The 115,343-nt window shown below is 53.6% G+C and carries 94 protein-coding genes and 1 other annotated feature (2 of these 95 running past the window's edge); of the genes, 79 read left to right on the top strand and 15 right to left on the bottom strand.

The genetic code is table 11. The annotated features are described in order from the left end of the window. From C7820_RS10275 to C7820_RS10240, 8 genes are all read left to right on the top strand, one after another. On the top strand, positions 1-293 hold the end of the coding sequence (locus C7820_RS10275) for a DUF2087 domain-containing protein (RefSeq protein ID WP_076169394.1). 313 nt of this gene lie to the left of the window's left edge; 293 of the gene's 606 nt are visible here — the last part of the coding sequence; its start codon lies beyond the left edge, outside the window; its stop codon occupies positions 291-293. 12 nt (positions 294-305) lie between these two features. Next, complete coding sequence (locus tag C7820_RS10270; protein WP_258875194.1) at positions 306-965, top strand: spermine/spermidine synthase domain-containing protein; 660 nt, start codon at positions 306-308, stop codon at positions 963-965. Positions 966-1,334: 369 nt separating this feature from the next. After that, a complete protein-coding gene (gene vat(I) / locus C7820_RS10265) occupies positions 1,335-2,000 on the top strand; it encodes a streptogramin A O-acetyltransferase Vat(I) (protein ID WP_116230863.1) in 666 nt (221 codons plus the stop codon). Beyond that, a complete protein-coding gene (locus C7820_RS10260) occupies positions 1,990-2,877 on the top strand; it encodes a Vgb family protein (protein WP_116230862.1) in 888 nt (295 codons plus the stop codon). Before vat(I) ends, C7820_RS10260 begins: the two co-directional genes overlap by 11 nt. 312 nt (positions 2,878-3,189) lie before the next feature. Next, entirely contained in the window at positions 3,190-5,259 is a 2,070-nt protein-coding gene (locus C7820_RS10255) for a GxGYxYP domain-containing protein (RefSeq protein ID WP_089546951.1), read from the top strand. Between the two features lie 172 nt (positions 5,260-5,431). Then, complete coding sequence (locus C7820_RS10250) at positions 5,432-6,475, top strand: alpha/beta fold hydrolase (RefSeq protein ID WP_076166926.1); 1,044 nt, start codon at positions 5,432-5,434, stop codon at positions 6,473-6,475. Between the two features lie 66 nt (positions 6,476-6,541). Next, entirely contained in the window at positions 6,542-7,132 is a 591-nt protein-coding gene (locus tag C7820_RS10245; protein ID WP_116230861.1) for a TetR/AcrR family transcriptional regulator, read from the top strand. Between the two features lie 102 nt (positions 7,133-7,234). Next, positions 7,235-7,912: a M14 family metallopeptidase gene (locus C7820_RS10240; protein ID WP_089546953.1), complete on the top strand. Its 678-nt coding sequence runs from the start codon at positions 7,235-7,237 to the stop codon at positions 7,910-7,912. Between the two features lie 108 nt (positions 7,913-8,020). On the opposite strand, the gene C7820_RS10235 is transcribed toward C7820_RS10240, so the two are convergent. Together C7820_RS10235 and C7820_RS10230 are read right to left on the bottom strand one after the other, a co-directional pair. Beyond that, on the bottom strand, positions 8,021-9,223 hold the full coding sequence (locus C7820_RS10235) for a stalk domain-containing protein (RefSeq protein ID WP_181908990.1): 1,203 nt from the start codon (positions 9,221-9,223) through the stop codon (positions 8,021-8,023). Positions 9,224-9,526: 303 nt separating this feature from the next. Further along, entirely contained in the window at positions 9,527-10,459 is a 933-nt protein-coding gene (locus C7820_RS10230) for a DMT family transporter (RefSeq protein ID WP_076166912.1), read from the bottom strand. 129 nt (positions 10,460-10,588) lie between these two features. Here C7820_RS10230 and C7820_RS10225 point away from each other — a divergent pair, with 129 nt between their 5' ends. The 9 genes from C7820_RS10225 (at position 10,589) to C7820_RS10185 (ending at position 22,994) form a co-directional block, all read left to right on the top strand. Further along, on the top strand, positions 10,589-12,013 hold the full coding sequence (locus tag C7820_RS10225) for an aminotransferase-like domain-containing protein (RefSeq protein ID WP_116230860.1): 1,425 nt from the start codon (positions 10,589-10,591) through the stop codon (positions 12,011-12,013). A 172-nt stretch (positions 12,014-12,185) separates the two neighbouring features. After that, positions 12,186-12,965 (top strand): alpha/beta hydrolase, encoded by a 780-nt coding sequence (locus C7820_RS10220; protein ID WP_116230859.1) that lies wholly within the window; start codon positions 12,186-12,188, stop codon positions 12,963-12,965. 208 nt (positions 12,966-13,173) lie between these two features. Next, the gene (locus C7820_RS10215; protein ID WP_076166903.1) at positions 13,174-14,889 is read left to right on the top strand and encodes an alpha-keto acid decarboxylase family protein; all 1,716 of its coding nucleotides are present in this window, start codon (positions 13,174-13,176) and stop codon (positions 14,887-14,889) included. Positions 14,890-15,079: 190 nt separating this feature from the next. Next, on the top strand, positions 15,080-15,262 hold the full coding sequence (locus tag C7820_RS10210; protein ID WP_116230858.1) for a hypothetical protein: 183 nt from the start codon (positions 15,080-15,082) through the stop codon (positions 15,260-15,262). A 102-nt stretch (positions 15,263-15,364) separates the two neighbouring features. Continuing rightward, positions 15,365-16,843, top strand: coding sequence for a polysaccharide deacetylase family protein (locus C7820_RS10205; RefSeq protein WP_116230857.1), 1,479 nt, complete (start codon positions 15,365-15,367; stop codon positions 16,841-16,843). A 13-nt stretch (positions 16,844-16,856) separates the two neighbouring features. Continuing rightward, on the top strand, positions 16,857-18,179 hold the full coding sequence (locus C7820_RS10200) for a nucleotide sugar dehydrogenase (protein ID WP_258875193.1): 1,323 nt from the start codon (positions 16,857-16,859) through the stop codon (positions 18,177-18,179). 17 nt (positions 18,180-18,196) lie between these two features. Continuing rightward, positions 18,197-20,065 (top strand): glycosyltransferase family 2 protein, encoded by a 1,869-nt coding sequence (locus tag C7820_RS10195; protein ID WP_116231711.1) that lies wholly within the window; start codon positions 18,197-18,199, stop codon positions 20,063-20,065. A gap of 36 nt (positions 20,066-20,101) precedes the next feature. Continuing rightward, positions 20,102-21,871: a polysaccharide deacetylase family protein gene (locus C7820_RS10190; protein ID WP_116230855.1), complete on the top strand. Its 1,770-nt coding sequence runs from the start codon at positions 20,102-20,104 to the stop codon at positions 21,869-21,871. 49 nt (positions 21,872-21,920) lie between these two features. Beyond that, entirely contained in the window at positions 21,921-22,994 is a 1,074-nt protein-coding gene (locus C7820_RS10185; protein ID WP_181908989.1) for a glycosyl hydrolase family 18 protein, read from the top strand. Positions 22,995-23,027: 33 nt separating this feature from the next. Here C7820_RS10185 and C7820_RS10180 read toward each other — a convergent pair whose 3' ends face one another. Further along, positions 23,028-23,930: a helix-turn-helix transcriptional regulator gene (locus tag C7820_RS10180; RefSeq protein WP_116230853.1), complete on the bottom strand. Its 903-nt coding sequence runs from the start codon at positions 23,928-23,930 to the stop codon at positions 23,028-23,030. Between the two features lie 202 nt (positions 23,931-24,132). Here C7820_RS10180 and C7820_RS10175 point away from each other — a divergent pair, with 202 nt between their 5' ends. The 6 genes from C7820_RS10175 to C7820_RS10145 all read left to right on the top strand — a co-directional run bounded on the left by C7820_RS10175 (position 24,133) and on the right by C7820_RS10145 (position 31,135). Next, positions 24,133-25,215 (top strand): glycoside hydrolase family 172 protein, encoded by a 1,083-nt coding sequence (locus C7820_RS10175; protein WP_116230852.1) that lies wholly within the window; start codon positions 24,133-24,135, stop codon positions 25,213-25,215. 85 nt (positions 25,216-25,300) lie between these two features. Next, positions 25,301-25,564, top strand: a binding site (T-box leader). Between the two features lie 71 nt (positions 25,565-25,635). Continuing rightward, positions 25,636-27,321 carry a glutamine--tRNA ligase/YqeY domain fusion protein gene (locus tag C7820_RS10165; protein WP_116230851.1) on the top strand — a complete coding sequence of 562 codons (1,686 nt, stop codon included), beginning with the start codon at positions 25,636-25,638 and terminating at the stop codon, positions 27,319-27,321. A gap of 125 nt (positions 27,322-27,446) precedes the next feature. Then, the gene (locus C7820_RS10160; RefSeq protein ID WP_116231710.1) at positions 27,447-28,130 is read left to right on the top strand and encodes a VOC family protein; all 684 of its coding nucleotides are present in this window, start codon (positions 27,447-27,449) and stop codon (positions 28,128-28,130) included. 96 nt (positions 28,131-28,226) lie between these two features. Continuing rightward, positions 28,227-29,180 carry a LacI family DNA-binding transcriptional regulator gene (locus C7820_RS10155; protein WP_116230850.1) on the top strand — a complete coding sequence of 318 codons (954 nt, stop codon included), beginning with the start codon at positions 28,227-28,229 and terminating at the stop codon, positions 29,178-29,180. 291 nt (positions 29,181-29,471) lie between these two features. Then, on the top strand, positions 29,472-30,377 hold the full coding sequence (rpoD, locus tag C7820_RS10150) for an RNA polymerase sigma factor RpoD (RefSeq protein ID WP_240913186.1): 906 nt from the start codon (positions 29,472-29,474) through the stop codon (positions 30,375-30,377). Between the two features lie 185 nt (positions 30,378-30,562). After that, a complete protein-coding gene (locus C7820_RS10145; RefSeq protein ID WP_258875192.1) occupies positions 30,563-31,135 on the top strand; it encodes a restriction endonuclease in 573 nt (190 codons plus the stop codon). Positions 31,136-31,193: 58 nt separating this feature from the next. On the opposite strand, the gene C7820_RS10140 is transcribed toward C7820_RS10145, so the two are convergent. Together C7820_RS10140 and C7820_RS10135 are read right to left on the bottom strand one after the other, a co-directional pair. Further along, entirely contained in the window at positions 31,194-32,798 is a 1,605-nt protein-coding gene (locus C7820_RS10140) for a response regulator (RefSeq protein WP_116230848.1), read from the bottom strand. A gap of 11 nt (positions 32,799-32,809) precedes the next feature. Next, positions 32,810-34,537, bottom strand: coding sequence for a sensor histidine kinase (locus C7820_RS10135; protein ID WP_116230847.1), 1,728 nt, complete (start codon positions 34,535-34,537; stop codon positions 32,810-32,812). Between the two features lie 232 nt (positions 34,538-34,769). On the opposite strand from C7820_RS10135, the gene C7820_RS10130 reads away from it, so the two are divergent. The 5 genes from C7820_RS10130 (at position 34,770) to C7820_RS10110 (ending at position 39,324) form a co-directional block, all read left to right on the top strand. Beyond that, positions 34,770-35,735 carry an ABC transporter permease gene (locus C7820_RS10130; RefSeq protein ID WP_116230846.1) on the top strand — a complete coding sequence of 322 codons (966 nt, stop codon included), beginning with the start codon at positions 34,770-34,772 and terminating at the stop codon, positions 35,733-35,735. Positions 35,736-35,760: 25 nt separating this feature from the next. Then, positions 35,761-36,669 carry a carbohydrate ABC transporter permease gene (locus C7820_RS10125; RefSeq protein ID WP_116231709.1) on the top strand — a complete coding sequence of 303 codons (909 nt, stop codon included), beginning with the start codon at positions 35,761-35,763 and terminating at the stop codon, positions 36,667-36,669. A 40-nt stretch (positions 36,670-36,709) separates the two neighbouring features. Continuing rightward, positions 36,710-38,314 (top strand): extracellular solute-binding protein, encoded by a 1,605-nt coding sequence (locus tag C7820_RS10120; protein ID WP_116230845.1) that lies wholly within the window; start codon positions 36,710-36,712, stop codon positions 38,312-38,314. 53 nt (positions 38,315-38,367) lie between these two features. Next, positions 38,368-39,096 carry a ThuA domain-containing protein gene (locus C7820_RS10115; protein WP_116231708.1) on the top strand — a complete coding sequence of 243 codons (729 nt, stop codon included), beginning with the start codon at positions 38,368-38,370 and terminating at the stop codon, positions 39,094-39,096. A 114-nt stretch (positions 39,097-39,210) separates the two neighbouring features. Further along, positions 39,211-39,324: a sporulation protein YjcZ gene (locus C7820_RS10110; protein WP_084203718.1), complete on the top strand. Its 114-nt coding sequence runs from the start codon at positions 39,211-39,213 to the stop codon at positions 39,322-39,324. Positions 39,325-39,535: 211 nt separating this feature from the next. Here the strand turns inward: C7820_RS10110 and C7820_RS10105 are convergent, their stop codons facing one another. Then, a complete protein-coding gene (locus C7820_RS10105) occupies positions 39,536-40,423 on the bottom strand; it encodes a helix-turn-helix domain-containing protein (protein WP_116230844.1) in 888 nt (295 codons plus the stop codon). A 136-nt stretch (positions 40,424-40,559) separates the two neighbouring features. On the opposite strand from C7820_RS10105, the gene C7820_RS10100 reads away from it, so the two are divergent. From C7820_RS10100 to C7820_RS10020, 17 genes are all read left to right on the top strand, one after another. After that, positions 40,560-41,435, top strand: a complete 876-nt coding sequence (locus C7820_RS10100) for a sugar phosphate isomerase/epimerase family protein (protein WP_116231707.1) — start codon at positions 40,560-40,562, stop codon at positions 41,433-41,435. Between the two features lie 12 nt (positions 41,436-41,447). Then, positions 41,448-42,506: a Gfo/Idh/MocA family protein gene (locus tag C7820_RS10095; protein ID WP_116230843.1), complete on the top strand. Its 1,059-nt coding sequence runs from the start codon at positions 41,448-41,450 to the stop codon at positions 42,504-42,506. Between the two features lie 279 nt (positions 42,507-42,785). Continuing rightward, positions 42,786-49,016 (top strand): S-layer homology domain-containing protein, encoded by a 6,231-nt coding sequence (locus C7820_RS10090; RefSeq protein ID WP_116230842.1) that lies wholly within the window; start codon positions 42,786-42,788, stop codon positions 49,014-49,016. A gap of 273 nt (positions 49,017-49,289) precedes the next feature. Further along, positions 49,290-51,011 (top strand): TerB N-terminal domain-containing protein, encoded by a 1,722-nt coding sequence (locus C7820_RS10085; RefSeq protein WP_116230841.1) that lies wholly within the window; start codon positions 49,290-49,292, stop codon positions 51,009-51,011. Positions 51,012-51,016: 5 nt separating this feature from the next. After that, positions 51,017-52,336, top strand: a complete 1,320-nt coding sequence (locus C7820_RS10080) for an ATP-binding protein (RefSeq protein ID WP_116230840.1) — start codon at positions 51,017-51,019, stop codon at positions 52,334-52,336. After that, positions 52,333-54,534 (top strand): DEAD/DEAH box helicase, encoded by a 2,202-nt coding sequence (locus C7820_RS10075; protein WP_116230839.1) that lies wholly within the window; start codon positions 52,333-52,335, stop codon positions 54,532-54,534. The genes C7820_RS10080 and C7820_RS10075 overlap by 4 nt, the downstream gene beginning before the upstream one ends. 24 nt (positions 54,535-54,558) lie before the next feature. Beyond that, a complete protein-coding gene (locus C7820_RS10070; RefSeq protein WP_258875191.1) occupies positions 54,559-55,944 on the top strand; it encodes a hypothetical protein in 1,386 nt (461 codons plus the stop codon). 193 nt (positions 55,945-56,137) lie between these two features. Then, complete coding sequence (locus C7820_RS10065; RefSeq protein WP_116230838.1) at positions 56,138-57,154, top strand: NAD-dependent epimerase/dehydratase family protein; 1,017 nt, start codon at positions 56,138-56,140, stop codon at positions 57,152-57,154. Between the two features lies 1 nt (position 57,155). Next, positions 57,156-58,244, top strand: a complete 1,089-nt coding sequence (locus C7820_RS10060; protein WP_116230837.1) for a dihydrodipicolinate synthase family protein — start codon at positions 57,156-57,158, stop codon at positions 58,242-58,244. Positions 58,245-58,509: 265 nt separating this feature from the next. Further along, entirely contained in the window at positions 58,510-60,132 is a 1,623-nt protein-coding gene (locus C7820_RS10055) for an extracellular solute-binding protein (RefSeq protein WP_116230836.1), read from the top strand. Positions 60,133-60,154: 22 nt separating this feature from the next. Continuing rightward, positions 60,155-61,084 (top strand): ABC transporter permease, encoded by a 930-nt coding sequence (locus C7820_RS10050; protein ID WP_116230835.1) that lies wholly within the window; start codon positions 60,155-60,157, stop codon positions 61,082-61,084. Further along, the gene (locus C7820_RS10045) at positions 61,078-61,941 is read left to right on the top strand and encodes a carbohydrate ABC transporter permease (RefSeq protein WP_116230834.1); all 864 of its coding nucleotides are present in this window, start codon (positions 61,078-61,080) and stop codon (positions 61,939-61,941) included. The genes C7820_RS10050 and C7820_RS10045 overlap by 7 nt, the downstream gene beginning before the upstream one ends. Positions 61,942-61,984: 43 nt before the next feature. Further along, complete coding sequence (locus C7820_RS10040) at positions 61,985-64,249, top strand: helix-turn-helix transcriptional regulator (protein WP_116230833.1); 2,265 nt, start codon at positions 61,985-61,987, stop codon at positions 64,247-64,249. 18 nt (positions 64,250-64,267) lie between these two features. Beyond that, the gene (locus tag C7820_RS10035) at positions 64,268-65,269 is read left to right on the top strand and encodes a zinc-dependent alcohol dehydrogenase (RefSeq protein ID WP_116230832.1); all 1,002 of its coding nucleotides are present in this window, start codon (positions 64,268-64,270) and stop codon (positions 65,267-65,269) included. Between the two features lie 14 nt (positions 65,270-65,283). Further along, entirely contained in the window at positions 65,284-68,568 is a 3,285-nt protein-coding gene (locus C7820_RS10030) for an OmpL47-type beta-barrel domain-containing protein (RefSeq protein ID WP_116230831.1), read from the top strand. A gap of 243 nt (positions 68,569-68,811) precedes the next feature. Further along, positions 68,812-70,086, top strand: a complete 1,275-nt coding sequence (locus tag C7820_RS10025) for a hypothetical protein (RefSeq protein WP_116230830.1) — start codon at positions 68,812-68,814, stop codon at positions 70,084-70,086. A gap of 118 nt (positions 70,087-70,204) precedes the next feature. Beyond that, the gene (locus tag C7820_RS10020) at positions 70,205-71,482 is read left to right on the top strand and encodes a hypothetical protein (RefSeq protein ID WP_116230829.1); all 1,278 of its coding nucleotides are present in this window, start codon (positions 70,205-70,207) and stop codon (positions 71,480-71,482) included. Between the two features lie 113 nt (positions 71,483-71,595). Here the strand turns inward: C7820_RS10020 and C7820_RS10015 are convergent, their stop codons facing one another. After that, positions 71,596-72,819, bottom strand: coding sequence for an MFS transporter (locus C7820_RS10015; RefSeq protein ID WP_116230828.1), 1,224 nt, complete (start codon positions 72,817-72,819; stop codon positions 71,596-71,598). 152 nt (positions 72,820-72,971) lie between these two features. On the opposite strand from C7820_RS10015, the gene C7820_RS10010 reads away from it, so the two are divergent. The 3 genes from C7820_RS10010 (at position 72,972) to C7820_RS10000 (ending at position 75,041) form a co-directional block, all read left to right on the top strand. Then, a complete protein-coding gene (locus C7820_RS10010; protein WP_258875190.1) occupies positions 72,972-73,862 on the top strand; it encodes a LysR family transcriptional regulator in 891 nt (296 codons plus the stop codon). Between the two features lie 326 nt (positions 73,863-74,188). Then, positions 74,189-74,545 carry an ArsR/SmtB family transcription factor gene (locus C7820_RS10005; RefSeq protein ID WP_076166780.1) on the top strand — a complete coding sequence of 119 codons (357 nt, stop codon included), beginning with the start codon at positions 74,189-74,191 and terminating at the stop codon, positions 74,543-74,545. Between the two features lie 4 nt (positions 74,546-74,549). Next, a complete protein-coding gene (locus C7820_RS10000; protein ID WP_145157123.1) occupies positions 74,550-75,041 on the top strand; it encodes an SRPBCC family protein in 492 nt (163 codons plus the stop codon). Positions 75,042-75,152: 111 nt separating this feature from the next. Here C7820_RS10000 and C7820_RS09995 read toward each other — a convergent pair whose 3' ends face one another. Continuing rightward, complete coding sequence (locus C7820_RS09995) at positions 75,153-77,144, bottom strand: glycoside hydrolase family 127 protein (protein ID WP_116231705.1); 1,992 nt, start codon at positions 77,142-77,144, stop codon at positions 75,153-75,155. Positions 77,145-77,260: 116 nt separating this feature from the next. On the opposite strand from C7820_RS09995, the gene C7820_RS09990 reads away from it, so the two are divergent. The 5 genes from C7820_RS09990 (at position 77,261) to C7820_RS09970 (ending at position 83,407) form a co-directional block, all read left to right on the top strand. After that, the gene (locus C7820_RS09990; RefSeq protein ID WP_116230824.1) at positions 77,261-78,073 is read left to right on the top strand and encodes a helix-turn-helix domain-containing protein; all 813 of its coding nucleotides are present in this window, start codon (positions 77,261-77,263) and stop codon (positions 78,071-78,073) included. A gap of 346 nt (positions 78,074-78,419) precedes the next feature. Further along, entirely contained in the window at positions 78,420-79,610 is a 1,191-nt protein-coding gene (locus C7820_RS09985) for a cytochrome P450 (protein ID WP_116230823.1), read from the top strand. Positions 79,611-79,929: 319 nt separating this feature from the next. Further along, positions 79,930-81,258 carry a chromosomal replication initiator protein DnaA gene (gene dnaA, locus C7820_RS09980; RefSeq protein WP_397334156.1) on the top strand — a complete coding sequence of 443 codons (1,329 nt, stop codon included), beginning with the start codon at positions 79,930-79,932 and terminating at the stop codon, positions 81,256-81,258. Positions 81,259-81,356: 98 nt separating this feature from the next. Beyond that, positions 81,357-82,346, top strand: a complete 990-nt coding sequence (locus tag C7820_RS09975; RefSeq protein ID WP_116230821.1) for a quinone oxidoreductase family protein — start codon at positions 81,357-81,359, stop codon at positions 82,344-82,346. Positions 82,347-82,567: 221 nt separating this feature from the next. Then, positions 82,568-83,407, top strand: coding sequence for a helix-turn-helix transcriptional regulator (locus C7820_RS09970; protein WP_116230820.1), 840 nt, complete (start codon positions 82,568-82,570; stop codon positions 83,405-83,407). 139 nt (positions 83,408-83,546) lie between these two features. Here the strand turns inward: C7820_RS09970 and C7820_RS09965 are convergent, their stop codons facing one another. Next, positions 83,547-84,752 carry an MFS transporter gene (locus C7820_RS09965; protein ID WP_116230819.1) on the bottom strand — a complete coding sequence of 402 codons (1,206 nt, stop codon included), beginning with the start codon at positions 84,750-84,752 and terminating at the stop codon, positions 83,547-83,549. A 156-nt stretch (positions 84,753-84,908) separates the two neighbouring features. On the opposite strand from C7820_RS09965, the gene C7820_RS09960 reads away from it, so the two are divergent. From C7820_RS09960 to glpX, 19 genes are all read left to right on the top strand, one after another. Beyond that, on the top strand, positions 84,909-86,138 hold the full coding sequence (locus C7820_RS09960; protein ID WP_116230818.1) for an aminotransferase class I/II-fold pyridoxal phosphate-dependent enzyme: 1,230 nt from the start codon (positions 84,909-84,911) through the stop codon (positions 86,136-86,138). A gap of 357 nt (positions 86,139-86,495) precedes the next feature. After that, positions 86,496-87,035: a MarR family winged helix-turn-helix transcriptional regulator gene (locus tag C7820_RS09955; protein ID WP_116230817.1), complete on the top strand. Its 540-nt coding sequence runs from the start codon at positions 86,496-86,498 to the stop codon at positions 87,033-87,035. A 33-nt stretch (positions 87,036-87,068) separates the two neighbouring features. Beyond that, on the top strand, positions 87,069-88,523 hold the full coding sequence (locus C7820_RS09950) for an aryl-sulfate sulfotransferase (protein WP_116230816.1): 1,455 nt from the start codon (positions 87,069-87,071) through the stop codon (positions 88,521-88,523). Next, the gene (locus C7820_RS09945) at positions 88,516-89,526 is read left to right on the top strand and encodes an ABC transporter substrate-binding protein (protein WP_116230815.1); all 1,011 of its coding nucleotides are present in this window, start codon (positions 88,516-88,518) and stop codon (positions 89,524-89,526) included. The genes C7820_RS09950 and C7820_RS09945 overlap by 8 nt, the downstream gene beginning before the upstream one ends. Before the next feature lie 13 nt (positions 89,527-89,539). Continuing rightward, complete coding sequence (locus tag C7820_RS09940) at positions 89,540-90,319, top strand: ABC transporter ATP-binding protein (RefSeq protein WP_076166742.1); 780 nt, start codon at positions 89,540-89,542, stop codon at positions 90,317-90,319. 21 nt (positions 90,320-90,340) lie between these two features. Further along, a complete protein-coding gene (locus C7820_RS09935; RefSeq protein WP_076166739.1) occupies positions 90,341-91,117 on the top strand; it encodes an ABC transporter permease in 777 nt (258 codons plus the stop codon). 197 nt (positions 91,118-91,314) lie between these two features. Then, on the top strand, positions 91,315-91,836 hold the full coding sequence (locus C7820_RS09930; RefSeq protein WP_116230814.1) for a TetR/AcrR family transcriptional regulator: 522 nt from the start codon (positions 91,315-91,317) through the stop codon (positions 91,834-91,836). A gap of 145 nt (positions 91,837-91,981) precedes the next feature. After that, positions 91,982-92,986 (top strand): NAD-dependent epimerase/dehydratase family protein, encoded by a 1,005-nt coding sequence (locus tag C7820_RS09925; protein ID WP_181909065.1) that lies wholly within the window; start codon positions 91,982-91,984, stop codon positions 92,984-92,986. Positions 92,987-93,149: 163 nt separating this feature from the next. Continuing rightward, complete coding sequence (locus C7820_RS09920) at positions 93,150-94,061, top strand: N-acetylneuraminate lyase (RefSeq protein WP_116230812.1); 912 nt, start codon at positions 93,150-93,152, stop codon at positions 94,059-94,061. A gap of 186 nt (positions 94,062-94,247) precedes the next feature. Further along, positions 94,248-94,673: a DMT family transporter gene (locus tag C7820_RS09915; RefSeq protein ID WP_116230811.1), complete on the top strand. Its 426-nt coding sequence runs from the start codon at positions 94,248-94,250 to the stop codon at positions 94,671-94,673. 53 nt (positions 94,674-94,726) lie between these two features. Next, entirely contained in the window at positions 94,727-95,452 is a 726-nt protein-coding gene (locus C7820_RS09910) for a Crp/Fnr family transcriptional regulator (RefSeq protein ID WP_116230810.1), read from the top strand. Beyond that, positions 95,449-95,952 (top strand): DMT family transporter, encoded by a 504-nt coding sequence (locus tag C7820_RS09905; RefSeq protein ID WP_116230809.1) that lies wholly within the window; start codon positions 95,449-95,451, stop codon positions 95,950-95,952. The genes C7820_RS09910 and C7820_RS09905 overlap by 4 nt, the downstream gene beginning before the upstream one ends. A 15-nt stretch (positions 95,953-95,967) precedes the next feature. Next, positions 95,968-96,366, top strand: a complete 399-nt coding sequence (locus C7820_RS09900) for an NUDIX hydrolase (protein WP_116230808.1) — start codon at positions 95,968-95,970, stop codon at positions 96,364-96,366. A 239-nt stretch (positions 96,367-96,605) separates the two neighbouring features. Next, entirely contained in the window at positions 96,606-97,091 is a 486-nt protein-coding gene (locus tag C7820_RS09895) for an RrF2 family transcriptional regulator (RefSeq protein WP_089547005.1), read from the top strand. Positions 97,092-97,118: 27 nt separating this feature from the next. Continuing rightward, positions 97,119-97,394: a DUF896 domain-containing protein gene (locus tag C7820_RS09890; protein WP_116230807.1), complete on the top strand. Its 276-nt coding sequence runs from the start codon at positions 97,119-97,121 to the stop codon at positions 97,392-97,394. Positions 97,395-97,519: 125 nt separating this feature from the next. Continuing rightward, positions 97,520-98,539 carry an LLM class flavin-dependent oxidoreductase gene (locus C7820_RS09885; RefSeq protein WP_116230806.1) on the top strand — a complete coding sequence of 340 codons (1,020 nt, stop codon included), beginning with the start codon at positions 97,520-97,522 and terminating at the stop codon, positions 98,537-98,539. 229 nt (positions 98,540-98,768) lie between these two features. Then, complete coding sequence (locus tag C7820_RS09880) at positions 98,769-99,560, top strand: alpha/beta hydrolase (protein ID WP_258875187.1); 792 nt, start codon at positions 98,769-98,771, stop codon at positions 99,558-99,560. Positions 99,561-99,790: 230 nt separating this feature from the next. Then, complete coding sequence (locus tag C7820_RS09875) at positions 99,791-100,789, top strand: LLM class flavin-dependent oxidoreductase (protein WP_116230804.1); 999 nt, start codon at positions 99,791-99,793, stop codon at positions 100,787-100,789. 271 nt (positions 100,790-101,060) lie between these two features. Continuing rightward, positions 101,061-102,035: a class II fructose-bisphosphatase gene (gene glpX / locus C7820_RS09870; RefSeq protein ID WP_116230803.1), complete on the top strand. Its 975-nt coding sequence runs from the start codon at positions 101,061-101,063 to the stop codon at positions 102,033-102,035. 71 nt (positions 102,036-102,106) lie between these two features. Here the strand turns inward: glpX and C7820_RS09865 are convergent, their stop codons facing one another. Beyond that, positions 102,107-102,838: a class I SAM-dependent methyltransferase gene (locus C7820_RS09865; protein ID WP_116230802.1), complete on the bottom strand. Its 732-nt coding sequence runs from the start codon at positions 102,836-102,838 to the stop codon at positions 102,107-102,109. A 173-nt stretch (positions 102,839-103,011) separates the two neighbouring features. Here C7820_RS09865 and C7820_RS09860 point away from each other — a divergent pair, with 173 nt between their 5' ends. From C7820_RS09860 to C7820_RS09850, 3 genes are all read left to right on the top strand, one after another. Next, a complete protein-coding gene (locus C7820_RS09860) occupies positions 103,012-103,512 on the top strand; it encodes a DUF2243 domain-containing protein (protein WP_116230801.1) in 501 nt (166 codons plus the stop codon). Continuing rightward, positions 103,513-104,340: a cytochrome c oxidase assembly protein gene (locus tag C7820_RS09855; RefSeq protein WP_258875186.1), complete on the top strand. Its 828-nt coding sequence runs from the start codon at positions 103,513-103,515 to the stop codon at positions 104,338-104,340. 90 nt (positions 104,341-104,430) lie between these two features. Next, on the top strand, positions 104,431-105,051 hold the full coding sequence (locus C7820_RS09850) for a thioredoxin family protein (protein WP_251675277.1): 621 nt from the start codon (positions 104,431-104,433) through the stop codon (positions 105,049-105,051). Positions 105,052-105,064: 13 nt separating this feature from the next. Here C7820_RS09850 and pdxR read toward each other — a convergent pair whose 3' ends face one another. Together pdxR and pbp4 are read right to left on the bottom strand one after the other, a co-directional pair. Continuing rightward, complete coding sequence (gene pdxR, locus C7820_RS09845) at positions 105,065-106,495, bottom strand: MocR-like pyridoxine biosynthesis transcription factor PdxR (protein WP_116230800.1); 1,431 nt, start codon at positions 106,493-106,495, stop codon at positions 105,065-105,067. Between the two features lie 108 nt (positions 106,496-106,603). After that, positions 106,604-108,658 (bottom strand): penicillin-binding protein PBP4(5), encoded by a 2,055-nt coding sequence (gene pbp4 / locus C7820_RS09840; protein ID WP_181908988.1) that lies wholly within the window; start codon positions 108,656-108,658, stop codon positions 106,604-106,606. Between the two features lie 155 nt (positions 108,659-108,813). On the opposite strand from pbp4, the gene C7820_RS09835 reads away from it, so the two are divergent. Continuing rightward, positions 108,814-109,509, top strand: coding sequence for an FHA domain-containing protein (locus C7820_RS09835; protein WP_116230798.1), 696 nt, complete (start codon positions 108,814-108,816; stop codon positions 109,507-109,509). 93 nt (positions 109,510-109,602) lie between these two features. Here C7820_RS09835 and C7820_RS09830 read toward each other — a convergent pair whose 3' ends face one another. Continuing rightward, positions 109,603-110,118 carry a CcdC protein domain-containing protein gene (locus C7820_RS09830; RefSeq protein ID WP_116230797.1) on the bottom strand — a complete coding sequence of 172 codons (516 nt, stop codon included), beginning with the start codon at positions 110,116-110,118 and terminating at the stop codon, positions 109,603-109,605. Positions 110,119-110,326: 208 nt separating this feature from the next. On the opposite strand from C7820_RS09830, the gene C7820_RS09825 reads away from it, so the two are divergent. Both C7820_RS09825 and C7820_RS09820 read left to right on the top strand, forming a co-directional pair. Then, a complete protein-coding gene (locus C7820_RS09825) occupies positions 110,327-111,508 on the top strand; it encodes a sensor histidine kinase (protein WP_181908987.1) in 1,182 nt (393 codons plus the stop codon). Continuing rightward, positions 111,498-112,163, top strand: coding sequence for a response regulator (locus tag C7820_RS09820; protein ID WP_116230795.1), 666 nt, complete (start codon positions 111,498-111,500; stop codon positions 112,161-112,163). Before C7820_RS09825 ends, C7820_RS09820 begins: the two co-directional genes overlap by 11 nt. Before the next feature lie 15 nt (positions 112,164-112,178). On the opposite strand, the gene C7820_RS09815 is transcribed toward C7820_RS09820, so the two are convergent. Both C7820_RS09815 and C7820_RS09810 read right to left on the bottom strand, forming a co-directional pair. Beyond that, on the bottom strand, positions 112,179-113,369 hold the full coding sequence (locus C7820_RS09815) for a styrene monooxygenase/indole monooxygenase family protein (protein ID WP_116230794.1): 1,191 nt from the start codon (positions 113,367-113,369) through the stop codon (positions 112,179-112,181). An 85-nt stretch (positions 113,370-113,454) separates the two neighbouring features. Then, a complete protein-coding gene (locus tag C7820_RS09810; protein WP_116230793.1) occupies positions 113,455-114,645 on the bottom strand; it encodes a cytochrome P450 family protein in 1,191 nt (396 codons plus the stop codon). 312 nt (positions 114,646-114,957) lie between these two features. Here C7820_RS09810 and C7820_RS09805 point away from each other — a divergent pair, with 312 nt between their 5' ends. Further along, a protein-coding gene (locus C7820_RS09805) for a type 2 periplasmic-binding domain-containing protein (RefSeq protein WP_116230792.1) crosses the window boundary here: on the top strand, positions 114,958-115,343 show its beginning. 1,240 nt of this gene lie beyond the right edge of the window; 386 of the gene's 1,626 nt are visible here — the first part of the coding sequence; it begins with the start codon at positions 114,958-114,960; its stop codon lies beyond the right edge, outside the window.

Here is a 115,343-nt window from a genome sequence, read left to right as displayed (position 1 = left end):
AGAACGAGAAGCTTCGGGACACCGTGCTCAAAAGCTTCATCATGGATGACGGCCGGCTGAAGAACATCCCGGCACAACTCAAGAAAAAGCTGATTGTGCTTGAGTTTATGGTGCGAAACCTGGATATGGGACGAAAATACACGGAGAAGGAAATCAACGAGTTCATTAAAACGTATCATCCCGATTTTGCCACGATCCGCAGGGAATTCATTATGCATCACTACCTGTATCGTGAAAAAGAAATCTATGAGTTGAATCCGGTGGAAATGTGGGAGAAATGGGAGTATCTCTAGGGAGGCGGTTACGTGCTAGTAGACCCATTGGAAGTTGTGGAACGCTGCGATACCCCGCGCGGTGAAATTCAGCTCCAGCGCCGGGGCGGTGAATACGAATTGATCAGTAACGGTACGTTTCTCATGGCCACCTATAACGGCGAGTCGGAAAAAAGGCTTGTCCGTTCGGCCATCGATGCCTGCGCCAAAGACGGGATGACTCTGCTGATCGGAGGCTTAGGTGTCGGCTATTCTTTGGGAGAGGCGGTGCATCATCCGCAAACCGGTCAAGTCACTGTCGTGGAAATCGAAGACCAGGTCATCACCTGGAACCGGACTTATTTAGCGCCATTTTCCGGAAACGCGCTGTCCCACCCCAAGACGAGGGTCGTATGCGCCGACCTGCTGAAATGGATATCCGAGACCGACGAGACGTTCGATGCGCTATGTTTTGACATCGATAACGGGCCGGATTGGACGGTGTTTCAGAACAACGAAAGCTTGTACTCTCCGGAGGGACTTAAGGAGCTTACCCGCCTGCTGAATCCCGGAGGCGTCATGTCTTTCTGGAGTGCTTCGGCGTCTCCGGCATTTAAGGCGCTCCTCGAGTCCCGTTTTGCCGGCGTGGAAGAAATTCGCATCGAGCAGCCGCGGAACGTCGAGCCTGATGTGGTGTACATAGCCAAAACTTAAACTGCAATCGTGCAGCGCTTTATGGAAAAAGGGTTGAACATGTGACTGCGATATGGTAGATTAAGGGCATTCAAGTCATGAAAGGGTGACCTTAGGCCAATGATCTACTAATCCTATCCACACAAAACAATCGTTTGAAACGATGTTTAGGATAGGATTCGTGCGGGCTTTTTTAAGTAGTCATGCTGGTTGGGCATGTGCTTCTTAAATGCGGGATCATGGCGCACCCACTTGACGAGAGGATTCAGCGGATTTCCATGCGTATACAGCCTCCTGTCCTGAACATCGGGACAGGGGGCTTTTTTGTGTGGCAATGAGGCGACCGAACACGCTATCCAATCTGCTGAACAATCGAAAGGAGTGACTTGCATGCCAGGTCCTAATCCGAACGCGAAGTATCCGATACCCGGGGATAACAATATGCAGTTTATCAAAAACGTGATCACGATGCCGAACCTGATCGCGGGAGATTATTCTTACTACTATGCGATCAATGGAGAGTCGTTTGAAGATCAGGTGCTATATCATTACGAATTTCTCGGAACCAAGCTAATTATCGGCAAGTTTTGCTCGATTGCCGGTGAGGCGCGTTTTATGATGGATGGAGGCAACCATCGGATGGACGGCTCTACGTTTCCTTTTAATATTTTCGGAAACGGCTGGGAAGCCCACACGCCAACACTGGATCAGCTCCCGATCAAGGGGGATACCATTGTGGGAAACGACGTCTGGATCGGACGAAGGGCAACGATCCTGCCAGGCGTGAAGATTGGCAACGGAGCGATCATCGCGGCCGAAGCCGTTGTGACAAGGGACGTCGAGCCTTACACCATCGTCGGCGGCAACCCGGCGAAGGAAATCCGCAAGCGCTACGCACCCGAGGTGATCGCCGAGCTGCTGGAGATCCGCTGGTGGGATCACGACATCGAAGAAATCGAGCGGTTCATGGGCGCCATTGCCAGCGGCGACATGGATCTGCTGCGGCAGATGGGCAAGCCAATGCTGCAGGAAGGAGGCATGTCAAATGAGAATTGAATTGGTGGAATTCGCCTTGCCTTTGCCGGACTCGGGGCCGTACGGTATTGCGGCCGGCAGAGATGGGACTGTGTGGTTTACGGAGCAGAAAAGGAACCGGATCGGAGCCCGGAATGAGCATGGCGAGTTTACCGCGTTTGACGTGCCGACACCCAATGCGGGGGTGATGTCGATCCTGTGCGACCGAAACGGGGATCTTTGGTTTAATGAATATCATGCCGGGCAAATCGCCCGGATGACGCCAGGCGGAGAGTTCAAGGAGTATAAGCTGCCCGACCCGGGCTGTGCGCCGTTTGGTCTCGCTGAAGGGCCTGACGGGGCGATCTGGTTCACCGAGATGATGACCGGTCGGATCGGCAGGCTCAGCCCTGGGGGTGAAGTGACCGAGTACAAGCTTCCCCATGAGGGTGCTTTTCCATCGTTCATCACCACAGGCAGTGACGGGAAGCTGTGGTTTACGGAAAACCAAGGGAATCGGATCGGCACCATCGACACAGACGGTTCAGTGACTCACTATGCGCTTCCAACGCCAGGTTCCGCACCGGTGGGGATTACGGCGGGCCCAGACGGCGCGCTGTGGTTTGTGGAGATCGCCGGGAATCGGGTCGGCAGAATCACGACGGACGGTGAGATAAGCGAGTATTCGCTGTCTACCGAAGGGGCGAAGCCTCACGCGATCACGTCCGGAATCGGCCAGGACCTTTGGTTCACGGAATGGGGTGCGAACCGGATCGGCCGCATCACCGTGGACGGTAAACTGACCGAATATGACATTCCGACACAGGGGTCGGAACCGCATGGCATCACTGTGGCCGCGGACGGCACGGTGTGGTTTGCCGAAGAATGCAATCGTCTTGGACGATTGACGATCAAGTAAAGAGTGCGAAGCAAAAGTCTCAGGATCATCCGTGACCTGAGGCTTTTTGGTATGAAAATGACATATCTTTTTCTGTCCGTTTATTCGGAATAATGGACTAAGTGGATGCTCCACGAGTACTAATTTTTTAACTATTTTTGTCGAAAGCCTTGTAAAGCAATATTAGATATATTAAATATAGATTGTATAACAGCAATGGAGAACCTCGATTCCGTTCGGCGTTCAGCATGGCGAGGTTTCGAATACGGGCCGGGAGTAGGGTGTTTCTTTCAATTGCCAACCAAATCAGCGTAAAGTTGAGGTGTATTGTTCATGCTTCGAAAGTTCACCACGGTTTGTCTCGCTGCGGTCTGTGCACTGTCCATCTCCATGGGCGCGTCCGCCGAACCGGCGGCAAACCCCTCATCCTCATCCAGCGGCATCAAATGGCCGGAATCGCAAGCGCTTCCAAGCTTTGCTAAGGTGAAGCATCTGGACGTTGCGGACGTTTATGACGCCCCCGGAGACGTCAAGATCATGCTGGCGACCCTCCAGGGCATCGTCAACCGAAACCAGCCTCGAATTTATTTGCTGGAGAGCCAGGAAGAAGGCAAAATGACTTGGCTGAACGATCTCAAGGTGCCTTATACGGTGCATGACGATCCTTGGGAACTGGTAAGCGATTTTAAAAAAGAAGTGAAGGGAATCATCGTCTATGATCCGAAAGTGCCGGACAGCATTAATGTGGCGACAACGCTTGCCGGGCTGAAGGATGCGGTGGTCGCCAGCCCGGAGCTCAGCGCCAAGCTGACCGCAGCTCCTTACGGCTTGAAAGTGCTCGATGATTTGCAGGGCAAGTTTAAGGATAAATTGGATGCCTACACCTGGCAGTACGAAAATTTGTGGAAGCAGACGACGCACCGGATGCTGATCGGGCTGAGCCCGGATGTGTCGGTGAAGCTGCCTCCGGGACTCCCGCAGTCGTTCAAAGTGGTGGCTGAAGAGAAGACGCAGGAGCGGGATGCGAAGAACCGCAAGATCTATGACCTGGATTTGACGTCTTTCCTGGGTACGGATGCGGTATACCTCCGCTTTGAGGATGCGTTCCAGCAGGACGGATGGGGATCGGCCGTTCATGAAGTGACCGTGAAGGCTGATGGCCAGACGATCGCCCAGTTCGTGCCCGGAACCGACGATGAGAAGCCGTTCCTGTACGACGCTCAAAGCTCGCAGCTTTCCGAGGGAAGCGGTGGACACCGGTTCGCAGACAACGGGCGGTACTTTGTCTACGAATTTAAAGTACCTGCTGGTACGAAGTCGTTGACCGCTTCGGTGGACATGTGGAACCAATTTAAGGTGCTTGCGGGCAACGAAGCTCCGCCTTCATCGGAACAGAAAGAGCCGTACGGCTATCTCCGCGATTATGCGGTCGCCAACAAGGCGATGGTATTCTGGCTGGGCACCAATACGCCTGAGCAAAAGGCATTGTTTGATAAGATCCTTGCCGATGTTCCTGCAGGAACACCATACCTCGGCTGGTTTAGCAACGATACTGAAGGCGAGTTCAACGGGGTAGAGCTGTTATCGAACCACAGCATCTACGTTCTTGCTGCCGACTGGTTCAGTAATCTGACCGTATTTTCCGGTACGGAGAACAAAGGCCAAGGGCCGCTTCCGTCCGACAAGGTCAAGACACCAAAGCTCGAAAATAAAATTTATGTGACGTACACCTTCAGCGAAGGCGACAACTTCCAGTATAACCAGCACCGGATGCGCAATTTGTGGGATGATCCGAACCGCGGTAAAGTGCCGATCAACTGGACGTCCAGTCCGATGCTGTACGACGGGGCACCGGCTATGCTGAACTACTACAGAAGCACGGCAACGGCGAATGACCAGCTGATCGCCGGACCTTCCGGCGGCGGGTACTTCTACCCGAACGCTTGGCCGGAGAATACGCTGCCTGCATTCCTAAAGAAGACGTCCTCCTACCTGAAAAAGACCGGAATGACCGTACCCTACGTACTGAACCGCGTTGCGAACCAAAACGTTCCGCTAAGCGACTCGGTCGTCAAAGCTTATGAGGATAACTACCGTCCAAACGGACTGCTCCTGAGCTGGGAAGATCATTTCGGTGTGGAAATCCTGAATGGAAACCTGCCGGTATCGACGATCCAGGGCATTAGTACCGTACAGGACGGACAAAAGATTCTGGCGGACGCCAAAGCAAAGTGGGATGGCAAATCTCCGTTGTTCGTATCCCTCGGGCTGCTGGCCTGGAATATGACGCCGACCGATGTGGTGAAGCTGACGGATTCGCTCGGGCCGGAATACCAGCCGGTGCTGGCGGACCAATACTTCTCCCTCATTCGGGAGGCGAATCATCTGCCCAAAAAGCCGTAAATCAAGGACAATAATAAAAGCGGTCAATGCGAAAAGGCGTTGGCCGCTTTTGGCATTTCATCAGGGATAAAATTTCATATAACTATTGACAATGGATCCGGGAATCCATTATCTTTATGATTAAAAATGAGTGAGTAACTCACTCATTATAAAACGAAAGCGGGGAATTCATATGAGCAATGCTTTGGTTCATATCGTGATGCGGAAAAGAAATCAACAAAAAAATGCGCGGCTGCTTCGTATAACAGCTTCCGAAGGAATCGCTGAATCCGGCTTTGTGCGTATTGGCGGGATTGAACAATGGGTGACCATCCGGGGAGAAAACCGGCGCAATCCGATACTGCTGTTTATTCATGGAGGACCGGGATCGGTGTACTCCATCTTCAGTCCACTGCTGCGTTCCTGGGAAAAGGATTTTACGATCGTGCAGTGGGATCAGCGGGGTGCGGGGAAGACCTTCCGGCGCAATGGCAAACAAGGCAGCGGATTGTTGACCTTCGACCGATTGGTGGAGGACGGGATCGAGTTATCCGAATATCTATGCGGCAAGCTCCAGCAGACAAAGCTAATTCTGGTTGGCAGTTCGGTCGGCAGCCTTACCGGCATCATGATGGCTGCGCACCGTCCGGATTTATACCACGCTTATGTAGGGACGGATCAGAACGCTCCCGATCCCGAACACGTCGGGCATCGATTGCTGCTGGAGGCATTTCGAACTTCGGGCAACAAGAAGGGAGCCGAACTGCTCGAGCGTATGGGGACCGATCCTTCTACCTGGAACAGCAGGGATGTCGATACACGCAACCGGCTTATGGTGAAGGCAATACGTGGTGTGCCTAATATGATCACGGATTTGATCATGCCTTCGATGCTGTCATCTCCGGAACACACGATGAGGGACATGTCGGATATGTTTAAAGGTATGAAATTTTCCGCTGAAGCTCTTCATGAAGACATGGTCCATTTTGATTTTGACAAGATCGGATATCGCTTCGAGCTGCCTGTGTTTATTGTTCAAGGGGATTCGGACTTTATTACGCCGACGGCAACGGCCAAAGCGTATTGCGGCCGCATTGATGCCCCTTACAAAGAATTCGTGCTCATCCATCAGGCCGGCCATTTGGCGTGCTTTTCCCGGCCGCAACAGTTTTACGCATTTCTGCAGAATAAAGTCCTCCCCTTGGCGGTGGCTGGGGAAATGAAGCAAGCACGGTGATCCAAAAGGAACGTCATGGTACAATAGGGATACATTATTTTTTGAGAGATTGGAGTTCGGAGTCTATTGTCGCCATTAAATAAGGAACAGCTGGCCCATATCCGGGATGAGAGGAAAAATCAAATCAAGCAGGCCGCGACAAAGCTTTTTGCCCGCAGCGGCTTTACAGGAACGAAGACCAGCATGATCGCGGCGGAAGCCGGCGTCAGCGAGGGGCTGATCTACCGTTATTTCACGTCCAAGGATGAGCTGTTTACCAGCATCGTCCAGGAGCTGATGGAGGAAGGGCGGAGAGAGACGGGGAATGTGCCGAGCCTGCCGGGCACGCCATATGAGCAGATTCAAGCGCTGACGGAAAATATGCTCACCGAGAACAAATTCGCTTTTATGCTCATTCTCCGCGCTGTCCGCAGCCTTGACGCCATTCCCAAGGACGCTGCAGACATTCTAAAGGAGCACTCGGCAGATGCCATGATCGAGCCGCTGATTCCTTTGTTCGTGCAGGGGCAAGAGGCCGGGGAGTTTGCCGAAGGCGATCCTCGCGAGCTGCTTCAGTGGTATTTTTACATCGTGAACGCCTTGATCGTCGAGGAAGCGGATGAGAAGCCGTATGGAACTCCGTCGGCGGAAATGCTGATGAGGATGCTGAAAAAGTGATCGTAGTGGTATGGAGCTAAATTCTTCATTTCACGGACAACTCCTGCCTGTACACCTCCTATCAATCTAGCATAGGATACCGTATCGGAGGTGGTGAAGGCTATGTTGTACGAAAGTCGCAAACTCGCCCAAGGAACCTCGTTTGAAACAACGATGCACATTTTTGACGGTGATACTCCTGGTACTGTTTTCATGATCGTGGCAGGCATTCACGGCAGGGAAGTGGGGAGCATTCGCGCCGCGCAGAAGCTGGTTAGACAGCTGAAAAACGGCGATTGGACGATTGAACGGGGCACGCTGATCGTAGTCCCTATTGCCAACCGGCCTGCCTTCAAAAAACGAATCCGGGGCAAGCCGGATTTGAACCGGACGTTCCCGCGAGGTCCGTCAGGCCGTACTACGCATGAAATGTCGCGTGCTTTGTATAAAATCATGCGAAAGTATAAACCTGCCTGGTACCTGGATCTTCACGAAGCCAACGGCCTGTCGTCCGCGAGCGCAGACGTGCTGGGACAGACGCTGATTACGGATTCAGGTAGCCCGGCTGTACCCGCTGTCCGGAGGGTGATCAAGCATATGAACGGGAGGGTGGTCCGCCGTTCTCATCGTTTTCATATCCGGATGCACAAGCTGAAAGGCTCTTCCCGGACAGCTGCGGCTGATCGGCTAAAGGCCAAAGCGGTAACCGTTGAAACGTGCTGGAGCCTCGACATGAACATACGGATCAACTACCAAACCGAGGTGGTACGATCATTTCTTCGGGAGGCGGGCTTAATTTAAGAGATGGTTTAACGCAAAACATCGTTAGACGGCAAACGACCGGTCAGGATGACTCCTGATCGGCCGTTTTTGATTGTGTGATTTTATGCAAAAGCAGCTGGATAGAGCTTATTCCGCATCAACGAAGAAATTCCGGCTGCCGATTTGAACATCCTGAACATTTGGTTTTCCATCTTTGCCGGTGTGGATAAAAAAGACGTAACGTTCAACTGTACCGCCAGTAAACTTGAGGGTAATCGTATTTCCCGAAATGCTGTACGTACCCGTTCCGCTAGACCCCGCGGAGCTATTGGTTGTTCCGGAACCAGCCTCCTGTGTACCAAGGGTGAAGTTGTCGGCTTTGAACGTACCGTCGGTTTGGAAAGTCAATCGTTCCTCCCATGCCGAGGAGGCCGAATTTACTCCAGCCATTCCCGAATAACCCCTATACACGTAACTGCCGTTTAGTTTATGGTTGGACGCAACCGGCGTTACTCTCTCGAGAAGCACATCGTCAATGTACAGGTTTCCTAAGGACGATACCCGAATCGTGTGGGTTGTTCCGTTACCCAAAACCAGCTTACCATTGGTAATGGAATAATCTCTGCATGAAAGCTTCGAGCAATCGATGGTTTCCGGGCCGCCGGTGGCCGGCTCGCCGATGACAACCTTTTTGCCTGAAAGGAAGGTGTAATAATCCCAGCAAGCTCCTCCGCACTCATAACCGCCTGGGTCCAAGCGCATGCCAACATACATTCCTTGAAGCTTATCAAGCTGTACCGGTACGGCCGGTGCTGATTCATCGCCGTCGTTTTCCGTTGGTTCCGTGCCAGCCGGCGGATTTGCTGTCGTATCTCCTGCGTGCGCAAGAATCTCCGCCGCCTGTTCTTTGGTCAGTCCAAGCTGTTTCAGCATTTGTTCCGAAAATATTGTGATTTCGCGATTTTTGGCATCCCATACGACAAATCCGCCAGTCGCCTCGCCGACAAATCTTAGAGGTACAAGCGTGTTTCCACGGACGCTCCGCGCGGGTTTATCCAGGGATACTTTTTTTCCGTTCACAGTAGCTTCCTTGCTGTTCAGCTGCAGGGTAAAAGACAGCGAATCTTTCTGGCCTGTGATGGTTTGATTACGCGGGTCCCAGTTCAGGGAAATTCCCATCGACTCGAACAGCGGGCGCATTTGCACCAACATAGTTCCCCCATCCACCACTGGGTCCACTGAAAAGTTGACCCACTTTGTATCCACGGCGACTTTGATTGGTGAGGCGGCTTCAGCATGAGCCGATGTGCCACTCCAAATCCCCGTCAAGAGCAAGGAAATGAACGCCATGATGAGCGCAGCTGCTCCGGTTTTCGATTTTACGGTTTGAATCATCTTTCCTCTCCTTTTCCCAAATAAGTTACAGATACGACATTTCGGCGACGACAACCATGTGTATGTGTAAAATGGCCGATTATTCCCGGACGCTTCCGATTATAGTTCGATTTGGATGTGCAAGTGAGGTCCATAGTTCCTTTTTTTTACATATACGTTATAGGTCGAAAAGAAGAAAAAAATTTGCATATCTGCACACGGTTTGCCACGGTTGCAGATGTGCCGGATGTTGATTGGCAATGGTGAAAAGAAATGCTGCTAGTCCCGGACCGTCGTTCCGTCTGTCGTCAGTTGTACCGGCCTGCGGATCACCCGCAGAATGCTGTCCAGATTGGTGATCAGCGTTCCGGTAATAATCGTAATCATGCCGGCGACCGAGAGCCAGGTGATGCGTTCATGATACAGCACGGCCCCTGCCGCCATGGCGATCATGGGCGAGATGTACAGCCAAGTCGACGGAAAAACGGGATTCGTCTTGGCAACCAGCCAATAATAGAGACTGTGGGCGACCATGGATCCCATAACGATCAGATAAACGAGTGAACCGAGTGCGGCACCGGCGGGCAGCCCGGCGGCATGTATAGGCTCAGTCAGCAGAGATAGCACAAGCAGAAGGAATCCGCCATGCATCATCTGCGCCGCATTCAGCGCAATGGGCGATGCTTCGGGAAAGCGTTGGATCACCTTTCGTGAATACAGCGTTCCTGCGGCGTAGCAGATTTCCCCGGCAAGGATGACCAGTCCGCCGATGATCCAGGCGCCTCTGGAGGAGGGAGAGAGGTCCGAGAGCAGCAGCAGCAGGACGCCCGCGAAACCTAGAAGGCAGCCGGCGACGGTCCTCGTCGTGCTCTTTGCTTTGAAGACCAGCATTTGGATGAGTAAAATGATCAGCGGACCTGTAGCCGAGAAGACGGCGGCGGATCCGGAAGAAACGTGCTGCTCGGCCCAATAGAGCGGCGCAAACGTGCCGAAGGTCAGCAGGATGCCGCTCAGCAGCATTTCTTTGCGCAGCAGAAGACGGAAACGGGACTTTTTGCGCCAAACCATCCACAAAAACAGCGCCAAGCCGGCCGCAAAAAAGCGCAGTCCCGCCGAGAAAAAGGGCGGAGCGGACGCGTCCACCCCGATTTTAATGGCCAGAAACGTGGTGCCAAAAATAAGACACATTAGCAAGTAGTTGACAAGTATCATGCTAAATCCTCCTTTGGTTGTCTTCCCATCATACAAGGAGGCTTACAGAACAGATGCATGATCACAGAACAGATGGACGCGGGTTTATAGTACAATGAGTCTACAACCCATTTGATGTCCGGAGGGAAAATGAAATTGCAGACGACACAGAAGGATCATCCGCTGCTGTACCGGCAGGTCTATGATCATATTGTCGCCAGGATTCAGCGGGGAGAACTTGTTGCCCATGACAAGCTTCCTTCGATCCGGATGCTGGCCGGGGAGCTGCAGGTTCATCGGCTCACCGTTTTTCGCGCTTACCAGCTGCTGAAGGAAGAGGGGAAGGCTTACGTAAAGGAAAAATCGGGGTATTATGTTGCTCCGATGCATGAAATCACGGGACTGCCAACCTATGAAAAAAGCTCAGCTGCTGCCCGGACCTATCGGAACGAGATGTCCGACATTCAGCGTGTGCCTTCCGTTTATCAATTTTCGCAGGCGCTGATTGATCCCAATCTGCTGCCCAATTTGTATCTGTCCCAATATGTCAAAGAGGTGTTTGACCGCTATCCGAAAATGATCGGCACTTATTCCGATTTGCAGGGGGATGCCGAGCTGAGGGATTTTCTGGGCGATTACATGACAGGAAGGCTCAAGGTGAGTATATCGGCGGACGAGTTGATCATTACATCCGGTGCGCAGCAGGCTATTGATCTGTTAGCCCGGCTCTATATTCGTCCGCTGGACGCCGTGATGGTGGAGCGTCCGACTTACAGCGCGGCACTGGATATTTTTCGCGCTCAGGGGGCGCGTTTTCTCCCCGTCGACATTTCGCCCGGCGGATACGACCTTGTCCAGGTCGAGGAGATGATGAAACGGCACAAGCCCCGCTTTTTTTATATGAATCCGACCTTTCATAACCCAACGGGCTATTCGGTCCCTGCCGGTCAGCGGAAAGAGCTGGTCGCCTTGGCCGAGAAATATCAGTGCCTGCTCGTTGAGGACGACACTTTTCGGGACATTTATTTCGGAGAGCCTCCGTCGTTACCGCTGTTTACCTATGACACGGAGGGATGGGTTATCTATTTGAGCAGCTTCAGCAAATACGTAGCTCCAGGTCTTCGGATCTGTGCTGTGGTGGGCCGAAGCTCGGTCATCCAGCCGCTGTTAACCTTGAAGTCGCTTGCGGATAACGGCTCGCCGCTCGTCAATCAGAAGCTGTTTCTGCACTATTTCGGATCAGAGCGGATGCAGAATCACCTGGAAAAGCTGCGGATTGCCCTTCAGATCCGGCGGGATCTGATGATCGAGTCACTCCGGGACACCGGCTGGCAGTGGACTGTGCCTGAAGGCGGTCTCAACCTGTGGGTGAAGCTCCCGGATCATCTCTCTGTGGACATGTTATGGCAGCGAGCCACCGCGGAGGCGGTTTCGTTCGTTCCAGGCGCGGTGTTTGACCCGAAGCGCCAAATGCGGTCCTGGATCAGGCTCAGCTACAGCTTTGTCAATGAGGAGCAGATTCGGACCGGCATGCGGCTTCTGACAAACTTGGCGGGCAGCATGGACAATAGATAGCCTCGATCCCACCTTCGTTACACCCAAAAATCATCATGAACTTTTTGCCATGACGCGTTACAATAATGATGGAGGCCGAACAACCGGTACCCGCTTGCAGCAGGCAATGGAGCAGGCGGGAAGAAACGGCAGCCGATCCAATGGATCGATTATAGAGAGGTGGACTTATATCATGGCTTTGATTCAATGTCACTTTTTTTCGGACGTGCTGCAGCTCAGTACTTCCATGACGGTCATTCTTCCGCAGCAGACCCGCCATCAGATCGGGATGCAGAATAACACATTTGCGGACAAGCATCCGACGCTGTATCTGCTCCACGGATTGTCGGATGACGATTCCATCTGGCTGCGCAGAACGTCGATCGAGCGTTATGTCGCATCGACGGGACTGGCGGTCGTTATGCCCCAGGTGCACCGCAGCTTCTACGCGGACATGGCTTACGGGAACAAGTACTGGACGTTTATCAGCGAGGAACTCCCAAGCATTGCCCGTTCTTTCTTCCCGCTATCGGCGGAAAGGGAGGACAATTTCGTTGCAGGGCTGTCCATGGGAGGTTACGGGGCGTTCAAATGGGCGCTAAGCAAACCGGAGAGCTTTGCGGCCGCCGCTTCATTGTCAGGTGCGATGAATGGTCTCCATGTTCCGGAAAATATGGACCTTTTCACGGACTACAAGCTGATCTATGGCGACAAGCCGGAAAAGAACCGCGAGGAGGACTTGTTCTGGCTGATGGAACAGTGTGCGAAGTCGGAAGGGCCGAAACCGATGCTGTACCAGTGCTGCGGTACCGAGGACTTTTTGTACGAGGACAACGTTATGTTCCGCGAAGCGTGCAAGCAGTCGGGTCTGGATTATACATACGAAGAGGGCCCGGGAAGCCATGAATGGGGATATTGGGACGCCAAAATTCAAGACGTGCTCGCCTGGCTCGAAGAACAACGCATAACCTGAGGATGTGCAACCTTGTAATGCAGACCGAGGCATACGACCTATGCCGAGGTCTTTTTTTGTAAATGAAAAAAAACATCGGCTTCAAGACAGAACTTCCTTATATTCCACTCTTGGGGACGATTTGAATCCTCGTGTAGAATAACCTGTCCACGGAAAGGGTAATGTTATACAGAAACAGCCCAAGAAATGGATAAGGAGTGAGCGAAGAATGGGTAACATGACGGCGACGGGAAGTACCGATCAGAAATCTGGCACCACCGGGAAAAGTCTCGGCCAGTATTTGTTTGACTGCTTAAAGCTTGAGGGAATTACCGAAATTTTCGGCGTGCCCGGAGACTATAATTTTACCCTGCTCGATACGCTGGAGAAGTATAACGGCATTGAATTTATCAATGGAAGAAATGAATTGAACTCGGGATACGCGGCGGACGCTTACGCCAGGATCAAAGGCATTTCGGCGCTGATTACGACGTTCGGCGTCGGTGAACTCAGTGCCTGCAACGCGATCGCCGGGGCAAACAGCGAGCACATTCCGCTGATTCATATCGTCGGATCCCCTCCGGACAAGGATCAGAAGGAGCATAAGCTGATGCACCACACCTTGATGGACGGCAATTTTGACGTCTTTCGCAAGGTGTATGAGCCGATTACGGCCTATTCGGCCGTCGTTACGCCGGAGAATGCCGAGATCGAAATTCCGACGGCTATCCGGATCGCCAAGGAGAAGAAAAAGCCGGTCTATCTGGTGATCGCCGACGACTTGGTCTCAAAGCCTGTTATGGGAAGGGGAGAACCGACACCGCCAAAACCGTCATCCAACCTGACGACTCTTCAAGCAGCGGCGGACCAGGTGCGCCAGCTGCTTGACCGGGCCCGCAAGCCGATTTTGCTGGTTGACGTGAATGCGATGCGTTTTGGACTTCAAACGGCGGTGCGCCAGTTGGCAGATGCCATGAATATTCCGGTGGCGACGATGATGTTCGGTAAAGGTGCTTTCGATGAGTCACACCCCAACTATATCGGGGTGTACGGCGGCTCGTTTGGTTCGTCTGAAGTACAAACGGCGGTGGAACAAGCCGACTGCGTCATCGCGGTCGGGATGGTATGGGCCGACAGCAATACGGGCACGTACACCGCCAAATTGAATCCGCTCGTTACCGTCGATATTCAGCCCAAGATGGTCAAGGTGGGAGGAGCTGAATTCCCGAATGTGCTGGCTGCCGACATGCTGCTTGAGCTGCAAAAGATCGGTTATAAAGGCAGCGCCGCCGCCGGCAAGGGGGCGTTTCCGTATGATCAAGTTACGGGTGAACCCGAAGCACCGCTGCTCGCCTCGACTTATTATCCAAGGATCCAGCGCATGCTGAAGGAAGGCGACATCGTCGTCGCCGAGACGGGAACGTTCTATAACGGCATGGCTTATGTTCGGCTGCCCCGGAACGTCACGTATATTACGCAGGGAGGGTGGCAGTCGATCGGCTATGCCACGCCGTCAGCCTATGGTGCCAGCATTGCCGCCCCGGACCGCAGGGTGCTGCTGTTTACGGGGGACGGCTCGCTGCAGCTGACCGCGCAGGAGATCAGCTCGATGCTGTATTACGGCTGCAAGCCGATCATTTTCGTTCTGAATAATGACGGATACACCATCGAAAAATACTTGAACGTGAAAACAGAGAATCAGCGCTACAACCAGATTCCGCGCTGGTCGTACACGAAGCTGGCCGAAGCCTTCGGCGGAGAGGCGTTTACGGCGACGGTGCGGACAAACGGGGAGCTTGAGCAGGCGTTCGCTCAGGCGGATCAGGAGCGGGCCGGAAAGCTCTGCATCATTGAAATGATCGCCGCCGACCCGATGGATGCGCCGGAATATATGAAGCGGATGCGCAATTACATGGAGGAGCAGGCGAAAAAAGGGCAGAAATAAAGCACGGGATCAGTGCTGCCGGAAGGTTCATGATGAACTTTCCGGCAGCACTTTTTTTGTGTATGTATCCATTCCGGTAAGATGATGAAAATCGCTGATTTTGTCCGGGTCTATGGGCATGTTCAGAATTTGTACAGTTGAGTCTAGTAACCTAGTACTATACACATAGATAAATGGAGTGGTTATTAGGATGCTTGACCGTTATTTTACAGAAATGCGTAAGCTTAGTCATGAAGACGAATTGCGTTACCGTTATTTGATCAGAGGGGTTAAACTGCTGCTGGAGCAGCGAAAGTCGGAGACCTCCAAAGGATTTCCGCGATGGAGAAGATGCCGGCAGTCCGAATCGATCCAGCCCGGGACCTGGGATTAAAGTTTGAATGTCGAAAAATTGACATCTTTTTGTCATTTGTTGAATAGGCATTACACGTTATTCTTTTGGTAGAACTTAAGAGTGTGTCATAAGGAGATATCTATGAAAGTGATGAAAGACTTTTCGCCCGGAAAGCCGGCCGGATGGCTGGTGCTCGCGGTTCTGGCAATAAGCATGCTGTCAGGATGCACTTGGATGGTGGGAGACGATACGGACGGCGGCACGAAAACGGCTGAGGCTGACAAGCCGATCCAGCGTTATACCGGTGAGATGAGCCAAGCCGTTTCTCTGGCATACACGACCAGCCGGAACCTTGCCTTAACGTTTAACGGGATGGCAGATGCCCAAACGATGGACGAGCTTCTTGATCAGCTGGATGCCTTAGGCATAAAAGCAACCTTCTTTTTGCCGGGGATGCGGGTTGCGGAGGAACCGGACATCGCCCGGCAAATTTTGTCCCGGGGACATGAGATCGAGAACAATACGCTGAATGCGGTCGACATGAGCCGGATGGACTACGAACAGATCTACAAGGAAATCCATTTGGCCGACGATGTCATCCGCAAACAAACGGGGGTTACTCCGAAGTTCGTCCGAACGCAAACGGGAGCGATAAGCGAGGATATCCGGCTGGCTGCGGCACAGAGTGGACAGCAGGCGGTCATATCCTACAGTCTGTTTTTACATAATTGGAAGGCGGAGACCCCTCAGCAAAAAAAGAACTATATCCGGAAATACATCAACCGCGGTGGGATCGTCGCGATTGACCTGGCGGAGAACCGGACTTTGAATGAATCGGTGGACCTGATTGCTGCGGAAGCTTCGGCAGCCGGTTATCATTTCGTTACTTTAGACAAGCTGGTCGCCACAGGCGGCGTACGTAAACCGGCCGACACGGTTCAAGGGTATCAGGCTGCGAAGTATAACGCCGATTACGCCAAAGCAGATTACAAACTCGTGTACAGCCACAAGACTGCCAAGAAGGAAATCGCCCTTACCTTTGACGACTGGGGCACGGATGAAACGATCACGAAGCTGCTCGACATTTTGGATCAGTACCACGTGAAGGGTACGTTTTTTTTGCGTGCGGACGGAGTGGAGAAAAATCCGAACCTGGCGCGGGCGATCGCGCAAGCAGGGCATGATGTCGGAAATCATACTTACAGCCATCCGGTCCTGACCAAGATCAGCGTCAAGCAGCTTCAGGATGAAGTGGTCAAGGCGCACCGGATCATTACGGATGCGATCCAGCAGCAGCCGGCCATGCTGTTCCGGCCGCCGACCGGCGATATTGACGACCGCACGGCCCGGATTATCGCGGCGGCCGGTTACCGGAATATTGTCGATTTCGATATCGATCCGAATGATTGGAATCGGGAGCGCACCGCTTCGCAGATCGTGAACTCGGTTATCCAGCAAAGCCACAGCGGCGGAATTATTTTGCTGCATTCGCTGGACGATACCCACACGGCGGAGGCACTGCCAGGTATTATTCAAAACTTGCGGAAACAAGGATACACATTCGTGAAACTGTCTGACTGGATTTCAGATAATGGGAATTCGTCAGGTAATGAAAGATAGATGGAGATGGAATATGTCAACACCAACTAAAGAAGTGCTGTATGCTTACAGCCCGGTCGCGGTCATTGGACTCGGGTATGTAGGCCTTCCCCTGGCACAGGCGTTCTCGAAAAAGATGCGGGTGATCGGCTTTGACGTCAACACGAACAAGGTCAGCCGGTTGCAGGAGGAAGCTTCTTCTGACGCGCAGACGTCCGTGGATGACGAAGACCCAGCGTCTGTGGGATTGGAATATACGTCCGACGCGGACCGGCTTGGCGAAGCCAAGTTTTATGTGATTGCCGTACCGACCCCGGTGCAGAGCGGTAACGTGCCGGATTTACGGTTTGTGGAAGAAGCGAGCCGCATGGTCGGCAGAAGATTGCGCCAGGGTGCGGTCGTGGTTTATGAATCGACCGTGTACCCAGGCGTCACCGAAGAGATTTGCGTTCCGATCCTGGAGGCGGAGTCAGGCCTGCGCTGCGGGACGGATTTTAAAGTGGGATATTCGCCGGAGCGGATTAATCCTGGTGATGAGATTCACCGGCTCGACAATATCGTCAAGATTGTGTCGGGAATGGATGAGGAATCGCTGGGGATCATTGCCGGCATGTACGAACAGATCATCGATGCCGGCGTATACCGGGCGGAAAGCATCAAGGTGGCCGAAGCGGCAAAGGTTATCGAAAACGCCCAGCGGGACATTAATATCGCCTTTATGAACGAACTGTCCATGCTGTTCCACCAGATGGGCATCGATACCCGGGAAGTGCTGCGCGCCGCAGGGACAAAGTGGAATTTCCTGAACTTCGTTCCCGGTTTGGTTGGCGGGCACTGCATCGGAATCGATCCGTACTACTTGACGTACAAGGCGGAGGATACCGGTATCCGTTCACGGATCATTCTGGCAGCACGGCATATCAACGACGGGATGGGCAAATTTGTCGCCGAACAGCTGATCAAGCTGCTCGTCCGGCAGCGGCTGGACCTGCGTGACGTGAAGGTCGGCGTTCTTGGCTTGGCTTACAAGGAAGACTGCGCCGATATCCGGAATTCCAAAGTGGTGGATATCATCAAAGAGCTTCAGGATTACGGTATTGAACCCCGGATCGTCGACCCGCTGGTAGACCCGACAGCGGCTTATGCCGAGTACGGCCTCGAACTGGCCCGTTTGGAAGAACTGCAGAACCTGCATGTCCTGGTCACGGCCGTCCCGCATCAATGCTTTGCAGACATGGGCTATGCGGATATGGATCCGATGTTCAGAAAGGACTCGGTAAAGATCCTGCTGGACGTTAAGGGGATATATGACAAAGCAGAGTTCGAGCGTCAGGGTTACATTTATTGGCGGCTGTAACGAGAGCAGATGGGAGAATAAAACAAGTGTTCAGACGAAAGAAAAAACAAACCGATGAGGTTCTGACCTTGCCCCGTTCGGACCGGCGGATTCTATCGAACGTTCCTGACCCGGAACAAATTCGCAGTTCGGTCGACCGGAGAGGATCGCGGGATAACGATGCGGAGCAGTTCAGTTCGGATTATTTGGAACGGATGCGGAAGTTCAGCCTGCGTTACGAGGCGGATTTTCCCGTGCTTCTGACTTGGGGCAAAGGAAAGAACCGGAGAAAACTGAAAACGAAGGCTGTCGATGTATCTTCAACGGGCCTGCTGCTCGAGCTGCCCTTCACGACGGACCACATCCAGCCGGGAAGCAAAGTGTCCATGCACTTTGAAATTCCGGCAGGCACAATGCCGGAAGGCTTTGAATCCAAAGTGGATATCGAAGGAGTCGTCGTACGGAATTTTGAGCGCGGAACCGGCAGAGAGGCCGTTTCAATGGCTGCTTTTGAGTTCACCAACCCGCTGCATCAATATTTTCAGCGCAGACGCTGGGGGTACTCCGTGTATACGGCCAGCGGCCTGCTGCTGCTTGCCGCCGTTTTTGTGCTGCTGCTTCGGGCGGAGAGCATCATTTATTTTAAATACAATTTCCTGCTGTATTTATACAGCCTGATCGCCGCGGCATTTTTATTGACGAGATACTTGTTCGGGTCTCTATACCGTGACGTGCCGGTCAATCCGGATTTTACGCCGGGCGTATCGATCATAATTCCGTGCTTCAACGAAGAGAAGTGGATCGATCGGACGATTATCAGCTGCATCAATCAGGATTACCCGGTGGACAAGCTGGAGGTCATCGTCGTTGATGACCGCTCTACCGACCGGTCTGCGGAGCAGATTCAGAAAACGATCGACCTGCTTCATCAGGAAGCCGACCGCTTTCAAACCAAAGAGCGGCTTCGGATGCATATCCTCCCTGAGAACGGAGGGAAACGGGAAGCCTTGGTGCAGGGGGTACGGATGGCAAAGCATGATCTCGTCGTGTTCGTGGATTCGGACAGCTTCCTCGATCCGCTCGCCATCAAGCACTTGGTGCAGCCCTTCCAAGATCCGCGTATGGGCGGGGTTGCCGGGCGGACGGATGTGGAGAACAAGTACACCAACTCCATTACGAAGCTCCAGACCGTGCGCTATTATATCGCGTTCCGGATCATGAAAGCGGCCGAGTCCTGGTTTGACAGCGTCACCTGCCTGTCCGGGCCGTTATCCTGTTATAAAAAGAGGCTTGTGCTGAAGCATGCGGACGCCTGGCTCAACCAGAAGTTTCTGGGACAGCCCGCTACGTTCGGCGACGACCGCAGCATGACCAACTTTATCCTGAAGACACACCGGACGGCGTATCAGGATAAAGCGATTTGCTCCACGATCGTTCCTTCGGAGATGAATGTCTTCCTGAAGCAGCAGATGCGCTGGAAGCGTTCCTGGCTTCGGGAATCTCTTAGGGCTGCAGGGTTTATTTGGAGAAAGGAGCCGTTTATGGCGCTCTTTTTCTACATTGGTGTCATCGTTCCAATCGCTGCGCCGCTGATCGTGCTCTACAACCTGCTGTATGTGCCCATTTTCCACCATGTGTTCCCGGGAACCTTCTTGATGGGGCTTCTGCTGATGTCCCTGCTGATGAGTCTGGCCCATCTTTTGTTCCGTAAAAGCAAGCTGTGGGTATTTGGCTTCGTCTTTTGCTTTTTCTACGAAATGGTGCTGCTCTGGCAAATGCCGGTCGCCTGGTTCACCTTCTGGAAATCAACCTGGGGGACAAGGGAAACGCCGCAGGACGTCGAGGCGAGAAATAAAAAGGCCGCAAGAAAAAACCGAAAAAATACGAAGACGGAAGTGCCGCTGTAACCCGGCGGAACCGCGGAATTTAAATGAGGATGCAGGATGAAAAAAGGAAAACGCAGCGAAGCGCTTGATGTGAAGCGCAAAAACCGGCGGAAGTGGATCAAAACCTGGATCCAGCTCTTCCTGGTGATCATGGTCATCTTTCTGATCTACCAAGCCGTCGGAAGAACCGACCGCTACGCCGAACCGGACAAGTCGACGTGGCATAATCGAAGCGGGTTTGTCGCGCTGTCTTATTTTGGGGTCAGCCGTACCGGAACACCGCTTCTGATCGATAAAGCCCAGCTTAAAGCCCAGCTACAAACCCTCCATGATCAAGGCTATGTCACGGTGTCACAGCAGGACATCCTCGATTTCTACCATAAAGGGAAAGCGCTGCCGGACAAGGCGCTGTTTTTGTCCTTTGAGGACGGGCGCAATGACTCCAGTCTTTATGCCCAGCCCTTGCTGGAGAGATACAATGATAAGGCGACCTTCCTTACCTATGCCAACAAGATGGGGAACGGGGATCATAAATTCGTGCAGCCCAAGGAACTCCGCCGCATGATGAAAAGCGGGTATTGGGAAATGGGGACCAACGGGTACCGTTTGACTTACATCAATATTTTCGATAAAAACGGCGGCTATATCGGCGTCAAGGACGAAAATAAGCTGGACAGCAAAGAGGACATCGAGCATTATAATCACTACCTTATGGATTTTATCCGCGATGAAAATATGATTCCGCTCGAGGACCGGGATACGATGCAGGCGCGGATCAGCAAGGATTATCAGCTGATGGACACGGTCTATACCGACAAATTCGGCTTCGTGCCCGGGGTCTATATGATCATGCATGCCAATGCGATGTACGGGAGCATGAACCCGCTTGTGACGGATGTAAATGACCGCAATATCCGTTCTCTGTTCCAGATGCATTTTAACCTGGAGGGCAATGCGTTCAACGGGCCATCACAGGATGTGTACAACCTGACCCGCGTCCAGCCTGAGCCCTACTGGTCAACCAACCATCTTTTGATGAAAATCGGTAAGGACAGCGGCCAGCAAATGAAGTATGTGACCGGGGACCAGAAGCAGTCGGGGCAGTGGAAGCAGGCTGGAGGCGCCGCCGAATTCAAGGATAACCGGATCGTTCTGACGTCACCGCCTGCCGGGGAAGGCAAGCTTTTGCTGGATCAAGGAGAACAGGCGCCTGAGGATTTCACCTTAAGCGCGAAGGTTTCCGGCAACGTGGTCGGCAAGCAGTCTTTTTACTTGAAGGACCGTGGAGATGGCCAGCAGTATGTGCGCGTCACGCTGGACCGCAACGAAATTCAGGTGGAGCAGAAGCTTTCTGGTTCGCCTGTGACTGTCTTGGGTTCACAAAAGCTGGATCCGGTCAAGTGGTCTTCGGAGGACCTCGCCTTTGACAAGGCAACGGTGTATTCCGCAGAAGAATCGCAGGCCGGAGCCAATACGGATGAAGAGGATGAATATCCCCTCAACATCAAAAATACCCGGCAGATTCAAATGAAGGTGTCGGGAAATCGGCTGGAGGTCATCGTGGACGGGCAGCCCGTTCTCCAAGCCTCGGTCGATCCTTCGCTGAAGGGCGGTGCCGTGGGACTGGGATCAGCCTATAGTCCTCAAAATACGAAGGACGACATCTATGATGGAATCTTTGAGGATGTCACGGTGACTACGGAAAATGCGGCGGATGGAAAAACCTCGGTGTGGTATACGAATAAGCTGCTCGGCTGGAAAAAAGTCGCGGCGCAGGTTGAGCATGCCATGGACGTCACGATCGATTGGGCCATCGATACGTTCTGACGAAAGAGCAATTTCATAGGCGAAATGGCGGTGTAATGAGAAGATGGGTATGAAGCAAGTGGCTCAATCGGGATGGATGACTTTGGTGCTTGTCATCGTCGCCGTAGGGGTCGGTTTCAGCATTTGGATGAGGCAGCCGGCGATGCAAGCGGCGGCTCCGCCGGTCAGAACTCCTGTGGACCTTACCGCATGGGTGGTGGATTGGCAGTGGGAGTCGGGGCTTGCAGATGCAGGGGAGCTGGGCAAGGCTCTGAGCCGTGTTCAGGCGTTTGCCGCCTATTTTGACGAATCGGATCAGCCCTATTTTACGAAGGCTTTCCAAGAAGCGCTCCCGCAAATCCGGGAAACGGCGGAGGCTGCCGGCATCGGCGAGCTGAACCTGACCCTTGTTAACGATATCGTGCGGCAGGACGGCGGTGAGTCCCCCAAAGACTCGGAGCTGGTCTCGCGGCTGGTATCCACGAAGGTAGCACGGGAGAAGCACATTGCCGAGATTGAAGCGCTGCTCGATCAATACTCGTTTCAAGGGGTGGAGATCGATTATGAGCGCATCCCGGACAAGGACTGGGGTTATATGACCGCTTTTTACCGCGAATTGTATGAGCGAATGCATGCCAAGGGGAAATCGCTCCGCATCGTGCTGGAGTCAAGGGCTCCCGTCGAAACGCTGAAGCTGCCCGAAGGTCCTGAATATGTGATGATGGCCTACAATCTGTACGGTACGCATAGCGGTCCGGGACCCAAAGCGGACAAAGCTTTTCTGAAAAAGTTAGCCAAGCGGATGACAGCCGTTCCGGGGGTGAAGACAATCGCGATTGCGGCCGGAGGCTTTGACTGGCATGGGGATCAAGTGACTGCCATTACCGAACAGCAGGCCGTAAAGATGCGGTACACGAACGGCTCGGATCTCAAGCGGGACGCGGCCAGCGGAAGTCTGCACTATCAGTACACCGATGATAAGAATGTAAAACATACGGTGTGGTATGCGGACGGTTCCACGCTGACTTCCTGGATCGACACGCTGCGCCAGGCCGGGATTAGCCATGTGGCCGTATGGAGGCTGGGAGAACTCGGAAGCGGCACTTTGGACAAGCTGGTTCAAGCTGCCACAACGGCAAAGTAAATAAAAGCCGCTTCGCGTTTACGCGTCAGCGGCTTAATGATGGATTTCCGGAGCACCCATGGAGGCATGGGTGCTCATGTATTTTTTCGGAGAAATGCCGCAGGCGGACTTAAACGCTTTGCTGAAAGCGTAAATGCTGCTGTAGCCAACCTGCTCGGCGATCGCGGACAGGGATAACCGGCTGTACATCATCAGCTCCTTGGCACGCTCCATCCGGTACCGGATCTGGAATTGGTGCGGTGACACGTCATACGTCTGCTTGAATACGCGCGAGAAGTGATACAGGCTCAAGCAGGCCGTTTTGGACAAGTCCTCCAGCCGGATGACGGTATCGTAATGCTCCATAATGTGGGTCACCGCCCGCTCCATCGCGGCCTGATGCAGCGAGAGCCGGCCATGTCCGGCCGCCTTCAGGCCCTTGATGACTAAATACAGAATATCCAGCACGAGCGATTTCTGCAGCAGCGGAAATTCGGCATCCCGGCGCTCGTAGGCGTGGATGAGCCGCATCAGCTCCTGATGAATTTCCGCATGGTTCTGTACCCGGATCAGATGGGGGATTTCCAGCACGGAACCCAGCCAATCCGGCCGGAGCCACGAAAGCTCTTGTTGGCTGCATTCCGCCCGCAGCTTAAAGTTAATCGGTACCTCCTCGTAGTCTTCATAATACAGGGCGTCGAAATGGATATGGGGCATCCAGCAGGGGCCCCTGGAACGGACAAATTCATGCTCTATACCGGGCTTGAACAGCAGCAGGTCGCCTGGAAACACAGTCAGTGAATCCCCGCCAATCCGGATGTCGAGCTCGCCTTGTTCAACATACAGCAGTTCGTAATCAAAAATGATCCGCGGCGCCAGTTTCATACGGTCAACTTTGTGATGCCACGCCCTTCGCACGTAAGGGGATAAGGCTTGCAGTAGCTGTTGCCGGTCCATACGCTTTGACAGCTCCCTCCACTAATGATCCCGTATCCGGGTTTCTGCTCTTTCAGCGGCTCGGCGGTTCTTTATTCTGACAATAGCAAGAATGGATAACAAATAACAAGTCCCAACATCGATAAAGAGGGGAAACGCCTGTAGAATGACTTGTAACCGCTTTAATACAAATCCGGTTAGACCAATGACAGGAGAGATGAGCATGGAATCTTTTAACGGACTGAACATGGGCCTCGGCAATCTATTCCGGATGTCCTCGGCACAGACGAGATCGATCAGCGCGGAAAATGTGACGGGAGCTAAAGGAAAGGGCGGCATGGCGACCCAGGGAACCGGAGCGAATGCCGGGCGGGATTTGGGTCAGGGGTGGAAAATATCGCCATCAGTGGAGATCAAACCGGGTGAGGTGTTTACCGCCGCAGAAATCGACGGACCCGGGGCCATTCAGCATATTTGGCTGACCTGCTTTCCGGACAGTTGGCGTCATATGTTTCTGCGCTTTTATTGGGATGATGAGTCGGAGCCTTCCGTAGAAGTGCCTGTCGGCGACTTCTTCTGCAACGGATGGTGCGAGCGGAGCAATGTCAACTCCCTGCCTGTGGCGGTCAATCCCGCCGGCGGGATGAACAGCTATTGGGTGATGCCGTTTCGCAAGAAAGCCCGGGTTACGGTAGAGAACCGAATGGACAAACCCGTCGTGCTGTATTACCAGTTCACCTATACGCTGACCGAGGTGCCGGAGGATGCGGCCTATTTTCACGCCCAATGGCGCCGGAGCAACCCCTTGCCGTATAAGCAGGACCATGTGCTTCTGGATGGCGTGAAGGGGAGGGGACAGTATGTCGGCACGTACATCGCCTGGCAGGTGAACAACACGGGGTGGTGGGGAGAAGGCGAGATCAAGTTCTATATGGACGGCGACCGCGATTTCCCGACGATTTGCGGCACCGGGACCGAAGATTATTTTGGCGGCGCCTGGAATTTTGAGCATCCACAAGGACAGTATGGTGCGTTTTCCACTGCCTATTTGGGCTTTCACCAGCAAATCAGACCGGACGGCCTGTACCGGAGTCAGCAGCGATTCGGGATGTACCGCTGGCATGTGATGGACCCGATCCGGTTTGAACAGGACTTGAAGGTAACGATCCAGGCGCTCGGTTGGCGTTCCGGCGGCCGCTATTTGCCGCTGCAGGACGATATCGCCTCCGTCGCTTTCTGGTATCAGTCCGAGCCGCACACCCCGCATCCGCCGCTGCCGGATAACGATGGCCTGGAGGTTATTTAATCCCCGCCCTTTCCGGTTAAAGTATGCATCATGCGGTTTACACTGGCCGAAAATGATGTTAATATGGTCAAAATCAAATCGGAACGAAAACGCGGTGAAGAGAAGAGTAGATGAACGGGCAGCCTTGCAGAGAGCTCCGGCAGCTGTGAAGGAGCAGGCCGTCTGTCATTGAAGCAAGCCTCCGAGCGGCGCATCGGAAGAGGGATCCTCATTCCTTCGGATGGTGCGACAGGAGCTCCTGTTACAGAGCTAGGGTATAAGCATGCGTCCATGCCGTACCCGAAGAGGCGGATGTAGCGATAGATCCGCGAACCGGGGTGGCACCGCGAAATACAATCTCGTCCCCAAGACGTCAGCGTCTTGGAGGCGGGATTTTTTTGTTTTCTATTTGATTGATATAAGAGCAGGAGGGGACAGTTTATGGAAGGAAAAGTAAGGAAAGAAGAAGCCGTGGATTTTCTAACGAAAACCGTGATGGAGGATGTGGAGAACGAAACGTATTCCAGACCGATCGCGACCCGGTTTCCGCCTGAGCCGAACGGCTATTTGCACATCGGAAGCGCCTATGCCATTCACGTGAACGCAGCCATTGCCGAAGCATTTCACGGGAAGATGAATCTGCGCTTTGACGATACGAATCCGCTGAAGGAAGACATGAAATACGTGGAGGCGATCCGGGAGGATGTCCGGTGGCTTGGTCTGGACCTGCCGGTGTACTTTGGCTCGGATTATTCGGAAGAGATCTTCGAAGCGGCTTTGAAGCTCATCCGTAAAGGAAAGGCTTATGTCTGCGATTTGTCGGCGGAGGAAATGACGGAATACCGCGGAACGCTCACGGAGCCTGGAAAAAACAGTCCTTATCGCGAACGGTCGGTGGAGGACAATCTGTCCCTGTTCCATCAAATGAAGGAAGGCCGGTTCCCGGACGGCGCCAAGGTGCTGCGGGCCAAAATTGACATGTCCTCGCCCAACATCAACTTAAGGGACCCGGTCTTGTACCGCATCATTCACGCCGAGCATTACCGGACAGGGAGTGAGTGGTGTGTATACCCGATGTATGACTTTGCCCATCCGATCCAGGATGCCATCGAGGCCATTACGCATTCACTGTGCTCCGCGGAATTCAGGGATCACCGCCCCTTGTACGAATGGGTGCTGCGCGAGCTGGAAGTGGCGGAACCCCCGAAGCAGCGGGAATTCGGACGTCTGAACGTTTCCGGAATGGTCACGAGCAAAAGGTACATCAGGGAGCTGGTCGAAGGCGGATTCGTCGACGGCTGGGATGATCCCCGCCTTCCGACCTTGAAGGGGCTGCGGCGAAGAGGCGTTACGCCGGAAGGCCTCCGGCGGTTCATGCAGGAAGTGGGCATGCTGAGGGGGAGCAGCACGGTGGATGCGGCGATGCTCGACCACTTCATCCGCCAGGATTTAAAGGATAAGTCTGTCGCTGTGATGGCTGTGCTTGATCCGCTTAAAGTCGTCATCACGAATTATCCGAAGGATCAGGTGGAAATGCTGCATCTCAACCACAGTGATGCCGATCCGATGCTTGGCGGCAGGGATGTCCCCTTTTCCGGAGAATTGTATATCGAGCGGGAGGACTTTATGGAACATCCGGTACCGGGCTTTCATCGTCTGTTTCCGGGAGGCGAAGCTCGATTGAAGGGGGCGTACTATGTAAAATGCCATCATGCCGTCAAGGATCCGGAGACCGGTGAAGTGAAAGAGCTGCACTGCACGTACGATCCCGAGACAAAAAGCGGGACCGGGTTCAGCGGCAGAAAGGTGAAGTCGACGATACATTGGGTGTCCGCCGCACACGGTGTTCCCGCCGAGATCCGCTTGTACGGCAGCCTGCTGAAAGATGCCGCGTCCGTGGCGGAATCGGACAATGATTGGGCAGAGCTGGTATCTCCCGATTCCCGAATCATTTTCAGGCAAGCGATCATGGAGCCATGGATGAAAAATGCTTCACCGGATGCCAAATACCAGTTTATCCGCCAAGGCTATTTCTGCCTGGATCACAAAGATCAGACCGGGCCGGTACCGATATTTAACCGGATCGTTTCGCTGAAAGATTCATGGAAGAGGGGAGCATCGCGTTGACCTGCGACGGAAGCGGGCCAGGTCATGTGCCCTACGGTGAACGGGGTATGCCGCATTTTGAAATGCTGCATACACTGCCGCAGAGCAATACATTGATAATCAGAAGCACATGGAGGTCTTTTACGATGAAAATCAAACAACTTACGATAAATACCCGGCATTTTGCGGAGATGAAGCAATTTTACGCCGGGAAGCTCGGCCTTCCAGTGGCCGATGAACAGCCGGATAGGGTCACCATTCAAGCCGGCGGCAGCCAGCTCATTCTTCAGAAGGCGGCAGCGCCCGGCGAAAAATCTATGTACCATATTGCCTTTACGATTCCGACGAATCAGCTGGGCGCAGCCAAAAAGTGGGCCGCTCAGCGTGGAATTTCACTGTTCCGCGATCAGGACGGGGATCAATTTCATTTCGGGAACTGGAATGCCGATGCCCTGTATTTTTACGATCCGGATGAGAATCTGATTGAATTCATTGCCCACCATTCCTTCGATAACGCCGAAAATGAAGACTTCACAAGCAGCCAGCTGCTGCGGATCAGCGAAATCGGGCTCCCTGTTGATGAAGTGGCCGCTGCCGTGGAACAGATTCAAACGACGCTGGGACTGTCCATGTGGAGTGGGGACGGCCGGCAATTTGCGGCGATGGGCGACGCCGAGGGCTTGTTAATCGTGGTGGACCGCGAACGGCCCTGGTTTCCGGACGGGAGAGCGCCGATTGTGAGCGGGACACGAGTTGTCATTCAAGCGCAAGACAAAGGGCAGCTATTGCTGCAGGCAGATCAGTACGACATTCAGTCCCGAGATGAATAATCCGCTGCGGCTGGTCCACTATCGTAATGAGCATCGGAGTCAGCGTGATATAATAAAGGAACCATTCGAAATGAAAAAGTCAGAAGGCAGGGAGTTATGGCCAACATTCACGAAATCGCCAGACGAGCCGGTGTTTCGGTATCCACGGTATCCCGGGTTCTCAACCAGCATCCGTACGTTTCCGCTGAAAAAAGAGCCGCCGTGCAGCGAGCCATCGACGAACTGGATTACACGCCAAACCGCAATGCGGTTGATTTGATCCGCGGCCGGACCCGCAGCATCGGCGTGATCATCCCTTACAATAACAACCCGGCTTTCGACCGGATGTTAAGCGGTGTATTGAACAAATCGGTTGAGGAAGATTACACCGTGACCGTGCTTCCGACCCGGTATGATCCGGAGAAAGAGCTGGAGTATTTGACCATGCTGAAAACTAAACTGCTCGACGGGATCATTATTACGTCCCGTGCCAACGATTGGTCGTCCATCGTCCCCTTTGCGGGATATGGTCATATCGTAGCCTGCGAGTATACGGAACTGGAGGAAATCGGCTGCGCGTACATTGACCGGTATGCCGCGACGCTCGAGGTGTTTTCCTTCCTGAAAAACAGGGAACACACAGAGGTTGCGTTCACGACGGCAAGAGGGGAGACCAGCATCAGCACCCGGCTGACGATGCAGGCTTACCGGGACGTTTTCGGGGAAGTACCGCCATGCCGGTGCCTGGATGGCTGCACTACATTGAAGGATGGTATGGATGCAGCCCGTCAGTTTCTTGAAGGAAAAGTCCGGCCGACCGCCGTGTATGCCAACGGGGACGAGGTGGCAGCCGGAATCCACCAATTTGTTCTCTCTGCCGGGCTGCGTATTCCGGAGGATATCGCCATCATCGGACAGGAAAATCAGCCGATCGGCCAAGTCCTTCAGCTTACGACGGTAGACCATCAGCTCTTCCGGGTAGGTGAGGAGGCTTTAAGGCTCGTGACCCGTGGTTCCAGGGAAAAGGTGCAGATCCCGTACCGGATCATCTACCGTTCTTCATCCGGATAAAGCAAACAAAAAAGACCCGCAGGAGAACATCAGCGTTACTCCGGCGGGTCTATATTATGTAATTTCATCCAAAAGGCTAAATTCTATGAAACATATTGAAATGTAAATGCGTATATGATATTATAATGTGTACTCCAAAATTAATCACATTATTACCATTTATCGTATCACAACGATTGGTGATTGTCAATATTTTTTACACCTCAGAAAGCCGTATCAAGCGATACAGAGAGATTATTTTCAGGGGGAGGAACGTACAGGATGATGGAAGAACGTGAACGCGATGAAGTGATGAGAAATCAAGCCGAGTCGAATCAACAGGAGCAAGATCAGCCCTACGCTGACGTCGAGCTGCTGCCGACGGGCATGAAGAATGATGATTCTGTGCGTATGTACTTGAAGGGAATTGGCCGTGTCGGCCTGCTGAGCACGGAAGAAGAAATCAAACTAGCCAAGCGCGTCGCCGAAGGGGACGAGGAAGCCAAGAAAATCATGGTCGAGGCGAACCTGCGCCTGGTTGTCAGCATTGCCCGGAGATATGCGGGCCGCGGCATGCAGCTGCTGGATCTGATCCAGGAAGGCAACATGGGGCTCATCAAAGCCGTAGATAAATTCGATTACACGAAAGGCTTTAAGTTCAGCACCTATGCTACATGGTGGATCAGACAGGCGATTACGCGGGCCATTGCCGATCAGGGAAGAACGATCCGGATTCCGGTCCATATGATCGAAACGATTAATAAGCTGGCACGTATATCGCGGCAGCTGGTACAGGAGCTTGGACGCGAACCCGAAGTGGAAGAAATCGCTGCGGCGATGGAGCTCAGCGTAGAGAAGGTCCGTGAAATTATGAAAATTTCGCAGGATCCGGTTTCGCTCGAAACGCCGATCGGGGACGAGCATGATTCCAAGCTGGGTGACTTTATTGAGGATCATGACGCCCCGGCACCGGTTGACTCTGCGGCGTTCACCTTCCTGAAGGAGCAGCTGGGCGATGTGCTCGACACGCTGACAGAGCGGGAAGAGAATGTGCTCCGTCTGCGCTTTGGCCTCGAAGACGGCCGCACGCGCACGCTGGAAGAGGTCGGCAAAGTATTCGGCGTAACCCGTGAGCGCATCCGCCAGATTGAGGCGAAAGCGCTGCGGAAGCTGAGACATCCCAGCCGGAGCAAACGATTAAAGGATTATATCGAGTAAACGATAGAGTCTAAGCGAATTCATTCGATTTGGAATACATTCATCATTTCATATGTCATCATATTCATTTGAAAGCTGTCTGCAGGTCTAACTGCAGGCAGCTTTTTTCGTTTGGCCGTGGCTTGAAGGTCTGAAAACGATCGGCGCTGGTTACACTGATTTTCATAGAAGGAGGTTGGAAGATTGTGATCATCAGTATATTAATCGTGACCAATGTCTGCTGGCTGCTGCTCTATCTCCGGCAGAAAGGGATGTTGATACATTACCGATCCAGTGCGATCGATACGCTGACCACCCATGACGAGATGAAAGAAACGCTAAAAATAGGCTTATATCATCGATATAAAAAGGAACAGGGTGAAGACAAGGACGAAGGGTCTCTGGAGTTCGAGGCGTTTGTCGCCGAAATGATGGAAGCGGTAAGGGGAGGACGGACCTATGTCACCCGAGCATCACGCAATTACGGAATCGATATCGAGGAGCACACCGACCATGGCTTGTACCTGGGGCTTGCCGTTTGTACTGACGACCGGAATCCGGTGGACTACGGCCCCATTGCCGTGGTCCACTCCCAGATGGTGAAGCGTGGTGCCGTCGGCGGGTATGTAGCGACGACCGGGGAATTCACGGCGGGTGCGTACCAGTATGCCGATGAACTGAACATCGAGCTGTACAATGGAGACAGGCTGGTGGACCTGTGGATGGGAAGCGAAGAAGCCCAGGAAGAAGAACTGACGGAGTTCAGCCCGGCGACGTGACTGTTCCCCTTGATCTCACTGAAGGAAACAGCCGTGTCCATGCTGTTGATAAGACCGCCTACCCAAGGCGGTCTTTTTGCTGCTTGTGCCTAAATTCATAAGGAGTCAAGCCGCATTCCTGCTTGAACAGCCTGGAAAAGTACGAATCGTTGGCGTAGCCAACCTTTCCGGCGATCATATGAACAGGCATTTGTGATGTGGCGAGCCAATGCTTTGCCATCTGAATTCGGGTCTCGATAATGTAGTTGCCTAACGGCACGCCCGTTTCCTTTTTAAACAAACGCGCCAAATAATCCGGATTGAGATAGACGGTTTCGGCAAGGCTGTTCCGCGTCAGATCGTCCCCGATATGCTTGCTGATATACAGCTTGATTTCCTCCACGACCGAGTTGGGCTTTTCCGCAAACGTCCGGTACGCCAGAGCCGTATCTACCAGATAGGCGATATACTGCTCCATATCTTCAATCGATTGGAGCGACTGCTGAAACAATTGATCGTTGGCACTCCCGGAATACAGCTTATGGGCCTGGATTTCCCGCTGCTTCAGAAAAGAGTAAATCATCTGCATCAAATCAAGCCGGAACTGCCGCAATGCGGATACATTCAGCGCCTGCCGCCCGGTCAATTCATGCAGATACCGGCTTATCTCCGCACCAAATGCGGAAGCGTCACCATCGCTCAGCAATCTTTCCAGCAGCTCCAGGTCGGGCGGGACATAAGCCGCTTCGTCCACCGGCCGTTGATCGATACGGAAGACTTGATTACGGATGTTGATCACTTCTTCATTGAGATGAATCAGCTGCCGGATCATAGGATGCACCGCCGCCAAGCTCTCAGTAAGTCCCAAATGACAGTATACGTCGCACTTCAGGAACCGGTTGGCTTTGGGGATGAGGGAGGCGCATGTGTCTTCAATGTGACCGGTAGAAGGCTCAGCGCTCCATTGTAAAATGACAATCCAGTGGTTCTCCGTGTATTCCAGCACCGTTTCGACCTTGTACAAGGGACTCCGCAGCAGTTCGTTGAGCACGTTGAGCAGGGCGTAATCAAACAGGTCCTTGTCGTTTTTGCCAAGACTCCCGTCATGAGGAAACACCTTGATGATCAGGGGCGTAAACCGGTCGGACAGCTGATAAGGCAAATGCTGTTCCTCCATAACACGCTGAATGGCCCGGGGTTCCGAGGGAAAGCTTTTGCCCGTGATCAGCTTGCGCCAGAACAGCTCCAGCAGGCGGTTCTGGTTTTTTTTCCACAGCAGCCCCTCGCGGGCCGCCTCCTCAATCGACCGTTCCTCGCTCGCTTTGTTGGCCGCCTTGCGGATAATCAGGGCTAATTTGTCAAACTCGATCGGTTTGAGGAAATAGTCGAAGCTCTGCAATTCGATCGCTTTCTGGGCGTAGTTGAAGTCCGCGTAATTCGTCAGGAATATCGCCTGCACCCGGTAGCGCTCTTCCCGAATCCAGGCCAGCAGCTCCAGGCCGCTGCCTTGCGGCATTTCAATATCGCATATGAGAATGTCTACGGCGTGCTGCTGCAAAATTTCCTTCGCCTGGGAAACGTTATAAGCCGTGTAAATTTGCTCAATGGATAGTGCTTGCCAGTCGATTTTGCTTTCGAGTGCCGTTACGACAAAATAATCGTCATCCACCAGTAACACGTTCATGCGATTCCTCCTTAATCAATGGCTTCCGGCGGGGATACGGGGATGGTCATGGTTACTTCCGCTCCGCCTCCCTCGCGGTTAGAAAAGGAGACGTCTGCTTGACCCTTGTAGAGCAGTGAAAGGCGCTGTATCGTGTTCATTATACCGATCCGGTTGCCGTTTTCCGCGTTCAGCGGCCCACCATGCATGAGCTGTTCTAAAATGTCCGGAGGAAAGCCCGGTCCCGAATCCGAGATCGTGATTTTGGCCAGATCATCCGGCATTTTCCTGCTGACCGATAACGTAATGTTCGCCTCGGTGACGCGTGATACGGCATATTTTACGGCATTTTCGATGAAGGTCTGCAGCACGAGCGGGGGAATGCGGATATCTCCGGTTCCTGCATCTTGGGAAATATGATAGGCGAAGGCGTTCCTGTACCGGTGACGCTGGATGTCGAGATAAATGCGGACATGCTCAATTTCATCCTGCAGCCGCACGAAGTTGTGCCCGTTCTGAAAGATGTAGCGAAAGTATTGGGTCGTCGACATGGCCATCCGCTCGATTTCGCCATACATTTGCATTTGGGCCATGCTGTACATGCTCGTCAGACAGTTGAGAAAAAAGTGCGGGTTGATCTGCAGCTTCATGTAATCCAGCTGGATCCGCTGCTTTTCCAGCTCCTGCTCATACATATCGATCTTGAACCTGCGGATTTGCCCGATCAGATGCTTAAACTGCTGGCTGGCCTGCTCCAGTTCGATGATCTTGCTGTTTTTAAAATCCAATGCGGCACTCTCCTCGTTCCACCGGGTGAGCGTATCCGAGAAGCTTTGGATCGGCCGCAGCACCCGTTTGTTGAAATAGAGCATGACGATGCAGAGGACGATCGCGATCATCAGCGCCAGCAAAATGATGACCAGCTGGGCGATCATAATTTTTTCGAACGTGCCGTATCTGGCGATCATTTGAACGCTGAATGAGGCGTCGGAGAACCGGCTGGTCACGGCGGCCCGGGAGTGGGCTAGGCCGAAGGGAGAAGGCTTGGCGGTATCCAGCGCCTGGGTCTCGTCCACGCGGATCGGTGTGGAAATATTGATCCCCTGTTCATCAACAAGAGAGACGGTGCCGTTCTTCCCCATGTCGATGCGCTGCAGCGGACGGATCAGTTCGTCTGCAGAGATGAGGCAGATCAAATAACGGTCATGATAAGGGACGATATTGACAATATAATATTTATTCCGGACAAGGACCGGCGTCCAGCGGGAATAAAACTTGTCGTATACATTTTTGTCCTCGGCGTAAGAAATGATCTGCCGCTTCAGTTCCAAATAATCGGGATACCCGATGCTTAAGGGAGCGCAGTTCAGGAAAAAATCTTTGTTCTTCAGATAGATGAAAAATTGATAGGCCTGGCCGTAATTTTTCTGCAGTTCGGTAAATCGCTGATGAAGCTGGGTGTTGGACTTTAGAAATTCAGCCGAACCTGAAGCGTTCTCATCCATCGTCTCGATGATTTGGTCATTGGCCAGCGACCAGCCCATGTAGTGATTGATGTAGGCGAAATCATGGTTGATCCGGTTGATGTACAGATCTGCTGTGTCCCGCAGGCTTCGGCCGGACTGCTGCTTGACGATGGAGATCGAAGCATAGCTGATCATAAAATCGAGGACCAGTGCCGTAAATAAAATGACAATCAGCATGTTGACATAATGTTTGACCGGGTAGGGTTTGCCGGTACGGTGGATGATTAGCCGCATGAAAATTCTGTTCTGACGCCTCCTCTTATGAATGCGCTTTATTTTTCATTATATATAACCCCGGCCCGTAACAAAATGCGAAAAACTGCGCATCCTCTCCAAAAGTCCGGAAAGTGACATCCTTACGTCCGGATCGGACGGTTGGCGCGGCTGCGCGGACAGACTTTTCCGTAACCGGGAGTCCGAATAACAGCGGCAAGAGGTCCGATTAAGCTCCCCAAGTCCATTTATAATGAGTCTTGTTCCGAAAGAAAGCAGAGAGGGGGGACCTGCATTGAAATCAGAGTCATCCGGCTTCCGGAGAACCTGGGGAAGAATCGAACGGAATTGGGGGCTGTACGTGCTGCTGCTGCCGGCGGTGATCCTGCTGCTGCTGTTCTCCTACAAGCCGATGTACGGCGTCCTCATTGCGTTTAAGGATTACAGTCCGGCGCTGGGCATTATGGGAAGTCCCTGGGCAGGGATGAAGTATTTCGAGAAATTTTTTCATTCCTACCAATTTAACGTCACGATCAAAAATACGCTGATCATCAGCCTGTACAGCATCGTGACCTTCCCGATCCCGATCGTGTTGGCCTTGATGGTCAATCAGATGCGGGCGAACCGGTTTAAACGGTTTTTTCAAACTGTGACGTACATGCCTCATTTTATCTCTACCGTCGTCATGGTCGGCCTGATGCTGATCCTGCTGTCTCCAGGGAGCGGCCTGATCGGCAGCATTTACCGGCTGTTCGGTGCGGAGGCACCCAATATCATGGGATCGGCCGGGATGTTCAGCAGCGTGTATGTCTGGTCAGATGTGTGGCAGCACGCGGGATGGGACAGCATTATTTACATTGCGGCGCTGTCAGCCGTAGATCCGAGCCTCTATGAAGCGGCAACCGTAGACGGGGCCAGCCGCTGGCAAAAAATCCGTTACATCGATATTCCGATGCTGATCCCGACGGCCGTCACGCTGTTTATTTTGCGGATGGGCGGGCTGCTTGGCGTCGGCTTTGAGAAGGTGTATCTGATGCAGAACAACTTGAACATCTCATCGAGCGAAGTCATTTCCACCTACGTGTACAAAATCGGTCTGCTCAGCAGCCAGTACAGCTTCTCATCGGCCATCAACCTGTTTAATACGCTGATCAACTTTGTGCTGCTGATCCTGGTAAACCAGATTTCCAAAAAGCTCAGCAGCAACAGTCTGTGGTAAGGGAGGGAATAACACCGTGGAAGCCATGCAGGCGGCAAGCACCGCCACCGGAAGGGCCGGCGGCCGGTCATCCGACCGCGTTCTGGAAGTATTGCTCTACATCGTCGCGGTGCTGCTGCTGATCGTCCTCATCTATCCGCTGTATTTTATCGTCATCGCCTCCTTCAGCGACCCCTCGGCGGTGGGCAACGGCCAGGTATGGCTGTTTCCGCGAGGCTTTACGCTTGACGGCTACAAAGAGCTGCTGAAGCATGAGAACATTTGGATCGGATACCGCAATACGATTCTCTACACGGTCGTCGGCACAGCGATCGGTCTGATCGTGAACGTATCGGCCGCTTACGCATTGTCCCGTAAAGACCTGGTCGGCCGTAAGGCGATTTCCCTGTTTTTTATTTTCACGATGTTTTTTAGCGGCGGCTTGATTCCGACCTTCCTGACCATTCGGGATTTTCACATGTACAATACCTTCCTGGTAATGGTGCTGCCATTTTCGGTCGTCGTTTACGACATCATCGTAGCGCGGACCTTTTTCCAGACCAGCATTCCGGGGGATCTGTGGGAGGCGGCCCAGATCGACGGGTGCGGCAACTTGCGCTATTATGTCCTGGTCGTGCTGCCACTGTCTAAGGCGGTCATCTCCGTGCTCGCTTTGTGGATCGCCGTCGGCTACTGGAACTCTTATTTTAATGCTTTGATTTATTTGAAAAATCCCAATTTGTATCCGCTGCAGTTAATTTTGAGAAACATCCTGATCACGAATCAAATGCAGTCGAGCCTCGGCAGCGGGGAAGCGGCCAATATCGCGCTGCGGCTGGCGAACATGATGCGGTATTCGGTCATTATCGTATCGACCCTCCCGATTATGTGTCTGTACCCGTTCGTCCAAAAGTACTTCAACCAAGGGGTAATGATCGGAGCGGTCAAGGAATAAACGGCAAGGCCATTTAATAAATATTAGGGGGATTTCTGGAATGGGCAAAAAAAGAGCCGGTAAACTGTTGGTTACCTTGGGGCTGGTGTCCACGCTGCTGGTCGGTGTGACAGCGTGCAGCGGCGGCGACTCCGGCGGCAAAACGGCCGAAAGCAGCGACAGCTTCAATCAAACAGGCCTTCCGATCGTGAAGGAGCCGATTACGCTGAACGTGCTGACCGTCCGGTGGGGAAATATGGGCGACACATTCACGAAGAACACCTGGCTGCAAAATTTGGAAAAAGAAACGAATATCAAGATCAACTGGCAGGTCATGTCTTCCAACGATTGGGGCGAGCAGAAATCGATTATGCTGGCCAGCGGCACGCTGCCGGATATCGTCTTCGGGGACATCGCTTTCTCCGACTCGGATATCGTCAATAATCTCAGCCTCTTCCAGCCGCTGGACGATTATATTGACAAGTACATGCCGAACTTGAAAGCGGCCATGGAGGAGTCGCCGGAGCTGAAGAAGATCAGCACTTTCCCGGACGGAAAAATGTACTCCCTGCCCGCAAGGCTGCCGTCCCGTCCGGTGACGCAAAATCAGCCGGTCATCAACAAAGCTTGGCTGGACCGTCTTGGGCTTCAGGTTCCCGAGACGATTGATGAGCTGCATCAAGTGCTGAAGGCTTTTAAAGAAAACGATCCGAACGGAAACGGTAAAAAGGACGAAATTCCGTACAGCGGATCCGGCGACATCAGCATGGACCTGCTCAATCCATTCGGCATTACGGACCTGAATGGTACCGGCATGATGATCAAAGACGGCAAACCGGTGTATTATCCGACATCCGAAGAATACAAGGAAGCGATCAAGTGGGCGCATCAGCTGTTCTCGGAAGGACTGATCGACCAGGAGCTGTTTACCCAGGACAACACCATGCTGACGGCCAAGCAGCAAAATCCGGACGTATCGCTGGTCGGCTTCACCCATCAGTGGACGCCGGATGCGGTGTTCGGCAAATGGAAGGATGAATATGTCACCATTCCGACGATATCCGGACCGGACGGTAAGCGTTATCAAGTAGGCGATCCGAATGGGCTCAGCTACCGGCGTAACGAGCTGCTGATCACCACGACATGCAAATATCCGGAAGCGGCAGCGCGCTGGGCGGACCAGTTCTATACGAACGAAGCCAGCATCCAAAACTTCTGGGGCGCCATCGACACCGTCATTAAGAAAAACGACGACGGCACCTATGCTCTGATGAACCCGCCGGCAGGGACCAGTGCGGATGCGTGGTATTGGGAGTCCTCCGTCCGTGATTTTGGCCCGAAATACGTGAGCCCGAGCTTTGAGAAAAATATTATCCTCGACCCGAGCAACGGGGACGGCCTCAAGCTGACCATCGACAAGCTGGGCAAGGATTACGTTACGATCCCGTTCCCGAATGTCATGTATACCGCTGAGGAATTTCAGGAGCTGCCAACGCTCACGACCGATATCGATACTTATGTGCGGACGACCCGCGCACAGTGGATTACAAAAGGAGGTATCGACGAGCAGTGGGACGCTTACATTAAAAAGCTGAATGAGATGGGTCTGGAACGGCTGGTGACGATCCGGACGGATGCCTATGAGCGTTACAACAGCGTAAAATAGCGCGCCGGACGATTCCAGCCCGTCAGTATCGGCTTTTCGAAGGAGTGCTGAACATTATGAAAGTTACGGTCTGGAATGAGTTTCGTCATGAGCAGCGGCATGCCGCCGTCCGCGAGATTTATCCGGATGGCATCCATGGCACGATCGCCGGATTTCTGGAGAAGGCCGGATTGACGGTTGCAACGGCGACGCTGGATGAACCGGAGCACGGATTGACCGATGAGGTGCTTGCGCAGACGGATGTGCTTGTCTGGTGGGGTCACCTTGCCCATCATGAAGTCCAGGATTCGGTCGTGGACAAAGTGTACCGCCGGGTCATGGACGGGATGGGGCTCATCGTGCTACACTCCGGCCATGCCTCCAAAATATTCGGCCGGCTGCTCGGAACGCCGACCGGGCAGCTGAAATGGCGCGAGGCGGACGACAAGGAAAGGATCTGGGTCATTAACCCGGCTCATCCCATTGCCGCCGGACTCGGCGAGTATATCGAACTCCCGAAAGAGGAGATGTACGGGGAGCACTTTAACATCCCCGCGCCCGATGACCTGGTGTTCGTGTCCTGGTTTGAGGGTGGGGAAGTATTCCGCAGCGGAGCCGTGTTCTATCGTGGCCGGGGCAAAATTTTCTACTTCCGCCCGGGTCATGAAACCTATCCGACTTATCATAACGAGGAAATTCAGCGGGTGATCACAAACGCCGTGCAATGGGCTGCTCCCAGCGGTGCGGCGGCTCCGGTCTACGGCAACCGGGCGCCGCTGGAGCCTATCCAGGTTAAGGGATAAACCGCCCTGCATTACAACAGCACATATTGGCGGAAACCTTCCTCTTAGCCCGCTCCTCTCCCAGGATCGAATCATAGAATGTGATGTATTCCGATACGAAGGAGGGACTCGCACATGAGTGAAGTAGCTGGTGCTGGATACGGCGGCGGAATGTGGGGGAACAGCGTAGCTGCCATTCTCGTTCTGTTTATTCTCCTGGTCATTATCACCAAGGCATTTATCTATTAATCTCTCAAAGGGCTTAGCTAATCAGCTAGGCCCTTTGCATTTGTACGGCAGCTGAAATGGAAGCCCGAAGAAAAGTTGGGTATGAATACAAGGGAGTCTGTGTGAACAACCTTGCCCTTATGTTTACATAATCTTCATTACGTAAATCTGTAACTGGATCGCACCTGCTTTTTTTGGACCAAATGAGTTTCGGCACCGGGGCCAATCCTATTCAGCTTTTTCTTTCCCTGGTTGGTGTCGTCCCCATGTACTTTTTATAGAGCTTCGTAAAATAATTCGGATTATCAAGCCCTACACGCGAAGCGATTTCCGTCACGGACTCGTTGGTTTCGGTAAGAAGCCGCCGGGCTTCCTTTACTCTGCAAATGTTAACGTATTCAACAAAAGTGCGGCCCGTCAGCCGTTTGAACAGCTTGCAGAAATAGTACGGATTCAGGCTGACCTGCCGGGCCGCCTGCTCAACGGTCATTTTATCCGAAAAGTTCGTTTCGATATGCCGGATCAGCTGCTTAAACCTCTCCCGATTGGGAAAATAAGCGTTATGTGCCTCTGCTTCGAGCAAGCTCGGATTATTCTCCCTGGCCAACAGCGTCAAGAAGAGATGCAGTCTGGATTTCACGGTCAGCTGGTAAGCCGGAGGCTTGGAGTTGAGTTCCCGGATGATCTCCTCCAAGTGCGCCAAATAACCGGGATGCCCTTCTTCAAAAGAGCTAATTTTTACAGGGAACCGAAGCCGGCCTTCCAGATAGGGGGCGACGTATTGAATATGTATAGGATCATGCAGCCAGTCATTAAACAGGGAAGCATTGACGACAATGCAGTCATAATGGACGTCGCCTTCGGCGAGGGAGTAGCCTACGTGAAGGCTCCCGCCGGGAATGATGAGGACATCCCCTTCAGCTGCAGCATACGGGCGGCTGTCGATATGGAACACGGCGCTTCCGCGCTTCATGACAAGCAGCTCAAAATGCTCGTGCCAGTGCAGGTACAGAATACAGTGGCCGGCGCGGGCGGCAAGGCAGCGGTTTTGAAAAAGCTGGAACGGATAAGCGGTATTCTCCAGCGCGGTATCTTCCCATAGGTCCCTGGGATAGGTCATTTCCACACCCCCTCAAAATCAGACTAGTATTCCACAAGATCGGTTAGAGAAAACGGCGGTTCTCCCCGCTATAATGGTGATGTTACGAATACTATATGTCAATATAGGAGTGATCACAATATTGGATACCAATATCATGCGTATCGGAACGCTGGTCGGCGGCGCTGACGCGGTCCGGGTGATCCCGCAGATCGTCAAGCACGGCTTTGAATCGTTTAATCTGACTTTTTGGCAAACCTCGGGGGGCACCGATCTGAAGGAGCTTGCTGCGCGAGTGAAAGAGCTGGCGGATGAACATGATTTTGTCATTTCGGCCATCAGTGTGTTTGGAAATCCTTTGACAGGGGAAGGTAACAATGCGGATACGCTGGCGACATGGGAGCGGCTGATCGATCATGCCCATTTGTTCGGCACTGAAATTGTATCCGGTTTCACGGGCCGTTTGACAGGACGTCCCATTGACGAATCCATCCCGAAATTTGCAGAGGTATTTGGAGAGCTGGCGCGGCGCGCGGCAGGTCAAGGCGTCAAACTGGCGTTTGAGAACTGCGACATGGATGGCACCTGGAAGACCGGGGACTGGAATATCGCCCATGGTCCGGCTGCGTGGGAAATGATGTTCAATGCCGTGCCGGCGGACAATCTCGGACTGGAATGGGAGCCGTGCCATCAAATGGTCAGCCTGATCGATCCGATCCCGCAGCTTCGCAAATGGGCCCCGAAAGTGTTCCATGTTCATGGAAAAGACGCCACGATCGCATGGGATGTCGTCAGAGAGCACGGCGTTCACGGCAATCAGCCGTTCGTCTGGCACCGGACGCCGGGATTCGGCGACAGCAACTGGGCGGACATCATCACCATTTTGCGGCAGAACGGATATCAGGGAACGATCGACATCGAAGGCTGGCATGACCCGGTTTACAGGGGCGAACTGGAGATGACCGGCCAGGTTCACGCATTGAATTATTTAAAACGGTGCCGGGGCGGGGATTTTATCCCGAATCCGGTGTAGGAGGACAAGCGGATGACTGCGAAGTACAAAGTCGTCGTCGCAGGCTGCGGCGGCATGGCGAATACCTGGGTCGATTACGCGGCCGGGCGGGAAGACACCGAGATCGTCGGATTGGTGGATATTAAAAAGGAAGCGGCGCTGGCGATGGCTGAGCGCAAGTCGCTGAACTGCCCGGTATTTATAGATGTCAAGGAAGCGATTCAGGCCACGGGAGCCAATCTCGTTTTTGACGTGACCATTCCTTCAAGCCATCATGGCGTGAGTGCGACGGCTCTGGAGCTGGGCTGCGACGTATTTGCAGAGAAGCCGCTGGCTGAAACGATGGAGGACTGTCTCGACATTGTCCGGAGATCGGCGCTGACCGGGCGTACGCATGCCGTAATGCAGAACCGGCGTTACGACCCGCGCATCCGGGCCTTCCGCAAGCTGATTGCCGAGGGAACGATCGGACGGACGGGGTTTATCGGAGCAGACTTCTTTATCGGCGCCCATTTCGGCGGCTTCCGCGAAGCGATGGCCAGTCCGCTTCTCCTGGACATGGCAATCCATACGTTTGATCAGGCCCGCCTCATTACGGGAGCCAATCCGGTCTCCGTATACTGCCACGAATTTAATCCTCCGGGGTCCTGGTATGAGGGGAATGCCATGGCGATCTGCATCTTTGAGATGTCCGACGGCACGGTGTTCAACTACCGTGGCTCCTGGTGCGCTGAGGGGATGCCGACATCCTGGGAAGCATCCTGGCGCGTCACCGGAGAAAAGGGGACGGCCGTTTGGGACGGGCACGGCGAACCTTATGCCGAAGTCGTAGCCGCAGGGGATCAGGACGGCAAGTTTATCCGCGAATATACGCGCGTACCCGGCGTGCTTGATTCCATGCACAACACCTTTCATCACGGCTGCCTGGACGAAATGTTCGCGGCGCTTGAAGCGGGGCGCAAGCCGGAAACGGACTGCAGCGACAACATCTACAGCATGGCCATGGTGCTGGCTGCGCTGGAAAGCGCCAAGACGGGCAGCAAAGTGCTAATCAGGGAAGTGATGGAGGCGGGCCCTGCGGTGCAGGCATAACCCGTTGAATCCAACTTATCAAGGCGGATGAATGTTTATCATTCATTTCGTTTACTGTTGCATGACATAACAAGGACTGCAGGCTTTTACTGTAGTCCTTTTTTGCTGCGTCAGTGGGGAGTGAGCCTCGCCTTTACCGCTTTACTTTGCTGAAAATTTAATGAGGTTAACGATCCATTTACATTCCAATGACATGGAGCAAATAAAAACTCACTACACTGAAATGTGCAGACATCAGGATGCAGACAACATTTCAAGAGTGAAGGAGAGATTTACCCATTGAAAAGGACAAGTAAGCTGCAGCGCAGTGTGTCCGCCGTGATGCTTGGCAGTATGCTGATCACCGCAGCGGCACCCGTCAGCTACGCAGACGGCCTGAGCGATCAAACGGCGCCTGTCGTTACAGCGGAGCCGGTGAATGATCCCGGCGCCCCCGCAGCAGACAACAGTACGAACACGGAGACTCCGCAGGAGGGTCAGGAAACGCAAAATACGCTGCAGATCGATCATCAGGCACCTGCTGAAGTTTCGGCCGATCAGGATTTCTCGGTGAGTGCCGTCATAACAGGAACAGCCGCGGCTGCTTGGTCAGGCGTCGTGAAGTATGCGGTGGACGGGAACACCGAAGCATCGGTACCGTTGGTACGGGTCGAAGGCAAGCAGGATACATACAATGCAATCATTCCGGCAGAAGCGCTAAAGGGTACAATTCTGAATTATTCGATAACGCTGCTGGACGAGCAGTCCAAGGTGCTGCAGACAATCGCTTATAGCGCGCCAATTAAGGGCAGCGAAACCGAACCAGGCACCGGGCAGGATACGGTGGCGAACGTTTCCGCAGCCGGGCTGCCGCTGCTGATTACCGAGATGGTTCCGGATACAGCCAACGTGGCTGGTGTTTCAGCAGATGCTTACGAATATGTCGAAGTTTATAACAACACGGATCAGAACATCAATTTTAAGGACTATTCTTTCTTTTACAATAATAAAGACAACTGGACGCCGGTCAGCGGCGGGGATATGATCATTCCCGCGCACAGCCCGGCAGTTTTCTGGATTATGAACGACAGCAACAAAGCCGAGACACAGGAAGCGTTTAACGAAAATTACGGGACGAGCCTGGTGGAGGGGCAGAACCTGTTCCGGATCAACGGCGGCGGTGGCATGGCCAATGGCAGTGCCAGAACGCTGTCCATTAAGGACAGCACGGGTAGTATCATCGTGACGGCATCTTATGAGGCCCAGCACGTCAAGATGAATCAGGGGATCCTGTTTCAGCATCCGGCCGAAGGCAGCGTGCAAATGGCGGTGATGCCTGCTTCCGGACAAGTCCCGGCGACACCGGGAACGGTTGACTCCGCACAGCTCGTTCCGGTCGAGGTGCCGGAAGGAAGCGAGACGGTCATCACCCATACGCCGCCAACGTCCGTCGAAGTGAAGGACCTCGAGATTCAGGCGCATGTGGAGAATCCGGGCAAGAACAGCGACGGCACTCCGGCTCCTGTGCAGCTGCTCTACAAAACGCCTGGTCAAACGAGATATACGGTGATCCCGATGGCAGACGCTCAAGGAACGGGCGACTATAAGGCGACCATTCCGGCCTCGGCGCTGGTTGAGCCCCAAATCGATTACCGCATCGCAGCCAGCCAAACGGAGAAAGCATACTCCGTCAAGGTGAACCTGCCCGAGTTTGATCCGGATAAGGCACCTTCGCTGCTGGTCACGGAGCTTGTCCCGAATACTACAAACGTGTCCGGTACGTCGACCGACGCATATGAAGCGATTGAAGTATACAACAATACGGACCAGCCGGTATCTTTTAAAAACTATAAGCTGTATTACCGCTACCCGGATAAAGGGGCGGCCGGTGATGTCGTATGGCCATCGACGAAGGAGGACTTTGTCATCCCATCCAAGGGGACGGTCGTTTTCTGGATCAAAAACAGCGCAAACCAGTCATACACGGCGGAACAATTCAACGATTTCTACAAAACGAATCTGGTAGAAAACCAAAATCTGTTTATGATTCAGAGCGACGGGATGTCCAATTCCGGGCGCCGCGCGATTGTCATTAAAACAAATACAGGCAAGGAAATTTCGGCGGCTTATTATGACGCGGATACCTTGTACGAGAACGGCACCAAGGGCGACGAAACCAAGGAAAATATGGGGCTGCATTATGCTTACCCACAGAACGGCAGCACGACGATGATCAAGGCAAGCACCGGGACTCAAGCGGCATCCCCGGGGACAATTGCAGCTTCTCAAGTTCCAAGCGAGCCGGTCCATCAGGAAGAGGACAGCAATCCTCCGACGATCGTGGATGTAACGAAGATTAAGGAAATCGAACAGTCGAAGAGCCTCGAGCTGATCGCCGATGCGCAGGACGACAAGGAAGTCCGGTCCGTTCAGGTATACGTGCGCTCCGACAAGCAGAGCGATTTTACATTGCATAATCTGTCCGAGGACTTCAACGATACGATGTACCATTATAAGCTGTCCTCTGCCGAATTGATCGGCCGAAAATACATTGAATATTATTTTGCTGCGTCGGACGGCGTAAACGAAACGAAAACCGACCCGGTCAAAATAGTCGTTACAGGCGGACCGGATTCTTCTCCACTTCGGTTGAACGTGAAGGACCAACAGATCATTAAGGGGACAAGCACTATTAAAGGCACGGCCGAATCCCTAGGATCGGACAAACTGCAGCTGAGCATTGACGATAAACTGGTTGCGGATGGCAGCACGTTCACCCAGCTTGAGCATGACGCTTACTTTGTTTTCGATGCGGTCAATGTCGACTATTACTTCAAAAATGCAGTGACGATGGGACCGGCAGAGCTCGAAGACAAATCGATTCTGTATACGTTCCTGGATCCGATCACAACGTATACGACGCTTTCGTTCCCTATCAGCGCCGATCGTCTTCAGGCGGGTAACGACAATGTCATCTATGTGCGCGCCGGTTCCAAAACGGGCCCGTTTGACGACCGTCCGGAAGAGAACAAGGACGATTTTGAGATCAAGAACGTAAGGCTTGTGCTGGCGGACGGAACCGAAATCTGGGATCCGGCCTATGCCGTTAAAGATCAAGTGATCAAAATGGGCGATTCCGCCGGGAAAAACGAGTCTGTCGGGTTCAAGTTCAACCTGACTGCCGACCAGCTGAAGTCCAAGGCTTACGCCTGGAACACCCTCGAAGCGACAGATGGCCCGCACGAAATCAAAGTGACGGACGGAACGGACGAATATAAGTCTACCGTCATCGTCGACAATACGCCTCCGGAGATCAAGCCGTCGATCGAAAACGGCAAGGAATACCGCGGCGAGTTTACGCTGGATGCCGAAATTGAGGACGCTTATGCGGGTGTGGACAAGGTTGATGTGAAGCTGGACGATCAGAGCATTAAGCTTCCGTATCAAACTTCGTCCGGATCGCTGAAAGGCGGAGAACATTCGCTGACCATTCATGCGGTGGACAAAGCGGGGAATGAAACCACACGGACCGTAAAATTCAAAGTGCCGGACGAGAATCCGCTGGCTCCGGAGCTGATCAGCCCGCAGCAAGGACAGACAAACGTGGGAAGCAGTGCCAATTTGACCGTCAAGGTGCAGGACCCGAGCAAGGACCCGATGAATGTGCTCTTTTACAAGGGGTATAAATACGACGGAAGCCGGACGGAGGACTTTACAGGGTACTTGAACGCTTCGGTGACCGAGCCTCCGAAGGAAATGGCTCCTGCCGGCGAAACGCAAATGAATCCGGGAGATTACGCCAAAATCAATGCGGAAGACGGCAAATATTTGGTGAACGAGTCGGTAGACAAGTTCCCTTACCAGCGGTTCGAAGTGAAGCTTGACCCATCCGTGAAAGCGTCGGACCGCGTGGATATCCACTGGAAAGGGAAGTCGCTCGAAGGCCGCAAGGTCAGCTTGTATGCCTGGAGCCCAGCGCAAAGCATATGGATCCAGCTTGATCATGTGATCGCCGGAACCGAAGACTTTGAGCTGAACGCAACCGTGAAGGCGGGAGATTATGCGTCCGGCCGAGCGATCGACGTCATGGTGCAAGACGAAATCGCCCCGGCGGGTGAGGGTGCGGCCGCAGGCACCAAGCCTTCGCCGGAGCAGGAAGATCCTTACGACTTCTCGTTCGTCTGGATGTCCGACACTCAGTACTATTCGCAGAGCTATCCAAAAATTTATCAGGATATCGTCAACTGGATCGCTGCCCAGAAGGAAAAAATGAATATTCAATACGTCATTCACACGGGCGACGTCGTCGACAAATCCTATGAGGAGTATCAGTGGGTCGAAGCCGACAAGGACATGAAGGTGCTGGAGAATGCCGGCATTCCTTACGGGGTACTGGCCGGTAACCACGACGTGGGCCATCAGGATAACGATTATACGAAGTTCAAAGAGTATTTCGGAGAGGAACGCTTTAAGAACAACTCGACGTTTGCCGGCTCCTATGACAACAACCGCGGTCATTACGACCTGGTATCTTCGAACGGAAACGACTTTATCATCGTCTACATGGGTTGGGGTCTCGGAGACGACGAAATCGAATGGATGAACGAAGTGGTGTCCAAGTATCCGGAACGCAAAGCGATCCTGTGCCTGCATGAGTACATGCTCGTATCGAATAACCGCGCACCGATTGCGGACCAAATTTTCGAAAAAGTGGTGAAACCGAACAAGAATGTCATCGCTGCGCTGTCCGGGCATTATCACGACGCGGAGCTGAAGGTGGATGAGCTTGATGACAACGGCGACGGCGTGCCGGACCGTAACGTCTATCAGATGCTCGCGGATTACCAGGGAGCGCCTGAGGGCGGGCTGGGTTACATCCGTCTCATGCAGTTTGATATGAAAAACAACAAGCTCCACATCAAAACGTATTCGCCATATTTGAACGATTATAACTACTATGATCCGCAGGAAAATCCGGGCAAGGACGAGTTTGACCTGGACCTGGATCTCCAGCCGAAAACCAAGCGGGTTGCGACGGATTACATCAGCGTCAAAGTGTACACCGATAGCGAAATCGGAAGCAGCCGTGATGTAGCCAGCGGGTCCCAGGCATCTGTCTTATGGAACGGGCTGCCTGCGGACAGCTACCAGCAATGGTATGTAAAAGCGGAAGACGCGCACAGCGGCAGCACACTCTCCGATATTTGGGGCTTCTATACCGGGAAAAACAATTCCGGCAACCCTGGCGGCGGTAACGGAGGAAGCAACGGAGGCGGCAGTGGAGGCAACAATGGCGGCGGAACAACGCCGTCACAACCGGGTAACGGAAACGCCACTTCCCCTGAAAAACCTTCTAATCCGGGAACAGGCGGGAATAAGGGAACCGTGATACTAAAGCCGGGTACGAACGGAAGCTATCAGGTCGATGCAAAGGCATTAGACCAGGCCATGACCGAAAGCACGAACGGCAAAATCGTCATCACGCTCGACGGAGAGAGCGGTCAAGGACAACACGCGGCTTCCTTGTCCCTGCCTGCAGCCAGCGTGGCCAAAGCCAAACAAAACGGTCTGTCGCTGATCGTTGCCGGACCGGACATGACGGTTACGGTGCCTGCGGCATCGTGGCCGGGCTCGCTGACCGGTGCACAGCAGCTGGTACTGCGTATGGATGCGACGATGAACAGTACAGCCAGCCAGGCTGTACGAGATGCCATCGGCTCCCAATCCGACTATAGTCTTGCCGGACCGGTGTACACACTTAAGCTTGTCACGGTCAGTGGTCAGGCGGAATCCGAGATCCAGAATCTGAGCGGCCCCGTTACGGTTGAGGGTAAGCTCACCACGGAGCAGCTGCAAAAATTGGATACCGATTACGCTGGGGTTTATGAGCTGGGCAGCGGCCAGCCTAAATATCTCGGCGGGCATTTCAGCAGCGGTATGGTCAGCTTTACGGCAGATCACCTTGCTCCGTTCGCTGTGCTGGAGTATCATAAACAATTTGCAGATGTGAACGGCTCCTGGGCGGACGAATACATCGGCAAGCTGGCAGCCAAACATCTGGTCAACGGAATCGACGAGAACCGATTCGGGCCTAAGCTGAACGTCAGCCGTGCGGATTTCCTCACACTGGCGATGCGAATGATGGGCACAACTTCGCAAAGTTCGGGAAATTCGGCCTTTACGGATGTTCCGGCGGACAGCTATTACGCCGGCGCGGTGGCTGAGGCCGCAAAACTCGGACTCATCCAAGGAAGCGGCGGCAAATTCAGACCTCAGGATCCGATCAGCCGCGAGGAAGCTGCGTCCATTGTGGTGAAGCTGGCCAAAGCGGTGAACTGGAGCGGCGAATCGGCTGCATTCAGCAGCTTTGCCGACATGCAGAACGTATCCGGATGGGCGAAGCAGGCTGTTACGGAAGCCGGTCAGCTCGGTCTGATGAACGGCAAAGGCGGCGGCAAGTTCGATCCGCAGGGCCAAGTCACCCGCGCAGAAACAGCGAAAATGATGTACACGCTCATCGCGCAAAAATAGCATGAATAAAAAGAGGGGGAAAGCGGCGGTTAAGCTTTCCTGCCTGCCGCAAGCCGGCGCCAGAAATTTTGGCGCCGGCTTGTGTGCGTTTCGATTCCGGCCTTGAAACCGGCGAACGTGCGTTCTATAATCAACACATACAATGAAATTGAAATTCCATAAAGTTTCGGGGCTGCCATGATATAATATTTTTAATTCATGATGTTAGTCTTGCGAATCTAGATAGACTGGTTCGGATTTAGTTTGGAAATCACCGGTTAGGGATGGATATACGTGAACAATAACGAAAGAGGACCCATTGAATTTACGGAAATCGACCTGGGCGGAGATGCCGGTGAAGGCATGCGCATTCCCGCCAGGGACCCCGCGGCCGTCACTACGTCGAAATCCATAACGTTTAGTATGGAGAGCCGGGAGCAGGCCTTTGCTGAGGAAGCGCTTGGAAGAGCGGATGAAGCTGGCGAGCCGGCCCCATTTGTTCCTTTTATGAGCTATTGGGCGACTTATCAGCAGATGACCGAGGCTCAGCGGAAATGGTATTTTTACTGGAGGAGCGAAGTGCGGCAGGGTCGTTATCATCGTACGGATCTGTCCTATATCTTCATATACGTTTATGAACTGATTCATCAAGTCGGCTGGACCGATCCCAGAGAAGGATACAGGCTGCTGGATGAGATTTGGACGGCTTACCGGGACAAGTTCCCCAGGCTGGATCATTATTTAAAGGAATGGACCGCCGACTTTGTGCTTATTCACGAGCTTGATATTCCGTTGATTCACGTTACGCAAAGGGCGGGCAGCTTGCTGTCCCATGAGCTGATGGATTTGGAGCTCGTGCGATTGTTTCAAGACAAACCGCTGCAGATTCCGATGGAATTGCTGCTTATTTTAAGCGATTACGATGTCCAGGACAGCAGGTTTTATGTGGAAGCGGGCCAAGAGGATTTAGATTATCATATTCCGCGGATCGTATCGCTGGCTGCCGGTTATTTGCGCGAAAAGGAAAGCGATCAATGGAAGGCATTGTTTGCACCGGATATTCCGCCAAAAACAACTGAACGGTATTTGTTCCACAGAGCGGTGTACGATGCCCGTTTGTATGGGCGTTTACTTCCGGTGACCACTATTCCGATCCGCAACCATGCTCCGCTGCGGAGCTGGGTGACGCAAATTATCCGGTACACGGAAAACAAGCTGCGGGAACACCGCGGATTTAAGGGACGTCTGAGAGGCGTAGAAATCGCCCCCTCGATCGAGCGGCTTGTGAAGCTTTATCTAAAGCGGGAGCTGACCGCTCGGCAGGAGGACAGACCGGCCATTGTGATCGATTCGGACAGGCTCGCTTCACTGCAAAAGGACACCGAATATGTTCGGAGCATGCTCACCGTCGAAGAACCGGGCACGACAGAGGAAAAAGACCAGGAAACGGTTGCCTCTGCAAATAAGTCGAGCGCCGTCCATTCGGATACGATTGGTGAAGGTTCGATCAGCGATCTGGCCGTTGCTCTTCATTCTGAAGACTCGAGGGAACCTGCAAGCGTTCCGGAGACGGAAACCAGGTTGGAGTTGGGATCTGGCCAAGTATTGGATACAGATGTAAGCTCCGATCAGGAACCTGCCCCCGTACCGGAGACGGATTACAGTCCGGAACTCCTGGCAGACGATGATCATGCAGCAAGTACAGATTCGAGGCCCTCAGAATCCGTCGAAGCGACGAATGCCGGCTCGGCAGCTTGGGACACCTCAGGGCTGGATGAGGAATGGGTCCGCTTTGCGGAGATGCTGGCACCATACCAGCTGGAGGCGCTGCGTGTTTTGACAGGATCCATTCCGAATGCAGACTTAAACCAAGTGGCTGACCGTCACGGGACGATGCCCGGTTTGATCATCGATGAGATTAATGACTTGGCCATGGAGACGATTGGCGACCTGGTCATTGACGGGGACCGAATCGCCCAGGAATATATGGATTGCTTTGAGAACTTGAAAGGATGAAACGAATGAATGAAGTGAAGATACCCAAAAGGCTGACCACGGCGCTCGTGAATTCATTGACGGCGGGTGTCGTGCCCCGCGTAGGGCTGGAGCATGTCGCCGTGGGACGCCGGGCCGAAGTGGATGCCATTTTAAGGGATATGGACAACATCGCCGAAGGAGGAGCAGGCTTCAAATTTATTACCGGCCGTTACGGCAGCGGAAAAAGCTTTCTGCTCCAGACCTTCCGCAATTATGCCATGGACCGCGACTTTGTCGTGGCGGATGCCGATTTGTCTCCGGAACGGCGGCTGGTTGGGACGAAAGGCCAGGGATTGGCCACGTACCGCGAGCTGATGACCCATTTGTCTACCCGCACGCGGCCGGACGGGGGAGCTTTGGAAGCCATCCTCCAGAAGTGGATTGCCGGCCTGCAGCAGTCCGCGATGCAGGAGAAGGGACTCCGTCCGAATGACGCTGGACTCCATGAAGAGGTGGAGCAGCGGATTTTCACGGTGACTTCGCAGATGCAGAGCCTGGTGCACGGGTTTGATTTCGCCAAGGTACTGTCCGTCTACTGGAACGGTTATAAGCTGGGGGACGACGACCGTAAGCAGGCGGCACTGCGCTGGCTTCGCGGTGAAATCCCGACGAAGACGGAAGCGCGGCGCGAGCTTGAGGTGGGCGTGATCATCGATGACGACAACTGGTACGATTACATGAAGCTGTGGGCGGAGTTTACGGCAAAAATCGGATATAAAGGACTGCTGCTGTTCATCGACGAAGCGGTCAATTTGTACAAAATTACGAACAGCGTTTCCCGGCAGAGCAACTATGAGAAGCTGCTGACGATGTTCAATGATACGATGCAGGGGAAAGCCGAGCATCTCGGCATCTTTATCGGGGGAACGCCCCAGTTTGTGGAAGATGAGCGCAGGGGACTCTTCAGCTACGAAGCGCTGCGCTCCCGCCTGATCGAAGGCCGGTATGCGGGAAGCGGCTTCACCAACTATTCCGGACCGATCATTAAGCTGGAGATGCTGTCGAGTGAAGAAATTTTCATCCTGCTGGAAAAGCTGACGCGGATTCATGCCATGCATTATGGATATGAGCCTGGTGTAGGCAGCGGCGAAATTATTACGTTTATGGAAAATGCGGCCGGCCGGCTCGGAGCGGATGAGCTGCTGACCCCGCGCGAAGTGATCCGCGATTATATGGATCTGCTTCATACCCTGCATCAGAATCCGGGGATTACCTTTGAGCAGCTGGTCGGGGAGCGCAGCGTGAAGCCGGCGGATGCCGATCCGGACGAAGTCAGCGACTTTTTGGCGGAGTTCGAGCTATGAGCGGTAACCCGTTTTACAAGCTGGCCCCTTTCATTCAGGAGTATATTTACAAAAAAAGGTGGGAGACGCTTCGGCCGGCACAGGTTGAAGCGTTCAACATCTGCTTCGGTACGCGGAACCATCTGCTGATCGCGGCGGGTACGGCTTCCGGCAAGACGGAGGCGGCCTTCTTTCCGGCTATGTCCGAACTGCATGAGCGGCCGGCGAAATCTGTGGGGATTTTGTACATTGGACCGCTCAAGGCACTTATTAACGACCAGTTTGAGCGGATGAAGGACCTGCTGATCGAATCCCGGATTCCGGTATGGCACTGGCACGGCGACGTATCTCAGGCAGAGAAAACGAAGCTGATGCGAAATCCTTCGGGCATTCTGCAAATTACCCCCGAGTCGCTGGAAGGGCTGCTGATGAACCGGCCGAATGCGATCCCGGCGCTATTTCAGGACCTCAGAACCATCATTATTGATGAGGTTCATGCGTTTATGGGCGCAGATCGGGGGATTCAAGTGCTGAGCCAGATCACCCGGTTAGAGCGGATGGCGGGCTGCCGTCCTAGACGAGTGGGCTTGTCCGCCACTTTGAGCGACTACGATTCCGCAACCGCCTGGCTCGGAGCGGGCAGTCCCGAGCAAGTATCCGTGGTCACATCGCCTGGCGGCCGCAAGCTGCGGCTTCGGGTCGACCATTTTTCGTTTCCCGATGCTCGGGACGAGGAGCAGGCGGAGCAGCTGCAAAACGCACGCAAAGCGTACTACGAGTATATTTACGAGACGACGCACCTGAAGAAGGCGCTGATTTTTACGAACAGCCGGTCTGATGCCGAGCTGACGACGCTGGAAATGCGCAGGGTCGCGGCCAGACGCAGCCAGCCGGACGTCTTTTATGTGCATCACGGCAGCATTTCAGCCATGCTGCGGGAGGAAGCCGAAAGCGCGCTGAAGATCGGGCCGGGTCCGGCCGTGGCGGCGGCAACGCTGACGCTGGAGCTGGGCATTGACCTGGGAGAGCTGGAGCGGGTGGTACAGCTCGGCGCGTCGTACAGCGCATCCAGCTTCGTCCAGCGGCTTGGCCGGTCCGGACGCAGGGGCGATTCGGCTTCGGAAATGCTGTTTGTCGTACAGGAGGAAGAGGATGAAGAAGCACCGCTTCCGGCCAGAATGCCCTGGACCCTGCTTCGGGCTATCGCGGTCATTGAACTCTATGTGCGCTATAAATGGGTGGAGCCTCATGATATCCGCCGGATGCCTGTCGGGACGCTGTACCACCAGACAATGAGCATGCTGAAGAGCATAGGGGAAAGTGAACCCGCCGAATTGGCGCGTGCGGTCCTTACGCTTCCTTCGTTTAAACATGTGACACCTGATGAGTTCAAAGTGTTTCTCAGCTACCTGATCCAGACCGACCACATTCAATGGACCGAGGAACAGACCCTCATCATCGGGCTGACGGGGGAGAAGATCGTGAATAACTACCGTTTTTATGCGGTGTTTAAGGATGACGAGGACCACGTCGTGTATAACGGCTCCGAGGAAATCGGCTCCATCACGACGGTACCGCCGCCCGGTTATTGCTTCTCCTTGGCCGGGAAGCTGTGGAAAGTGGTGGAGGTGGACACCAAGCACAAAGCCGTGTATGTCAAGGCAGCCAAAGGCAAGGTGGACACACTGTGGCTGGGGTCGGGCGGCGACATTCATACGAAAGTGATGCGAAAAATGAGAGAAGTGCTTGCCGATTCCGCGATTTATCCGTACTTGTCGCCACAGGCGGTGAATCGTTTGGAACGAGCCCGGCGCCTGGCTAGAGAAAGCGGACTGCTCCGCGATATCGTCATTCCGGCCGGCGGTGATTCGCTCTTTGTGCTGCCGTGGGTCGGCAGCAAGCAGTTCCGCACGCTGGAACGGATGCTGAAGCACCACTTGGCGGATCGCCTCTCCCTGAGATCCATCGTACCGATGGAGCCTTATTATATGGTCGTCGCTGGTCACAGCGATGCCGGGACGCTGATCCAGGAGATCGCGGCCGAATGCTCCCGGTGCGGCGAAGAACAGCTCCTCGCTCCGGAAGAAGCCCCATACCTCGGCAAGTACGATGAATTTGTCGCTCCGGATCTGGTTCGCCGCGCGTTTGTCGTCGATGGGCTGGACCTTAAAGGGCTGAGAGAAGGAATATTGGGAGAGCCAGCGGAGTTTTCTTCCTAATGGATACGAACAGGGGGACATGAAGTGCCAGCTAACCAGGAGAATCATTTTTATCAACGTCTGCAGGCCGCTCATCAAATCCCGATCGGGATCATCGGGCCTCAACGTTTGGTTGAACAGATCCTGCGCGTGATCGAGACGTTTCCTTCTTTTGAAGCCGTTCCCCGGGTGTTTGAGAATGCGGCGGAGGCGTCAAAGCTGGCGGAACAGTTAGCCAGTGAGACGGAGGTGCTGCTCCTGTCCGACCCGTTGTCTCACAGGAAGGTCAAGGAAAACCCACGGGTAACCGTTCCAGCCCATTACGTACCGTTAACCGATGCGGGCCTCTATAAGGCGCTGTTTGCGGCGCATCAGCGCGGCCAGCTTGACCGGGGAATCTCGGTGGATACACTCACCGAAACAATGGTTCGCAGAGCTTGCAGGGATTTAGGGATGACGGATGAACGGTGGAACGTGTATGACGGTCCGGTATATGCTTCGCCGGATAAGCTGATTGCATTCCATCAAGCCGGATTTGAGTCCGGCGGATGCTCCGTCGTTTTTACAGGACAGCAGGCAGTGGCTCAGCGCTTGGAGGAAAAGGGCATCCCTTCCGAGTGGCTGCTTCCCTCCGATCAAGACATCGTCGTCGCGCTCGAGCGGGCGCTTCTGTCAACGGAGACCCGGCGCAGCAAAGAATCCCAAATCGTCGTCGGGATGATCAACGTCGACCATTTCGAACGCGTAGCCATGCAGCGGAGCAATGAGCATGAGGTCCAGAAGCTGAAGCTGGACATCCACCGTATGGTGCTCGACTATGTGGAATCGCTGGACGGATTTCTGGCCCACCAGGGCGGGGACGAATACCTTTTCTTTACGACGCGGGGCATCTTCGAACGCGAAAGCGGCGGATACAAGACGATTCCGCTGGCCAAGGATGTCAATACGACGCACGGCATTTCGCTGAGCATCGGGATCGGCTTCGGCCGTTCGGCCAGTCTGGCCGGCACCCATGCCAGAACCGCGATGCGGAAGGCGAAGGAGGCAGGAGGGAATGCCTGTTTTATCGTCAGGGAGGACGAGACGCTGATCGGACCGCTCGAGATGGCCGATCCGGTCCGGGAGGTGCTGTCTTTCACCGATGCGGAGCTGATGAAGCATGCGGTGGATGCCGGCATGACCAGTGCTTATTTGAGCCGGCTGCTTCATAACCGGGCCAAGTACGGCCAAACCGATTATAAGGTCCATGAGCTGGCGTCACTGCTCGGCATTACGGTACGAAGCGCGCATCGGTTGCTGCTGCAGTGGATCGACCATGGGCTGGTGGCAATTGCCGGCATGGAGAAGGTGCCGCGCGGGCGGCCGCGGCAAATATTCAGGTTTACCTGTTTGGACAGGACTTCGTCTGAAGCAGGAAACGTGCCTGAATGAATTTCTTAAGGCTATAGGCTTTAGTGATACCAGCAGCTAAATATTCAGAACCTTAGCGGTACAGGCAATGAACCTGTATCGCTTTTTTTGCTCCAAAATCCCGCTAATTTAAAGACAATTAAAAGATTTGTCTTTATATAGGCCGAGTCTTTATGATGAAGTGGAAAACGATTGAATGGGAGGAAGAACAAGGATGAAAAGTGTAGCTGAATTGGAAGCACGGCTGGCCCAGCCGTCGGAAGCGCTCATTGCCGACCTCATGTCCGTCGACGGGGATATTCTCGTGCTGGGCGTTGGTGGCAAAATGGGTCCGAGTTTGGCCAGACTGGCCGCGAATGCGATACGCATGGGGGGCATGAACAAGAAGGTCATCGGGGTATCGCGCTTCTCGAATGAAGAGACCCGCAAGGAACTGGAGGATGCCGGGGTGACTACGCTTTCGTGCGATTTGCTGAATGATCAGGATCTCCAGCAGCTGCCCGACGTGCCAAACGTCATTTTCATGGCCGGACATAAATTCGGAACGACGGGAAGGGAGTATTTTACATGGGCGATGAACAGCTATTTGCCCGGCAGGGTCGCCGAGAAATACCGCGATTCCAGGATCGTTGTGTTTTCTTCCGGCAACGTGTATCCCTTCACCCCGGTCGCCAGCGGCGGAGCCAGTGAGCATACTCCACCGGAACCGGTTGGAGAGTATGCGCAGTCCTGCCTCGGCAGGGAGCGGATCTTCGAGTATTTCTCGCATCAGTACGGTACACCGATGGCGATTTACCGGCTGAACTATGCGATCGACATGCGGTACGGCGTGCTGTTGGAGCTGGCGAAGTCCGTCAACGAAGGAAGGCCGGTCGATGTGACGATGGGCTACGCCAATGTCATTTGGCAGGGGGATGCGAACGAAATGGCGCTGCGCTGCCTGACCCAATGCGCCAACCCGCCGCAGATCATCAATGTGACGGGACCGGAAACGATGTCGATCCGCTGGGCGGCGGAAGAGCTGGCGCGCCGTTTAGGCAAAGAAGTGGTGTTTACGGGGACGGAAGCGGATACTGCGCTGCTCAGCAACGCGTCGAAGTCCCATCAGCTGTTCGGCTATCCGCGGGTATCCCTCCTGCAAATGATCGACTGGATCGCGGACTGGGTTCGGCAGGGAGGGGCAACATGGAGCAAACCTACGCATTTTCAGGAAAGAAAGGGGAAGTTCTGATATGAAAAATCCGGAGCATTCGCTAACCGCAGAGCAAATCGCAGCGCTGCACGACGGCCTGGTCATCCCGGCCCACCCGCTGGCACTGGATGAAAACCGGAAGCTGGATGAGCGGCATCAGCGGGCATTGACGCGTTACTATGTAGAATCAGGCGCAGGAGGAATCGCCGTTGGCGTCCATTCCACCCAGTTTGAAATCCGGGACCCCGGCGTCGATTTGTTCGAACCTGTCCTTCGGATGGCGGCCGAGGAGGTCCAGCGCGCACAGCTGCAGCGCCCTTTCATTTTGGTGGCTGGCATATGCGGTCCGACTGCCCAAGCGCTCAGGGAGGCGGAAACCGCGCGGAAGCTCGGCTATGATGCAGGTCTGCTCAGCATGGGAGGACTAGCGGATTGGAGCGAGGAAGAGCTGCTGCAGCGCACACGGGAAGTGGCTCAAAGGATACCCGTCATCGGCTTCTATCTCCAACCCTCCGTGGGCGGACGAATGTTCAGCTTCGGCTTCTGGCGGGAATTCGCCGAAATTCCCAACGTCGTCGCCATCAAGATGGCGCCGTTCAACCGGTATCAAACCCTCGATGTTGCCAGGGCCGTCTGTTATTCCAGCCGCCGCGACGAAATCGCCCTGTACACGGGCAACGATGACAACATCATTATTGATCTTCTCACGACTTACCGGTTCCGGGTGGACGGTGAGCTCGTGGAGAAGAAGGTTGTCGGCGGATTGCTCGGCCATTGGGCGGTATGGACGCGGAAAGCCGTAGAGCTGCTGGAGGAAATCAAGCGGGTTCGCGGTGGAGGCACCATTTCGGAAGAATGGCTAAGACGGAATGTGGAGGTGACTGACACCAATGCTGCATTTTTCGATCCCGCCCACCAATTCGCCGGGTGCATTCCGGGCATTCATGAAGTGCTGCGGAGGCAGGGACTGATGCGAGGGATCTGGTGCCTGAATCCGGAAGAGACGCTTTCTCCTGGGCAGGCGGAAGAAATCGACCGGATTTATCGGGATTATCCCCATTTGAACGACGACGATTTTGTCCGCGGGCAACTGAATAAGTGGCTGGAAACGAAATCCAATCACGCGTAGAAAATGATAAAAACCTGACATCCCGAAAGCGGAGAATTTGATATATTTCTACCGATTTAGCATTTTCCACACCGCTCAAAAGCTTGATGCAGCAGCATTTTCAGCCATTTCGGTGCTCAGGGTTCGGTAAATTCCAAGCTCAAGGAAATCACGCTATTTACCGCAGGTGGAAGCGTTTTTATGATGGGATTACCGGTGAATCACGAACACCGAAAATCGTAACACCCCCCCAAGATGAGCCCCAAAACATGAAGGAGGAAAGAGTATGGCAAAGAAGTGGATCAATATGGTTGCGGCAGTCACGATGCTCATCTTCGTACTCAGCGCTTGCAGCGGTGGAAGCAAACCTTCCAATGAAGGAGCGGCACCGGCAGCCGAACCTGCACCAACCGGAGGCGCCGGAGCCGGAAGCAGCACCGAGCAGTATGGCGACACCGGCGGATTAAAGCTGCCGCTGGTTGATAAGCCGACGACGATTAAATTTATGTTGTCGAGCAACTCGGCCAAAATCGGCGACGACAAGCTGATCGTCCAGGAGCTCGAGAAGCGTACGGGGATCAAGGTCGAGTTCCAAACGTATTCCCCGCAAACGTATCAGGACAAATTGAAGGTTGTGGTGGCCTCCGGCAAACTTCCGGACATTTTCATCGGGCTGAAGCCGGCTGAACTGAAAAAAATCGGCCAGCAAAAAGGCGTAGTCGCGATCAACGAATATGCCGACATGCTGCCGAACTTCTCCAAATTGTATTTGCAGGAAAACAACTGGGTCATTAAATCGTTTGGCGATGAAAAAGGCAACATTTATACATGGCCCATTTACGACCTTAACCGGGATGTCAATCACGGCTTCCTGTACCGGAAAGACATTTTTGACAAGAATGGCATCAAGGAATGGACAAATACAGAAGAATTCTACCAGGCTCTGAAGAAGCTCAAGGAAATTTACCCGGATTCTTATCCGTATGCTTCCAAGGGTCTGGCCAACATCTTCAGAGATTGGTCCTTCGGATGGGGCATCGGTAATGGCGACAACTATCCGGCGTATTACGACGAAAAGGACGGAACGTGGAAATATGCGACGGTTCAGCCGGAGCACAAGGATATGCTTGATTTTATGAAAAAGCTGTACAACGAAGGGCTGATGGATCCCGAGTTCCTGACGGATACGCAGGATTCCTGGACGACGAAGATGACGACCGACAAATCGTTTGTGACCTGGGATTGGATCGGCAGACTCGACTTGTTCTACAACCAGGTGAAGGACAAAAATCCGGATTATGATTTACGATACGCCAACCCGGTCGGCCCAACGGGCCATGTCAGAACCCTTCCGAAAGTATCCGACTTCAGCATTGCGGTCGCCAACAACAAGAACAAGGAAGCGGCGCTTAAACTGCTCGATTACCTCTCCAGTCCTTCGGGCGGCGAGCTGATGACCGTCGGTGTGGAGGGCGTCAACTTCGAATGGGGGCAGGACGGCCGTCCGGTGTATCCGGAGCTCAAGGATCTCCCGCTCGTCGATATCGGCGTGCTGGAAGACCGCTACGGCATGTGGCTGGAAGGAGCTTACCTCAGACCGGATAAACGCAGCGTGTACTATAAGTTCTCCGAAAAAGAACAGGAAGCCCAGGACAAAATCATGAAAGAGGACAAGAGAGAACCGATGGATCCGATCCTGAACTTCACCGATGACGAAATTTCCACGCTGGCGGAGCTGCAAACATCGCTTCAGAAAGCGTCGGAGGAATTCAACGCCAAATATATTCTGGATAAATCTTACGGCGACGCACAGTTCGAAAATTTCAAGAAGCAAATCGCCAAGCAGGGCCTGGACGACCTGATGAAAATTTATAACGATGCCCAAAAACGTTACGACGCGGCGAAATAAATCAATGAGGATTTGAAGACTTATGAAGAAACCGAACAAGGGACGTTTGACCGAAACGCTGAAGCACATCCGGCGGGACCGTGAACTGCTGCTGCTCTTTATCCCGTGTATTCTCTTTTATATCATTTTTCGCTACGGTCCCCTGTACGGCTTGATTATTGCTTTTAAGGACTACAGCGTATTCTCCGGCGTGATGGGCAGCGATTGGGTCGGCCTGAAGCATTTTGTTAAATTTTTCAGCAATCAGGACTTTTGGATGCTGTTCCGCAATACATTGCTGCTTGGATTTTACACGCTGATCTTCGGCTTCCCGTTTCCAATTCTGCTGGCGATTCTGCTGAACGAGGTCCGGACCAAGTGGTTTAAAAAATCGGTTCAGACGCTCAGTTACCTGCCGGCGTTTTTGTCAGTCGTTATTATCAGCAGCATGATCATCGATTTCCTGTCGCCGACGAACGGACTGCTCAACCAGCTGCTGGCTGCGTTCGGCTTTGAGAAAAAGTACTTTCTCGTCGATCCCGGCTGGTTCCGTCCGATCTATGTGATCTCCGAGATCTGGAGCACGATCGGCTACGAGTCGATCATCTACCTGGCTGCGATTGCGGGAATCAATCCGACGCTGTATGAAGCGGCCCGTGTTGACGGCGCATCCCGGTTTCACATGATCCGGCACATTACGATTCCCGGTCTCATGCCGACGATGCTCATTATGTTCATCCTGAAAACAGGCTCGATGATCCGAATCGGCTACGAAAAGGTGCTGCTGCTGTACAATCCGATGACTTACAACGTGGCAGACGTCTTCTCGACATACGTATACCGGAAAGGACTGCTCGAATCCAATTACAGCTATGCCGCCGCGGTCGGCATGTTTGAAGCGCTTGTGGCCATGACGATGCTCCTTGGCGCAAACGCAATCAGCCGGAAGATCGGAGGGAAGGGGCTATGGTAGGAGAACGCAAAATATCGGTCTTCGGCATCGTCAACGCCCTGATCCTGGCCTGCATCGCGATTGCGACGCTCTATCCGGTGCTCTACATCACGGTCATTTCGTTCAGCGACACGGCTTCGGTCATTCAGGGCAAGGTATTCCTGTTTCCCAAAGGCTTTAATCTCGATGCCTACAAAGAAGTGCTGAGCAACAACACGATTCCCAGAGCTTATCTGAATTCCATTTACTATACGGCATTGGGTACCTTCATCAATCTGCTGTTTACGGCGGTGGCCGCATATCCGTTGTCCCAGCCCAATTTCTTCGGGCGGAGGGTGTTCATGCTGGGGATCATTGTCACGATGTTCCTGAACCCCGGCATTATCCCCACGTACATCGTCGTTCAGAAGCTGGGACTGACGGATACGGTCTGGTCGCTTGTGCTGCCGAACGCGATCTGGACGATGGAGCTGATCATTCTGAAGAGCTTCTATGAAAATATGTCGTCGCAGATCCGTGAGGCGGCCCTCATCGACGGAGCATCGGAAACGCGGATTCTGTTCCGTATCGTCATTCCGCTCTCTAAGCCGGCGCTGGCATCCATCGGCCTGTTCTTTTTCATGGGCCACTGGAACAGCTTCTTCCTTCCGCTCATTTATTTGAACGACAAGGAGATGTATCCGCTGCAGGTGGTCCTGCGCGATATGCTCATTTTCAACAGCGAAAATGATGCCGGACTCGTGGACCGGGCGGCCCTCGCACCGCAGGCGGTCAAGAACGCCACGATCGTGCTGTCGATGATTCCGGTGCTGCTGATCTATCCTTTTGCCCAAAAGTATTTTGCCAAAGGGGTCATGTTAGGTTCCGAGAAGGGTTAAGCGGACGGATGTGGAATAGTTGTCATCATGAGAGGTGACGCCAATGAATCGGCTGCTTGCAAACCGGGGACTACTGCAAATCTTCTGCTCTCTGCTGTTAGTCATCATGATCATGTCTGCATCAAGCTATGTCGTTTACAAAAAATCCATTTCCGGCATCTATGACAAAGTTACGCAAAACAATCGGCTCGTCGTTAAAAATATCATCCAGGCGTTCGACAGCAGCTTTACGACGGTCAACAATCTGATTTTTACGATCCACGGACTGCCGTTTGATCCGGTCAAATCCGGAGACGGCGGCCGCATGGATATGGCACAGGTCTATAATCTGCAGGATAATCTGGCATCGCTGATTTCTTCTGTCGATTATATCGAAGACGTCATCGTTTTTTACGACAACCAGGATCTGGCCATTACGGCCAATGGAACGAGCGACATGAAGCTGCTCTTCCAGAACAAGTACAGGCACGATACGTACAATGCCTCGTACTGGCGCAGCTTTTCCAAATCCAAACGTCCGTTTACGGTATTTCCTTCTTCCGATTACATGATGCAGACGGAAGGGTCTAAACCGCAAAGCCGGCAGCTTATCGCCGTCATGGACGGCAACAAATACAAGCTGTCGGATAAAAACGTGATTATCCTGATCAATGCGGAAAAGCTGCTGCAGCATGTGAACATGTCCTCCATGATTCCGGGATCGTCAATGATCGTGCTGGACGGCGACCGGAAAATCGTGCTCAGCACGGAAAAAAACTGGGACCTGGTCGAAGTGCTGAACGACGTCTATTTTAACCAATCCCAGGAAGACTCGCTGACCCGCGGTGACTTTGAGTATCATGTGTACCAGTCGGATTACAACGATTTCATTTACATTGATAAGATGCCTTATCAATTCCAAAATATCGATACCGTGGCCAGCGGCAGCCGGATCATTATGGTGATCGCCATTGTGAGCGCGGTGCTGCTGTCGGGGCTGCTCAGCGTCTATCTGTACCTGCCGGTCAAAGGCATTCTTCAGCTGTTCGGAGAGGGCCGCGTCAAAGGGAATGACTTTCGGAAAATCTACAGCGGCATCGTCAAAGTCCAGCGCGAGAACGAAGCGCTAAGGCAGCGGATGGAGAGAGCCGAGGCTGATATGTGCAGGAACGCGTTCTTCCGGGTGCTGGAAAGCCAACGCTCCAGCGACATCGCGAGGGATGTGCTGAAGTATGAGCCGTTTTTCTTCCGGGACCGCAGCTTTGTGATGGCATCCCTTGATTTGAGGCTTTCCCAGAAGGGAGATCGTTCTCATCCGGCGATGGAGCCTCCGCAAATGACTGAGCTGCTGCGGAAGGAACTTGGCAGCATGGCGGGTGCGGGCTATACGGCAGTGTTTCACCAGCGGGAGATGCAGTTTCTTATCCTGCTGGGCATACCGCAGGGCGGCGACAGGCAGACGGTGATATCCGGCTGGGCTGCCTTCATTCTGGAAGCGAACTGCGATGTGCTGCCTGGGTATGTGCTCCGTTCCTTTGTCAGCAAGGATTATGAGGCTCATGTCCCGAATCTTCTGTCCGCTTACCAGGACGTCTTGAACGGGATGCTCTACAGGAACGTACAAGATGAGGCTCAGACTGTGATCGATACCGCGGCGGTACAGTATGTGGGTGACGTTTATTTTCCACTGGAGAAAATGGATCATTTGGCACGCTGCCTGACGGCCGGACTGACTGAGGAGAGCATTCAAATCGTGACGGACATTATTCACGAAAATGCACGCCGGAACATTCATCATTACCATCTGGCCCATGTGGCCAAAAGCATGTTCCTCTATCTGATCAAGCCGGCCAAAGCCACGGCGGAAGGCGATCAGGAACTGATGCAGCTGGAGTCCCGGTTCATCCGGCGGGTCGAGCAGGCATATGATCACCGCGAAATCACGGAGGCGCTCCTGGAAGTGGTGAAGCAGGTTGCCGGCAGCCGCGGCGGCGAGCCGAAAAGCAAGCTGAATCCTGCCTTTATTTCGCAGTACATCGAACTTCATTATATGAACAACCTATACCTCGACCATATGGCGGAGGTGCTGGATACGAGCCCGAAATACTTTTCGAATTATTTCAAGAAAACGTTCGGCATCAACTACGTCGAATACCTGAACAAGGTGCGGCTGGCGCACGCCCGCGAATTTCTGAAGAATACCGATTACAACATATCGGAAATCGGGGAAAAGACGGGGTACATGAACGCGTCAACCTTTACCACGACGTTCAAAAAATACTACGGCATCTCCCCCAGCGAATACCGGAAAATGGCGGGGGAGGGGTAGAAGGAGCGAACCATCGTCATGAAAGCCGTTGCCGCATTACGAGGAAGCATTGTAGTCACGGATACGGAAGACCCGCCTCTGGAGAGGGGGCATGTCCGGATCCGGACCGAATATTCGGCCATTAGTCCCGGCACGGAGCTGTCTTTTCTGAAAAAGGGAGGCGATCATCCGTCCCTGCTCGGGTACAGCGCGGCCGGCATCGTCGAGGAAATCGGCGAAGGCGCGACCGGCCTGCTGCCCGGTCAAAGGGTGGCCTGCTATGGAGCCCCTTACGTCCGGCATGCGGAACGTCTCACGGTTCCGTCCAATTTGGTGGCCGCGGTACCGGACCACGTCCTGCCGGAGGAAGCCGCTTTTGCGGGCCTTGGTGCGATAGCTATTCATGCCCTGCGGACAGCGGATCTGCGGTTCGGGGAGTCGGCGGTGGTCGTGGGACTTGGCATTCTGGGCCAGATCATTGCCCAAATCGCTTCAGCGGCTGCAGTTCGCGTCGCAGCGCTCGATTTGAACGCGCAGCGCGTACTGATGCTGCAGGAACAAGGAATCCGTCACGCATATAACCGGCATGAACAGCTTGAGGAGCAGCTGCAGATCCTCACGGACGGCCATGGGGCGGACAGCGTCATCTTGTGCGCAGGGGGGCCGGGGGAGGAGCTGATCAACCGGTCGCTCACCTGGATTCGCGACCGCGGCAATATCGTGGTTGTCGGTGACTTGACCACTACGTTTTCCCGTGGTCAGATGTTCGGCAAGGAGGCGCAGGTGCTCATCTCTAGGGCCGGCGGACCCGGCAGATATGACAGCGGGTACGAGAAGGATAACCGGGATTATCCGATCGGTTATGTGCGGTGGACCGAGGGCAGAAACGTTGCGGAATACGTCCGCCTCCTCGCAGAAGGACGGATATCGGTACTGCCGCTCATATCGCACCGCTACCCGCTAGGTGAAGCGGAAGCGGCTTACGCCAACTATTTAAATCCTACGGATTGTCTGGGAACGATTCTCGAATACGAATCCTGAAGGAGGATGTGTGAATGCGGAAGTCATGGTTTGCACTATTGGCATGTGTTGTACTGTTAACAGGCTGGACTGGATTGGGAGGCAGCGGCACGGCGAAGGCGGAAGACAGCCGTTTGTCGCAGAAAGTGTATGGCAGCCCGGAAGAACTGCTGCCCCCGCTGAACTACACCGTTTCGATTTTTAACGGGACCGTAGGCTATGAAGAGGGACGGCCGGTCATGTATACCGTGTCTAAAGGGAAACCGGGCCAGCTGAATGTCATTGACCTGGAGGATTACAAGCTGCTGCGCAGCATTCCGATCCCGCCCTCGGAGAGCTCATGGGCGCATACAGTTGCGCCGGACGGCACGCTGTACGTCGCGGCCGACGGCAGCGGAGCCAGATTGTGGAAATATTCTCCGGTGACGCATACCGTGGAACAGGCCGCCTCCTTTGCCGGCGAATCGTGGCCGATCTGCATCACAACGGATGAGGCGGGCCGGGTATACGTCGGTACTTATCCTGGAGGCAAGGTGATTCAGTACGATCCAGCCACTGGCCAAACCAAGGATTATGGCCGCGTGATCGGTAACATTGCCCAAGAATATGTCCGCTCCATCGCATATCAGGGCGGTAACATTTATGCGGGAACGGCGCATCATCAGATTGTCCGCGTTAACCTGGATACAGGCGAGAAGACGGACATTGCCGCGTCAATGAATGTTCCGGAAGGGGACGATACGGTATACGATTTGGACACCATCGACAACCGCTACCTGTTCGCCCGTTATACGGATGGCAGTGGTGTGCCGGGTCCGGCGTACATTTATGATACACAAACCGGTTCCTGGCTCGATACGGTGCTGGACAACGTGACCGGACTGCACGAGACCGATTCCTTGGACGGCAAAATTTATTTTATGTCCGAAAAAAAATTGAAGACCTTCAATCTTGCCACGCATGAAGTCAGCGAAACAGGAATGGAATACAACAGCGGATTCCGGGGAGCCGATTGGGTAGAGTTTCCGAACAATCCCGACCTCCCGGGTAAAAACCTGGTTACCGTCCGCTATGACGGTGGAGTGGCGATCATGAACATCGAGACCAAGCAAGTGCACCTGATGCCATCCGTCGTTCCGGGATTGCCGGGCGTGGTGAACCGGATCCAGTCCGCGCCGGACGGGAAACTGTTCGTCACCGGGGTACAAACGAGCCGGGGTTCAATTATCGACCCGAATACCCTGACCTCCTCGGCATTCTCCATTGGTCAGGCGGACAGCGTGTATCCGCTCGGCGATAAAATGTATATGGGCGTCTATCCTGAAGGAGCGCTGTTCGAATACGACATGACCCAGCCGCCGGGGACAGAAAACCCGAAGAAGACGTTCGTCCTGGAAAATGGGCAGGAACGCCTGGTGAATATGACATCGGGAGGCGGCAAGCTCTATATCGCGACCATCCCGGGTTACGGTACCCTTGGCGGATCGGTTACGGTATATGATCCCGCTACGGGGGAAAGCCGTGTTCATCGCAATGTCGTACAGGATCAAAGCGTCCTGAGCCTTGCCTATAAAGACGGCAAATTGTTCGGATCGACGACGATTCGCGGGGGACTCGGTTCGGAGCCATCGGCGGATGAAGCGAAAATATTCGTATGGGACACCCAGACCGAGCAGAAGATCACGGAATTCCCTCTTCGGATCGCCGGACTCGATAAACCGGTCTTCATCGGGGATTTGAGCGTAGGTCCGGATGGACTGATCTGGGGCGCGGCGTATGAATACGTGTTTGCGCTGGATCCAAATACGTATCAGGTTGTAAAGAGCAAAAAGGTGCAGTCTGGCGTTAGCTATACGCAGTGGGCTCATCACATGATCCGCTGGTCGGAAGACGGACTTATGTACGTTTTGTTCAACAACAAACTGACGGTCATCGATCCGCAAACGCTGGAATCGCGCACGATCACTAATGCCGCTCGGTTCGAGATCGGCAAGGACGGCAACATCTACTTTACGGACAATGCCACGAATACGATCATGTACCGGATTGAAGTCGATGGGGAAATTGTCGAGCAGCCACCAGGCATTCCGCTTCCGGTTAAAAACCCAGGATTTGAGGACGCCGTGAATGGCGCTGCGATCCCAGGTTGGACGTCCTTGTTTGCCACCGGTTCCGATTTGAGCTACGCGGTCAGCACGGACCGGAGCTCCTCCGGCAGTGCCAGCCTGAAGCTGAAAGATAATACCCGTACGGGATCCGTCGCCTTGCAGAGCGATAAGATCACCGTTGAACCGGGCAAGAAATACACGTCCAAAGTCCAGGTGTATATCGAATCGGGACAGCCGGGAACGATGCTGCGCTTCTTTGACAGCAGCAATCAAACGCTGGCTACGCAGGAGATTCATCTGGACGAGAGCCGGCTGGCCCAGTGGCAGACCGTGACGCTAAACGCCACGGCTCCCGACAATGCGGCCTACGCCCGCTTAATCGCAGTGGTTAGCCGCTACAACATGGCGTCGGCATATTATGACGACTTCTCCCTGTCTGTTGAAGGGACGTCTGAACCGGTGGATCAGGCAGCGCCTGTGTCTGCGGCCGAGGTATCGCCCGCTGCAGGCGAGAGCGGCTGGCTGAACCGTGACGCATCCGTGCAAATCCAGGCGGAGGATGAGGGCAGCGGCGTGGCCGCCATCACCTATGCTGCCAGCGGAGCGGGTTCGCTTGAACCGGTTCGAATAGAAGGAGCAACCGCATCCTTCAATGTGACTGCCGAAGGAGTCACGACGGTGACCTATTCGGCCGAGGACCAGGCAGGAAACAAGGAGGATCCGCGGGAGCTTACGGTCAAGATCGATAAAACGGCGCCTGAAATCACATTTACCGGGGAAGCAGCCTATACGGTAGATCAGAAGGTGTCCATTCAGTGCGCGGCGTCCGACAGCTTATCCGGTGTCGCATCTGAACCGTGCATCGGGACAGACCGACCCGCATATGAGCTGGAGCCTGGCACCAATGTGATCACGGCTTCGGCTAAAGATGCCGCAGGCAATGAAAGCACAAAGGAGTTTTCATTCGGGGTTACGGCAACGTACGACAGTCTGGGCGCGCTTGTGCGTTCGTTCCTGCCTGCGGATGCTGACTTTGCCGAGTCGCTGAACGCGAAGCTGCTGGCGGCCAAGGCTTCTGCCGGACGTGATCAGGCTCAAGCGGAGCAGGGACAGCTGTCCGCGTTCGAGCAGGAGGTTACCGCCCAAAGCGGCAAGAAGCTGACGGAGGATCAGGCAGCGGTGCTGCTGAAGTGGGTGAAAACGCTGAAATAGAAGGATATCGCAAAGAATAGTCGTGGTAAGCGACGTCAAATGAGGAGTCTGCGAGCAAGCGCAGGCTCCTCATTTTTCTTTTCAGAACGATTCCGAATCTTTAGAACCGGCGAGGTTACCAGTGTTTGCAAAAATCGGCAACTTTCCCAAACGAATAAGCGTTTAACATGTAGTTCGATCCGGATCGAAAACCGGACAAAGAGGATACTTATTTGATACCAGGGGCAGGGAGATGAAATCGTTATGGATAAAAAACACCGGTTGGGGACCGTGGTACGGTCTGCCGTAATGCTGACGATTTTGGGAGCCGCGGTGACACCCAGCCCGTTTGTGGCGGCAGGGGATTTAGCAGTTCCGGCTAAGGTTCTGAGCATTCAGAACCCATCCGCAACTGGACAGGCGGCGCAGGTACCTGCCCAGAAGGCGGCAATCAAATGGAAATTTAGCCCTTCGTTTTACGATCAGGCAACCGGTTATTCCTACTACTCCGCCACCGCCGACCAAATGTTCAGTCGCACCATCTATCATGATCAGGAGGGGGAGTGGCATGCGTTAGCAGAAGGTGTAACGATACATCGGGACTACACATTGGAAACACCGGTCGTGGACAGGACGAAATCCGGCGATCCTATGGAAGGGCTCTACTCGACCGTATACGACCCATCCAAGGAGACTGCGACGAGAGGGGTATATTTTGCAGGCGGCTCGGACCTCCAGCATGGATTTCGTTACGTAAAAAACTATTACAAGCGGCAGGACGCGCAGGGAAAGGAGTATACTGCTTCCGATTTCAGCCTGCTCCTTCGAACCCGTTCCGGAGTGATCCGCGAGATCGAGCGCGTGCCTAACCGTCTGCGTTTTAAGGCGATGCCGGACGGAAATACGCTTGCGGTCCAGTACAGCGTTCCACATAAACCGAATGAAATACTGATCATCAACACCGAAACGGGGAAGAAGAAGCACCTGACATATGGCCGACCAGAATACTATGACGCAAAAGAGGGGCGGCTTCTCATCACCCTCAATAAAGCGGGGAATCCAAGCATCGTGTATACGCTAGCCGACGGTAAGCAGCGCCCGGCGACGGAACAGGATTGGAAAGCGTTTAGGAGCATTAGCTTGGCCGAAGGCCGCCACCTTCCGTGGCCGGACCCTGCCACTGCGCCTCCAGCTGATTTGCAGCCACCGGATTTGCCGGTGACATCGGTCCAATCTCAAGATCAAATCTTGGTCCGAGCTGCGATTGGCGGTCGTGCGGTGAATTTATCCTTTGCTTTTGTCCAAAACGGCCGGACTCTGTTCCCTGTTCGTGAAATGGCGGAGCAGACAGGCCTGGAGGTTAAGCAAACGAAGGTGTCTGGAAAAGCGGGGGGCACATCTTTTACCTTGAAAGGACCTGGAGGGAGCGTAAGTTTAACACCGACTGACTCTATGTTGATCGGCGGCCAGCTCTTTATTGGCTCTGATATCTTGAAGCGGATTGGCTTGCCGGTGCAGGGGGTGAATTGGAATCCCTAATTAGATGAGGGCGGATTTGGAGATTAGCTCATCTTTGAAAAAGGGATTGATCATAGATCCATCTAATGGTTACTCAACCGAATACTAGGAATTACATAGTGAGAGGAGAAAATCAACGATGAACAAGAAGCACAAGCGGAAGGCCTCGTTGTTGTTTGCAGCGCTGCTGGCTGCGGCGGGTACGGCGATGGTGCCAAGCCCCAGCGTACAGGCGGAGGAGGCACCTGCGGCTCAGGATAAATATCAGACAATCGAGAAACTGCCGGCGAGCGCAGATCAGCCAACCAAGATGCAGTCGAAAGAAACGTTCACATGGGAGTTCGATCCTATATTTTTTGATAAGTCGACAGGACGTTCTTATTACAATGCGCATACTTTTGATGAGGAGCGTTCATACGAACGAACGATATATCAGGATGCAGATGGTCAATGGCATTCACTTGAAGAGGGGGTATCTGTCAATTGGGATTATGAACTGGGTGCGATCAAATTATGGAGATACGGGTTTGGCGAGGGACTCAGTGAACTCTTCTCTACGTTATACAATCCATCCAACGAAGTAGCAACCACAGGGGTTTATTGGATGGGCAGTGACGACAATCGTTACGGGCTACATTTCATGAAAAATTACTACACTCGGCAGGATACCAATGGCTATTGGTATTCATCCGAGTACATTCTGCTCCAACGAACAGAGGATGGCGTGGTCCGCGAGGTTGGACGTACCTGGCATCGGCCGCTATATTACCCGGTGCCGAATGGTAAGGTTCTCGTTCAACAGTACAGTAACACGGCTAAAATGAATGAGTTATTGATTTATGATCCTGTTTCGGGGCTCATGAAGCACTTGGTCTATGCAAGCCTCGACTATTATGATCCACCTAGCGGGCGTCTGCTCGTCAACTATAACAAGCCGGGCCGCCCTATCGCAGTGATTACGTTGGCCGATGGAAAAATACGTCCGGCAACGGAAGATGATTGGCAGGAATTTAACCGTCTTTTGTCGGAAAAGGAAGACGCTGCGCCTCGGCCTAACGCATCGACCAAGCCCCCTGCCGATTTACAACCACAAAACTTGCCTGTGACACCCATTCAAATTCGTGATCAGATCACTGCAAGAGCCACGATTGGCGGCAAGGTGGTATATCTCAGTTTTGCCTTTATTCAAAACGGACGCACGATGATTCCGGTACGGGAACTGATGGAGCAGGCGGGCCTGGAAGTGATACAGCAGAAGGTGAAGGTAAACAGCAGTTCTTTTACCCTAAAAGGTCCGGGAGGAACCGAGACGGTCACGGCTGCTGACAGCATGATGATCGGCGACCGGCTCTATGTTGGATCTAATGTTTTGAAGCGGATTGGGTTGCCGGTTCAGGGGATGAACTGGAATCCGTAAGCAAGATCGCCGCCCTATCATAAAAATAACGGCATGCTCTCCCATGGTCTAAAAGGGAGGCATGCCGTTTTCATTACAATCGGTTGGGATTGATTACAAACCAGTTGGTTTGATTACAGGGCAGTTGGTTTGGCTTCGCTGCCGTGCCGCTCCTGCCGGGAAGATCGAGTCACGTACAAAAGCAGCAGCGCGGTGATCACTATTAATGCGATGATCATCCCGATCACCCCGTTCCAGCCGAAACCGGAAAGGAAGAATCCGCCGGACCAGCCCACCAGGCTGGACCCCGTGTAGTAGAAGAGCAGGTAAAGGGATGAAGCGTAAGCTTTATAGCGCATCGGTGCCGCTTTGCCCACCCAGCCGCTGGCAACGGTGTGTCCCGCGAAGAAGCCGCATGCGAACAGAATCATGCCTGCGATCATAAAGACCACGTTGCCCGCCAGCATGAGTAGGGCACCGACAAGAAGCATGCCCAGGCCGCTGGCAATCAAGCCGGCACGTGAATAACGGTCAGCCAGCTTACCGAACCAGACGGAGGACCAGGAGCCGATCAACTGGAAGACGAATAGGCATCCGATCAACGTTTGACTCAGCTCATAAGGCGGCTGGGACAACGGAAAGTCGATATAGTTAAACAGCGTAACGTACGCGCCGAGCAGCAGAAAACCGATCAGGTACAGGCACAGGAGCCGGGTGTTTGCAAATCCGTTCCGGAAGCCGTCGGCCCAGTGGTGCAGCGAAATGCTGACCGGTTTGAAGTGGTTTGATTTGGGCAGGTAGAGCCAAAACATCACACTGCATAGAAGGCTGACCAAGCCTAGGACAAACATCGCAATATGCCAATTGAAAAAATCGGTGATCAGACTGATGATAACCCTTCCTGCAAAACCGCCTACCGCAGTGCCTGCCACATAGAATCCCATGACCTGTCCGATGCTGCGCGGTTCGATCTCCTCGTTGAGATAAGTCATGGCGATGGCCGGAAAGCCTGCAAGGCTGACGCCTTCGAGCAGCCTGGCGGCCAGCAGCAGATGAAAGTTAGTGCTGAACGAAGACGCCATAGCCAGCACCGATGTAACGAACAGCGACACGCTCATGACGCCTCTGCGCCCCCAGGCATTGGACAGGAGGGAGACAAACACCATGGTGACCGCTAATGTAATCGTTGAGAAAGAAATGATGAAGCTGGCACTGGAAGGAGATACGTGGAATTCCTTCGCAAACGTGCCGATTAAGGGCTGCGGGCTGTACAGGATCGCAAAGGTGACCAGACTGCCCAACAGCATGCTGACCAGTACCCGGAAATAGGCACGGGTACCGATTTGAATGTACTGCATGGCAAACGCCTCTCTTTGTTAAGTTGTTCTGTAAACTCCTCTTTCGGTGACGTCCCTAAGTATACGCCTGGTTCGCTTATGTTGTATAATGAATTAAAATTATCAAATTCATGCCTCTGGGTTATGAGGGCTTGGAAAGAGGGCAGGCAACCATGGAATGGCAGCAGCTGGAGTATTTCCGCGTCGTGGCCAGGCTGGAGCATTTCATTAAATCGGCGGAGCAGCTGGCTATTTCCCAGCCGGCGCTGAGCCGGTCGATGACGAAGCTGGAAAAAGAGCTTGGGGTACAGCTGTTTGACCGGCATGGCCGATCCGTTCAGCTGAATGAAACAGGAAAGCTGTTTTTGGCTAGGGTAGAGCGGGCTATGCAGGAGATTGAAGATGGGATCGAAGAGATCCGGCAGTTCCACGATCCGTTTGCTGGCAAGGTCTCGATTGCATTTTTGATGTCATTTGGCGTTCACATGCTGCCGGATGTCATCGCAAGCTTCAACCGCAAATATCCGGACGTTGAATTCGCGCTGTATCAAAACCCGACGACGGTTATTCTGCCGCAATTGCTGCGAAGCGAGGTGGACCTGTGCATTATCGGTCCGTTCGGCGAAGAGCCTGGTGTCGTTTGGCACAAGCTCGTTGAGGAAGAAATGTACGTCTACGTACCTGCGGATCACCGGCTTGCAAAGCGTGAATCCATCCGGCTGGAAGAGGTAGCGGGCGAACCGTTTATATCCTTTAAGCCGGGTTATGGAGTCCGGACGCTGATGGAACGGTTTTGCGGTGAAGCCGGTTTTGAGCCGTACATCCGGTTTGAGGGCGATGATATTATGACGGCCGCTGGGCTTGTCTCCGCAGGACTTGGAGTTACGATCATCCCGGCTTTTTCGGGTATTGAACATGGAAAGGTCAAGCGGCTGCGCGTGACGGAGCCTTACTGCCGGAGGGAAATTGGACTGGCCTGGGTCGAGGACCGGAAGCTTCCTCCTTCGGCCGACCTGTTTCGCTCATTTATTATCGAGTATTTCCGTGGCCAACGCGAACTGTAAAATGCTCCTTTTCTGAGAAAATAACTACAAGGTACGCAGATTGAAAGCCTGGATATCCAGGCTTTTTCTCTTATCAAATGACCCGTTTTCAAGGAAACAAGACTGGGATTAGCGAAGAACAATTTTATTTATTTAAGTATTTACTTTATTAAGAAAATGGTTTATTATAACAACAGAGAGAGCTGAACCAACTTTTACCTGATGATCCTTGGGTTCACCAACTTAACAGCCCAGATAACTACATGAATAAACTAAGCTTCGCTCAACACAGAGCCAGACCGCCGAATGGCGGATTCGAGAAGAGGGAGGGGAGACAGCTTCATCTTATGGCAAATGATACGTTTTCCGCACTGGCAGATCCAACACGACGCGGCATCCTCGAATTGCTGGCCGGGAATCCCGAACTATCCGCCACACAGATCTACGAACGTTTTGATGTAAGCCCGCAGGCCATTTCGCAGCATCTGAAAATCCTTCGGGAAACGCAGCTCGTCCGGGTTGAGAAAAGGGCGCAGCAGCGCATCTACTCGTTGAACATCGATCCGGTCAAAGAACTCGAGCATTGGGCACAAGCCATCCGGCAGCAGTGGGATGGAAGGCTCAATGCCATGGACCGCGTGCTCGCTGAAGAGATGGCCAAACGAAAAGCCAATCAGGCAAATCATGAAAATAAAGGAGAATGAAAAAATGAATCATCATGCCAGCAAGCAGGAGCTCGTCATTACCCGTGTGTTTGATTATCCGGTCGATTTGGTCTGGGATGCCTGGACGGATCCGAGCCTGGTCATGAAATGGTGGGGGCCTGCCCATTTCAGCTCGCCTTCGTGCAAGATCGATCTTCGCGAAGGGGGAAGCTACCTGTTCTGCATGCGCGCACCGGAATCCTTCGGCGGGCAGGATTATTACTCTGCAGGAGTGTACAAACGAATCGTTCCGCAGCAGCGTCTTGAATTCACACAGGTTCTGGCCGATGCGGAAGGAAACGCAGTTAAGCCTTCCGATGTCGGCATGCCGGAGGACTTCCCGGCTGTGGTCGATTTCGTCATTGATTTCATCTCGAAGGGCGATCAAACCGAGCTGATCATCAGGGAGTCCAACTGGAGCCCGGGTCCAATGGCCGACAACGCGGTTACGGGCATGAACCAGTCTCTCGACAAACTTGCCGCAAGTTTGGCTTAACTATGTTTTTCACACATTCAGGACACAATATATAAAAGAAAAAAACGCCCCAGATTCGTATCTGGAGCGTTTTTTGTGCTGCAATGCCTTCTTGTGGCTTGTTGATGAACATCAGCTTTCGCGAATCCAAACCGTCATTTCGCCAGGCTCCCGGTTGCCCCATAGCGTATACGGGACGGCCCGGAGGCGCTGCTGTTCCAGCTGCGGCCGCGACGTGCTGTAGAGATCGTTCGGCGCTTCCGCCGGCGTGCCGGTTCGAAGGCCATCCGCCTCGATTACGGCGACACCTCCGCGCCATTCGTCCATGACGACCTGCAGCTCTGCATCTGCCGGCAGACTTAGAGAAGCGAGCGGGGCTCCGTTGTCGGTCTCCTCCAGGCAGTAGACGAGTGGGCCGCGCTGCAGCGCAACCTTTCCGCTGCTGGCGCGCAGGTTCGGGTGGGCGTAGATCCGCCGTGGCTGCATATCAAGCTCAAGCTCAACTACGTCACCGGCCTGCCAGTCCCGGCGAATATAGGCATAGCCGTCACGCAGCTCGTACTGGGCAGGCTGGCCATTCACACGGATCGCGCTTGCGGCAGACCAGCCGGGAAGACGAAGTGCGATCGTGAAGTCACCCGCGCCATCCGCTTCCTGCACGTTCAGGCGAACCTTGCCTTCCCAAGGCAAACGGCTCTCCATGTCCAGCTGAACGCTGCGGCCGGCCGCCTCGTGGCTGATTTGGCTGCCAATATACAGATGCACAAAGAGTGCCTCGTCGCTCGCCGAATAAATGTAATGACCGAGCGAGGACAGGAGGCGTGATACGTTGGGCGGGCAGCAGGCGCAGCCGTACCATTTTTGCCGGACCGGCTTGATGTGACGCTTGCCGGGATTGCCTTCGCTGGCCGCCGGCCACACTTCCATCGGGTTCACGTAAAAATAATGCTTGCCGTCGCCGGCAATCCCCGCGGTTACGGTGTTATACAGCGCACGCTCCATCACATCGGCGTATTCGCCCTTCACTTCATTCTGAAGCAGCCGCTGGGCAAAAAAGATCAGGCCAATCGATGCGCAGGTCTCACTGTAGTTTGTGTCGTTCGGCAGATCGTAATCAAACGTAAAAGCCTCACCGTGATGCGTGGATCCGATACTGCCTGTGACATACATTTGCTTTTGCACAATGTTGTCCCACAAGCGGCGGCAGGCTTCCAGCAAAGCGTTGTCTCCCTTAAGGAGAGCCAGGTCGGCCATGGCCGTATACATATAGACGGCTCTTACCGCATGGCCTGTCGCGACCTCGTGTTCCCTCACCGGCTTATGCGCCTGGTGGTAGGCAAGATTTACAGGACCCTTCTGAACGACACCGGGTGCCCAGTGCGAAATCCGGCCCCGCCGTTTAAATTCCTCCGCAAAGAAATTCGGCTCCTTCCCGCGTTCATCGATCAAAAAGCCGGCTAGATTCAGGTATCTAACTTCGCCTGTAGCATGGTACAGCTTGACCAGGGCAAGCTCAATTTCCTGGTGACCGTCGTAACCCCGGATTTTGCCTTCTTCCGGCCCAAAACGGTCATCGATATGGTCGGCAATCTTGCGCGCAATGTCGAGAAGCTTGGTTTTGCCTGTTCCGTAAAAATAGGCGACCGCTGCTTCGATCAGGTGGCCGGCCGTATACATTTCGTGGCAGTCCATCAGATTGGTCCAGCGCTGATCGAGCTTGTCAATCGTAAAGTATGTGTTCAGGTAACCATCTTCCTGCTGTGCGGCTCCGATCAGTTCGATCGCTTCATCGGCGACTTTTTCCAGATCGGAGTCTGGGGATTGGGCGAGCGAATACCCGACCGCTTCCAGCCATTTATACAGGTCGGTGTCCTGAAACACGAATCCGGCAAAGCTTCCTTCCTCGAGTCCTGCGGCAATCCGGAAGTTGCGGATCGCATGGCTGGGTTCAGCATCGGGAACACGGTCATTCAGGGCTTCCCACTGATAGGGAATCACGGTATGCTTGATAAGATCCACATGATTGGACCAATAGGAGTCGGTGATGCGGACGGATTTCAAATCAAGCGGCTGTGGATGGGTTGGCGCATTTTTGGTAGACAAGTTTTCGTTCACTCCTAACATCATCATCTGCAGCTTTATCATATCGAATCAAGCCAAGGATTGTCGGTAGTGGAACGTGCATAAAAAGTGTCATTAGCCCACTAAATTGATTTTTACAGACGAGCAGGAGGATTGTCATGCTGCCTATTTATCTACAACAACCTTACAAGCTCCAAATGGGTGGACAATTTGTCAGCGATGAGGACTGGTCCCATATGGAACGGACCATTTCCGATTATGAGCTGATTATCGGTGTTGCGGGGGTGGTCTTTCTCGAAGCCGGCGGCCAGCTGTATGAAGTGAAGGCAGGAGACATGCTGCTGCTGCGGCCGGGAGAGAAGCATCGCGGATACAGACTGTCTTCCCCCGGCGTTTCGTTTTACTGGTTTCATTTTTTGCTTCCTCCGGAGACGGACGGTGAGCCGGACGGGGCCATACCTCATTATGCACACTGCCCGGAACCGAGCCGCGTTCACATTTTGGCCAGGCAGCTTCTGCACGCGGCGAGCGGGGGATACCGGCTGAAGCAGGCGGGAGACTATTTTCTGACGTCGCTGCTGATTGAATTGGCGGAGCAGCTGCAGGATGCGGGCGCATCTGAAGCGATGGACCCCCGGCTGTCGGAGCTGCTGGAATGGACCCGGCTGCATGCCCTCGAGAGGCATATGTCCGTTGACCGGGTCGCGATGCACATGGGGTATAACCGCAACTATTTGTCCCGGATGTTCAAGCAGAAATTCGGTACGGGGCTCAGGGATTATATTCACCGGATCCGGCTGGAAGCGGCAAGGGAGCTGCTTGTGTCGAGCAAGCTGCATATCAAGGAAATTGCGGACAGGGTCGGCATCGAAGACGACAAGCAGTTTATTAAATGGTTCAAGCGTCTCTCCGGCGTTACACCGACGGAGTACCGTCAGGCGTTTTCGGCAACGCGTCTGAACAAGACGTAGGGGATCGATGACATCGGTCCCCTGGATGCCGGCAAATCGGGCTTCGCGGGGAAATTGATTCTTCCGGACTCTGTTTTTTTGGGTAACACAAACTATTTGGCCCTTTTGGCCGTGTCTGCATCCGGATCATCCGTACGAATAGAGGTGCATGTAATGCTTTAGTACCTCCCAAAAATACATCCTGGGTAAGTCGAGACTCCCATTTGAATCGTGCTATCATTTTTTTAGACCGTTGTTCGCAAGCTGCCGAACATCGTGAACGACGGCCTTCAGAAGAACCTGCAGAAGGATATGCAGCAGAATCTGCACACGATTGCACGAAACTTGAGGAAAGGATTTGAACTCGATGATCCAGGAAAAATACGCCAACATGCTGAACATGGCCGAGGTTTCGACCCCGGACCGAATGTTATATCCCTTTGATATCTTCCGCCAGCTTAGACAAGAAACGCCAGTGCGCTACGACAGCAGCCGAAACTGCTGGGACGTCTTCCGCTATGAGGATGTGCAGCGCATTTTGAAGGATCCGAAAACATTCTCCTCTCAGCGTGGAGCAGGCGCAGGCGGCTCCATTCTGTTTATGGATCCGCCCAAGCATAAGCAAATGCGCGACCTGGTCAGCAAAGCGTTTACGCCCAAGGCGATTCAAGAACTAACCCCCCGTATCCAGTCCATCGCCGAGCAGCTGCTCGATTCGGTAACGGATGGGGCCATGGACATTTCCGGCGAATTCGCGACTCCGCTGCCGGTCATCGTCATTGCTGAACTGCTGGGTGCTCCGAAGGAAGACCGGAACAAGTTCAAGCACTGGTCCGATATTCTCGTGGAAAGTGCCGACGATCTCACCGACGAAGCATTCCAGCGGATTACCGACAAGCGGATGAAAGCGATGGGAGAGCTGTCCGAGTATTTTAAAGGAATTATGGCGCAGCGGGCTGCAGAGCCGCAGGAAGATCTCGTAACTGCGCTGCTGAACGCTGAAATCGAAGGAGAGAAGCTGTCGGAAAGGGATATCATCAGCTTCTGCGTGCTGCTGCTGGCTGCCGGAAACGAGACCACGACGAACCTGATCACCAATGGCGTTCGCGTGCTGACCGAAAAACCGGAGCTGCAGGAGCAGCTGTATCAAGCGCCGGACCTCATCCCTTCCTTTATAGAAGAAGTACTGCGCTATTACCCGCCGATCATCGCGATTGGACGCAAAGCAGCGGAGACGGTACAAATCGGAGAGCATACGATTGAGCAGGGAGCGCAGGTCATTTCCTGGGTTGGGGCCGCCAACCGCGACGAGTCCCGGTTCGACGACCCGGACGGCTTCCGTCTGGACCGCAAACCGAATCCGCATATGACGTTCGGCTTCGGTATCCACTTCTGTCTTGGGGCTCCACTGGCCAGGCTGGAAGGGAAAATTGCGTTTCAGGCGCTCCTCGACAGGTTCAAGGATCTGCGCAGAGCGGCGGACGCTGAACTCCAGCCGATCCAAAGCTCCTTTGTCTTCGGCGTCAAACATTATCCGATTGCGATGAGCCGCAGATAGAGTCAGGTATCCCTAGAGTGCTCTTGCATAGTTTCAGAGTGCATAACCGGCATTGGTCCTGACAGATTCCATTTTCGGGGGCTGTCCATATTTCTTGGAGGCTCCCGGATATGCTAGAATAGAAAATAGCAGCTTGTACATAAGCATGATGATCTAAGGCATCCCTTTACTGCGATGGTTCCAGGAACAGCATTTGCAGGGAAGAACGGATGCTTTTTTGCGTAAGACCGCCGGGATGATCATTTCGTTTTACCGAAGTATAAGGAGTTGAGCGCCCGTGGAAAGGCAAGTCGAAGAATTGTGGCACCAGGTCCTGTCCATGATTCAAATGAAGATCAGCAAGCCCAGCTATGATACGTGGCTGAAATCGACGAAGGCCGTCAGTCTGCAGGATAACGTCCTGACGATCAGCACGCCCAACACGTTTACGCAGGAATGGCTGGAGAATCGGTATACCAAGCTCATTTTGTCAGCGGTTCGCGAATACATGGATGCTCAGCCGGAGCTTCATATCATTACCCAGGATGAGCTGGAGACCGAGAGAAGATCCGCATCACCCGAACCGGCTGCCCTCATAGAGGATCATATCCTGAACGATCCGGCTTTTGCCGCCATGCTGAACCCCAAATACACCTTCGATACGTTCGTCGTCGGGCTCGGCAACCGTTTTGCCCATGCAGCTGCACTGGCTGTAGCGGAGGCGCCGGGCAAGGCGTATAACCCGCTGTTTTTGTACGGCGGCGTCGGTCTGGGGAAAACCCACTTGATGCAGGCGATCGGCCACTATGTGCTGGAGCACAATCCGCAGGCGAAGGTGCTCTATTTATCCTCCGAAAAGTTCACCAACCAGTTTATCAATGCTATCATGAACAACCGCGGCGAAGCTTTCCGTAACAAGTACCGCAACATCGACGTGCTTCTGATCGACGACATCCAGTTTATCGCCGGCAAGGAGCAGACACAGGAAGAGTTTTTCCATACCTTCAACGCCCTGAAAGAAATGGGGAAGGCGATCATCATTTCCAGCGACCGTCCGCCCAAGGAAATCCCCACCCTGGAGGAACGGCTGCGTTCCCGCTTTGAATGGGGACTCATCACGGATATTCAGCCTCCGGATCTGGAGACCCGGATCGCTATTCTGCGCAAGAAAGCGAAAGCGGAGCATCTTGACATTCCGAATGAAGCGATGGTATACATCGCCAGCCATATTCATACGAACGTCCGTGAGCTCGAAGGGGCTCTCATCCGCGTCATCGCTTATTCCTCGCTTGTGAATCAGGACATCACCGTGCATATGACGGCCGAAGCATTAAAAAATATGATCTCGCAGTCGCGTCCCCAAATGATCTCGATCCAGGACATCCAGGAGCGGGTGGGAGATTATTATGGTCTGCGCATCGAGGATTTTAAAGCACGGAAACGGACAAGGGCCGTAGCTTTTCCCCGGCAAATCGCCATGTATCTGTCCAGGGAGCTGACCGATTACTCGCTGCCCAAAATCGGGGAAGCTTTTGGCGGCAGGGACCATACGACCGTCATTCACGCCCATGAAAAAATCGCCTCGGTTATTCGTGAGGACCAGGAGATTCATCAAATCGTAAGCCGGTTGTCCGAGAACATTAAAAGCCGCATCCAACCGCGCGTGTAGCCTGTTATTTTTTATACCCGTATAATCTGAACCTGTCTGCCCCAGACCCTCCTTGGTAAGATAACGGCATAAACCATCTACCAGGGAGGTTCTTCATAATGAAATCCATCGTTATTGATAGAGCAGGAGGAACAGAAGTGCTTAAGGTCAAGGAAATGCCGGATCTTGCGCCAAGATACGGGGAAATGATCGTGGACGTGGCGTATGCAGGCGTAGGGCTCGTAGATATTTTGATCCGTAAAGGCGGATTCACGGACCTGTTTCCGTTCCCGGTGATTCCGGGACTTGAGGTGTCCGGATTCGTCCGCTCAATCGGGGACGGAGTTGAGGTGTTCCGGGTCGGCCAGCCGGTCGCTTCCATGAAGCTGCTTGAGCTTGGCGGATACGCTACCCAGGCCAGAGTGACGCCGCAGCTTACGGTTCCGCTCGATTCGCTCGAGGGAGATCTCGATATGGCCGAGGCGGCAGCCTCCATCGTCAACTTGACAACCGCCTACTTCGCGGTCAAGCAGGTGAACCGGATGAGGCAGGGGGACACGGTGCTTGTTCACGCCGCCGCAGGCGGGCTCGGCAGCTTTCTGGGGCAAATCGCCAAGCGGTTTGGCGCTGGGAAGGTGCTGGGGACGGTAGGTTCGCAGGATAAAATCAAACTGGCCGCTTCGCTCGGATACGACGAACTTCTGCTGCGCTCCGATTTTGTGAGCGAAGTGAAGCGGATCGCGGGAGTACAGGGAGTCGACGCCGTATTTGACCCGGTTGGGGGCGAGACGCGGGCACGCAGCCTCGAGCTCCTGAGACCGCTGGGACAAATCGTCGCTCTGGGCAACGCCAGCGGCGGCGAGCTGGCGCATCAGAGCAACGAGATTTGGCTCGGCAACCAGAGCATCGCCGGTTTTAACCTGGGGGCGTATGCCATGTATGATCCGGTTGGCGTGGGGCAGGCGGCCAGGGAAGCGCTGCAGCTGCTCGCCAGCAGAGAGGTCCGCTCGGAGGTGCACGGCATTTACCCGATGGAGGACGCCTCTGAGGCGCATCGTCTGCTCGAAAGCGGCCAAACGACGGGCAAACTGGTGCTGCAGATGGGCTAAGCGCGGCAGGTCTTTGCTCTGGCGTTCTATGCCACAGGTATTGTCAGACTACAGCCTATGAATAGCCCCTTGCCTGCCTGAAAGTCTGCATCTGCAACCGTATATATGAGCCTCTTGCCCGCTTGAATGCGGAGCGGAGGCTTTCTTTTACGGCGGGGTGGATGATATCATCTGAATAGTAGAGTTCATGGAACGTTGTACAACTTGGAGGTGCTGCTTCAATGATGCAAACCCGGAATCTGCTCGGGGAATTTTTGAAATCGCGCAGGGAAAAGCTTCAGCCGGCGGACGTCGGGATTAGCGGGGGATATGGCAGAAGAAGAACCCCCGGACTTCGCCGTGAAGAGGTGGCAGAAATCGCTAATGTCAGCACCACCTGGTACACATGGCTGGAGCAGGGGAGAGACGTGGCTGCTTCCAGGGAGGTCATGGAGAACATCGCCAGGGCGCTGCTCCTGTCTCCTGACGAGAAGCTGCATGTCATGCGGCTGGCGGGATTCGGCGATCTTCCGGACTGGTCCGCGCCGGCTGCAGTTCCGCCATTGGAGCCGGGACTGCAGAAAATCATTGATCAGCTGCGCTATCCCGCCATCTTGGTCAACCGCCGGACCGAAATTATGGCTTGGAACCGCCAGGCTCCCCGGCTGTTGTATGACTTTCTGGAAGATCCGGTCATGGGCCGCAACATGGTCTGGTCCATTTTCATGAATCCGTATTTACGGGAACGCGTCCTGAACTGGGAAGAGTTTGCTGCATACAGTGCTGCTATTCTCCGTGCCTACCATGGTCAATCAAAGGGGGACCCGTGGTACGAGGCGTTTGCCCAGAAGCTGTCCGAAGACAGCCCGGAATTTGCGGCGCTCTGGGATTCACACGATGTACGGGAGAAGCAGGTGCAGCCCTTCGTGCTCAACCATCCGGACCTGGGGCCGTTATCCTTTGAAATCAACACGTTTGCCCATATTAATGGCAATGAAGACCTGCACTGCTGCGTCTATTCTCCGCTGGCCGGAACCGGAACCGAGGAGAAGCTGGATCTGGACACGCAAAAAACGCCGTAGCCGGACGACCGGCTGCGGCGTTTTTAAGAGATAGGAAAGTATGAACTTCCGAGGTTAAACATCCTCATATCGCTAGAAAAACTTCCTCTAAAAACGGTCTGTCTCCTTTGAATGTACGTCGATTGGCTACATCGACCGGCTACATCGTATGAATCCGGGCGGCAGCCCCGATACGCAAATGCTCTTGATCCAACTGATGGCAGCGCGCCGTTACGGCAAAAGCACCGATCGAAAAAGCCAGTGCCGCCCACGGTAAATAAGCCAAACCGATGCTGTCGACGACCAGGCTGCCGAGAAGGGAGCCACAGGCGATGCCAAGGTTGGAGGCCACCGGCATCAGGGTCGAAGCGAAGTCCTTGGACCCGCCGGCCGATGCGTCGGCGAGATCGATCAGGTACAGCTGAACGGCGGCGCTCAGGGCGTAGGAGAACAAGGCGATGAGCATCAGGCAGAGAACGGCTGCCCAGGTGAAGCTCAGGGTCAGGGCAAGGGCCAGCATCATCAGGCTCTGAACGATAAATACAATTTTGAGCTTGGACCTCGAATCCCCTTCGGCTACCTTGGCTCCGATCCAATTGCTCAGGATGGTCAGGCCGCCATAACCGAGCAGCACCGCGCTTGTCCACTGCTTCGGAATGCCGAGCACGTTCTCAAGAATCGGTGTGATATAGGTATAGACGATAAAGACCGAGCCCACGCCGAGCACCGGAATCAAGAAAGCCATCCGGATGCGGCGGTTTGCGAACAAGGCGAACTGCTGTTTCATGGAGCTGACGCTGACGGTATCGCTTTTCGGCAGAACCGAAGCGATGATGAACAGCGGAATGATGCCCACTGCGGAGGTGACGATGAATGCAGCCCGCCATCCGAGCAGCTGGCCGATATAGGTGCCGACCGGCACGCCCAGGACGTTGGCGATCGAAAAGCCGCCGATGATCCATGCGACGGCGCCTGCTCGGCGGGAAGCCTGGATGTGTTCGCTGGCCGCGGCAATGGACAGGGACAAGGTCAACCCGCACAAAATAGCTGTGATGACCCGGATCACAAACATCAGGGCGAAATTGCCGGCGAAAATCGTCAGGGCGTTCAGCACCAGTAGGGCAGCATAGCCCGACATTATGGTCACATGCCGGGGGATGCGTCCCAAGAGGCTGACGGCAAACGGTGTGCCGACCGCATAAGCGATGGCGAAGCTGGATACGAGGATGCCGGCGGCCGCCAGGGATACGCCCAAACTGACGCTGATATCCTTCAGTAGACCGACGATAACGTATTCGGTCGTCCCCAGCACGAACGCGGCAAAAGTGAAGGCAAAGATCAGAATGGTTTCTTTTTTAGTTGTCATGGTTCTCTCTTCTCCTGGATGTCTGTTTTTTTCTTTGATCTTACAGGATGAAAGGCTTTTCAAGTCAATAAAAAAAATTGTCGAACGGTGCCAGACGGTAGAGGAGCCTCGTTTAAAAACCATGCTATAATGAAAGGAAAAAGCAGGTGAACGGAATTGACGAATCATACATCCAGACCTTGGCGCGCCGATAAGCTGTCGCGTTTAGGTTCCTCTATTTTTGCGGAGGTGGCCGCTTGGAAGAAAGAAGCCGAAATGGCCGGTCGTGACCTGATCGACCTAAGCATCGGCAGCCCGGATCTCGGACCCACGGATGCGGTGCGCCGCGCCCTAAGCGAAGCTGTGCTGGACGAAAAAAACTATACATATCCCGGCTCGGCGGGCAGCGATGCGTTCCGGGAGAAATGTGCCGCATGGATGGAGCATCGCTTCAATGTGCGCCTGGATCCGAAGGCCGAAGTGCTGTCCCTCATGGGTTCGCAGGACGGGCTGGCGCATTTGGCCCAGGCGATCTGCAATCCCGGCGACCTCGCGATCGTCCCGAATCCGGGATATCCGATTTATGCCGGTTCGCTGGCCATTGCAGGCGTGAAGGCATATGAATTGCCGCTTCGGGAGGAGCATGATTTCCTGCCCGAATTGGAGAGCATCCCGGACGAAATTTGGGAGCAGGCGGTATTTATCCTATTGAACTTCCCAGGTAATCCGATTGCGGCAACGGCGGACCGGCCGTACTTTGAACGGCTTGTCGCCTTGGCTCGAAAATGGAACGTGTTGATCGTCCATGACCTGGCCTATTCGGAAATGGGCTTTGACGGTTACCGGCCGCCAAGCATTCTGGAAACCCCAGGTGCAATCGAAACGGCCGTCGAGTTCCATTCGTTCTCCAAGAGCTTTAATATGGCGGGCTGCCGGATCGGATTTCTGGCCGGGAACCGCCATGTCCTCGCTTCGCTGCTGGAGCTGAAGAACAACATCGATTACGGCGTCTTCGGACCGATCCAGACGGCGGCGATCGCTGCGCTGGAGCAGGCGATGGACCCCTCTCAGTCCACTGCCGGGGTGGCCGCATTGTACGAACGCCGCCGGGACGCGCTGATCGATGCGCTCGCGCGGGAGGGCTGGGCCGTACCCAAGCCGAAGGCGACGATGTTTGCCTGGGCGAAGCTGCCGGCAGCTTTCCTGGAAAGCGCTGAGCCCTGGAGCTCCCGGCAGTTCGCCCGGGAACTGCTGCTGGAAACAGGGGTGGCCGTGATCCCCGGGGACGGATTTGGTTCGGAAGGAGAAGGTTATGTGCGGATCGCCCTTGTTCAGGAGGAAGTGCGTCTGCGTGAAGCGGCCGCCCGGATCGGACAATTTATTACGATGTATGGAAATACGAAATAGCATGTGGCATACCTGTCTCTATGACAGAACAACCCTGCTCTTGGAGCAGGGTTGTTTTGTTTATTGATAAAAACAAAAACAAAAATTGATTTTTAATTCCTACTTGACAGGTGAGAATAATTGGTTTAATCTTACGTCAAGGAAATCGATTAACATTCATTTAATGAGTGGTCATTATTTTAACATTAAACTAAATATCAGCCGATTGGTCCACCAAAGGCTCCTGTAATCCATACCGCTTCTTGCGGCGATGGCATTCGGGGGCCTTTTTGTATATCAGCATGTACGTTGATACGGATGGCTGCTACTCCATGGGGAGAGCAATGGTGGTGGTTGATGAACGGTGAAAGGAGAGATATGGAAGAGAAGCAGTGGCTACTGATGGAGGAAGCCGATTGGCATTTTCGCAGGCTGGTTCGGAGATTCGTCAAGGAACGTGACAAAGTATCGATTGAAGGCGTGTCCCTGCCCGGGATGCTCGTGCTGAACGCGATTCTGCATGAAGGCGAGCAGAAACTCGGGGATCTGGCCGAACGGCTGGATTTCACCACAGGTGCGGTGACCGCGGTTTGCGACAAGCTGGAATCGCTCGGCTTCGCGCAGCGGAAGCGCCTGGAGACCGACCGCAGATCCGTTGTCCTGGACATTACGGATAAGGGCAGGGACATGCTTGCACGCAACCGGGGCGCAGGTACATACATGATCGAACGCATCTTTGGAGGCTTTACGGCCAAGGAACTAGAGGAACAAATCGTGAATTTCAAAAGACTCTATGGGCATCTGGAAGGCTTTGCCGACGCCGTGCTGAAGCAGACGCATCCGCCGGAGAACGCCGAGGAGCCGCCTCCCGGCCACCGGAAGGCAGCGCAGAGACCGAACCGATTTATTTCATATTAATTTCATTGTGAGCAGGGAAGGGAGACAGATCATATGGGACATCCAACCATTTATCCGACAGGAACGACCGTTTACCAACCAGGAAAGGCATGGAGCGGTTACACCATCTACCAGGCAGCTGACACCGGGGCACTGCTGATCGACATGAACGGCAGAGAGGTGCATTTGTGGAAGGGGCTGCGCGGTTTCCCGAACAAAATATTCCCTGGAGGCTATGTGCTGGGCAGCACTGCCGAGCGGGATCCCAAATATGGTTTTCAGGACGAAGCCAATCTGGTACAGGTCGATTGGGACGGCAATGTCGTCTGGAAATTCGACCGGTACGAATGGATCGAGGATCCGGGTCATCCCGCGCAGTGGATGGCACGCCAGCATCATGATTACCAGCGGGAAGGCAATCCGGTCGGATATTATGTGCCTGGAGCCGATCCGAAAGTCGGTTCAGGCAATACAATCATTCTCGCACATAAAAACGTCAACCGTCCGGAAATTTCGGACGTCGAGCTGCTGGACGACACGATCATCGAAGTGGATTGGGAGGGCAATGTCGTCTGGGAATGGGCCGTCAGCGATCACTTTGAAGAGCTTGGATTTGACGAAGCGGCGAAGGAGGCGCTGTACCGGGATCCGAATACCCGGGCGTTCGGCACCCATTCCGGAGACTGGATGCATATCAACTCCGTCTCGGTACTCGGTCCGAATAAGCACTATGATGCAGGAGACGAGCGCTTTCATCCGGACAATCTGATATGGGACGCGCGGGAATCCAACATTATCGCGATCATCGATAAACGGACCGGGAACATCGTATGGAAGCTCGGTCCGGACTATTCCGACGAAGACACCAAACATATCGGCTGGATTATCGGCCAGCACCATGCCCATCTGATTCCGAAGGGACTGCCGGGAGAGGGCAATATTCTGGTATTCGATAACGGAGGCTGGGGCGGATATGGCAGCCCGAACCCCGAATCGCCGGATGGCGTCAAGGTGGCGCGCCGTGACCATTCCCGGATTCTGGAGATTCATCCGATAACGCTGGAGATCGAATGGCAGTACACGCCGACCGAAGCCGGATTCCAGGCACCATTGGACTCTTACCGCTTTTACAGCCCTTATATCAGCTCGGCGCAGCGGCTGCCTAACGGCAATACGCTGATTACCGAAGGAGCGGACGGAAGAATTTTCGAAGTCACGCGGGAGCATGAACTGGTGTGGGAATACATCTCTCCTTATAAAAACTCCAGAAACGCAAATATGGTTTACCGCGCTTACCGCATACCTTATGAATGGATCCCGCAGCTGGAGAAGCCGGTGGAGACGGAAATCGCTCCGCTTGATGTAGCCGATTACCGGCTGCCGGGCGCGGCGCCGCGTGGAGCCGTGACCGCAGTCGAAGTTGAGGGTACCGTATCCTATGGCGATGGAGCCTTCTGCGTAGCGACCACGGACGAAGTCGTCAGGAAGGAACGGGATCAAGATGAGTAGGCATGTGTTTCGACGCATCAGCGTAATGACCGCAGCCGTCCTGCTGGTATCTGTGCTGCTCACCGCATGCGGAACCGCCTCGGGAAAAGACAGCGGGCACCAGCTTAAGGTGAAAATCGCCGATATTTCCACCAACCCGATTTTCCGGGTCGCCGCGAAAAAAGGATTTTTCGAAAAACATGGCATTGATGCGGAGCTGGTCAACTTCGCCACGCCGGCCGAAGGGGTCAACGCCCTGTTTATCAAGCAGGTGGATATTGCCTTTGGGGCAGACTTCCCGCTCCTGAATGCCGTCAGCAAAGGCGACTATGCGATCTTCGCTTCCTCCGGAACGGCAACGGATCTGAGCGCAAGCGAATGGAAGATGTTCGCCCGTAAAGAGATTGCCGGCCCCGCCGACCTGAAGGGCAAGAAACTGAGCTACTCGCGTGGAACGTTCATTCCTTATTTGTGGGACGTTTATTTGCAGCAGAACGGCATTGCCTTGAAAGACGTCACGCTGGTCGGGCAGGGAGGATTTGACGAAACGTATGTGGCGCTGAAAAAGGGCGAGATCGACGCGGCCTGGGTGTACGGCTCGGTGCTGAACGACAAGTTCGCCGCGCTGTCCGAAGCGCATGAGCTGTCGGATATGTCCCAGACGCCTGTCCGGCTTGGTACAGGTCTGATCGCCGGCACCAAACTGATCCAGGACCACCCGGACGAATTGGTCGAACTGCTGAAGGCGCTTGACGAAACATCCGACTACGTCCAGGCGCACCCGGACGAAACGGCCAACATTATGTATGACGAAGTGAAGCAGCCGAAAGAGGCCACGCTTAAGGATCTGCCGAAAAATCCGTGGAAGATCGGCTTCACCCAGCAGGCTTACGACGGGCTGGCCGGCCAGAAAAAATATATGGTGGAAACAGGCATTATTGAAAAGGATTTTAACCTGAACGACAAGCTGAATTTGGACCTGGTGCGCAAAGCGTTCCCGGACCGCGTGATTGAGTTGAAATAAGGAGGCTGGGATGATGGGGGCAGTAACCAGACCAAACGAGATTTATATTGAGCGCTTGAATAAAAGCTACAGTCAACAGCAGACGGCAGGGGATCTGCATTATATTATCCAGGATGTCGATCTGGTCGTGAAGGGAGGAGAATTTTTCGTTCTCCTCGGCCCTAGCGGCTGCGGCAAGTCGACGCTGCTCAGCCTGATCGCCGGGTTCGTGTCGAAAACCTCGGGGCATTTGCGGGTGGGCGAGAAAGAGGTGGATCGGCCCGGCCAGGATCGGGCCGTCGTCTTCCAGCAGGCCGATTCCTCGCTCTTCCCTTGGCTGACCGTCAGGGAGAACGTGGAGTTCGGCCTGCGGATGAAGCGCATTCCCGCCGCCCGGCGCAAGGAAATCTCCGATCGTTTTATCGGCATGGTTGGACTCAAAGGGCATGAAAATAAATTCCCACGCGAGCTCTCCGGCGGGATGAAGCAGCGGGTGCAGTTGGCGCGGGTGCTGTCCAACGATCCCGGCATTCTGCTGATGGATGAACCGTTCGGCGCGCTGGATGCGATGACCCGACGAACGATGCAGCGTGAACTGGTAAAGATTTGGCAGGAAACCGACAAGACGGTGATTTTCGTTACCCACGACATACAGGAAGCGCTGCTACTTGGCGGTAGGATCGGTATTATGTCCGCGGGACCCTCTTCGCGGATCACCGATATTTACGAGGTGCCGCTGGCGTACCCGAGAGATTTGGCCGCGCCGGAATTCCATGACCTGTACAACCGCATTCAGGCCCATTTTGATGAATAGAAACCGATCGGAGGAATCACCATGAGCAAGAAAATAAAGAAAGGACCGCTCCAAGTGCTGTTCTGGATCGCTTTGATCGTCATCTGGCAGCTGGTCTCGCTCGTATATGGACCGGAGATTCTGCCGGGGCCGATTTACACGGCGAAAGGCGGATATGAGCTGCTGATGGACGGCACTCTTTTGCAGTACATTGGCATCAGCGCCTATCGAGTGCTTCTCGGATGGACGCTCGGCAGTTTGGTGGCGGTGCCTATCGGGATCATCATCGGTAAGGTCGGATTCATCCGTACCTTCGCCGAGCCGTTTTTGAACTTTATCCGGTTTATTCCGCCGATCGCATTCATCACGCTGTTCCTGGTCTGGTTCGGCATCGGTGAGACGTCTAAAGTTATGCTGATCATGTACGCGACATTTTTTATCGTCATTCTGAATACGTTCACCGGCGTTCTCTCTGTCGAGGAGGATAAAATTCGTTCAGCCCGCAGCATGGGAGCCTCCGAATGGCAGATCGTCGTTCATGTCATCATCCCGGCAACGGTTCCGTACATCTTTACCGGCATCCGGCTGGCCATGGGCACATCCTTTATGGCCATCATCGGAGCCGAGATGATCGCCTCGAATGAGGGAGTCGGGTATCTGATCTGGAACTCGCGCCTGTTTTTCCGGACGGACTGGATTTTCGTAGGTCTGATTTGCTTAGGGCTAATGGGCTTCCTGACCGATCGCGCAGTTGGACTGCTCGGGCGCAGGCTGCTAGCGAGATATGGCGTGGTAAGTACGACGTCTTTGAAGCGGTAGGAGACAGGACGGAGAGTCATAGGACAAAGATTTAAATATCATCGTACAACGAGGCGAACCGCAGCGGCGGTCCGTCTCATTGGTTTATCACCGCTCAGCTTGAGGAAGAGAATTGCAATCCGCTTCGTTATCCCCTATACTTCTTAGATAGTGATCAATTACTTACTATTCTGCGTCATGAAAAGGAGTTATGCGCCATGGCAAGAGATGCGTCTACTTCGGTCAACCGAAAAACAGATATTATATCGGCCGCCATCGAGGTTTTTGCCGAAACCGGCTATTACCGGGCCACCACGGCACAGGTTGCACAGCGGGCCCACATATCGCAGCCTTACGTCTTTCGTTTTTTCTCAACGAAGGAAGCGCTGCTGCTCGCGGCACTGGAAGTGTCTTGGTCCCGGATGATCGAGTCGTTTCAGCAAGTCGTGAAGTCGGCGTCGCCGGAGCGGCTTGAAGCGGAGCTGATTACGGAATACGAGAAAATCATGGAGAACCACCGGAACGAAATTTTGCTGCAGATGCAGTCCCAAACGATTCAGGAAGAAGCGATCCAGGAAGCGATGAGAAACGGATTCCGGGAGGTTCGTCAAATCGTACTGCAGGCATTTCGCGAGGCGGGGATTCCACATCCCGAAGAAAGAACGATGCTCTTTTTGGCCAGAGGGATGCTGTGCAACGTAGCGGATGCGATCAGTTTGCCCGAATTAAAAGAAAGATAAGGGGACGAGAGGGAGGTCTCCTTATCAAGATGGATTTTTTTTACGATTAGTTATTGACCAATCACTAACTGGATGTTATGATGAGTTCAAGTAAGTGATTGATCAATCACAAAACAGAAAACAGAGAGGACGATTTCATATGACGATGAACAAAGCGATGGTAGTTGGAGCCACAGGTGGAACGGGTGCAGCCATTACAGAAGAATTGGTAAAGCGGGGTATCCCTACGATTGCGTTCGGAAGATCACGCCAAAAGCTGGAGCAGCTCGCCGGCAGATTGGGAAAACCGGTGCATTTGAAGCTGGCTGTGGGAGATGCCATGCGGCCTGAGGAGATCATCGCGCAAGCTGGGGATGCAGACGTCATGTTTCATTGTGCGAACGTACCGTACCATGAGATGGCCAGCAAGCTGATCCCGCTTGGTGAATCCGTAATGGAGGCGGCGGAACAGCTCGCTATCAAAGTGGTTGCGATTGATGGGATCTATCCTTATGGAAAAAGGCAGTCCGACCCGGTCACCGAAGAACATCCGAAACAGCCGCATACGAAGAAAGGGAAGGTTCGTTTGGACTTTGAACGCATGCTGTTCGGCAAGCGCTGGAAAAAGGCAAGGGTCATGATCGTCCGTCTGCCGGATTATTATGGGCCAACAGCGAATGAAGCGTCCTATCTGGGTTCCACGCTCGAAGCGATTGCAGCGGGCAAAATGGCCTTTTTCATTGGCAATATGACTGTTCCCCGCGAATATGTCTACTTGCCGGACGCCGCCGCCATGATTGCCGAAGTCGCGGGTCATGACGAAGCTTACGGTCAAAACTGGAACATTCCAGGGGGCGGGCTGATATCGGGACGGGAGATCGTGCGGATCGCGAGAGCGGCCAGTGGAAGCAGTAAACCGGTCTTTTCGCTGAAGAAAATAGGGTTATCTCTGCTCGGATTAGGCGTGCCCGTGATGAAAGAGATCGTAGAGATGCTTTACTTGACCGAGGAACCGCTGACGCTGAGCGGAGCCAAGTACGAAAAGTGGATCGGGCCGATTATCGCAACACCGTTCGAGGAAGGCATTACCGCGACGGTCAAAGCACTGCAGCAGGCTAACACCGCAGCATCGGTCCAGCCATCACAGACGGCTAACTCTAGAATCGTTTAAGTGTTTGTTATTGATTAATCACTAATCTTAAAACAAAGATTGATTTATTTCCAGATTAAGGGTCTTATTTGTACAGATTGCAGGATATGCCGGATGGACCGCGAAACATTGGAAGGCAGCAAGAATTAGCGAACCACTATTCGACGACGGGAGAGGGGTACCGATGGACAATAACAAGTTTCATGGGATCTTTACCGCACTCGTAACACCGATGGATGAGCGTCTTGAAGTGGATACCGAATCACTGGAACGACTGGTGGAACACCAAATCGCGCAGGGAATTCGGGGATTCTATGTGGGTGGAAGCACGGCCGAAGGATTTATTCTGACCTCTGAGGAACGGATGAAGGTGCTGGAAACCGTCATTCACGCGGCCAAAGGGCGGGTGACGGTTCTGGCGCATGTTGGCTGTATCAGCACGCTTGAGAGCATCAAGCTGGCCCGGCATGCGGAATCAGCAGGCGCAGATGCAGTTTCCGCTGTCGTACCCTTTTATTATAAGGCGGGACCACAGGAAATTAAGGATCACTATCGGTCCATCATGTCGTCGGTCAGCCTTCCGATGATTATGTACCACTATCCGGGAGCAACCGGGGTGCAGCTGTCTTTGGATTTTTACGAGGACATGGCTCGAAGTGCCCAATGTATTGGCGTAAAATTTACATCCATGAACCTGTTCGAAATGCAGCAAATTCGCAGCCGATGCGGGGGAGATTGGATCATTTGGAACGGCCATGATGAGGTCTGTGCAGCAGGTTTTCTCATGGGCAGCGACGGTGCCATTGGCAGTACATTTAATATGATGCCGAAAATATTCACCCGTATGTATCAAGCCCGGTCTGCCAACGATTGGATGAACGTTAAAGCGCTGCAGGAACAGGCCAATTTGGTCATTGCCCATATGCTTCGCTTCGATGTGATCCCTTATGAAAAGCACATTTTGTATCTTCAAGGTGTCATTCGCTGTCCTGCGGTACGGCAGCCTCTGCAGCAGTTGACGGATACACAAAAAGCAGAAATAGCCGAATTTTATGCATCGTCACCTGTTTTGGTACAGACGGGAATATCCAGCTAACACTTGCGCAGATTAATGAATATATCATGATAGCCGCCTGAAAGGGCGGTTTTTTCGTGCTTGCCAAAAATGTATAGACACTTTGAACACTGGATCCTTTCCACTCATGCTGAGGACATATGTCCTATCCTATACCGCCGCGATTGCCTTTTAATAATGACAGAACAATACAGAGGGAGAGGACCTATGAAAGGCATTATATTTGCACTGCTGGGGGGCGCCTGTATTACGCTGCAGGGTGTCGCCAACTCGCGGATCAGCGGGGATATCGGGACGTGGCAGGCCACGGCGGTAACCCAACTGACCGGCTGTATTCTCGCTTTGATCATCCTGCTGTTTGCACGGGACGGCAGCCGGGAGGGCTTTACAAGCGTCAAGCCGTTGTACCGCATCGGCGGGGCCTTGGGAGCAGTCATCATTTTCAGCGAAGTAACGTCGATTCAGACGATCGGAGTGACCTTTACAATTTCCGCATTATTAATCGCCCAGCTCTGCCTGACTTTTATTGTCGATCTGAATGGCTGGTTCGGCATGAAAAAACGGAAGATCAGCCCCGCACAGTTTATCGGGATTGGGATGATGATTGCGGGCGTCGTCATTCTTAAATTTTGACATCGTTGCCGTACGCCATTATGATGGGCCTAAGTTAGAGGGGGACGTTCAAGATGAGAGAGATTCAGGACCGCGGGATGCTGGCGGATTACTTGCGTCAATATGAGCTGGAAACGATATTTTACGAACCGTTTAGACCGCATTTATCGCTGTATTGCTTTGACCAGGGAGAACTCATCTGCTCGCAGGGAGCACCTGCGGAATATTTATACGTGCTCGTCAGCGGGAAAATTAAAATCTATACCACCTCACCCGAAGGGAAAACGCTGATCCTTAACTTTATGAAACCTTTGGAAATTATCGGGGATATCGAATATCTCAAGGAAACGGATACGGTCAATACCGTTGAAGCGGTCACGACCGTGCATATGATCGGTATCCACCACCGCTGGCTGCGGAAATTTGGACAGGATTACGCTCCTATGCTCCAGTTTCTGCTGGATATGATCACCAATAAGTTTTATATAAAATCCAATTTTTTAAGCCTTAATCTGATGTATCCGGTTGAAGTCCGGCTGGCCAGCTACTTGCTGTCGATCTCTTTCGACGATGCGGACACTTCCGGGGAGAAACAGCGGACAGCGATCAACCTGGTGGACGCGGCCAACTTAATCGGGACCAGCTATCGCCACGTCAACCGGGTGATCCAGAAGTTCTGCAAAGACGGACTCGTGGAGCGGGATAAAGGATATATCCGCGTAATAGACAGGAAAGGGCTCAGCGATCTGGCTGGACAAAATATTTATGAAGTCGTCACGAAAGGAGGAACAAACCAATGATACTTGGTCTAGTGTTATCGCTGATCGCCGGCTCCCTGGTGAGCATGCAGAACATTTTTAACAGCAAAATGAATCAGCGGATCGGCTCCTGGGCGACCACCACGTGGGTGCTGTTCCTCGGGTTTGTCGCATCGTTCGGCATCGGCTTGGCGGTCGAAGGCAAGGGCATGCTGACACTCCAGCATATGCAGCCCTGGTACTGGTTCAGCGGCATGATCGGAGTGGGCGTTGTGTTCTGTCTGATGCAGAGCATGAAGCTGCTTGCACCCACTTTTGCCATCGCCGTAGTCATGACGTCCCAGCTTGGGTTTGCGCTGATTTGGGACTCGCTTGGCTGGATGGGACTGGAGAAAGTTCCGCTGACTCCGAACAAAGTGATCGGCGTGCTCGTTATCGTAGCCGGAATCGTTGTTTTCAAAATCGGCGAAGGGCGGCTTCCAGCGGGTAAATCTGCTGCCGTTCAAAAAGAGACTGCCGCGTTCGAGCAAGGAAATAGATAAGGAGTGAAGTCGAATATGACGACCATGATTGATAAGGTTGCCTGGATTCAGATTCAGGACGGACGGGTACTCTCCGCACGTTCCAAAGGAAAGGACACGTATTATTTGCCTGGGGGAAAGAGGGAACCCGGTGAAACCGATGAGCAAACGCTGATCCGTGAAATCAGGGAAGAGCTTACGGTTGCGATCGATCCGGAGACCCTTGAATTCGTGGGAACGTTTGAAGCCCAGGCACATGGCAAAGCGGAAAATGTGACGGTTCAAATGAGCTGTTACACCGGCGCTTATTCTGGCGAGCTCCGCCCATCGGCGGAAATCGAGGAGTTTGCCTGGCTGACCTATGCGGATCGGAGCCGCGTATCGCCGGTATGCCAGCGAATTTTTGACCATCTGCACGAGCGTCAATGGATCTGATCAGGTGTGCCTTGAAAAGTAACGGATATTCACAGGAAACCTCATTCCTGCCGGGTATCCGTTTTTGTTATGCTGTGAAATTTACTGCAAATTTTTCATTGTAAAACTAATGGTTTACATTTGGTCCGTTTTCATATAATCTAATACGGACAATAATTATCCGCTTTAGTCGGCAAAACCAATTTTCTTTGCTCAAATGGGATTAATGGAGACCACGTTAATATTGGAGGTGATGACCTATGCATATGAAGACCGGCGTGGAGCAGTGCGTTTATGCGATTTTTCTGCTGAGCATGCTTCCGGACAAGGCGGTTCTGCCGGGCGAGGCAATCAGCCAACAGCTCGGCACTTCCCCGACGTATTTCCAGAAGCTTTTGCGTAAGCTGGTCAGCGCGGATCTGATCACCTCCGTGCCCGGGGTAAAAGGCGGGTTTAAATTGAAGAAAAAAACAGAAGATATCCGTATCTACGATATTTACATCGCCATTGAGGGGCAGCAGTCCCTTTATTCCTCCAGCGGCATTTTCCGGGATATGCTGGAGCTGCGGGACGATCCCGATCCGTGTTGCCTTCTGGCCAATTTGATGGAAGAAGCGGAATCCGCCTGGAAGACCGTGCTTCAGCGGGAGACGGTAGCTTCCATTTACGACGATGCACATCGCGAGCGTTACAGACAGAAGATTGAATCGCTTAAGGATTGGGTTCACGAAAAAATGGTCGTATAACATACAAACGAGAAAAGAGGGAAAAGCATGATTACGATTTTAAGCCGAATCAATGAGCTTGCCAAAAAGGAAAAAGAAGAAGGGCTCACCAACGCCGAACGCGTGGAACAGCAATCGCTGCGCGAGGATTATCTCCGCGAAATCCGCGGGCAGGTACTAGGCACGTTCTCCCGTTTGACGGTGGTTGACCCGCTGGGCAATGACGTTACGCCCGAGAAGGTCCGCAAAGTGAAAGCCGAGCAGGAGGAGACGAAAGAGGAAGCCCCCGGCGTTGTAAACCGGATTCGCCGCTATTTGGATTAACGGCCGGCGATTGAGCCTCACGCATCTGCACTTTTATCGATCAATATCATTCATTTGCATGACAACTTACGATTCCATTGTCCTATCGACATTCATATAAATTTGCAGGAAAGAAGCTGATACCTATGAGCAACCACGATACGAAAACGCTGGATCAGATCAAGTTTTCCGTTCTTGATTTGGCACCCATCGTCAGGGGGGGAACCGCGGCCGAATCGTTTAAAAATACATTGAACCTGGCGCAGCACGCCGAACGTTGGGGCTATAACCGTTATTGGCTGGCTGAGCATCACAACATGCCGGGCATCGCCAGTTCGGCAACGTCCGTCGTCATCGGGTATGTAGCCGGAGGGACCCAATCGATTCGCGTCGGTTCCGGAGGCATTATGCTGCCTAACCATGCGCCGCTTATCATTGCGGAACAGTTCGGTACGCTGGAAGCCATGTATCCGGGGCGGATCGACCTTGGACTCGGACGCGCTCCGGGTTCCGACCAGCTGACCGCGGAAGCTCTTCGCCGCGACCCGAGCAACGGGCATTATTTTCCGCAGCACGTTCAGGAATTGATGGGCTATTTCGACGAGAAGTCCAAATATAACCGCGTCCGGGCCATTCCGGGGGAAGGACAGCAAGTTCCGATCTGGCTGCTCGGCTCCAGCGATTTCAGCGCTGCTTTGGCTGCCAAGATGGGCCTGCCGTTCTCCTTTGCCAGTCATTTCTCGCCCGATCATACGCTGCAGGCGCTGGCCATTTACCGGAGACAGTTTCAGCCGTCTGCGGTTCTGGACAAACCTTACGCCATGGTTGGAGTAAATGTGTACGCGGCCGATACAACGGAAGAGGCGGAGTTTATCGCCACATCGCATCAGCAGCAGTTTCTGAGCCTGATCCGGAATACGCCCGGCCAACTTGCGCCGCCGGTTAAATCGCTGGAAGGCAACTGGAACGAGTTCGAGAAGGCGCATGTGATGAAACAGATCCGTTCATCGGTCATCGGCAATCCGGAAGAAGTCAAGCAGCAGCTGCAGGCCTTCCTGAATGAGACCCAGGCGGACGAAATGATCGTCAACTCGATGGTCTACGACCCTGCGGCCCGCCTGCGTTCGTACGAAATCGTGGCCGAAGTCACCGGTATGAAAAAGTGAGAGCCGTTAGCGTTATCGCAGTTGGGTAACGATCAAAATAGAGAGAGACTGGCCTATATTAAGGCCGGTCTTTTTTTTGTTCTTTAGCTCTTTTATACGCATGCAGTGGCGGCTTTAACGGTAGAGTGCAACGCGCCGTATTTGGAAAAAGGGAAACGACAACCTTGTCCGGATGGTGTATAATTTTGGAAATGTTAGGTCTACACCATTTGAAGAAAGGATGAGAGCCATGCGATTTCCTTTTGATAATCCTGTCCGCGAAATCACCTACAAAGAGGTAAACGACCGGAAGCTGCGTTTGTATGTGTCCGAACCGGACCAGGAGGCGGCAAACAGGCCGGTGATTTTGTTTTTCCAAGGGGGGAGCTTTCAGCCCAATCCGAAGTTCTCGCCGACCCAATTTCAGCACCAGGCCCACGCTTTGGCATCCTTAGGCATCGTTTCGATTTGCGTGGACTATAGGACAGGGCGTGATGCTGGATTTACCCCGCTGCAGGCGATTATGGATGTTAAATCGGCCGTGCGGTGGGTGCGTCAGCATGCAGAGCAGCTCGGTGTCGATCCGGAGAAGCTGGCCATATGCGGAGCTTCGGCGGGCGGGTATATTTCCGTATCCTCCATCATGTTCGACCGTTTGAACGACGATATGGACGATGTGAGCGTAAATGCCGTTCCCGATAAGCTTGTCATCTTTGCGGCCGGGATGGACGGGGTGGACATTATGTCCCGCCGATACCCCGAGCTGCTGCCTATTGCCAAAGAGATTTCGCCCATCCATCATGTGCGGCGCTGCCTGCCGCAGACGCTCTGGATATGCGGAACCGGGGACGATTTGTATGACCAGAACCGCGGCTTTGTTCGAGAAATGCAGGATGTCGGCAACCCGATTACGTTCAAAACTTATGATGGCATGGAGCATGGCTTTTTTAATTACGGCTGGCATAACAATACCTATTTTCATAAAACCAGGCAGGATATTGAGGGCTTTCTCCGCCCGTGGTTGGAGCATACTGCTGAATAAAAGCTTGAATAACGCTGAAGTTTGCCGCACTTGCCAGGAACGAAAAACGGTATGTCATCGGATTTTGTCATGCTGACAGCGGGTCAGAGAATCAGCGAATTGATTTGATGCCAGTCTTTACTTTTCTACCAGGATATATTACGATAACGTGGATAATGTTTATCCTCTTTAATGCAGGATAAAGAAATAGCGTTCAGGATGATGTTTAACCTGGAAGGGAAGGTAACCTCATGAAATTAAGTGTATTGGATCAAGCACCCGTTACGATAGGAAATACGGCGGAAGGAGCGCTTCACAAGGCGGAAGAATTGGCCGTTCTGGCCGACGAGCTGGGATACACCCGAATGTGGATGGCCGAGCACCATGGGGCGCGCACGTTTGCGAGTTCGGCGCCTGAAGTGACGGCGGCCCGACTTGCGGCCAAAACGCAGTCCATTCGGATCGGCACCGGTGGTGTCATGATGATGCATTATTCCCCTTTGAAGCTGGCCGAGGTGTTCAAGACGCTGAGCGCATTCACGCCTGGCCGGATTGACTTCGGCGTCGGCCGGGCACCCGGCGGAGATACAAGCTCCATGTATGCCTTGTCGGAAGGGCGGCAGCTGATGCTGCACAATATGTACGAGAAACTGAAGACGACGCTGCAGCTGATGAATGATGAGGTTCCGGAAGATAGCCTGTACGCCAAAAACGCCGCATCCCCGGCTCACGTCACCCTGCCTGAGGCATGGCTGCTCGGATCAAGCGGCGACAGTGCTTTTAAGGCCGGAGAGATGGGTGTTGGGTATTCGTTTGCGCAATTTTTCAACGGGGCGATGAGCCGCGAAATTCTCGATATTTATAAAGACCAGTTCAAGCCTTCAGCATTTATGGAGAAACCGCAGATCAGCGTGACCTATTTGGTGACCACCGCTGAGACTAGGGAAGAAGCCGAATATGAGGCGCTGCCGCAGGATCTGTTTCGACTTATGATGGCTAAGGGGCGGCAGATCACGCAGCTGCTCACTCCGGAAGAAGCGCACAATTACCCGTTAACCGAAATGGACCGGATGCTGATCCAGGACAACCGGAGGCTGCATTTGGTTGGCCCGGTTAAGGAAATTGCCGCCCGCCTGAAGGAAGAGCAGGAGCTGTACGGATTTGATGAGGCCATGATCTGCAGCATCCCGCATTCCCAGGAAAAGCGGCTGCAGGTATATAAGCTGCTGGCACGCGAGCTTTTACAATAGTATATATGACGTAACAATAGCGTACTTACCTCTTGCGATAATGGAGGGGAGTACGCTTTTTTAGATTATTTATAGGACTTGGAAACGATATTCATCCCGTCTATAGCTGTATTAAAAATTAATGATGTCATAAATATTGATAAGTAGCTTATTATGACGTAATATATAAAACACAATAAAATGAAATGGAAGGGGGCTTGGGTTTTCACTCAGAAGCACATGGCAGAATTACCGGATTAACGGGGCATGGAATAGGAGGAGAGGTAAAGAAATGGAACGTCATATTGCTATGGATATGGTAAGAGTGACAGAGGCGGCGGCGCTTGCCGCCGGTCGCTGGACGGGAAGAGGAGACAAGAACAGCGCAGATCAGGCAGCAACGACAGCGATCAGGAAGCAATTCCATTCGATGCCCATTGATGGAACGGTCGTGATTGGCGAGGGGGAAATGGACGAAGCCCCCATGCTCTTTATCGGCGAACAAGTGGGGGACCGTCGCGGTCCGAAGGTCGACATCGCGGTGGATCCGCTTGAGGGGACCGAAACGGTAGCCAGCGGTTTGAACAATGCCATATCGGTCATTGCCGCCGCTCCGGCAGGCCAGCTTCTGAATGCGCCGGATATGTACATGGCCAAGCTGGCGGCAGGTCCGAAGCTGGCCGGCCAGCTGTCCCTCGATGATCCGATCGAAACGACGCTATCCAAAGCATCGGCCATACTGAACAAGCCGGTATCGGATATAACGGTATCGATTCTGGACCGGGAACGCCATCAGGACATCATTGCCAAGCTCCGGACGATGGGGGCGCGGATCAAGCTGCTCAGTCACGGCGACGTCATGGGAGCGATTGAGGCGGCGATGGAGAGCGAAGTGGATCTGTATGTCGGCTCAGGCGGTGCGCCTGAGGGTGTACTGGCCGCTGCCGCCCTCCGCTGCCTTGGCGGGGAGATGCAGGGAAGACTGCTCCCGGCCGGCCCGTCGGATTTCGAGCGCTGCCTGCGGATGGGGATTCCGGATCCGCACAAGCTGCTGACGATGGACGATCTCGTTGGTACAAAAGAAGTACTGTTCGTTGCCACGGGCGTCACTTCCGGATCATTCTTGAACGGCGTGCGGTACCTGCAGGAAGACAAAGCCGAAACCTATTCGGTCGTCATGCATTCGGCCAACAAGACGATAAGTTATCTGCGGACGATTCATGAGCTTCCGGTGCAGGAGGCATTGGTTCAAGGGGCGGCAATGTAACGCTGGGTGCCTTGCAGTGAGCACCGGCATCGAACCAACAAGGACAGGCGGGAAGCCTGTCCTTGTTGGTTTTATTTTTTCTCGGCAGACAGAATGAGGAACATCGGCCGTCGGGTTTCGTCCTTCATGCCGGGGTGGTGCATCAATTTCGGGTCGGGAAGCGGCTCGCGAACCGCTGTGATGGCAAACCCGGTGCGAATTAAATCGTTGATGTAAGTGGAAAGGGTACGGTGATATTTAATGACATGGTCCGTTAAAAACGCCGTGTTGCGAACACCTTCATCCTGATAGTGATCCACCGGCCAGTACAGCGGGCTCCCCTGGTCGTCCAGAATCCATTCCTGCTCGGGCCGGGACGTAAAAATAGGATGCTCCACCGAGAAGACGAAGGTGCCGCCCTGCTTTAAGCAGCTGTGTACTTTTTGGCATACGGCATCAAACGACTGCACGTAATGGAAAGCGAGCGAGCTGAGGACGACGTCGAAATGGTCGTCGGGAAAGTCGATATCTTCGATCGGTGCCTGTAGATAGGTGATTGCCGGATCATCCGATTGTTCCCGTGCGGATTCCAGCATGTTAGCCGAAATGTCTACGCCGACCACCGCAGCTGCATGCTGTTCCCGCGCATACCGGCAGTGCCAGCCAAAGCCGCAGCCGAGGTCGAGAACCGATTTGCCCTGCAGATCCGGAAGCAGTGCTTTAAATTCATGCCATTCCCCTGCAGCCCCAAGCCCGCCGATGGACCGGGGCATCTCTTTATACGCCGCGAAAAATGCGGAATCGTCATACTTGTTTTGTTTCATAACCGATGCACTCCTTTGTTGGGCTTTCACCCTTCCTCTTGTTTCATTCTGATCCAACTATAAATTGGGCATGACTTCGGGGTCAAGATGATGCTGGGATTCAGGATATGTTATAACCCGGCATCGACTGGGTATATTGAGAAGAAACAAGTCTTACAAAAGGTGGAAAAACCATGAGATCTAACGCAACGGAGTCTTCCATACTTTCAGCCCGGATCACGTACGCCAGTCGCAACTTCTGGTCGGGATTTCTGGCCGGCATCGGATTTATCGCCTTTGTGGATGAGGTCGTGTTTCATCAGCTGCTGCATTGGCATCATTTTTATGACAAATCCACGTCGGCCGTGGGCCTTGTGTCGGACGGCCTGTTTCATGCGCTCAATTGGTTCGCGACGGTCGCCGGCATGTTTATGGTATCGGATCTCCGGCGGAGAAACGCCATGTGGCCGAAACGCTGGTGGGGAGGCATGCTCCTCGGCGTCGGCGGATTTCAGCTGTATGACGGGACGATCCAGCACAAGTGGATGCGGATTCATCAGATCCGGTACGTTGACAACGTCTTCGTATACGACGTCGTTTGGAATGTCAGCGCCGCCGTCATTCTGATCATCGGCATCATGCTGATCGTTCAAACGGGCAGATTAGCGAAGCGGGAAACGGAAAGGGACGGTTAAATGAACATGACAGGACATCACGCAGGTCATGCTCCCGGAGGTCACCCTGATGCCGGTATTGTCCAGGATGTGTTCTTCATCCTCTTATTTCTCGTGCTTATCGTCCTCTACATCGTAGCAGTGAAAGTTGCGAATCGCCGGTTTAACAGATGGCCCGCCACGCGCACGATCTGTTGGATCCTTGGCGTCCTTGCTGCGGCAGCAGCTTTAACTGGACCGCTGGCGGCCAGAGCGCATGATGACTTTGTCTATCATATGCTCGGACATCTGCTTCTTGGCATGCTGTCCCCACTATTGGTCGCATGCTCCGCTCCCGTGACCCTATTGCTGCGCAGCTTAACGATTTCGTGGGCTCGCGGTTTGTCAGCCTGGCTGAAAAGGCGGCCGATGCGTCTGTTGAGCCACCCGGTTACGGCATCTCTTCTGAACGTTGGGGGACTGTGGGTTCTGTATTATTCCGGCTTGTATTCGGCGATGCAGTACCATCCGGTTCTTCACGTTTTGGTGCATGCGCATATGTTCGTCGCAGGGTACTTATACGCCGCAGCACTGCTCTGTATAGATCCCAGTCCTCACCAGGCAGGATACGGATTTCGTGCAGGCATCCTCGTGTTATCTCTTGCCGGACATGGAATCTTGGCCAAGATTTTGTATGCATATCCGCCGGGAGGCGTCCCGATAGCTCAGGCTGAATCGGGAGCACAGCTCATGTATTACGGGGGAGATGCTGTCGACCTGATCCTCATCTTTTTGTTCTGTCTCCAGTGGTACAAGTCGGCACGGCCTGGCAAAAGGCACAAGACCGCTTCTTCCTCGGCCATTTCGTAAAATTGACCTTTTTAAAAAAAAGAAACTGACCATTTCTATAGGGTCAGTTTTGTTTTATGTTGGTAGATATCCGAATAAGAAAGGTTGGAAATGGCGATGACAGAAGCGGTCAATCTAATGCATAAAGTCGGACAAGGTATTTCCACGCAGCAATTTATGGAACATATGCAAGTCAGGGAGATGGTTAACAGCGGGATACCGAATACGGTTGAAAGGTTTTATGAAAAATATCATGGATTCCGTACGCTCGATTCGGCCAGGCGGTGTTTGTTTGCATCTTCAGGCGAGCGTTTAGGCATTCGCTGCCTGATCTTGTGCACGGACTGGTGTCCGGATGTCATTTGGAACGTCCCCGTGCTGTTTCGGATCATGGAGCAGTCCGGCATCCCGGTTGAAGCGCTGATCATGGAAGAACATCTGGAAACGATGGATTTGTTTCTGACTGACGGCGGAAGAGCCCAGCCTGTGGCGATTTTTGTTGACCGGGGTGGCAACGTGCTCGGCAGGTGGGGAGCGCGCCCAGCCTACATTCAGCAAGTGATGGACGACTTTAAAGCCAGCCGGCCGGACCGGCAGTCTCCTTCGTATCAAGAACAGCTGAACCGAGTTTACCGGGACATCGGGGCTCTTTACCTTGAGGGCGACCGGTACCAGGATGTTATTTTGCAAGAGCTGGATGTGCTGTTTCGTCGTTTTGTTCAAACACCGTAGAGATAGAAAGAGATTAGCTGCCGAACCAAGCCTTTTTTAAACGAAGGATACCTTCTTCCATAACCGGAAGCGGAAGGCCGGCAAAGCCCAAATAAACGACAGGTAGGGGGGCATCGGGAGGGTCAGTCCACATACTGCGGAAATCATACACCCTGACCTGCTGCTGTTCAGCCAGTTGGATCAGCTCTTGAGCGGTACCATCGTGGCGGACGCTCAGCTGAAGGTGAAGCCCCGCATGCTGACCGGTAATATGGACTTGCTCACCCAAATGAACGCGTATCAGGTCTATCAACTGCTGATGTTTCTTGCGGTACAAGTTGCGTGTCTTCCGCAGATGTCTGTACCAGTACCCCTCCCGCATGAACCGCTCCAGCGCCCACTGTTCCAGACGCGAAGGTGCATGAAGCAGATCATGGTGGAGCTTGGATAAGTTGTGTAAGAGTGAGGGAGGAACGACCATATAATTGATGCGGAGCGCAGGCGACAATGTCTTCGAGAAGGTACCGATATAGATAACCCTGCCCTTGTTATCGAGGCCTTGGAGGGAGGGGATCGGCTTTCCCTGATACCGGAATTCTCCGTCATAGTCATCCTCTAAAATATAAGCGCCTGCCGTCTCGGCCCATGCGAGCAGACGTACCCGCTGTGAATACGGCATGATGCTCCCGGTAGGGAACTGATGCGAAGGCGTGACATATACGGCCTGAAAAGGAACCTTTGAAAGTTCATCCACAAGCAGCCCTTGGCCGCTAACCGGGATCGGGACCGTCTCCCAGCCGTATCCGTTCAATAGGTTCCTTACGAGATCAAAGCCAGGTTCTTCAAAGGCCACCCGCCGTACCCCGTCCAGAAGTTTAACCAGAATTCCGATGCTGTACGACATGCCGCTGCCAATGATGACTTGCTCCGGTGAACAGAGGACGCCTCTGGAATGAGCCAGATACTCCGAGATGGCAGCCCGCAGTCCCGGTTCGCCGCGGGAATCCCCATATTGACCCAGCTGTGGGGCCATCGGCTGCACGGCTTCTTTTAACATTTTGTTCCATGTCCGAAGTGGAAACGAATCTCCATCCATGTGGGTAGGGTTAAACTCGATCCAGTCCATGCCTTCTTTGGATGAAGGCCCGCGAAAGTCGGGTACGGTATGGTTAAGCTGCATACGCCGAGCCGGAGACGTTGTCACGACATTTTGTATAAATTCAGGGTCGTCCACCACGTAAAAGCCCGACTTAGGTTTGTTGATGACATAGCCTTCGACCACCAGCATGTGATATGCGGTTTCGACTGGCGTCTTGCTGATATGAAGCTGCTGCTGAAGCGCCCGTACGGACGGCAGCCGGGTCCCAGCCGCCACTTTCCCTAAGCGGATTTGTTCGCGGATCAAATGATAGAGTTGAAGATATAACGGAGAGCCGGAATGCTCGGGTAGCAGAAGGTCAAACATCGGATACCGCCTTTGCGTAGGATTCGCTGATTCTAGTCCTCATCGTATCACAAGAGGGACTGGATCTGCAGCGATGGCCGCAACGCAAGTTGACGGATTTCTTGACCGTTATTTTGTTTGCAGATTCAGTGTATTTAGAAAAGGCTTCAGCTTGTTCACGACGTAGTGGCTGCCGCCGCGTGCATGTACATTTTCGATCAGTGCGGATATCAGGAATGAAGATTGCTCCGCGTCGAAGGCGACCACGAATCCATTCTCCTCGCCCTGTTCGCCTTTTTTGGCTTTCAGCTCGGCTGTACCGGTTTTTGCCGCCAGTTTCAGCTCGGCAGAAGACAGCGCGTGAGCCGTGCCGCCGCTGCGGCTGACGACCTGCGTCAGTGCATCTTTGACCGTTCCGGCAACCTGTGGAGTGATGATTTGGATCGCTTGAGGAGATGGTTGATCTTCCTGCTGTAGAAAGAGGATAGGGGGAACAAGTTTGCCTTGCTGGGCGAAGGGGGTGAATGCGACCGCCACATGGATCGGGGACATCAGCATTTCTCCTTGTCCATAGGACGTATCCGCGAGGAGAACCTCTGAAGCCAGGTCCCGGTGGGAGGCGTTGGCATACTGGCTTGGCTTCAGGTTGATCATGTCCAGCCCCCAATTCTCGCCGAAGCCGAATTTGGATATGCCTTCGATAAATTTGCCGCTGCCCATTTCCAGCGCTTCTTGTGCAAAATAAATGTTGTCCGAATACACGAGGGCATCCACCATATTTACGGAGCTGACGTCCTTCACCCGCGTGACATAGTACCCGCCCCAGCCCGCGTCTTTTTTCCAATGCAGACCGTCAATGCGGCGGGTTTTATCCGCTTTGGTTATGCCTTCAGTCAGGCCGGCAGCGGCCGTCACCGCTTTAAACACCGAACCCGGCGCATACCGGGCCGCGAACCGGTTAAAGAAAGGAAGCTCCGGATCCTTGGAATAAGCGTCCCATTCCTGCTGTGACAGGCCGGTGACCATTTGGTTCGGGTCATACGAAGGGGTGCTGACCAGGGCCAGCAGATCTCCATGCTTCGGGTTCATCAACACCGCCGCGCCGGTATCGCCGGAAAGCGTACGGTAGAGGTCCTGCTGAAGAGCGGAGGCGACCGTAAGGCGGATGTTCTCGCCGTTTACGGCCGGCTTCTCGGCAACGATGCGTTTACGGTTCCCCTTCGCGTCGGTAATTTCGATCAACCCCCCTTTCCGTCCCCGCAGCTGCTTTTCCAGCGATTGTTCCAGTCCGGCCTTGCCAATCCAGTCTCCGGCTGCGTAATAGCCGTCTTTATCGTTCTGCAAATCTTCCTGCGTCACCTGACGGACATAACCGGTGAGGTGGGCGGCGGCTTGGCCCAGCGGATAATACCTCACTTCTTTCGGTCTGACCGAGACTCCCGGCAGTTTTTGGGACAGATCGGCTTCGGGAACATGGGCCATCGGAACAAAATAATCCGGTTTGACCCATTTCTGCGCCAGCTTTTTTTGGATATATTCCACCGGAAGTTTGAAGTAGGCAGCGATGCTTGCGATCGTCTGATCCGGATGGTCGCCGAGCTCGGAAGGGGTAATCCCCCATTCGTATGCGGTGCCGCGGGTGGCCAGCGAGTTCCCGTCCCGGTCCGTAATTTCACCACGCTGAGGCGTCAATACCCGGACCCTTACTTTGTCGCCGGCGGACATCTCTGGTAGAATCAGAGAAGGATGCCACTCGATGGCCCAAACCTTATTATGGTCTAGCTCAACCTGAAGGAGCTTCAAGTGGTAATCCCCATCAACATCACCGATCTGGGTATGCCAGGTAGCGGTATAGTCCATGGAATAATGATGATCCTCTTCGGACTGGAAGGCAGGCCCCTGCGTCACTTTAACGCCGGTAACGCCCATTCCGCTGAAGATCGATTGGTATTTCTCGACGAACTGCTCGCGGCTCATTCCCGATTGCTCAAGGGATTCAGGCGTCATGAGGTCGTAGAGCCTGTCAAATTTCATTTCTTTCAGACTGTTGAAGTAAGACTGCAGCGTCTGTTCGGGACCTGGTTCATCCCGCCCCTGAATAAACACGTATATCGCCATCCCGCTGGCAACCAGAAAAGCTAACAGCACGTATGTAAAAAATTGTTTTCGCTTTAATCGCTTCATTGCTATAAACCTCGCTTTTGAAATATAATTCACAAGTAAACATGGAAACGGGTATAGGCTAACTATAAAATCAAGCCGGGTAGGCAAACAATGGAACAAATCTGACGAATTTATCATTGACGGGAGAAAGAGACAAAGGAAAGTGAGAGGTAGATATGCCGGACAAAATCAAAATCATGATTGATACCGCCGGCCAGAAAGGCCATGGATCGTTTATTTACTTGGAAGAAGGAGAAACCGTGACGGTGGGTAGACATACCGGCTCGGAACAAGGGATGCTCGAGATATACAACCTGCTGGTTTCTAAACAGCACTGCCGGATCGCGTGGACCGAAGAGGGGCTTCAAGTCGAGGATTTAGGCAGCAAGAACGGGACCGAGCTGAACGGCCAGCGCTTGAACCCCCATGAACCCGCTGCGGTGTCTCCGGGCGACCGACTAACTCTGGTGAACGGACTGGTTGCTTTGGAGCTGGAGACGGTCATGGACCTGGAGGAAACGAGGGAGTATGTTTTTTCGGGGTGGCCTGAAGACGATGTGCGCTTGAATGACGACATGCAGAGCGTTCAGATTGATGAGGAGACGGTCCCGCTATCTAAGAAGGAATACCAGCTGTTTAAGCTGATGCACAGCCGGCTGGACCATTTTGTGACCCGGGACGAAATTATGAGATTTGTATGGCCCGAGCGCTGTATAGATGATACCGAGCTGGTTGGCATTGACGAGGTCAATTCACTGATTTACCGGACCAACAAGAAACTGCAAGGATATTTCGTCATCAAGTCGGTGTACAAAAAAGGCGTATATATGAAACGGGAGCATCAAGATGCGGATTCTGCGGTTAGCAGATGAAACGAGAGTAAATAGAGAAGCGGAAAGAACCCGCCCGATTTTTCGGGGGGTTCTTCTGCGTTTCAAGCTTTTTTACGGGGGACATTCCTGCAGCTAGGATCGCTGCAAAACTTTCTGCTTGTTCAGCAGGATTACATTGTAAGTTACGTAGTAGGCGAACATGATCAGCATCAAGCCCGCAGACCAACTGCTGCCCATCACAGCCAGCTGGTCGGACATCTGTGAACCTTGCTGAAAATAACCCGATTGGACCATATCGATAATTCTGTAGATCAGCCGGACAAAAAACAGCAGGGTTACGGTACCGGCGATCCAGGCGCTGGAGCGGTACAGCACCTTGCCGTTGCGATGCTCAAACGCGGTCACCGTAGAGCTGTACCATGCCAGGGCGGTACCAAGTACAATCCCGGCGACATCGGAAACAAGACTGACGGGATGCATTGCTCCCACAGCAAAAAAGATCAGTCCGACCAAACTCAGAATGATGGTCATCGTCCGGACCCGGCGATGTCTCAGCTCCTGCCAGCCGAATGTGCGGCGGAAACGTAAATATATGCGGTATATAACAAATAAACCTAGTACGATCCAAATGAGCATTTGAACACTCATCTTCGATTGCCTCCTTCATCATTTAGCCTGTCATCATCATATCCCGTTTTCGCCCGATGATTCGACTACCCTGGGATGGATCTTCACGATCGCTCGCCTATATCTGCAGATAGAGATTTGCTGCCATCCGGCTTAAATGTTGGATTTTGTCCGCGGACCGAGCTACAATGTTAGAAATTACGCAGGCGCTAAAGGAGGAAGGCGGTCGGTGAAAAGCAACTTTTATGGCAGAATCCTGTCTATTGCGGCTGTCCTACTCTTTCTGCTTGACCGGCAGCAGCTTTTTAGCGATCCTCCGGAGAAAATAATGCTGCATCTGATGATTTGGATAACCTTTACGAGTATTCTTCTGATCAGGAGATCATGGTGGACGGTAACACGGGCAGTCTTAGCCGCTTCTCTGATTTCCGCGGAGTGTTTGATCGGGATCTTATGGTTTCATGAAATCAAGATGCTGTATTTTCTGGTGATTCTGCTGTTCGCCTGGGCGATGCGTTTGACGGCTTCCAAAGCTTATGTCCCCTTGATTATCGCCATGGTCGTATCAGCCGGATTGTACATCCGTTTTGGTGAAAAGGATGTGTTTGACTTTCTCTCCTTTGTACTGCTTGGACTGGTCCTCTACTTCTTTATTCGCAGTCGTATGGAAAGAAGGCGCATCCACGAATTGAATGAGCGCCACTTGAAGGAGCTTCAAGAAGCTTATGAACAACTTCAGGACGCCTCTGCAACGGCAATGCAGTACGCTGTGCTGGAGGAGAGGGCCCGGATCGCCCGCGACATCCATGATGCGGTCGGCCACAGTCTAACGTCGCTTATCGTGCAGATGCAGGCGCTGCGTTATATGATCAAGCAGGATCCGGTCCATGCAGGGGAGACACTGGAAGAGATGCTGTCTGTGGCCCGCCAAGGGCTGCAAAATATCCGCGAGTCCGTCCACGCTTTGGCAGGGGATCTATCTTTTTCCGGCATGACGGCAATGAAATCATTGCTTATCCGGATGGAAGCAACAGCATCCATTAGTTATAACTTTCAAGCGGATATCAATGATGAAGATCTGCCTACGGAGACGTATGAAACGTTGTTCCGCGTGCTGCAGGAATCCGTCACGAACGTTATTCGTCATTCGAATGCGACGCAGGTGGAAGTGAATCTTTCAAGGGAAAACCATGAAATCACGATGATCATTCGAGACAATGGCACACTGAATGGGGAACACGGCATCAATGAAGGCTTTGGTCTGAAAGTCATGAGGGATCGGCTGAAGGAGAAAGGCGGTAGTTTACACTACCGCATTCCGGAAAGCGGCGGATTTGAAATCGTTGCGGCTCTGCCGGCTGAAGACCGGCCACGGCCTGAGGCAGAAAAGAGGGATAAGGATGTGCGATAACATTAGAGTTTTGCTGGCCGATGACCAGACGATGATCCGCCAGGGATTTGGGTATTTGATCGGGCTGCAGCCCGATATGACGCTGGTTGGTGAGGCGTCGGACGGGGGTGAAGCCGTTGAAATGGCCACTCGGCTTGGTCCGGACGTCATTTTAATGGATGTTCAGATGCCTGTCATGTCGGGAATTGAAGCGACTAGGGAAATTATGAGACGGCTGCCAAAGATGAAGATCGTTATCCTGACGACGTTTGATGACCAAGAGTACATCTACCAGGGAATTCGAGCAGGGGCGGTGGGCTACTTGCTGAAGGATGCGGAAGTGGAAGACATGCTGGGGGCCGTCCGGTCTGCGTATCGGGGGGAAGCGGTGTACAGAACGGCGTGGGCTGCGAGCGCCATGCTGCGCGTTGCATCCCCCGGGAAGTACTCGCAGCCCGATGAAGCGGGCATGAATCTGGCGGAGCCACTCACTGAACGGGAGCGTGAGATATTACAGGAGATGGCGTATGGCCTACGGAATGATGAGATTGCCCGTAAATTGGTCATTTCCGAAGGCACGGTCAAATCACATGTTCACCGGATCCTGCAAAAATTCGGCTGCCAAGACCGGACGCAGGTCGTGGTCATTGCGCTTCGCAGCGGTATGGTAAAATAAACAGCCAGCCTTCCCCTAGCGGGGAAAAGGCTGGCTGTTGTGTTGTTCAAAGAAGCTGCGGTACGCTTGCGTCGGATCTTCAAACCAATGGGCTATGCGATCCGCCGTATTCTGGTCTGCTGCCGCTTGCATCAGAAGCTCGGCAATATGTCCCGGCAGCGGCTGGGTCATGGCGTTGGTCCATTCGGTTACGGCCTTGATATAAGGCTGCGTCCGGTTCCAATATTCGCTGCCGATAGACTCGTCCCAATCGGCTTCCGCATGGGCCAGCAGCGTCTCGTACAGCTGCTCGGCAGCGTACGAAGCCGTATTGCAGCCCTGCCCGGTGATCGGGTCGGCAAGGAATACGCTGTCTCCGCATCCAAGGATGAGGGTGCCATTATGCATGACATACGGGCGGTGAACCGCAGGGGTGACGGCCGTGAGCAGATATGCGTTGTCGTCAATCAGCGCGAATTTGGCCGAATCGATCCGCCCGGCTATCTCCGGGAGGTGTTCCTCCACCACACCAAGCATCCGCTCGGCAAAAGCATCCGGTCCCTTCACGCCGACAAAAGCATCCAGTGCTCCGCCCGGAACCGCTTCAATAAACAGTATGGTGGCCCGTCCGTTTGATGTAACGGCAGGGATCTCGAACATTTCACCGGTGCCGGGCATCACCGTAATGGAAATGCCTTCAGGCTCGACCGGACGAATACCGGAAAAATAACCGACGATGCATTTCCGCTGCGGCGTCCGGAAGGGTGTCAGGCTCTCATCGACGGGAAAAGAGGCGACCGGTCCCGATTTGCCGGCTGCGTCGATGATCAGGTCGAATGAAGCGGCGAGTGCATCCAGATCACCAGCCGCAATGCGTCCATGCCGGAACCGAACGCCATCCTTGGCCAAATCCTCCATGGCGTCCGCAAACCGGATGCGCTGATCGGTGGAAGTGGCGATGCCCGTCAACTGCCCGGTAAACAGCTTTTGTCCTCCGAGCTGAAAGTGAATGGTCCGGATCTGCGGCGCATCGCTGTTCGCGGGCATTTGCACACGCCGCTCGCGCGCAAGTGTCGGCTGGAAATGAACCTGGGTCGAACGGACTCTGCCGCTGCGGATCTCATCAGGCTCTTCATGATGTAGCACCGTGACGTCAAAATCGTCCTTCAGCGCATAGGCCAGCTGCAGCCCTGCCGTTCCGCTACCGATAATGCCGATTGTTCTCATGAGTGATCTCCTCCTTGATCTTGGGGACTATTTAAAAAGCATACCTTCGAGCCCGGATGGACCAACAGGGAACAATTGACTAATTTTAGCTCAGACGAAGCGGGATTTCTTTCACCCCGCGCACGATCATGCCGGGTCTCCATTCCAGATCCCCGATTTCTCCTTCAAGCGCAAAGTCGGGAAAACGCCGCAGCAGCGTGTTGACCGCAATCTCTCCCTCCAAGCGGGCGAGCGGGGCGCCAAGGCACAGGTGTATCCCTTTTCCGAACGCCAGATGCGGGCTCTTGCCGCGGGTAATGTCAAACAGGTCCGGGTCCTCAAACTGGCCCGGATCCCGGTTGGCTGCATCGAGCGCGACGATCACGAGGTCGCCCCGCTGGAATGGCTGGCCCCTGAATTCCAAATCCTCGGACGCCCAGCGGGAGGTGCTGAATTCCACAGGGCCGTTGTACCGGAGCATTTCCTCGACGGCTCCCTGGATGAGTTCCGGCCGGTCCTGAAGGAGCTTGCGCTGCTCCGGATATTCGAGCAGGGCCAGCACGCCATTGCCGATCAAATTGACCGTCGTCTCATGACCGGCGATGATCATTAGCGTGACCACGCCGTACAGCTCTTCCTCCGTTAACCGGTCCCCTTGGTTTTCCGCGATCACCAGCTCGCTGATCATGTCGTCACCTGGCTGCTCGCGGACCTTCGCGAACCATTCTTTTAGATATGCGATAAATTCGTTCATGTGACGGGTGACATCCTCGCCCATTTTCTGATTCGAGGCTTCAATAATAGAGTTCGACCACACCCGAAACTTGTCCTGATCCTCCGTGGGCACGCCCAAAATTTCACTGATGACGATGATCGGCAGCGGAAAGGCGTAATCGTCAATGAGGTTCAGATGATCCTTGCCGGAGACCGCATCCAGAAGCCTGTCCGCAATCTCCTGGATATGATCCCGCATGCTTTCGATCCGCTGGGGCGTGAAGCCCTTTTGCACCAGACCGCGAAGACGTTTGTGATCCGGCGGGTCGGAGAACAGCATGTTTTTAGAGAACACGCTTGGATGCTCCTGCCCGCTGAATTTGGTCATGTCCTTGATGAACCTCGGATCTTTCAGCACAGCTGCCGCATCCTCGTAAGTGCTGATGAGCCAGCCAGTTTGCCCGTTCGGAAGCATGACTTTCACAACGGGATCGCTTTGACGCAGTTTCTCGTACACGGGGTAAGGGTTGCGGGTAAAGTCGCTTGTAAACAACGCATTTTTCGGAGTTTCACTTGCATGCATAGACAATGGACTCCTCTCGAAAAAATGATAGATTGCCCTTTCATTATAAAAGAATGTGGGAACGATATCCAAAAAGCGCGTTCTAGCCTCTCTATCAACCTATGCAGCCCATCCTGCAATTTTTCGGATAACAACATCAAAACCGTAGTTTTTCGATAATGTCTACCGTTTTTGTTCATTCCATTGGAGAAATCGTCATCAGCCGCAAGAAAAAAGAACATCGTTTTGTATTTTCTGCTCATATCCGGTGGAACGCTGCTTCGATAGTCTGAAAGGGCAAGATTCACCACATATCAAATGGAGGTTGTAGGCATGAAAAAAATCGCAGCTGCGGGTCTGATCATCGCGATGCTGGGCAGTGTGCTGGCGGGCTGTTCATCCGGCGGCAAGAGCGGCGAAGATGCGGCAAAGGGGGCAAGTCCGGGAGGTGCGGCTGAATCAGCGACCTACCCATTAAAAACCGATGAGAAGCTGTCCTACTGGGGCGAGATCAACGGCAACCTGGTCGGAATCAAGGCGACGCATGACGAAATTCCGTTCTTTCAGAAATGGCAGGAAAAAACCGGGGTACCGCTCGAGTTCACCGCACCGCCGACCGGTCAAGTTAAGGAAGCCTTCAACGTCATGCTGGCCTCGGGGGATTTGCCGGATATGATCGAATACAACTTTATCGGCGATTTTCCCGGCGGACCGGAAAA

This window comes from Paenibacillus sp. VMFN-D1, from assembly GCF_003386155.1.
Taxonomy (GTDB): domain Bacteria; phylum Bacillota; class Bacilli; order Paenibacillales; family Paenibacillaceae; genus Paenibacillus_AQ; species Paenibacillus_AQ favisporus.
Note: the sequence above shows the minus strand (reverse complement) of the source record. Positions and strands in the feature narration are given on the sequence as shown.

Bases quoted from the DNA above. Each gene is read 5' to 3' on its own strand.
- C7820_RS10260 (WP_116230862.1), top strand. From the start codon at position 1,990: ATGAGAATTGAATTGGTGGAATTCGCCTTGCCTTTGCCGGACTCGGGG.
- C7820_RS10255 (WP_089546951.1), top strand. From the start codon at position 3,190: ATGCTTCGAAAGTTCACCACGGTTTGTCTCGCTGCGGTCTGTGCACTG.
- C7820_RS10250 (WP_076166926.1), top strand. From the start codon at position 5,432: ATGAGCAATGCTTTGGTTCATATCGTGATGCGGAAAAGAAATCAACAA.
- C7820_RS10240 (WP_089546953.1), top strand. From the start codon at position 7,235: ATGTTGTACGAAAGTCGCAAACTCGCCCAAGGAACCTCGTTTGAAACA.
- C7820_RS10235 (WP_181908990.1), bottom strand. From the start codon at position 9,223: ATGGCGTTCATTTCCTTGCTCTTGACGGGGATTTGGAGTGGCACATCG.
- C7820_RS10230 (WP_076166912.1), bottom strand. From the start codon at position 10,459: ATGATACTTGTCAACTACTTGCTAATGTGTCTTATTTTTGGCACCACG.
- C7820_RS10225 (WP_116230860.1), top strand. From the start codon at position 10,589: ATGAAATTGCAGACGACACAGAAGGATCATCCGCTGCTGTACCGGCAG.
- C7820_RS10220 (WP_116230859.1), top strand. From the start codon at position 12,186: ATGGCTTTGATTCAATGTCACTTTTTTTCGGACGTGCTGCAGCTCAGT.
- C7820_RS10215 (WP_076166903.1), top strand. From the start codon at position 13,174: ATGGGTAACATGACGGCGACGGGAAGTACCGATCAGAAATCTGGCACC.
- C7820_RS10210 (WP_116230858.1), top strand. From the start codon at position 15,080: ATGCTTGACCGTTATTTTACAGAAATGCGTAAGCTTAGTCATGAAGAC.
- C7820_RS10205 (WP_116230857.1), top strand. From the start codon at position 15,365: ATGAAAGTGATGAAAGACTTTTCGCCCGGAAAGCCGGCCGGATGGCTG.
- C7820_RS10200 (WP_258875193.1), top strand. From the start codon at position 16,857: ATGTCAACACCAACTAAAGAAGTGCTGTATGCTTACAGCCCGGTCGCG.
- C7820_RS10190 (WP_116230855.1), top strand. From the start codon at position 20,102: ATGAAAAAAGGAAAACGCAGCGAAGCGCTTGATGTGAAGCGCAAAAAC.
- C7820_RS10185 (WP_181908989.1), top strand. From the start codon at position 21,921: ATGAAGCAAGTGGCTCAATCGGGATGGATGACTTTGGTGCTTGTCATC.
- C7820_RS10180 (WP_116230853.1), bottom strand. From the start codon at position 23,930: ATGGACCGGCAACAGCTACTGCAAGCCTTATCCCCTTACGTGCGAAGG.
- C7820_RS10175 (WP_116230852.1), top strand. From the start codon at position 24,133: ATGGAATCTTTTAACGGACTGAACATGGGCCTCGGCAATCTATTCCGG.
- C7820_RS10165 (WP_116230851.1), top strand. From the start codon at position 25,636: ATGGAAGGAAAAGTAAGGAAAGAAGAAGCCGTGGATTTTCTAACGAAA.
- C7820_RS10160 (WP_116231710.1), top strand. From the start codon at position 27,447: ATGAAAATCAAACAACTTACGATAAATACCCGGCATTTTGCGGAGATG.
- C7820_RS10155 (WP_116230850.1), top strand. From the start codon at position 28,227: ATGGCCAACATTCACGAAATCGCCAGACGAGCCGGTGTTTCGGTATCC.
- rpoD (WP_240913186.1), top strand. From the start codon at position 29,472: ATGAGAAATCAAGCCGAGTCGAATCAACAGGAGCAAGATCAGCCCTAC.
- C7820_RS10140 (WP_116230848.1), bottom strand. From the start codon at position 32,798: ATGAACGTGTTACTGGTGGATGACGATTATTTTGTCGTAACGGCACTC.
- C7820_RS10135 (WP_116230847.1), bottom strand. From the start codon at position 34,537: ATGCGGCTAATCATCCACCGTACCGGCAAACCCTACCCGGTCAAACAT.
- C7820_RS10130 (WP_116230846.1), top strand. From the start codon at position 34,770: ATGAGTCTTGTTCCGAAAGAAAGCAGAGAGGGGGGACCTGCATTGAAA.
- C7820_RS10125 (WP_116231709.1), top strand. From the start codon at position 35,761: ATGCAGGCGGCAAGCACCGCCACCGGAAGGGCCGGCGGCCGGTCATCC.
- C7820_RS10120 (WP_116230845.1), top strand. From the start codon at position 36,710: ATGGGCAAAAAAAGAGCCGGTAAACTGTTGGTTACCTTGGGGCTGGTG.
- C7820_RS10110 (WP_084203718.1), top strand. From the start codon at position 39,211: ATGAGTGAAGTAGCTGGTGCTGGATACGGCGGCGGAATGTGGGGGAAC.
- C7820_RS10105 (WP_116230844.1), bottom strand. From the start codon at position 40,423: ATGACCTATCCCAGGGACCTATGGGAAGATACCGCGCTGGAGAATACC.
- C7820_RS10100 (WP_116231707.1), top strand. From the start codon at position 40,560: ATGCGTATCGGAACGCTGGTCGGCGGCGCTGACGCGGTCCGGGTGATC.
- C7820_RS10095 (WP_116230843.1), top strand. From the start codon at position 41,448: ATGACTGCGAAGTACAAAGTCGTCGTCGCAGGCTGCGGCGGCATGGCG.
- C7820_RS10080 (WP_116230840.1), top strand. From the start codon at position 51,017: ATGAATGAAGTGAAGATACCCAAAAGGCTGACCACGGCGCTCGTGAAT.
- C7820_RS10075 (WP_116230839.1), top strand. From the start codon at position 52,333: ATGAGCGGTAACCCGTTTTACAAGCTGGCCCCTTTCATTCAGGAGTAT.
- C7820_RS10065 (WP_116230838.1), top strand. From the start codon at position 56,138: ATGAAAAGTGTAGCTGAATTGGAAGCACGGCTGGCCCAGCCGTCGGAA.
- C7820_RS10060 (WP_116230837.1), top strand. From the start codon at position 57,156: ATGAAAAATCCGGAGCATTCGCTAACCGCAGAGCAAATCGCAGCGCTG.
- C7820_RS10055 (WP_116230836.1), top strand. From the start codon at position 58,510: ATGGCAAAGAAGTGGATCAATATGGTTGCGGCAGTCACGATGCTCATC.
- C7820_RS10050 (WP_116230835.1), top strand. From the start codon at position 60,155: ATGAAGAAACCGAACAAGGGACGTTTGACCGAAACGCTGAAGCACATC.
- C7820_RS10045 (WP_116230834.1), top strand. From the start codon at position 61,078: ATGGTAGGAGAACGCAAAATATCGGTCTTCGGCATCGTCAACGCCCTG.
- C7820_RS10040 (WP_116230833.1), top strand. From the start codon at position 61,985: ATGAATCGGCTGCTTGCAAACCGGGGACTACTGCAAATCTTCTGCTCT.
- C7820_RS10035 (WP_116230832.1), top strand. From the start codon at position 64,268: ATGAAAGCCGTTGCCGCATTACGAGGAAGCATTGTAGTCACGGATACG.
- C7820_RS10030 (WP_116230831.1), top strand. From the start codon at position 65,284: ATGCGGAAGTCATGGTTTGCACTATTGGCATGTGTTGTACTGTTAACA.
- C7820_RS10025 (WP_116230830.1), top strand. From the start codon at position 68,812: ATGGATAAAAAACACCGGTTGGGGACCGTGGTACGGTCTGCCGTAATG.
- C7820_RS10020 (WP_116230829.1), top strand. From the start codon at position 70,205: ATGAACAAGAAGCACAAGCGGAAGGCCTCGTTGTTGTTTGCAGCGCTG.
- C7820_RS10015 (WP_116230828.1), bottom strand. From the start codon at position 72,819: ATGCAGTACATTCAAATCGGTACCCGTGCCTATTTCCGGGTACTGGTC.
- C7820_RS10010 (WP_258875190.1), top strand. From the start codon at position 72,972: ATGGAATGGCAGCAGCTGGAGTATTTCCGCGTCGTGGCCAGGCTGGAG.
- C7820_RS10005 (WP_076166780.1), top strand. From the start codon at position 74,189: ATGGCAAATGATACGTTTTCCGCACTGGCAGATCCAACACGACGCGGC.
- C7820_RS10000 (WP_145157123.1), top strand. From the start codon at position 74,550: ATGAATCATCATGCCAGCAAGCAGGAGCTCGTCATTACCCGTGTGTTT.
- C7820_RS09995 (WP_116231705.1), bottom strand. From the start codon at position 77,144: ATGTTAGGAGTGAACGAAAACTTGTCTACCAAAAATGCGCCAACCCAT.
- C7820_RS09990 (WP_116230824.1), top strand. From the start codon at position 77,261: ATGCTGCCTATTTATCTACAACAACCTTACAAGCTCCAAATGGGTGGA.
- C7820_RS09985 (WP_116230823.1), top strand. From the start codon at position 78,420: ATGATCCAGGAAAAATACGCCAACATGCTGAACATGGCCGAGGTTTCG.
- dnaA (WP_397334156.1), top strand. From the start codon at position 79,930: ATGATTCAAATGAAGATCAGCAAGCCCAGCTATGATACGTGGCTGAAA.
- C7820_RS09975 (WP_116230821.1), top strand. From the start codon at position 81,357: ATGAAATCCATCGTTATTGATAGAGCAGGAGGAACAGAAGTGCTTAAG.
- C7820_RS09970 (WP_116230820.1), top strand. From the start codon at position 82,568: ATGATGCAAACCCGGAATCTGCTCGGGGAATTTTTGAAATCGCGCAGG.
- C7820_RS09965 (WP_116230819.1), bottom strand. From the start codon at position 84,752: ATGACAACTAAAAAAGAAACCATTCTGATCTTTGCCTTCACTTTTGCC.
- C7820_RS09955 (WP_116230817.1), top strand. From the start codon at position 86,496: ATGGAAGAGAAGCAGTGGCTACTGATGGAGGAAGCCGATTGGCATTTT.
- C7820_RS09950 (WP_116230816.1), top strand. From the start codon at position 87,069: ATGGGACATCCAACCATTTATCCGACAGGAACGACCGTTTACCAACCA.
- C7820_RS09945 (WP_116230815.1), top strand. From the start codon at position 88,516: ATGAGTAGGCATGTGTTTCGACGCATCAGCGTAATGACCGCAGCCGTC.
- C7820_RS09940 (WP_076166742.1), top strand. From the start codon at position 89,540: ATGGGGGCAGTAACCAGACCAAACGAGATTTATATTGAGCGCTTGAAT.
- C7820_RS09935 (WP_076166739.1), top strand. From the start codon at position 90,341: ATGAGCAAGAAAATAAAGAAAGGACCGCTCCAAGTGCTGTTCTGGATC.
- C7820_RS09930 (WP_116230814.1), top strand. From the start codon at position 91,315: ATGGCAAGAGATGCGTCTACTTCGGTCAACCGAAAAACAGATATTATA.
- C7820_RS09925 (WP_181909065.1), top strand. From the start codon at position 91,982: ATGAACAAAGCGATGGTAGTTGGAGCCACAGGTGGAACGGGTGCAGCC.
- C7820_RS09920 (WP_116230812.1), top strand. From the start codon at position 93,150: ATGGACAATAACAAGTTTCATGGGATCTTTACCGCACTCGTAACACCG.
- C7820_RS09915 (WP_116230811.1), top strand. From the start codon at position 94,248: ATGAAAGGCATTATATTTGCACTGCTGGGGGGCGCCTGTATTACGCTG.
- C7820_RS09910 (WP_116230810.1), top strand. From the start codon at position 94,727: ATGAGAGAGATTCAGGACCGCGGGATGCTGGCGGATTACTTGCGTCAA.
- C7820_RS09905 (WP_116230809.1), top strand. From the start codon at position 95,449: ATGATACTTGGTCTAGTGTTATCGCTGATCGCCGGCTCCCTGGTGAGC.
- C7820_RS09900 (WP_116230808.1), top strand. From the start codon at position 95,968: ATGACGACCATGATTGATAAGGTTGCCTGGATTCAGATTCAGGACGGA.
- C7820_RS09895 (WP_089547005.1), top strand. From the start codon at position 96,606: ATGCATATGAAGACCGGCGTGGAGCAGTGCGTTTATGCGATTTTTCTG.
- C7820_RS09890 (WP_116230807.1), top strand. From the start codon at position 97,119: ATGATTACGATTTTAAGCCGAATCAATGAGCTTGCCAAAAAGGAAAAA.
- C7820_RS09885 (WP_116230806.1), top strand. From the start codon at position 97,520: ATGAGCAACCACGATACGAAAACGCTGGATCAGATCAAGTTTTCCGTT.
- C7820_RS09880 (WP_258875187.1), top strand. From the start codon at position 98,769: ATGCGATTTCCTTTTGATAATCCTGTCCGCGAAATCACCTACAAAGAG.
- C7820_RS09875 (WP_116230804.1), top strand. From the start codon at position 99,791: ATGAAATTAAGTGTATTGGATCAAGCACCCGTTACGATAGGAAATACG.
- glpX (WP_116230803.1), top strand. From the start codon at position 101,061: ATGGAACGTCATATTGCTATGGATATGGTAAGAGTGACAGAGGCGGCG.
- C7820_RS09865 (WP_116230802.1), bottom strand. From the start codon at position 102,838: ATGAAACAAAACAAGTATGACGATTCCGCATTTTTCGCGGCGTATAAA.
- C7820_RS09860 (WP_116230801.1), top strand. From the start codon at position 103,012: ATGAGATCTAACGCAACGGAGTCTTCCATACTTTCAGCCCGGATCACG.
- C7820_RS09855 (WP_258875186.1), top strand. From the start codon at position 103,513: ATGAACATGACAGGACATCACGCAGGTCATGCTCCCGGAGGTCACCCT.
- C7820_RS09850 (WP_251675277.1), top strand. From the start codon at position 104,431: ATGGCGATGACAGAAGCGGTCAATCTAATGCATAAAGTCGGACAAGGT.
- pdxR (WP_116230800.1), bottom strand. From the start codon at position 106,495: ATGTTTGACCTTCTGCTACCCGAGCATTCCGGCTCTCCGTTATATCTT.
- pbp4 (WP_181908988.1), bottom strand. From the start codon at position 108,658: ATGAAGCGATTAAAGCGAAAACAATTTTTTACATACGTGCTGTTAGCT.
- C7820_RS09835 (WP_116230798.1), top strand. From the start codon at position 108,814: ATGCCGGACAAAATCAAAATCATGATTGATACCGCCGGCCAGAAAGGC.
- C7820_RS09830 (WP_116230797.1), bottom strand. From the start codon at position 110,118: ATGAGTGTTCAAATGCTCATTTGGATCGTACTAGGTTTATTTGTTATA.
- C7820_RS09820 (WP_116230795.1), top strand. From the start codon at position 111,498: ATGTGCGATAACATTAGAGTTTTGCTGGCCGATGACCAGACGATGATC.
- C7820_RS09815 (WP_116230794.1), bottom strand. From the start codon at position 113,369: ATGAGAACAATCGGCATTATCGGTAGCGGAACGGCAGGGCTGCAGCTG.
- C7820_RS09810 (WP_116230793.1), bottom strand. From the start codon at position 114,645: ATGCATGCAAGTGAAACTCCGAAAAATGCGTTGTTTACAAGCGACTTT.